Origin of the sequence: Myroides sp. DF42-4-2 (assembly GCF_030326445.1) — a bacterium.
GTDB lineage: Bacteria > Bacteroidota > Bacteroidia > Flavobacteriales > Flavobacteriaceae > Flavobacterium.
Genome location: NZ_JACAKI010000001.1, coordinates 32594 through 147936, shown reverse-complemented (window position 1 = coordinate 147936; position 115343 = coordinate 32594). Strand labels below are relative to the sequence as shown.

The window sequence follows — 115343 nt, the reverse complement described above, 5'->3', positions numbered from 1 at the left end:
ACGATTGTGTCTCTTATATAGAATGCATCGCATAAACGACTAAACATTTTATCGCTTTCACAAGAATCCTTACATTTGGCAAAAGACTACTATACATATGGAAACAAACGCTTATATAAAAACCGCTACAACGGATAAAATTGCGACAATTACCTTTTACAGCGCAGCTAGTAACTCTTTTCCGAGTACGTTACTGGATGAATTAACTCATACAATCACGGAACTAAGCGCTTCTACAGCAATTACAACTATTATTCTTCAAAGTGAAGGAAAAGGGGCCTTTTGTGCAGGGGCATCTTTTGATGAATTACTGTCGATTCAAGATAAAGCAACAGGAAAAAAATTCTTCTCTGGCTTTGCCAATGTAATCAATGCCATGCGTAAAAGTCCCAAATTATTCATTGGGCGTATCCATGGAAAAACAGTTGGTGGTGGCGTTGGATTAGCAGCTTCATGCGATTATTGTTTCGCAACAGAACAAGCATCGATCAAACTATCGGAACTAGCCATTGGAATTGGACCTTTTGTTATCGAACCTGCAGTATCAAGAAAAATAGGAAAAACGGCTTTCACCTCTATGTCGTTAGCTGCTCACGAATGGAAAACTGCATCTTGGGCACAACAACACGGACTTTATGACGAAGTGTACGAAACTATTGAGCGCTTAGACCTAGAACTGCAAACTTTTGCAAAACGCGTTAGCGCATACAATCCCGAGGCAATCACTGAAATGAAAAACATCTTTTGGGAAGGAACTGCAAACTGGGATCAACTACTAACAGAACGCGCTGAGATTTCAGGTCGATTAGTTCTATCAGAATTCACAATTAATGCTTTAAATTCTTTCAAAAAAAAGCAATAGAATAGTTAAAAAAATACACGATTTAATAATAAATCGTGTATTTGCTTCTCTACCTTTGAGGAAAAAATGAAAAGAAAAATTTTAATTCTAACTTTATTTCTCTCTCTATTATGTCCTTTTCTTAGTACTGCTCAATCCACAACGTCTGCTGAAGAACGCAATTTTTTTAACCACTTATCCATCTCAGCAGGACTTAGTACGCTCGGATTTACAGCCGAACTTACTACACCACTTAGCGACAAGCTATTTTTACGTGCGGGGATTAGCACATTCAACTACAACACCAAAACACATGCTGTTCAACTGAATGACCCTTACGGCATACTTCATCATGCCTTTGGTCAGGATGTATCTTATCTCATGCGAGGACAAGCCAAAAACACACATGGTCATATTGCGCTTGATTTTTACCCATTAAAAAAAGGATTGCTCTACTTCAGTACAGGACTATACTTTGGGCGAACCATATTAAGTGCGCATGGAATTATTGCCAATAGTGATGGCACTCCTGCTCAATCTCAATGGCCTTCTGGGTGGCCAACCTTAGCTTTCAACAACCAAAAATTGGATATCATCAACGGACGTCTTGACGGGGAACTTATCTTGGGGAACTTCGTTAAACCCTATATCGGTTTTGGCTTAGGTAGAGCTATTCCCAAAAAGCGATTAGGCGTCAAATTAGAAATGGGGCTCTTATTTTCAGGTGACTATGTCATCAAACAAAATGGCCATCGCTTAGATCAAACGCTAAAAAATGAACACAACTTCGAAGCAGCTGATTCTTACTTAAATTGGTTCAGATTCTATCCCATGGCAAAAGCGCAACTCACCTATCGTCTGTTTTAATTTCGGTAAGACGAATGAAAACCAACCAAAAGAAAGGACGAATTCACTCATTTTTTGACTACCTTTGTCAAAATTTTTGGTTATGTCTAAAATTAGAATTACAAAACAATTCACCTTTGAAACAGGTCACGCGTTATATGGTTATGACGGTAAATGTCGCAACGTACACGGACACAGTTATAAACTTGGTGTTACCGTAATTGGTACGCCGATCACAGATGCTACCCATGTGAAGTTTGGAATGGTGATTGATTTCAGTGATCTAAAAAAAATAGTAAAAGAAGAAATCGTAGATGTTTTTGATCACGCTACAGTATTCAATCAAAACACACCGCATGTTGAATTAGCTCAAGAGCTAAAAGAACGCGGTCATCACGTTATTTTAGTTGATTATCAACCAACAAGTGAGAATATGGTGATTGACTTTGCAAATAAGATAAAAAGTCGTTTACCAGAGAACATCGCCTTGTATTCCCTGCGTTTACAAGAGACAGAATCTTCTTATGCGGAATGGTTTCAATCTGATAATTTATAGGATAAGGTGAGTTTTATAATTGATACAACAAAGGGTATTTACTTTGCCTCTGATCAACATTTCGGAGCGCCCACGCGTGAAAAAAGCTTACCACGAGAAAAACTGTTTCTCGCTTGGCTAAACGAAAAAGAGTCAGATATGGGCGCATTGTTCATTCTCGGAGATCTTTTCGATTTCTGGTTTGAATACAAAACGGTTGTTCCTAAAGGGTTTGTACGCGTATTGGGCAAATTAGCTGAATTAAAAGACAAGGGAATTCCCATCTATTTCTTTGTGGGAAACCACGATTTATGGATGAACGACTACTTTCAAACAGAATTAGGCATTCCTGTTTTTCATGAACCCCAAGTTTTTACCATCAATGGCAAGCGCTTTTTTATTGGTCATGGAGATGGTCTAGGGCCTGGCGATTTGGGATATAAACGCATGAAAAAAGTATTTACCAATAAGTTTTCCAAATGGTTGTTCAATTGGCTACATCCCGATATTGGCGTGCGTCTTGCACAATACCTATCGGTTAAAAATAAATTGATTTCCGGTGATGAAGACGTTACTTTTTTAGGTGAAGATAAAGAATGGTTGGTACTCTACGCCAAGCGAAAGCTAGAAAACCAACACTATGATTACTTCATATTCGGACATCGTCATTTACCGATGGTCATTGACCTGAATGAGCAATCTAAATACATCAATCTCGGAGATTGGATTCACTACTTTACCTATGGTTATTTTGATGGAGAATTTCATCTTGAAAAATATAAAAAGCCTCAATAATTGAGGCTTTTTTTGTGATCCGTGATCGATTATCAGTGATCGGTAAGTTCATCTCTTCTCTTCCTAAAACGGCTTGTCTAAAATCCAAGGACTATGACTAAAATAATTCCATGGAACACTAGCTAGATCAACTTTTTCATCGACATAGCGGCTGTATTCTCTACCGTTAATTGACACCCAACTATCAGCATAAATAGCTACTTCTTTACCTTGATCGGCATATTCTTTTTTGATGCGTTGTGCCATTTGCCAAATCATATCCGAAGTATTCAAACGCGCATCCTGTTTACGAGTTAACACCTCCTGTGTTGAATACAAAACGCGCTCTCCAGTTTTTTTATCTTCTACATAATAGGACGTATACCCTGATCTAGAGCGCAACATCATACGCCAGCTTAGACGATGTGCTTCGTCTGTCCACAGAATATCACCTTCAATAAAATGTTGTCTTAAAGGCAGTGCAAATTGGAAAAACATAAAAACGGCTAAGAACCCTAAAACAGGTTTACTCAATTGAGGTGTTGTAAAGTGTTCACTAGCATCTATCGCTGGTTTTTTCTTTAAGAAGATGCGTCTAATTTGATCAGATGGATAAAAGAATAAGGCAAATGTCAAGGCGAAATAGGGAAAGATTCCAATGTGCAAAGTTGCCGAATTAAACAAGTGGAAAATCAAAGAGGCAATTAACCCCAAAGTACGGGTACGTTTCCACAACAAAGCGGGAACGATTAAACCGTCGAATATGATTCCCAGGTATGCTATAATTAAATAAAACTCTTTTTGTGTAAATACATTTTTAAAGACATCGGGTATATTGGCCGACTGATACATTAATTCTGTAAAAGTACCATCCAACCAATCGGGGTAAAATTTCGCTATTGTTCCATAAATATAGAGTACACTCACTTGGAAAATAAAAATCCAATTGAAATAAAGGGGCATGGCATGCTCCTCTTTCACGCGATTTGCTTTAACATCCAAGGATTTATACGATGCTGCAGGGAGAAAACACATGTACACACAAATAATCATCAGCAGATAATAGTGGTTGTTGTACGAGGTTTTTTGAATAAAATAGGCACCTGCCCAAAGAAGCGTCAGTAGAGGCATGGACCATTTATAGCGATACCCCAACATCACTGCGAGGGAGGCTAATCCCATCACAAAGAAATAAACATACATTTGCGGGCCAACGAGCACCTGCAAAAAGTCCATATAAATATGGGAAAACGTAAAATTTACATCTACGAGGTTTTCTCTTACCCAGCCTGTGGCAATAGCACCAAAGGATTCACAGGCAAACAAAAAACCAAAAAAGATTCTAAATATAATTAAAGGGGCATTATCAACGGGTTGCAGGGCTTTTTTCCACATAGCGATCAAAATATGCTCGCGTAGCTTGTTCGTCCTTTTTTAGTTGATCTACAAGTTCATCGAGCGAATTAAATTTTTTTTCATCTCTTATGCGATCCAAGATACGAACTTTTAACGTTTTATGATATAAATCGCCCGACCAATCTAGAAAGTTTACTTCTATTGTATGAGGATGATTGACAAATGTCGGATTAACACCAATACTCATCATTCCTTTTACTCGTTTACCTTCTATTTCAGATTCAACCACATAGATTCCGTTTTGAGGAATCATCTTATACGACTCTGAAATTTCAAAATTTGCCGTTGGAAACCCCAAAGTACGCCCTAGTTTTTTACCGTGAATGACCTCTCCAGAGAAGTGATATTCATGTCCTAAAAATTCATTCGCTAAGGCTATATTTCCAGCTTCTAGAGCTACGCGAATTTTAGTAGAGCTAATTGAAACATGATCAATTTCTTGTGCTGATATTTCTTCTACTTCAAATCCGTATAATAAACCGAAACGCTTTAAATCGTGAATATCTGCGGTTCTATTTTTTCCAAAACGGTGGTCGTAACCGATAATTATTTTAGAAATATTAAAAGTATCAACCAATACTTGTTTAACAAATTCTTCAGCGCTTAAATTGGCAAAATCCAAATCAAACTTTTGCACGACAAGGTTATCTAATCCGAGAGCAGCTAATAGCTCTTGTTTTTCTTCCAGTGTATTTAACAGGCGAATTCCGTGATCTTGCTTCAATACCATACGCGGATGAGGAAAGAAGGTCAGTACTAAACTTTCAGCCCCTAAGGCTTCGGCAGAATCAACCAGTTTTTTAATAATCATTTGATGCCCAATATGAACCCCGTCAAAGGTTCCTAAGGTTGCAACAACTTTTTTATCGGTTTTAAATTCACCAATGGAAGAAAATATTTTCACGATGATAACTTTAGTCTTTTAAAGGGATTTTACTTAGTTTTGCCCCGTTTTTCTAAACAAATATTCAAGCTGTAAAAATACTCCATTTTTTACAAATCACCTTAAATTTTACACAATAATACGCCTAAACTAAAGTAATTAACATGCCCTCATTAATCAGAACCACATTGGTTTTCCTTTTTGTATTCATTCCTCTTATGCTCTTTTCTCAAGTTAAAATAATGACTTGGAATTTAAAAAATATAGGAAGTAGTAAAACGGAAGAACACCTTAGCTATATGGCTAAGATCATGAAAGAAGCTGATGTAGTTGCCATACAAGAAGTAGTAACCAATCCTGCAGGAGCTAAAGCAATTGCTGCCCTACATGAGGAACTCAATCGAAAAAGTGGAGCCAAATGGGATTATGCCCTTAGCGATCCGACCGTTAGTTCTCCCTATCGCTCAGAGCGCTATGCTTTCTTGTGGAAAACAAAAAACATCAAGCTACAAAAGAAAGCCTTCCTAGACCAAAACTATCAGGAAGAAATCGAACGCGAGCCCTATATGGCCACCTTTCAATACAAAGATTTAGAATTTACCTTGGTTAGCTTGCATGCTTTACCCAAAAAACACCAACCAGAAAAAGAGCTTAAATACTTGAAGTTCTTTCCTGAACACTATAAGGAAAAGAACTTAATTTTTTTGGGAGACTTCAACACCCCTGAATCGCATTCGGTCTTTAATCCCCTCAAAAAACTAGGGTATACCCCTTCTTTTACCAAGCAAAAAACATCCCTTCGCCAAAAATGCATCAAGGGTGATTGTTTGGCTAGTGAGTATGACAATATCTTTCTTCAACAAGACGTATTTACCGTTAAATCAGCCAAAGCGATTTTGTTTTTCGAAGATTTCGAAACCATACAAGAAGCCAATAAGGTCTCTGATCACATTCCTTTGCTGATCGAAATACAATAAAAAAAGGATTTCCATTGGAAATCCTTTTTAAAACAATTAAAATATAATAAAAACATTTATTTACCTTCTATTCATGTATATCATGACATAGTACAACAAAGTACCCAAAGAGGAAAGAGCGGCAACTACATAGGTTCTAGCAGCCCATTTCAGCGCGTCCTTTGAGCCTACTAATTCCTGAGGTGTCACAATATTCTTGGCTTCTAGCCATTTTAAAGCGCGATTACTCGCGTCGTATTCTACAGGTAAAGTGATAAACGAGAAAATCGTTGTTAAGGCAAACAATCCAATTCCCAATAATAGCAATTGAGGAAAGGTTTTGAGCATTAACACTCCCCCGATCAAAACGAAAGGCATAAACTTAGAAGACACTTCTAAGATAGGTACCATTCGCGAACGCATGGTTAACCATGAGTAGGCTTGAGCATGTTGCACTGCGTGTCCTACCTCGTGGGCTGCTACAGCGGCAGCGGCAGCATTGCGTTGATTGTATACTGCTTCACTTAAATTTACCGTCTTATCTATCGGATTGTAATGATCCGTCAATCTTCCTGGTGTAGAAATTACACGTACATCTCGAATTCCATGGTCAAAAAGCATTTTTTGGGCGATCTCAGCACCACTCATGCCATTTTGTAAATGAACCTCAGAATACTTCTTAAACTTCGTTTGTAAACGATTGCCTACATACCAACTGGCAGCCATCATGGCAATCATAAAAACCCATATCATCATAGATATAACAATTTATGTTCGTAAAGTAAAATAGCAAATGGCGCGCCAAATCAAAAAAAGCGACATTTTGTCATAAAAAAAGAGAGACTCTTGCGAATCTCTCTTTCCTATTTAATTCAAATTGAATTACTTCAATTTTTTCTTTACTTCTACTTCTTGGAATGCCTCAATTGTATCGTATTCTTTGATATCGTTGTAGTTCTTAATTTGGATACCACAATCATATCCTTTCGATACTTCTTTTACGTCATCTTTGAAACGTTTAAGCGCAGTAAGCTCACCAGTATAGATAACAACTCCTTCGCGGATTAAGCGGATCTTAGAATTACGGAAGATTTTTCCATCAATAACCATACATCCTGCAATTGTACCAACTTTAGAAATTTTGAATAGCTCTCTAATTTCTGCAGTACCTGTAACTTCTTCTTTCAACTCTGGAGATAGCATACCTTCCATTGCATCTTTTAAGTCGTCAATTGCGTCATAGATAATCGAGTAGTTTCTGATATCGATTTCCTCTTTATCTGCTAATACTTTAGCAGAAGCCATTGGACGTACGTTGAATCCGATAATAATCGCATCTGATGCAGACGCTAACAATACGTCAGATTCAGTAATTGCACCCACTCCTTTGTGAATGATATTGATTTGAATTTCTTCTGTTGACAATTTAGAGAATGAATCAGAAAGTGCTTCTACAGATCCGTCCACGTCTCCTTTTAAGATGATGTTCAACTCTTTGAAATCTCCTAAAGCGATACGACGTCCGATCTCTGCTAAAGTAATATGTCTTTGTGCACGAACTGATTGCTCACGTAACAATTGTGTACGTTTTGCTGCAATTTGTTTTGCTTCTTTCTCTTCTTCAAACACGTTGAATTTATCTCCCGCACCTGGTGCTCCATCTAATCCCAATACAGAAATTGGTCTTGAAGGTCCTGCCTCTTTTACAGAGTTTCCACGTTCATCGTGCATAGCACGTACTTTACCGTGGTTACATCCTGCTAATAGGTAATCCCCTACTCTTAATGTACCAGCTTGAACTAATACGGTAGATACATATCCGCGTCCTTTATCTAAATACGCTTCTACAACAGTACCTGAAGCAAGTTTGTCAGGGTTTGCTTTTAACTCAAGCATCTCTGCTTCAAGTAAAACTTTCTCCAACAATTCTTTCATTCCGATTCCTTGTTTCGCTGAAATATCTTGTGATTGGTAAGTACCACCCCACTCTTCAACTAACAAGTTCATCGAAGCTAATTTTTCTTTAATTTTCTCAGGGTTAGCCGTTGGCTTATCCACTTTATTGATAGCGAAAATAATTGGCACTCCTGCTGCTTGTGCGTGACTGATTGCCTCTTTCGTTTGTGGCATGATGTCATCATCGGCAGCGATTACGATAATTACGATATCGGTAACTTGAGCTCCACGTGCACGCATTGCGGTAAACGCCTCGTGACCTGGTGTATCTAAGAAGGTAATTTGTTGACCATTCTCTAACGTTACTCCATATGCACCAATGTGCTGTGTAATTCCTCCAGACTCTCCTGCAATTACGTTTGCTTTACGCACGTAATCCAACAAAGAGGTCTTACCGTGATCCACGTGTCCCATTACCGTAACGATAGGTGCACGAGATTTTAAATCTTCTGGTCTGTCTGGTGCTTCTTCAATAGCTTCTTCTAAGTCAGCTGTTGTAAAGTCTACTTCATAACCAAATTCGTCTGCAACAATAGTCAATGTTTCAGCATCCAAACGTTGGTTCATCGTTACCATGATACCCAAAGACATACAAGTTCCGATCACTTTCGTAATAGGCACATCCATCATGGTAGCAATTTCACCTACAGTAACGAATTCTGTTACTTTAAGCACTTTGCTTCCTGCTTCTAAAGCTCTTTGTTCCTCGTCTGATTTCTTACGGTGAACATCGCGTTTATCTCTACGATATTTCGCTGCTTTAGATCTGTTACCTTTACCTTGTAAACGCTCTAGCGTTTCTTTAATTTGGTTTTTAACTTCTTCTTCCGTTGGCTCAGCTTTTACAACTGGAGCATTTCGACGGTTGTTGTTGTTATTTTTATTGAATTTCCCATTGTTTCCACCTGGGCGATTTGCATTGTTTCCGCCTGGGCGATTTGCGTTACCACCTGGGCGATTTGCGTTATTTCCACCTGCTTTGTTTGCATTTGCTCCAGCATTATTTGGAGTATTTCCAGCACCTTCAGCGTTGTTTGGTTTTGCAATACGCTTTCTTTTATTTCTACCAGCTACATTGCCTTTTTTGTCATCTTTCTTCTCTTCCTTCTTCTTTTTAGGCTTGTCAAACTGAGATAAATCGATCGTTTGCCCTGTAAATGTAGTTCCCGAAAGTTTTTGATAGTTCGTTTTGATGATCTCATCACCTAACTTCGCATCAACCTTATCGTCTTCAACTACTTTAGTTTCTTCGTTTGCTACTTTAGCAGACTCCTTATGTTGCTTTTCTTCCACAGGTTTGTCTTTTACTTTTGATTCTTTATTGGCTACTTTCTTCGTTTCACCTTTTTTTGTCGTATTTTTTGCTGAATCAGTTTTAGAATCGACATTAACCTCAGCAGCAGGAGCAGCTTGAACTTTCTCCTCTACTTTTTCTTGTGCAACGCTTTCTTTCGCAACTGGTTCTTCTCTCTTTACAGGCTCAGCTTTAATCTCTTCTTTCTCCACTACTTTATCCAATACGGCTGAAGAAGATTCTAAAGTTTTTTTAGGTTCAAGATCAATTTGACCCACAGTTTTAATAGCAACTTGCTCTTCTGCTTTGGCTCTAATGATCTCTTGTTCTTTCTTGATACGAGCTTGTTCTTCTTGTTTTCTCTTTTCTTCTAATTCGCGTTCACGCTCAACTTTAAGCGCTTCCTTTTCTTTTCTCTTCTCTTCACTTACTTCAATAGAAGCTTCCTTCTTCCCTCTATCAGCAGAAAACTGTTTATTTAGAACGTTAAATTCTTCTTGGGAAATCTTAGCATTTGGAGTTGCCTCGATTTCATACCCTTTGCCTTTCAAAAAGTCCACGGCTCTATCTAGAGAAATATTTAATTCCCTTAAAACTTTATTTATTCTTATTGCTCTTTCTTCAGACATATTATCTTTTTAGTGTATTATTTGTGTTGTGTTGTTCCTAGAAGTATCGATTTAATCTTCGAACTCTTCCTTCAGAATACGGAGAACATCTTGAATGGTCTCTTCTTCTAAGTCGGTGCGTTTGATTAACTCTTCAACACTCAAGTTCAACACGCTTTTTGCTGTATCTAATCCAATCTTAGCAAACTCTTCAATCACCCACATGTCGATTTCATCGCTGAATTCTCTTAATTCAACATCGTCGTCTTCTGGGTTTAATTCGCGCATTACATCGATATCAAATCCCGTTAACATTCCTGCTAACTTAATGTTTTGCCCTCCTTTACCAATTGCTCTAGATACTTCTTCTGTATCTAAATATACATTTGCTTTTTTCGTCTCCTCGTCGAATACAACCTTGTTTACTTTTGCTGGTGCTAATGCACGTTTGATAAACAAGTCTGTATTAGCTGTGTAATGAATAACATCGATATTTTCGTTTCCTAGTTCTCTTACGATACCGTGGATACGAGATCCTTTCATCCCCACACATGCTCCAACTGGATCGATGCGATCGTCTGATCCTTCAACAGCAATTTTTGCTTTTTCTCCTGGGATACGAACTACTTTCTTAACGAAAATTTTATCTTCTCCAATTTCAGGAATTTCTTGTTCTAATAATCTTTCTAAGAAACGGTTAGACGTTCTAGACATGATAATCTGAGGTTTTGCTCCTTTCAATTCAACTGCCTCAATAATTCCTTTTACCGTATCTCCTTTTCTGAAAAAGTCAGAAGGAATTTGTTTTTCTTTTGGCAAAACAATCTCATTTCCTTCATCATCCATCAAAATTACAACTTTTGGACGAATATGATGCACTTCTGCTGCGTAAATCTCTCCGATTACCTCTTTAAACTGCTTATATAGCGTAGCATTGTCATGCTCCGTTACTTTTGAATTCAAATATTGACGCAAAGCTAATACCGCTCTTCTACCAATATCTTCTAATTTCACCTCTTCTGAAACTTCTTCTCCTACTTCAAAATCCGACTCAATCTTTCTCGCTTCACTTAATGAAATCTCGTATTTATCATCTTCTACTTCACCGTCATTTACAACGATTCTGCTTCTAAAAACCTGGAAATCTCCTTTATCAGGGTTAATAATGATATCGAAGTTATCGTCATCACCATATTTCTTTTTCAATGCATTTCTGAATACATCTTCCAAGATGGCCATTAACGTAACTCTATCAATGTATTTTAACTCTTGAAATTCTGAGAACGATTCTACTAAACCACTATTCTCCATCTGATATTTTTTTAAAATGAAATTATTATACTAGCTTCTTTTATATTTTCGAATGGTATAACAGCTTCTTTTTCAACTGTAACCTTTCCTTTTCCAACAGCTTTTGCCTCGCGAGCTTTCCACTGTAATACGATCGATGCTTCTCTGACTTCCGTTATCGTCGCTTCATATTTCTCTTGATCCAAAGTTACTAACTTCACTTTTCGACCAATATTCTTTTTATACTGACGCAACATTTTCAACGGTGATGTAGCACCTGCAGAAGCAACTTCCAAAGCAAAATCATGTTCTTCTTTGTCTAAATTGTGCTCAATACCTCTACTTACATCAATGCAGTCTTGCAAATTAACCCCGCGATCTCCATCTAAGGTCACCATGATCTTATTGTCTGGAGAAATTGTCATTTCAATCAAAAACAACTCTGGCTTCTCAGCTAAAGCCGCATCCAACAACTCTTGTACTTTGTTTTTAAATGTCATATGCTATAAAAAGAGGGGACTATTACGTCCCCTCATTATTTAACTTCTTTAATAAATAACGCTGCAAATATACTATTTTTTTTGTAGTAATAAAAACTTTTGTGTATTGATAATTATATGCTTAAATTTAGAACACCAAAAAAACATGTTAAATACTTAATCCACTTTTATACGTAATTATGAAGAAAATACTAATACCAACCGATTTTTCACAACAAGCCCAAAACGCAATTAAAGCGGGAGTGAATTTTGCAAAAAAATACCATGCAGAAATCATCTTACTACACATCTTAGATTTGCCTCAAGAAGCAAGTGATGGTATTAGTAAAGGTACACCTGCACCGGAAGTGATGTTTTTCAAAAATGCAGCAGAACAAAAATTACAACAAATTGCGCTAGATCCGCTATTTGAAGGATTAACGGTTTCAACAAGCTTAATCTTAGACCGCACCTCTCAAGGGGTTACTAAATCTGCGGTACACAATGGGGCAGACCTAATTGTTATGGGTTCTCACGGAGCAAGTGGAATGAAAGAGTACTTTGTGGGATCTAATACACAAAAAGTAGTACGCACCTCTCCTGTACCTGTATTTGTAGTGAAAGGTGAGTTTGAAGACAACTGCATTAAAGATGTTGTTTTTGCTTCTGACTTTACAAGCGAAATGAAAGACTCTTTCAAAAGCACTTTAGCGTTAAACAAAGTAGTAGGAGCAGATTTACACCTATTAATGGTCAATACACCGAATAGCTTCAAACCTACACATGTAGCAGAAGAAACACTAGAAACATTCTTAGAAGACATCACAGATAAAGAATTTGACCTAAGCATCTACAATGATATCAATGTAGAAAAGGGAATCTTAAACTACTGTAAAAAAATAGACGCAGATTTAATCGCTATCGCTACACATGGTCGCACAGGCTTAGCACACTTCTTTAACGGAAGTATTAGCGAAGACTTGGTTAACCATTCACCAATTTCAGTTTTGACTTTCAAAATCGACTAATTTCTGATTGGAAAGAAGAAATCGCAACGCAGTGAAGATTCATCGAACACCAAAACAAATATAAAATAGGTGAGATAAACGAGGAAATTTATTTACAAAAAAAGGTTCGATCTTTAAAAGAGCGAACCTTTTTTTGTATTAGTTGGTGAGATTTGTACTTTGTGAGCTTGCGAAAATTCAACAACTTCACAAAGAGCATAGAACAAAAAAAATACATTTTTTCTTTCTTCTCACCTCTATCCAAAAAAAAAATGCCCGAAGGCATTTTTTATTTTAATATTTCAATATGACTTTCTGAAACCGTCTTAATTGGAATATAATTTTTCTTTCCTTCTACTAGTAAACACAAGTAGATATTATCAATAGAGATCACGTAACCTTGCAATCCATCAATAGACACATATTGACCGATCTCTAAGTTCTTTCTCGCATAAAAGGAATACAACAACTTCGTCACCACATCTTTTGCTCCCAAGCCCAAAGACAGCGCCACAGTTAATAAGATTGCTCCTATAATAATAGAAATATTACTCGTTATGATAGACGTATCAATTCCCATTTGATTTAACGTCGTTATCACAACAAAAATCAAAATCAAATAGAACAAAATATTTCCGATCATTCGGGCGCCGACAAAATCAACTGCTTTCAGTACTTCGACAATAACTTTCTTGATCCAAGAAGCGAAGTATAGCCCACCAATAAAGATCAACAACGCAACAAACAGCTTAGGAACAAACATCATGAGGTTTCCTATTTCACGAGATACGATTTCCAAGCCGAACAATTCTGCTCCAATCAATACCATCAAGAAAACCAAGAATACTTTTACAAAAAAGAGCATGATCGCATCGACTTTCACGCGTATCTTAATTTTGCTCAAGAACTCATTATCATCTAGTCCTTCTTGAATTTTTTCCAAGCGAATCAGCTTAAATACTTTTCGAAGGATGTAGGAAAAAAGCTTCAACAACAACCAACACAACAGGACATATCCCGCAATGAGTAAAAAACCAAAAACACCTTTTATCAGTGAGTTCATCACGTCATTAATCATCTCACTTGGATATTCAAAACTATATAATTTCTCCATCATGATCTTCTTTTTTAATTTTTTCTATTATTTTCTTTTCTTCTTCTCTATCAACATCACCAATAAATGATTCAACTACTTTAGGCACCTGTACCGTATATAATTCCGAAACATCCAAAGAGAGTTTAATAAAATTCAAATTGTCAATCACCCGATCTTTCAGATAGTCCGGCAATTTCTCGTCTTGCAGTATTTTCTTAAAGGGATTTTCCATTATGACAACGAATTATATAATTCCACAATCTTCTTTTTAGCCCTGTGTAATCGCATTTTAACCGCACTCTCTCCTAATTCAAGCAGTAGCGCTATTTCTCTTATTGATTTATCATCTTGATACTTCATCAATAAAACGATTTTATCTTCAGGGTCGATTAAACCAAGTGCTTCTTGAAGTTTTTCCACAGTTAGTGAAAAGATTTCTTCATCAGACACTTCCTCATCTACAGTAGAAACATACATTGCTTCTTCCTGTAATTCTATATTATCTCGTTGCCGCTTCAAAATAGACTTTGAATAGTTCACGCAATGATTATACGTAAATGAATAAAGCCAGGTTGAAAATTTCGCTTCCCCTCTAAACGACTTTAAATTAAGGTATAATTTGACGAAAACATCCTGCGTCAAGTCTTCTGCAGCATCCCGGGATTCAGCAAACCCCAAGCATTTTTGATACACCTTCTGACCGTAGCGGTCATAGATAATACCAAACAAACTTGTATTTCCATTGTGGATAATGAACTGAACTAGCTCTTCATCCGTCATCGAAACAAAGTTTTGACTTTGCACATTCATTCTCATATTACTATTTTACCATCCAAATGTAATATATCTTAACAGACACTTTGAATATTTAACACTAAGTTCTTAAATATTCCTAATCTGCAACAATTTTTCCACATACTTCCCGATAACATCAAATTCCAAGTTCACCTTGTCTCCTACCTGATAGTTTTTGAAAATGGTATGTTCTTTTGTATAGGGAATAATTGCAACACTAAAGGTATTGATACCCGAATCTACAACAGTTAGACTCGTACCGTCGATAGTAATAGATCCCTTCGGTATGGTTGTGTGCTTTACTTGTTTATCGTATTCAAATCCGTAATACGTACTTCCTTCAGCATCCACAATAGACACACAAGTTCCTACTGCATCGACATGACCTTGCACAATATGACCATCCAAACGCGCATTGGCTAACATGCCGCGCTCCAAATTAATCTCTTGTCCAATGGTCCATTTTCCTAAAGTTGTCACATCAATCGTTTCTTTGATCGCCGTCACAGTAAAGGTTTCATCCTTTATAGCTACCACAGTCAAACAGATTCCATTGTGTAAAACACTTTGGTCTATCTTCAATTCCTCAACGAAAGAACACGATACCGTAAGGTGTATATTTTCCTTTTCTTTGACACTATTTTTAATGATTGCAATTTCTTCAACAATTCCTGTAAACATTACTCCATTTATTTTATTAAATTTGTTTTCAAAATTACTAATAATTTATACGAAACTATGAGCCATAAAGAAGAAAATGTTAGGGTAGGAATATCAATAGGCGATTTAAATGGTATTGGCCCCGAAGTTATCCTTAAATGTTTCGAAGACAATAGAATGCTAGAGCTTTGTACTCCCGTTATCTTTGGTAGTTCAAAACCCTTATCATATATCAAAAAGAACATCAATAGCAATGTGAATTTTCAGGGCATTGACAGTTTAGACCAAACCGTTCCAGGTAAGCTGAACGTATTAAATTTGTGGAAGGAAAACGTAAACATCAATTTTGGTGTGAACGATCCTGTGGTCGGTGATTATGCAATTAAATCTTTTGTTGCCGCTACAGAAGCGTTAAAAAACGGAACGATTGACTTGCTTGTTACGGCTCCCATCAACAAATACAACAGCCAATCGGAGGAGTTTAAACATCCAGGACACACCAATTACCTCAATGAGCAATTGGAGGGTCATGCTTTAATGCTTTTAGTGAGCGACAATCTAAAAGTTGGATTGTTAACCGATCACCTTCCTTTACAAGACGTTGCACAAGCGATTACAGCGGAACGCATCATCGAAAAAGTAAAAACGGTACGAGAGACTTTACAGCAAGATTTCAACATTTTCAATCCGCGCATTGCAGTTTTGGGGCTTAATCCACATGCAGGAGACGAAGGTGTCATTGGTGTAGAAGAACAAGAAATCATGAAACCAACCTTAACAAAACTAGCAGAGGAAGGCATCCTAGTATCAGGACCCTTTCCAGCGGACGGATTTTTTGGTTCGCAACTATACAACAGCTTTGACGCTGTCATTGCCTGTTATCACGACCAAGGATTGGCTCCTTTCAAAGCGTTGTCATTTAGCAAAGGGGTGAATTACACCGCAGGTTTAAACAAGATTAGAACCTCTCCAGACCACGGAACGGCTTATGACATCGCAGGAAAAAACCTAGCTGATCCTACTTCTTTTCGCGAGGCGTTGTATCTAGCCCTCGATGTTTTCAGAAACCGAAACCGAAATATCGAAGCTAAGAGCAATCCTTTAATGCCCCAAGAAAAAGAAAATAATACAAAAAAATTTGATAATTAGCTTGTAATAATAATAATTTTTTATCTTTGCACGCTCAAATCATGTATTTGATGAATACCGAAAAAACATATTCGATATCCTTTATTGGATTGAAAAATGGAGAACATACTTTTGAATATCAAGTAGATAGTAATTTTTTTAAACATTACAATTACGATGATTTCAACAGTATACAAGCAAATATTAGCGTTCTTTTAAATAAAAAAGCTACCCTTTTAGAGATTAATTTGAAAGCAAAAGGGATTGCAAATGTACCTTGTGATGTTACAAATGAAGACTTTGATCTTCCAATTGAGAATGAATTTAACCTCATTGTCAAGTTTGGAGAGGAATTCAACAACGATCACGATGAAGTACTAATTGTACCATTTAATGAGTATGAGGTTAATCTTACTCAGTATATATACGAATTAGTAGCCCTTGCAATTCCAGTAAAGCGAGTTAGTCCTGAAGCAGCAGAAGACGAATTTGACGAAGATGAATTCGATTTTTTATTTGACAGTGACGAGGAAGACGAAGACATTGACCTAGAAGATTCACAAGCGGAGTCCGCCGATGAAGATTCAGAAAATGAAGATATAGACCCTAGATGGGAAAAATTAAAAAAACTATTAACGGATAAATAATATAGTAAAATGGCACATCCTAAGAGAAAGACCTCGAAAACAAGAAGAGATAAAAGAAGAACACACTACAAAGCTGTAGCTCCAACTATCGCTACTTGTCCTGTTACTGGTGAAGCTCACTTATTCCACAGAGCTTACTGGCACGAAGGAAAACTTTACTACAGAGGACAAGTTGTAATTGATAAAACAACAGCAGTAGAAGCATAAGCTTTTCAAAAAACACAATAAACTCTCACAGTGTGTGAGAGTTTTTTTTTGTTGAAATTTACTAAGACAACGAGTTTTAAGACTTAAAAAAGCTCCAATTCGTTTTTTTTTTGTAATTTTCGCTTCTTTTTGGAATGTTTTTATAAAGTAAAGCAACACCATATGACAAAAATACATGCAGCCATTACTGCAGTTGGTTGTTATTTGCCTGAGACAAAGTTGACCAACGCGGATTTAGAAAAAATGGTTGAAACCAACGACGAGTGGATTACCTCTCGAACAGGAATTAAAGAACGACGAATTCTTAAAGAACCTGGTAAAGGAACTTCCCACATGGCTATTAAAGCTGCGGAAGACTTAATTAAAAAATCGGGAATAGATCCAAAAGAGATAGACCTAGTTCTATTGTCAACAGCAACCCCTGATATGCCTGTAGCAATTACAGGTGTATACGTAGCTACTCAAATTGGCGCAACCAATGCATTTGCCTTTGATCTACAAGCTGCTTGTTCAAGCTTCTTATATGGGATGTCTGTTGCCTCTGCTTATATTGAATCTGGTAAATACAAAAAAGTATTGTTAATTGGATCAGACAAAATGTCTTCGATCATCGATTATACCGATCGCGCTACGTGTATCATCTTTGGTGATGCTGCCGGAGCCGTACTATTTGAACCCAATACCGAAGGTTACGGAATTATGGATGAATACCTAAGAAGTGACGGAATCGGAAGAGAATATTTAAAAATTGACGCTGGTGGTTCTATTTTACCAACAAGCGCAGAAACAGTAGCCAACAGACAACACTATGTGTTCCAAGATGGAAAAACTGTTTTCAAATATGCCGTATCCAACATGGCAGATGTGAGCGAAAAAATCATGCAACGCAACAATTTAACGCATACCGATATCAATTGGTTAGCGGCACATCAGGCAAACAAACGCATTATCGATGCTACTGCACATCGCATGGGACTAGACGAATCTAAAGTCTTACTGAACATTGAGCGATACGGAAATACAACCTCTGCTACTTTACCCCTATTACTGTGTGATTACGAAAGCCAATTGAAAAAAGGTGATAATATCATTTTTGCTACATTTGGTGGTGGATTCACGTGGGGATCAATATACCTAAAGTGGGCTTACAATAGTTAAATTAATTTAGAAAAAACAACTAACCAATACATTAGTATGGACATTAAAGAAATTCAAAACCTAATCAAATTCGTAGCGAAATCAGGAGCTACAGAAGTAAAATTAGAAATGGATGATTTTAAAATCACCATCAAAACAACAGAAACAGGAAGCACTGAAACAACGTATATCCAACAAGTTCCAGTAGCGCAATCTATGCCACAAGCAGCTGTAGCTACTCCAGCGGCAGCTCCAGTAGCAACTGATGCTCCAGCAGCGGCAGCTCCAGCAGGAGAAGATGCAAAATACATTACTGTAAAATCTCCAATCATTGGAACATTCTACAGAAAACCAGCCCCAGATAAAGCTCCTTTCGCAGAAGTAGGAACTGTAATCAAACCTGGCGATGTCGTTTGTGTTATTGAAGCAATGAAGTTATTCAACGAAATTGAATCTGAAGTTTCAGGTAAAATTGTAAAAATCTTAGTTGACGATTCGTCACCTGTTGAGTTTGATCAACCTTTATTCTTAGTTGACCCATCTTAAGAAATTAGACAACCCTTCTCTGCTTGCAAAGAAGAAAAGTAAAATTAGAATTTAAAATTTCAGAAGATGTTTAAAAAAATATTAGTAGCTAATAGAGGTGAAATTGCTTTACGCATCATTAGAACGTGTAAAGAAATGGGAATTAAAACTGTAGCGGTTTATTCAACTGCAGATGCAGATAGTCTTCACGTACGCTTCGCTGATGAAGCTGTATGTATTGGACCTGCTCCCTCAAACCTATCATATTTAAAAATTTCCAACATTATCGCTGCAGCTGAAATCACAAATGCTGATGCGATACACCCAGGATATGGCTTCTTAGCTGAAAATGCAAAGTTTTCTAAAATCTGTCAAGAGCACGGAGTAAAATTTATCGGTGCCTCTCCAGAGATGATCGAGAAAATGGGAGACAAAGCAACAGCAAAAGAAACAATGAAGCTAGCTGGAGTACCTACGGTTCCAGGTTCTGATGGGTTGTTAGAATCTTTAGAACACGCAAAAAAAACAGCCAAAGCCATTGGTTACCCTGTGATGATGAAAGCAACTGCTGGAGGTGGTGGAAAAGGGATGCGTGAGATCTTCAAAGAAGAAGAAATAGAAAAAGCTTGGGAAAGTGCACGTCAAGAAGCAGCTGCTGCTTTTGGAAATGACGGAATGTACATGGAAAAACTAATCGTTGATCCTCGTCATATCGAAATCCAAGTAGTAGGAGATTCTTATGGAAAAGCTTGTCACTTATCTGAAAGAGACTGTTCAATCCAAAGACGTCACCAAAAACTTACGGAAGAAACTCCTTCTCCATTCATGACAGATGAATTGAGAGACAAAATGGGATTAGCGGCTGTAAAAGCTGCTGAATTCATCAAATATGAAGGAGCAGGAACGATTGAGTTCTTAGTGGACAAAGATCGCAACTTCTACTTCATGGAAATGAATACGCGTATCCAAGTAGAGCACCCAATTACAGAGCAAGTAATTGATTACGATTTAATTCGCGAGCAAATCTTAGTGGCTGCAGGTGTGCCTATTTCTGGTAAAAACTACACGCCAAAATTACACTCGATCGAATGTCGTATCAACGCAGAAGATCCATTCAACGATTTTAGACCTTCTCCAGGAAGAATCACAACGTTGCATGCACCAGGAGGACATGGTGTGCGTTTAGATACACACGTATACTCAGGATACTCTATCCCGCCTAACTACGATTCAATGATTGCTAAGTTGATCACAACTGCTCAAACAAGAGAAGAAGCAATCAACAAAATGAAACGTGCATTAGATGAGTTTGTTATCGAAGGGATCAAAACAACAATTCCATTCCACAGACAGTTGATGGACGATCCAAACTACAAAGCAGGAAACTATACAACGGCTTTCATGGAATCATTCCACATGAAACCATTAGAAGAAGAATAATCGCAAGATGCCAATACAAATAGAGGGAACTAAATTTAGTTCCCTCTATTTTTTTCTAAAAACACCCCTTTTAAAGCGTTGAAAACACAAGAAAAATTAAAAAAAAGACAAGTGGGAATATTTTTTAATAAAAAATTCAAATTCAGCCCCTTTAGACACTAAAAAAACTATATATTTGGTGTTCTAATATTTTTATTTTTTTAAAATGCACACAGGCGTAATTAAATTCTTCAACGAAGACAAAGGATTTGGTTTCATTACAAATGAAGCTACTAAACAAGACATCTTTGTTCACATCACTGGTTTAAAAACAAAGAACGTAGAACAAGGTAACCGCGTTTCTTACGAAGAGGAACAAGGTAAAAAAGGGCTTATTGCCACTAATGTACAAGTGATAGAAGATTAAGAAAATATATATAATTTTCCGTTACAGTAAAGCTATCTAATTTCGATTAGGTAGCTTTTTTTATGCCTATATCTACTATTTATAATTAATCTAAATACATATTGCACAATATTAAAGATTTAGCCCAACACCAAGAGTTCTAAAGCTTTGTTAAGACGATCTAGGGCTCTATATTTGTATGTTGTATTCTAACATAAAACTTGTACTTATGCAATCAAGTCAACTCGATTTTATACCAATTTTAATGCAAATTGCACTAGCTGCGGGATTTGTAGCAGTGACGATATGGGTCTCAGGTAAACTAGGGCCTAGAAAAAAATCAAAAATCAAGGATAGTACTTGGGAATGTGGACTAGAATCATTGGGAAACGCACGTATTCCTTTTAACGTAAAATATTTCTTAGTCGCTATTCTCTTTGTTTTATTTGATGTTGAAGTGGTATTCCTTTACCCTTGGGCGATGAACTTTCAAGAATTGGGATGGGATGGATTTGCTAAGATGGGAATTTTCTTGTTCCTGTTATTAGTTGGACTATTATATGAATTTAAAAAGAAAGGTCTCGAATGGGATTAAAAAACTAGGAAGATGAGCGATAAAAAATATAAAACAGTAGAAGCTCCTGAAGGATATGTGGGAGAAGGTTTTTTTGCTACGAAATTAAGTGAAGTAGTTGGTTTGGCACGTTCGAATTCGATGTGGCCTTTACCTTTTGCGACTTCATGTTGTGGTATTGAATTTATGGCGACGATGGCTGCTACGTATGACATTGCGCGTTTTGGATCAGAGCGTATGAGTTTCTCTCCTAGACAAGCAGATATGTTGATGGTTATGGGTACAATTTCCAAAAAAATGGCCCCAATCTTACGCCAAGTATACGAACAAATGGCTGAACCCAAATGGGTAATCGCCGTAGGTGCATGTGCCTCTTCTGGTGGAATTTTTGACACATACTCTGTGCTACAGGGTATCGATAAAGTAATCCCCGTAGATGTTTATGTACCTGGCTGCCCTCCTCGACCTGAACAAATCTTAGATGGCGTTATGCGATTACACGAAATCGTAAAAGCAGAATCGATCTACAGACGTGGTACAAAAGAATACGATGAGTTATTAAAATCTTACAACATAGAAAGTAAATAAATATGGCATTAGATAATCAAATCATTCAAAAGGCTTTAATCGATCAATTTGGTTTATCGGTTAAGGAATTTCACGAACAGCACGACATGCTTATTTTCGAAGTCGCGCCTGAAACGCTTCACGCCGTTGTTGAGTTTTTGAAAGACAATGACCAAATGAATTTCAACTTTCTAACCGATGTTTGCGGTGTTCACTACCCAGACTCAGAAGAAGATCGTCAATTAGCTGTGGTGTACCATATGCACAACTGGATGGACAATGTTCGCATTCGCTTCAAAACCTTTTTGAGCAGCAAAAATCCAACCGTAGATTCGGTGACCGATTTATTCAAATCAGCCAACTGGCAAGAAAGAGAAACGTATGATTTTTACGGCATCAAATTCAAGAACCATCCACAGTTAAAACGCATTTTAAATATGGATGAAATGGAATCTTTTCCGTTGCGCAAAGAATTTCCAATGGAAGATGAAGGAAGAACAGACAAAGACGATCGTTTCTTTGGTAGAACGATTCACAATTGTTAATAACAACTGATTAAGATTTACGATTATGTCAGATTTATTATTACCGCCAGAACAAAGATACGCGAAGCTTATAGAGGAAAAGTTTAAAGAAGATGGTACAGAGTTACAAATCTTAAACTTAGGTCCTACGCACCCAGCCACGCATGGTATCTTTCAAAATATTATCCTGTTAGATGGGGAAAAGGTATTAGATGGAGAAGGAACAGTGGGGTATATCCACCGTGCTTTTGAAAAGATTGCCGAAAACCGACCGTTCTATCAAATTAACGTCCTAACGGATCGTTTGAACTACTGTTCATCGCCAATCAACAACACGGCTTGGTGGTTAACAGTTGAAAAGGCATTGGGTATCGATATTCCAAAACGCGTCCAATATATGCGTGTCATTATCATGGAATTAGCGCGTATTGCTGACCACATTATCTGTAGCTCAGTAATGGGTGTGGATACAGGAGCCTTAACGGGTTTCTTATACGTATTCCAATACAGAGAAAAAATATACGAAATATACGAGGAAATTTCAGGTGCACGATTAACAACCAATATGGGTAGAATCGGTGGTTTCGAAAGAGACTGGAGTCCTGAAGTTTTCCAAAAAATAGAAGAGTTTTTAGCTGAATTCCCTGCTATTTGGAGCGAATTTGAAGGCTTGTTAACGCGAAACAGAATCTTCATGGATCGTACCATTGGCGTAGGTGGAATCTCAGCAGAAGAGGCAATTAACTTTGGTTTTACAGGTCCAAACTTACGTGCTGCTGGTGTAGATTATGACGTTCGAGTGGCAACACCATACTCTTCTTATGAAGACTTTGAATTTGAAATTCCCGTAGGAACTTCTGGCGATTGTTACGATCGTTTTTGCGTGCGTAATGCCGAAGTATGGGAAAGTATGAAAATTATTCGTCAAGCCTTGGATAAAATGCCTGAAGGCCCTTTCCACGCTGACGTTCCAGAATACTATCTCCCTCCAAAAGAAGATGTGTATACCAACATGGAAGCGCTAATTTATCACTTCAAGATTGTAATGGGTGAAGTTCCAGTTCCCGTAACGGAGCTGTATCACGCCGTAGAAGGAGGAAATGGAGAATTAGGTTTCTACCTCATTACGGATGGAAGTAGAACCCCGTATCGATTGCATTTTAGAAGACCTTGTTTTATCATTTACCAAGCGTATAATGACATTGTAAAAGGAGGTATGTTATCAGATGCGATTATTACTTTATCAAGTTTAAACATCATTGCAGGAGAATTAGACGCTTAAATCATGGAAACGAATAAATACAAACAAAATATAAATATCACGCCTGAACTTCAACAACGCATTGACGAATTGTTGAGCCACTACCCTGCTGACAAAAAGAAATCAGCGCTTTTACCTGTGTTACACGCAGTACAAGATGCGCATGATAACTGGATCAGCGTAGAATTGATGGATAAAGTAGCGGAGATATTAGAAATTTCATCGATCGAAGTATACGAAGTAGTTACCTTTTATACGATGTACAACCAAAAACCAATGGGTACGTATACGTTCGAGTTCTGCTTAACTTCATGCTGTGGCATCCGAGGAGCAGATGATATGATGGAATACGCTTGTGAAAAACTAGGTATTAAACCAGGAGAAACAACACCTGATGGGTTATTTTCTGTAGTTGGTGTTCAATGTCTGGGCGCATGTGGGTATGCACCAATGATGCAACTTGGCGACTTCTATAAGGAGCACTTAACAGCAGATAAAATCGACCAAATCATTGCTGATTGTAAAGCAGGAAAAGTAATTCTTCACGACAAATAGTACTATGGCGACAAAAATATTATTAGACAAGATCAATATCCCGGGGATAAAATCATATGAGGTATATCGTCAAAATGGCGGATATGCATCGGTTGAAAAAGCTTTGAAAACCATGGCTCCCGATGATATTACGGAACAAGTAAAAGCATCAGGACTACGAGGACGTGGAGGTGCGGGATTCCCCGTAGGTTTAAAATGGAGTTTCATCGACAAAAAATCAGGTAAACCAAGACATTTAGTATGCAATGCCGATGAGTCAGAACCGGGTACATTCAAAGATAGATACTTAATGGAATACATTCCCCATTTGTTAATTGAGGGAATGATTACGGCAAGTTATGCTTTAGGGGCAAACTTATCGTATATCTATATTCGCGGTGAATATATGTGGGTATTTAAAACCCTTGAGCGAGCCATCAAAGAGGCTTATGCGGCAGGATGGTTGGGTAAAAATATTCTAGGAACAGACTACTCTTTAGATTTACACGTACACTGTGGTGCAGGAGCGTATATCTGTGGAGAGGAAACAGCTCTAATTGAATCTTTAGAAGGAAAACGAGGAAATCCTCGTATCAAACCTCCTTTCCCTGCAGTAAGTGGTTTATGGGGAAATCCTACAGTAGTAAACAACGTAGAATCAATTGCTAATATTCCATGGATTGTCAACCATTCAGGAGACGATTATGCGAAGATTGGCTTAGGTCGTTCAACGGGAACTAAATTGATTTCGGCTTCAGGTCATATCAGAAAACCCGGAGTATACGAAATTGAAATGGGAATTACGGTAGAGGAATTTATCAATTCGGACGAATACTGTGGAGGTATGATGGACGATAGACCAATCAAGGCTTTGATTCCTGGAGGGTCTTCTGTGCCGATTTTACCTGCTCACTTAATATATAAAACTGCAACAGGTGAAGATCGTTTAATGACGTATGAATCTTTGTCTGAGGGCGGTTTTGAATCGGGATCTATGTTGGGTTCTGGAGGTTTCATCGTGTACAATGATACCGCTTGTATCGTAAGAAACACCTGGAACTTTGCTCGTTTCTACGCACACGAAAGTTGTGGACAATGTTCGCCTTGTCGCGAGGGAACGGGTTGGATGGAAAAGGTATTGCACAGAATAGAAACAGGGCAAGGAACAATGGAAGACATTGACTTGTTGTGGAACATCCAAAGCAATATTGAAGGAAACACCATTTGTCCATTAGGAGATGCTGCGGCTTGGCCAGTAGCTGCTGCTATTAGACATTTTAGAGAGGAGTTTGAATATCACGTTTTATTCCCAGAAAAGGTAAAAGACAGAAACCACTTTGTACAAGAACCTTTCGCGAGCGTAAAACACTTGATTAATAAATAATTCACGCTAATTTTTTAGCTAAAAAGCACAATTTATGAAAGTTACTATAGACGGACATGAAATAGAAGTAGAACCAGGAACATCCATTCTACAAGCAGCAAGAATGATTGGTGGGGAATCTGTTCCACCAGCAATGTGCTATTACTCAAAACTAGAGGGAACAGGAGGAAAATGTAGAGCTTGTTTGGTAGAAGTTTCCAAAGGTAGCGAAGCAGATCCCCGTCCGATGCCTAAACTAATGGCCTCTTGTAAAACAGGGGTTATGGATGGTATGGAAGTAAAAAGCATCTCTTCGCCAAGAGTTTTAGAAGCGAGAAAAGCAGTAACTGAATTTCTTTTGATTAATCACCCTTTAGATTGCCCTGTGTGTGATCAAGCGGGAGAATGTGATTTACAAAACTTGGCATTCCAACACGGAAAGGAACAAAAAAGATATCAGGAAGAAAAGAGAACCTTTGAACCGGAGAATATTGGAGACAAGATCCAATTACACATGAATCGCTGTATCCTTTGTTACCGCTGTGTAAAAACGGCAGAACAATTAACTGACGAACGCGTTCACGGTGTATGTGGTAGAGGGGAACACGCGCAAATTTCGACGTATATTTCAGCAGCTATCGACAACGAATTCTCTGGAAATATGATTGACGTATGTCCTGTTGGTGCTTTAACAGACAAAACCTTCCGTTTCAAATCGCGTGTGTGGTTCAACAAACCGTACAATGCGCACCGAAACTGTCCGACATGTTCAGGAAAAGTAACCTTGTGGATGTTTGGAGAAGAAATTCAACGTGTAACAGCTCGCAAAGACGAATTCCACGAAGTAGAAGAATTTATCTGTAACTCGTGTCGATTTGACCACAAAGAAACAAGTGACTGGGTAATTGAAGGCCCGCGCAAATTCGAAAAATTCTCTGTTATCAATCAAAATAACTACACCAAGAAATTAGATCATGTAGTAATTAAAACAGAAAAACACATTTTAGAAGGACGCGAGCAAGATCGCAAGAAGATCAGTATGAAGGCTATCCCTTTGACGAACGAAGAATCTAAAGAATAAAACGGTAAAAAATGGATAAAGCTATTATTATAGATAAAGCAGTTATTATTGTAGTTGTATTCGCAATTACAATGCTTATGGCGATGTATGCTACGCTAGCTGAGCGAAAAATCGCAGCGTGGATACAAGATCGTTTAGGTCCAAACCGTGCAGGTAAAGGAGGGGTTTTACAACCTTTAGCCGATGGTTTAAAACTATTCGCTAAAGAAGAATACGAACCAACAACACCTAACCGATTCTTATTCAAATTTGGTCCATTCTTGGCGATGACATTGGCTTTAATGACCAGTGCGGTTCTGCCTTGGGGCGATAAATTTGTACTATTTGGCAGAGAAATTATTCTGCAAGCCGCAGATCTCAACGTAGGTATCTTATATGTACTTGCTGTTCTTTCTGTAGGAGTTTATGGAATTATGATTGGAGCCTGGGCATCCAACAATAAATACTCGTTGATGAGTGGTATTCGTGCCGCTTCTCAAATGATTTCATACGAAATTGCTATGGGACTTTCCCTTATCTCTTTGTTGTTACTCACGCAAAGTATGAGCATGAGAGAAATTGCCCTGCAACAAAGTGGAATGAACTGGAACGTATTTTATCAACCGATCGGGTTTTTAATTTTCTTAATCTGTTCTTTTGCAGAAACCAATAGAGCACCTTTTGACTTAGCTGAATGTGAACAAGAGCTAATCGGTGGATTCCACACAGAGTATTCCTCTATGAAAATGGGATTCTATTTATTTGCTGAATATGCAAACTTGTTTATTTCATCAGCTATTATCTCTGTGCTATTCTTTGGAGCCTATAACTATCCAGGAATGGCTTGGGCAGTTGAAAACTGGGGCGTAAATATAGCCAACGTATTGGGTATTATCGCTCTGTTTACGAAAATCTGTTTCTTCATTTTTGTCTATATGTGGGTGCGTTGGACTTTACCGCGTTTCCGTTATGACCAATTGATGAACTTAGGATGGAAAACCTTAATCCCATTGGCATTATTGAACTTAATCGTTACAGCTGTTGTAATCTTACTATTAAACTAATTAAACATGTCATCAACTAATACATATTCTTTATCAGGAAGAAAGAAGATGGTTTCTAACAAGAAACTGACTTGGAGTGAGCGCATCTACTTGGTTGCGATTTTCAAAGGAATGATGGTTACCTTAAAACACATGTTTAAGAAAAAGGTGACAATTTCTTATCCTGAACAAACGCGTCCATTTAGCCCAGTTTACCGTGGTAGACATACCTTAATGCGCGACGATGAAGGAAGGGAGCGCTGTACCGCTTGTGGTTTATGTGCTTTATCTTGTCCTGCAGAGGCCATCACCATGAAGGCCGCAGAACGCAAACCAGAAGAAAAACACTTATACCGCGAAGAAAAGTATGCAGAGATCTACGAGATCAATATGCTGCGCTGTATCTTCTGTGGGCTATGTGAAGAGTCTTGTCCGAAACAAGCGATTTACTTAACTAAATCTGGCGCGATTACCAAAGCAGATGTTACACGCGAAAACTTTATCTACGGAAAAGATAAATTGGTTATGCCTTTAGAGGCAGCTATTGCTAATACGAACAAACAGAATCAAGCGTAATTATGGTAGAGATTTTATTTTATATCCTTTCGACAATTACTCTCGGAAGTGCAGCGTTAACGTTGTTGAGTAAAAACCCTATTCACAGTGCCTTGTGGTTAGTTGTTAGTTTCTTCTCAATAGCGGGTCATTACATCCTCCTTAACTCTCAGTTTTTAGGTATGATCCACATTATGGTTTACTCTGGCGCAATTATGATTTTAATGTTATTTACCATCATGTTAATGAACTTAAATATCAGCCACGAAGTTTCAAAACCACTCATCTCTAAAGTAACCGCAACAATTGCCTTCTGTTTAGTAGGATTACTGTTGCTATCGATCACTTTAAGAGGAAATCAAGCGTACGAATTACAATATGCTAACCACGGACAAGATTTTCAATCGGTTCACGTGTTAGGAAAAGTATTATTGAATGAATATGTAGTTCCTTTCGAAATGATTGCAGTATTACTTTTACTAGCAATGATTGGAGCCGTATTGATTTCTAAAAAAGACAAATCTGAAAAAGCAGTATAATTATGGAAAATGTAATTGAAATCATCGGTATTGATAAATACATCTACTTATCTATTATATTATTCTGTCTTGGAGTGTTTGGAATATTATATAGAAGAAACGCAATTGTGATGTTTATGTGCATTGAAATCATGTTGAACTCAGCGAATATGTTGTTAGTCGCGTTTTCAACCTATCACCAAGACGCACAAGGACAAGTTTTTGTTTTCTTTACAATGGCGGTTGCCGCAGCAGAAGTTGCCGTGGGATTAGCTATCCTTGTATCGATCTACAGAAATATTGGCGCAATTGACATTGATAAATTAAAGAACTTAAAAGGATAATTCCTTATGGATACAAACGTAATTTTACTTTTATTATTAGTCCCTTTACTCGGGACTTTGGTTAATGTTTTCTTTGGAAAAAAATTAGGTAATGGTTCAGGAGTTATCGCAACTGTAGCAGTTTTAATTTCTTTTATCATTTCGTTATTGGCTTTTATCCAAGTAAACAATAGCAAACAGCCCATTGAAATAGAATTGTTCGAATGGATGGCCTTGGCTAACTTCAACGTTACTTTTGGCTTTTTACTCGATCAACTATCGCTTTTATGGTTGCTATTTGTAACGGGAATCGGTACCTTAATTCACTGGTATTCGACCAACTACATGAAAAATGACGAAAACTATGCGAAGTTTTTCGCTTATTTGAATCTATTCATCTTCTTTATGATCGTATTAGTTACCGGAAGTAACTTATTGATCACATTCATCGGATGGGAAGGTGTTGGATTGTGTTCCTATTTACTAATCGGCTTTTGGCATAAAAACCAGTCATATAACGACGCTGCTAAAAAAGCATTTATCATGAACCGCATAGGGGATTTAGGCTTTTTAGTTGGTGTATTTATTTTGGCTTTCTTATTCCAATCGTTGGATTATATGACCATTAAAGAGGCGTTAATGCAGGGAACGAACCACCAAATCAACATGTGGATTGGTTGGGCTGCTTTAGCTTTATTTATTGGAGCTGTAGGAAAAAGTGCGCAAATTCCATTGTACACTTGGTTACCTGATGCGATGGCAGGACCAACACCTGTTTCTGCGTTAATACACGCGGCAACCATGGTGACAGCAGGTATCTTCTTAATCACCCGCTTAAACTTTGTGTTTGACCTTGCGCCACACATACAAAATATTATCGCTATCGTTGGAGCTGTAACATCATTGTTCGCTGCTTCTATTGGTTTAGTGCAAACTGACATCAAAAAAGTATTGGCTTATTCAACAGTATCTCAATTGGGATTAATGTTTATGGCCGTTGGATTTGGTGCATATGAAATCGCAGTGTTCCACGTTGTAACACACGCGTTCTTTAAAGCTTGTTTATTCTTAGGCTCTGGATCTGTTATCCACGCTATGGGCGGTGAACAAGACATGAGAAATATGGGAGGCTTAAAGAAATTTATGCCCGCTACTTATGCAACCTTCCTATTGGCAACTATTGCCATATCAGGGTTCCCTCCTTTCTCTGGCTTCTTCTCTAAGGATGAAATCTTACTAACCGCTTTTAGCCACAATCCGGTCTTATATGTTATCGGATCACTTGCTTCAATTATGACGGCTTTCTATATGTTTAGATTGTTGTACTTGACCTTCTTCAAAAACTTTAGAGGAACACAAGAACAAAAAAATCACTTACACGAAAGTCCTGCAGCCATCACAGTTCCACTTTGGATCTTGGCTATATTGTCAGTGGTAGGTGGAGTTATTAGCTTACCTGGAAATAGCTGGTTGACAAGCTATTTAGAACCGATTATTGTAAATAGTTCCAATGCTCATCCACATGTGTTGGGTACAACCGAATACATCTTAATGGCTATTGCCGTTATCGGTGCTTGTATTGGTCTATTCATTGCATACAGCAAATACATCAAAAAAGGTGATCTTCCTCCTGCAGATGAACAAATGACAGGATTCCACAAAGTTTTATACAACAAATACTACATAGACGAAATCTATATGAAAGTAATTGTAAAACCAATTTACACCCTTTCTGTTTTCTTTAGAGACGTTGTTGAAGTCGTGTTGTCAGAAGCCATTTACGGATTAGGAAAAATAGCAGATGGGTTGTCTCTACAAGGGAAAAAGGCACAAAACGGAAATATCGGATTGTACTTATTCGCCTTTGTATTCGGAATCTGTTTGATGTTGTATTATTTATTCATTGCAAGATAATTTAGAGAGATGAACGTAACTATATTATTAATAACGTTATTAGTTGGAGCATTTGCTACGTTTGTAGCAAATAAAACACTTGCCCCTAAAATTGCTTTGCTATTCGGGTTAGTCGCATTTGTGGAAACAATTGCATTAATTTGCCAACACAATTCAGGAGTAAATACAGGTTTCACTACGCAATGGATTGCGAATCCTTCTATTCACTTTGCTTTAAAAGCAGATGGGCTGTCTTTAGCACTTGTTTTATTAACAACCATGCTGACCCCTTTAATCCTGTTGTCTTCATTTGGCAATCACATTGAAAAATCGAATCTATTCTACGGTTTAGTGCTGTTTATGTCATTTGCAATGACGGGAACATTCTTAGCTGCAGATGGATTTTTATACTATATATTCTGGGAGTTATCATTAATTCCAATCTACTTTATCGCTTTACTATGGGGGAACGACACCTTCGAAGCACGTAAAAAAGCAATTTTTAAATTCTTTATTTACACCTTTGCCGGGTCTCTTTTCATGTTGGTTGGGTTTATCTACCTATACCAAAAAGCGGGTAGTTTCTTACTTGCAGACTTATACAACGTAAGCTTAACAAGCAACGAACAGTACTGGATTTTCCTTGCCTTCTTTTTAGCCTATGCAATTAAAATTCCCGTATTCCCTTTCCATACTTGGCAGGCGTCAACCTATGAAAAAGCACCAACTGTTGGAACCATGCTTTTATCGGGTATTATGTTGAAAATGGGACTATACTCTATCATTCGTTGGCAATTGCCTATCGCACCATCAGCTGCGAAAGACTTAATGCCTACGATTTTAGTATTGTGTCTAATAGGTGTTGTATACGGATCTATTGTTGCGTTAAAACAGGCGAATATCAAGCGTTTCTTCGCTTATTCTTCCCTTGCACACGTTGGACTAATCGCTGCAGGGGCTTATACCCTAACCTTAGACGGATTATTAGGAGCAGTTTATCAAATGTTAGCACACGGTTTTGTCATCGTAGGTTTATTCTATGTAGCAGAAATTATGTACAATAGATTCGAAACAAGAGCCATCAATGAAATGGGTGGAATTCGCCAACAAGCGCCACAATTCGCTTCTTTGTTTATGATTTTGTTATTCGCTTCCATTGGTTTGCCAGGAACATTTAGTTTCATTGGTGAATTCAGCTTGTTATACGGACTATCGCAAATCAATATTTGGTACGCGATCATCGGAGGAACAAGTATTATTTTCGGCGCATTCTATATGTTGCGCATGTTCCAACGATCTATGCTAGGTGAAACGAATGCCAAAGTTTTTAAAGAGGTAACCCTAAACGAGAAGATTGTCTTGGGAATTTTGGTAATCACCGTAATTTTCCTCGGTGTTTACCCTAAGCCAATTACCGATTTAATTACACCAAGTTTGGTTGAAATCGTTTCCTATATTAAATAACAAAATTGAGATTCAGCTTATTCTGAAGCCATAATTCCAAAATATAAAAGATGAATACATTAATAGCAGTTGGCGTATTAGCGGTTATCGTTCTACTAGCAGAGATCATTAATTTGAGAAAATTAATCATCCCTGTAACCCTTGTAGGACTACTGGGAATTTTGGGTTACACACTTTGTAATATTGATGTGGTGGAGGCCCATTACAACAATATGATCGTGACCACTAAATTTTCTAGTGCCTTTTCTTCTTTATTTATTGCCCTAACTATTTTGTTAGTAGCCCTGAGTAAAGACTTCTATCAAACGCAATTTTCTAAAATATCAGACTATATTTCTTTAAAATTATTCTTGCTCATGGGTGCAATTTCCATGGTGAGCTTCGGAAATATGGCGATGTTTTTCGTGGGATTAGAAATCCTTTCTATTACCCTATACATCCTTTGTGGGTCTGACCGTACCAACATAAAGAGTAACGAATCAGCCATGAAGTACTTCTTGTTGGGCTCATTTGCATCAGGTGTCGTTCTGTTTGGAATCGCCTTAATCTACGGAGCAACAGGATCTTTTGACTTGGCTCAAATCGCCAAATTAACTACATCGAATCCAATGCCTGTATGGTATGCACTTGGGGTAACCATGGTGGTGATCGGAATGTTATTCAAAATAGCGGCAGTTCCGTTTCACTTCTGGGCACCAGACGTGTACCAAGGAGCGCCAAATATTACTACAGCTATGATGAGTACTTTGGTGAAAGTAACAGCTGTTGCTACCCTTTACAAAGTATCAATCAACCTATTACACCAAATGCCATCCCATTATACTACAGCAATCGTCATTATCGCGATCTTAACGATGACCGTGGGTAATATCATGGCCTTGCGCCAAGATAATATGAAACGATTATTGGCCTATTCAGGTATTTCACATGCTGGTTTTATGATGATAGCCCTAACAGCCTTAGGCAGTGCAACGCCTAATCTATTCTACTATGCAACGTCTTACGCTTTTGCAGGTATTGCTGCTTTTACAGTATTGACTATTGTAACCAAAGGAAAAGATAACGAACACATCAATAACTTCAAAGGATTAGGCAAATCTAACCCCCTTTTAGCGGTTATCTTAGCTGTTGCGTTATTATCTATGGGAGGGATTCCAATCTTCGCTGGTTTCTTCGGAAAATTCTTCTTGTTCACAGAAGCAGTGAAAAACGGATTCATTACCCTAGTGATCTTCGGGGTAATTAACTCATTTATCAGTATCTATTACTACTTGAAAATTATCATCTTGATGTTTGGGAAAAATCAAGAGGAAGAACAAGCTGAACCTACAGCTATTCTAGTGCCATTATCATACAAGATTGTAGGCCTAATCGCAGTAGCTGCCGTTGTAGTCTTTGGTTTATTCCCTTCCTTATTGTTGGGACTATTCAACTAAGAACAAATAAATAACAATTCAATAAATTACCGAAAGGCCAAGTATTCTTCCAGAAACTTGGTCTTTTTTTATGGTGTAAGGTGAAGGTTGAGAAAGAACAGTAAGACAAACCCAATAATCAAAGAATCAAACAAAGACCACCAATCTCATTAACAAAACAAATAACACTCATATTTTCAGTTAATTAAACACAATAATTTCACTAAAATAACTTATTTTTCTACACCAAAAAACAATTTTAAAAATTACTAATACACTAGCTCCACGGCGTTTGCTTGAGAGGAAAAAGAACTTGCTCAATATCTCAATCGTTTCGGCATTCCCTTTGGAACTGGTCCATGACCTAAATCGAAAATTATGAGTACAAAAACGTTACACCTTCTAATTTCAGAAAATGATTCACACAACCTTTCCCTTATTCAGCAATTGTATAACCACAACCCCAACTTTGAATCGTATGCCAAAAGTATAACAGCACTTTTCTACTACTATTTACACCACTGTACAGAACAAGATGATGAATTCTCCCTTAATACGGATGATGTAAAAGACGTACTCGAACTAGTTCACACCCTTACTAATTTGAAACAACCAACAAATTAGCTAGTAGAAGGATTGGAAATCTTCTGCAAAAAAAAACAGCAATAAACCCAAGTCTATTGCTGTTTTTTTTTATATCATCGAAGGTCATCCCCTCAACGTTAAAAGATCCTTACGAACACCCACAGTTTCCACTCCCGCAAGAGCCTCCACCCTTTTTATTGCTCTTTTTACCCCAGGCTTTCTTGATGAAGAACCCAATAGCAAAAAGCAATAAGCCGTATACGATAATCTCTTGATAATCCATTTCTTCTTTATTTTAAAAGTTGATAGGCTATAAACGCTGCCACATAAGCGAAAACCGTCATAAAAACCAATTGGTAAATTGTCCATTTCCACGATTTTGTTTCCCTGCGTACAATAGCCACGGTAGCAGTACACTGCATGGCAAACGCATAGAAGAACATCAAAGAAACCCCACTAGCTAAGGTAAATACTTTTTCACCTGTATCTGGCCATACCTCAGCAGCCATTTTTTGTTTAATACGCCCATCTTCATCGTTTTCATCTCCAGATCCTACATTGTAGATCGTTCCTAAAACTCCGACAAAAATCTCACGCCCTACGAATGACGACAATACAGCAATACCAACTTTCCAATCGTATCCTAAGGGTTTAATTACCGGTTCTATTGATTTACCTAAGATGCCGATATACGAGTTCTCCAAGCGGTAACTCGCTACATATTCACTCATTTCTTCTTCAGAAACGTTTTGATTTTGATGAGCTTGAGCCATGTGCTCCTCTGCATTTTCAAACTTATCGCCTGGACCATGTGCACCTAAAAACCAAATAATAATCGATAAAACAAAAATGATCTTACCCGCTCCCACAACGAAGGCTTTGGTCTTTTCATACATATTTGCCACGACATTTTTGATAATTGGCGTGCGATAATTTGGCATTTCAATAACGAAATACGATTTGCGCTCGCTTTTAATGTATTTACTCAACGCCCAAGAAGAAGCTAGAGCAGCTAAGAATCCAATGAAGTAAAACAACGTTAGCGTCAATCCTTGTAGGCTCAAAAACCCAAATAGACGCGTTTCTGGAATCACCAAAGCAATGATGATAATATAGACGGGGATACGAGCAGAGCAAGTCGTAAATGGCGTTACTAGAATCGTAATCAATCGCTCTTTGGGATTCTCAATATTACGCGCAGACATAATTGCGGGAATTGCACAGGCATTTCCAGAAATTAATGGCACTACCGATTTTCCACTCAACCCAAACGGACGCATCAGCTTGTCCATCAAGAAGACCACACGACTCATATAGCCTGTTTCTTCCAAAATGGAAATGAACATAAACAAGATAGCAATTTGGGGAATAAAGGGCATCACCCCTCCAATACCTGGTACAATACCATCAGCAATCAGGTCGGTTAATTTACCTGGTTCCATCACTTCGTGTACCCAAGAACCTAGATTAGAGAATTGTTCGTCAATCCAATCCATGGGAATACTAGACCACTCAAAAATCGCTTGAAACACAAGCATCATAATACCGAAGAAAATCAAATACCCATAAACTTTATGAGTTAAAATACGATCTACTTTAGTGCGAATATCCGAAGCCTTAATGAGATCACGCTTATACGTTTCTTTTAATGTATCATTAATAAACTGATAGCGTTTAATGGTTTTCTTATGTTGTAATTTCTTGATTTCACTGTCTGAAAGGTGAATTCCTTTTTCTTCGATGTCTTTCTTTCCAATATTGCCAATGACAATATCTTGAGAGTAGATCATCCACAATTTGAAAACAGAAAGTGTAGAAAAAGTCAAAGCCAACTGACCGAAGAAGGTTGGATCTACTGCTGTAGCGTTTAAACAAGGCTCAATCGAATAATGCTGATAACCTAAAATTGCTTGTTTTAAGTCTTGAATACCCATTTTTTTCTTGGCACTCATCAACACAATCTTGGTATTTAGCTTTTTTTCTAACGCAGCCACTTGAATGCTAATTCCTTTTTCTTCCATGTGATCCGCCATATTTATGACTAAAATCGTAGGAAAGCCAAGCTCTTTAACTTGGGTGAACAACAATAAGTTTCGCTTTAAGTTTTCAATTTCTGCCACAACTACGGCTACATCAGGATAGTCTTCATTGGTTTGGTCAAACAACAAATCCAAGACAATGCGCTCATCTTCTGAACTGGCGTTGATGCTATACGTTCCAGGCAGGTCAATAATCGTAGCACTTACCTCTTCGTCTAATTTGGTCGTTCCCGACTTCTTATCCACAGTAATACCAGGATAATTACCAATCTTGTGATTTAAGCCCGTTAAGGCGTTGAATACAGAGGTCTTCCCTACATTAGGATTACCTATTAGGGCAACTTTTATATCTTTTTTCATTTGTATTTCTGCTATTCTTACTTCAAATTACCCTCCAAGCTAACCACAATTTCTCGTGCTAATTCTTTGCGAATCGATAAATGCGTATCGTTAATGCAAAAATAAATGGGGTCTCCCAATGGAGCCACTTCTAATAGTTCAACAGGATTACCAGGTAGGCATCCCATTTCTAATAGCTTTAGAGGCACTTTATGAAGGTCAAAGTCAGCAATTACGCCCTTTTCGTTTCTTTTTAATAAGTCTAACGTTGTATTCACCTTATTTAGATTTAATTCACATTGCAAAAATAAACAATAATAAATCAAGTTAAACACAATTTTATTTTTTCTTAGTCTAAATACTACTCGTTCAACGCACTAATTCGCAAGTACAACATAAAAGTGTGGCTGGAATAAAATAAAAAAGACAAGCTATTAGGCCTGTCTTTCTATTGGTATGTTTCTAGTTATTTTTTCGTTTCTTTTTCGTGTTGATACAACCATTGAATATCTTCCCAAAGCTCCTCCATATTCTTGTTTTCTGGGTCTTTGGTATCTAAATTCGTTCCATCGTAAAATCCTCTAATTCGCCCTTCACTATCCACTAAGACGAAATTTTCCGTGTGTACCATATCATACATTTCCTCTGGTGAACCTGTTTTTACAGCTAAATACGAATTTCTAGCCATATAATAAATCTCACGCTTATCACCAGTAACTAAGTTCCAAATGGCATCATCAACCCCACGTTTCAACGCATATTCTTTGAGCACAGGTACACTGTCTATTTCAGGCGTTACAGTATGAGACAATAGCTTTACCCCAGGAAGCGTTTTGATCTTCGCTTGCAACCACTCCATATTATCTCCCATGATGGGACAGATGGTCGGACAAGTAGTGAAGAAAAAATCAGCAACATAAATATGTCCTTCGTAATCTTTGTTGGTAATGGTATCACCATTTTGATTGATAAAGGAAAAGGCTGCAATACGGTGCTTTTGTTTATTTGCTTCATGCTGAATTAAACTATCCACCATCTCGGGATTCACCATTGAAGGTGTATAAACAGGTAGGCTTTTTCTGTACTTTAACGCATTGTAAAACATAGCCATGATTACACAGCACATCAAAAAGAAAAATAGAAAGAAATATCTATAGCGTTTAAAAAATTGAAACATGATGATTTGAGTTTCCTACAAACTTACAAATTCCAACCTATAAATACGTTAAAGCTAGCTTAAAACAACTAGGTTTTACGGATGAGCCCCTTGTTGTTCTATGCCGTTATCCTGCTTTGAATTTTAATAAATCAAACCAAAAAACAAGTTTTACTCCTAAAAATTCAATTTAAAGGTTGAAATGAAAATTACTCAAAAGATATTTTCTATTTTTGTTTAAACTAGAATTAAAGTAAAATCTGAAATAAAATGAAAAAAAGAGTATTATTAACCTCTGGTCTAGCTCTAGCTTCATTAGTTGCTTGTAAAGACGGCAAAAAAGCTGAAGAAGTTGCAGATCAAGAGAATCATGGGATTAACTTAGAATACATGGACCTAAGTGTAAATCCTGGGGATGACTTTTTCCGTTTTGTAAACGGTACGTGGTATGATAACACAGAGATTCCCAATGATAGAACGCGTTGGGGAAGTTTTGATGAGTTAAGACAAAATACAGATAAAGATGCCTTAGCCATTTTAAAAGAAGCAGCTGATGCACATAATCTAGATGCTAAATCAGACCAAGCCAAAGCAGTTGCTCTATTTGAGTCCTATTTAGATAATGATACACGTACTAGTGTAGGTGTAACACCTTTAAAACCGTACTTGGATCAAATCAACGCGATTCAAACTCCTGCAGATGTCACTAAATTAATCAATGATTTAGCAGACGAGGGTGGATTGGGATTATATTCTTCTTATGTATATGCTGACGCTAAAAACTCAAATGAGAACACCGTGTATTTGAGCACTGGATCATTGGGATTACCTGATCGCGATTACTATATCTTGCAAGATGCTGATATGAAAGAAAAACGCGAGCAATATGTAGCACACGTAGCGCGTATGTTAGAAATGGCAGGTGAGTCAAAAGAAGAAGCTACTGCGGATTCAAAACGCGTATTAGCGATCGAAACAAAAATGGCAGAACCTCGTTTAACAAGAGTAGAACGCAGAGATAGCCGTTTGACTTACAATCCAATGACGATTACTGAATTACAAAAAACAACTCCAATCGTAGATTGGACCGCTTATTTTGATGCAACAGGATTGAAAAACATCGACAAAGTGGTGGTTTCTCAACCTAAATATATGAAAGCATTAAATGACATTTTATCAGCAAAAAACATCAATGATGTAAAAGCTTACTTAAAATGGACTTTAGTAAACGGTTATGCTAGTACCTTATCACCAGAGATGGAAACGGCAAACTGGGAGTTCTATTCTAAAACACTAGAAGGAGCAAAAGAACAAAGACCAGCGGAAGAAAGAGCCCTTGCAATTGTAAACAATACTATTGGAGAGGCTTTAGGTCAATTATACGTAGCTAAAAAATTCCCTGCTGAAGCGAAAGCAAAAGCACAGGCGATGATTAAAAACGTATTAACTGCATTTGGTGAGCGTATCAAAAACTTACCTTGGATGGCTGAAGAAACTAAAAAAGGAGCTTTAGAGAAATTAGCGACTACAACAGTTAAAATCGGTTACCCTGACAAATGGGAAGATTATTCTAAAATGGATATCAAATCTCCTGCAGACAAAGGAAACTATTTTGAAAACATGAGAAATGCATCAAAATGGGAAATAGCTAAAAACAGAGAAGACTACGGAAAACCAGTAGATAAATCTCGTTGGGGAATGTCACCACAAACGGTAAATGCATACTTCAATCCTCTTTATAACGAAATCGTTTTCCCTGCTGCAATTTTACAACCTCCTTTCTACGATTATAAAGCAGATGAGGCGATCAACTACGGTGGAATTGGTGCGGTTATCGGACATGAAATCTCTCACAGTTTTGACGACTCAGGAGCGCGTTATGACAAAAACGGTAACTTAAACAACTGGTGGACAGATGCAGATTTAGAACGCTTTACTGTTTTAGGGAATAAATTAGCAGATCAATACAGTGCATTAGAGCCACTACCAGGCGTTTTTGTTGATGGTCACTTTACATTAGGAGAAAATATCGGAGATTTAGGTGGAGTTAATGCTGCCTATGACGGATTAAAAATCTACTTAAAAGAAAATGGTGATCCAGGCCTTATCGACGGTTATACACCAGAACAACGTTTCTTTATTTCTTGGGGTACGATCTGGAGAACTAAAGCACGTGATGAAGCAATCAAAAACCAGGTGAAAACTGATCCACATGCTCCAGGCTATTACAGAGCTTTTGTTCCTTTACAAAACGTTGATGCTTTCTATGAAGCATTTGATATCAAAGAAACAAACAAGCTTTACATCAAACCAGAAGAGCGAGTGAAAATTTGGTAAAATAAATAAAAGGCTGTCTAAAAGCCTCAAAAAAATCAAACCCCGTCTAAAAATAGGCGGGGTTTTTCTATGGTATACGCTGAACGTTACACAATTCATGCATTATATACTTTCGCTTACTCTGGTTCTTGTAAATCCGCTAAAAACAGCTATTTTACTTTTAACCTTTCTCCTGAGGGTTATCCTTCCCTTGCCTCTAGGATTAGTCTAGTGTGCATCCATGCTGAGTCTATTAAAAATGTGGTTTTTCATGGACTTACTATGGACTCACCATGGACTCACTATGGACACAGCCCGAAGAGGAGCTGTCTCGTCCTACTATAGCTGTACAGCTATTGTTTATAATCCTGTCATCTTATAATCCAAAATAAACAGCAGTCAACCAAGCACTTGAGGTATTTATTCGAACCTAAAGTATTGATTTTATCCAACATTAAACACATAGTAGGACAATTCTATCCTAATTGCTATAGATTAAAAATCAACTTTAATCGCTAAAATTCGCTTTACTTTTAACTCATGCCTCATCCTGCTGAACTACTTTCAAAACCATCGGATCAATCTTCAGCAACCATTCGTAATAATCTTGCTGCCCTTTCAATTGATTTAGGTATTCAGCGATTAGATAATGGAGAACTAAATCCTTGTGACGGTCTAATTTAAAAAACAACTTATTCGTTTCTAGATGGCGTTTAAACTGTTCAAATTCTTTAGAATCGCCTTCGAGATTAGCGATTAATTCTGCCGTGCTCATAGCGTTGTATCGCTGACGATCTTTATCGATCTCCTGGAATACGTAATAGCTCACCATCCCAGATTTCATCATCATCTCAATTGCTTCTTCTCCGTGTTTTCTAGCAATAGGCACGAATAAATCCGGTACGATTCCACCACCTCCATATACGATTCTACCCTTTAGGGTTTTAAATTGCAAGCTATCTGCCACTTTAATACTATCTGCGGCATATAATTCTCCATGTTCATAGCGCGAACGGAAGTCGTTGTTGTAATCTACAATCCCATTTTTGTAATTCTTTTGAATAGATCGTCCAGAAGGGGTATAATAACGCGCCGTAGTTAATCGTATAGCAGAACCATCGCCCAACATCAACTCACGTTGCACCAAGCCTTTTCCAAAAGTACGCCTCCCTACTACCGTGCCACGATCATTATCCTGAATCGCTCCAGCTATAATTTCACTGGCCGAAGCACTACTTTCATTCACTAAAATATACAAGGGCTTAGCCGTAAACAAATTCGTACTCTTTGCCTTGGTTATTTTTTCTTGTCCACCACGGTTAATGGTTTTTACAATCGTTTGATCGGTCAGCAATAAGTCGTTCAAAATTTTGGTAGACTGATCCATATATCCCCCACTATTATCGCGTAAGTCAATGATCAATCCTTTAATATCTTGAGCTATTAGGGCTAGTAGCCCAACTTGGAACTCTTCGTGTGTAGTACTTGAAAACCGGTTGATTTTAATATAGCCATATTGGTTGTCGAGTTTAAGGGCAACATCCACACTTTTTAACGGAATTGGTTCCCGTTTGACTACAATATTTTGCCGTTCTTGTGTTGTTTTGCGGTAAACTTCTAGTGTGATTGGGGTTCCTTCTTCTCCCTTTAAAACGGAAGAAATGGTATCTGTTGATATTGCTTTGCCGTACAACAGCTGCTGGTTTGCGCTTAAGATTCGGTCACCCGCTAGCAGTCCCGCCTTACTCGATGGTCCACCTTCTAGGGGTTTGATAATTGCCAGTGAATCTTGATACAAATAGTACTGCACCCCTATTCCAACAAAACTCCCCTGCATGGATTCGGTCACCTCTTTCATTAAGTCTTTGCCGATGTAAACCGAATGGGGGTCTAATTGCTCTAATATGGATGTAACGGTACGGTCCACAATAGAATCTGTGTCTACTTGATCCACGTATTCCTGCTCAATAAAGTCCAGCAGACGATTGAGTTTTAACTTATTGTGATTGGTAAAAAAATTACTTTGTGTACGTTGAGAAGCCGATACGAGAAAACCGCCTAGGAGTACTCCTAAGGAGAGCGATAATGCAACGATAAAGGGCCAAAAAAACTTTTTCATCCTCGTCTTAGTCTAAATCTTCAATATGATCTACCTCAACACCGGCTTTGATTAAAAACTCGATGCCCGCCATATCTTTATAACCTTCTACATATACAACGCGTTTTATTCCCGCCTGATGGATTAACTTACTGCAATCGCGACAAGGAGACATGGTGATATATAAAGTAGCATCTTGACAGCTCTGCGTTGAGCTAGCCACCTTTAGGATTGCATTTGCTTCGGCGTGTAGAACATACCAATAGGTTTGATCGCGGTCATCTTCACAACAATTGTCGAATCCCGTGGGAGTTCCATTATATCCATCCGATATAATCATCCGATCTTTGACAATAATTGCGCCGACTTTTTTTCTTTTACAGTAAGACAATTGCCCCCACTCACGTGCAATACGCAAATACGCTTTGTCGTACTTAGTTACCTTAGGATTTGACATAAACCTCTATTTTATAACTCTTAATATACGACAAAAATACACATAAGTTTCACGTGACTCTCTATCCTCTTTTGAAATAATGCGATTATCGAGATCAAATCAAGTTTCCTCCCTCCAATTATATCAACCTCAACACCCCGTATCACGTCGTTTACCCAAATTTACAACTAGAATTATTTTTGCTTCATACACGCATTTTTAACCATATTTTTTGTACATTACTTTTAATTAACACCTTAAACCAATTAAAAACAAAAAATTACGAACTATGGCTTATTTAGATTTATATGACAGCGGCTTTAAAGAGCGTAACAAGGGGCACTTTGCCTCTATTGTGCGCGTTGCCTTGGCGAATGGAGATATCAGTGAAGAGGAGCTTAAATTCTTAAATGAACTAGCAGATAAGCTCGATATTTCAACTGAGGATTATGACAAAATCATGGCCAACCCTGAAAAATACCCTGTGAACCCTCCCTATTTGGAGATCAACCGAATTGAGCGCTTGTATGATTTAGCACGTATGGTATATGTGAATCACGTATTAGGTCCCAAGCAAAAAGATATTTTGCGCAAATTTACAGCGGCGTTAGGTTTTACTGGTGACATTGACTTAATTGTAAACAAGTCTCTCTCCCTTTTAGTACTAGGGGTTGACCTAGATACTTTTATTGCAGAAATTCAAAAAATTAGACGTTAAAAAAGGAGGGTGTCCCAAAAGGACACCCTCTTTTATTTTGTCTATGTCCCGTCCTGAACTAAGGATACACAACTTGTACAGTACAAAAAAAACCCACCTAAAATTAGGTGGGGTTCTATCTTGTTGGGCTTAGTAAACAGCCGCTATATATAATATCTCGCTTACACGTGAATGGCCATAAATTCTTCCGCTTTCTCCACCATGTTTTTGCTTCCACAGAAAAAGGGAACACGTTGATGTAGTTCTGTTGGTTCAATCTCCATGATACGTTGGTATCCGTCAGAGGCTCTTCCTCCCGCTTGCTCCATAATAAAAGCAATTGGATTACATTCATACAACAGTCTCAATTTCCCTTTTGGCGCTTTTGTACTTGTTGGATAAATGTAGATCCCTCCTTTTAAAATATTGCGGTGAATATCCGAAACTAAACTCCCGATATAACGCGCTGAATACGGACGATCTCCTTGCTCCTCTTGACAGTACTTTAAGTAGTCTTTCACCCCTTGCGGAAATTGAATGTAATTTCCTTCATTGATTGAATAAATAGATCCGTCTTCTTTAATTTTCATATCAGGATGTGACAGATAAAACGTTCCAATCGCTGGGTTTAAAGTAAATCCGTTTACTCCTGCCCCTGTAGTATACACTAACATCGTTGATGAACCATATACGATATAACCTGCAGCCACCTGATTTTCTCCTTTTTGTAAGAAGTCCTCTAATTGTACTGGCGTTCCTTCTGGAGTAACGCGACGGTAAATAGAAAAGATCGTTCCTACAGAAACGTTTACATCAATATTGGAAGATCCGTCTAATGGGTCGATTAAGACAACGTATTTGCTATCGTTGTCCCCTTTTTTTCCATGAATTGTGATAAAATCGTCTTCCTCTTCTGAAGCAATTCCACATACGATTTCACGATTTACTAGGGTGTTGATGAAAACCTCATTTGCGTAAACATCTAATTTTTGTTGCTGCTCTCCTTGTATGTTTTCTGCACCAAAAGCGCCAACGATATCAACTAAACCAGCTTGATTTACTTGGTGACTAACTACTTTTGCAGCAAGGCGTAAAGAGTTAATTAAACGAGAAAGCTCTCCAGATGAGTATTTAAAATGCTCTTGTTTGTCAATAATAAACTCCCCTAGGGTTTGATGTCTTTTTGTTGTCATGGAAAAATGATTCTTTTAGTTGTGTATTTGCTGTGCAAATATCGTTAATTTTGTCATTCAAATGAAGTTATTAACCATAAATCCGACAAAAGACATGAATGTTAGAACAGCTACTCCAGCTGACATGCCAGCTGTACTAAATTTAATTCAAGAATTAGCGACCTTTGAGAAAGAGCCCGATGCAGTAATCATAACAGTAGAGGATCTTATTCGCGATGGGTTTGGGCCCCAGCCCCTATTTCGTGTATGGGTTGCCGAACAAGACAGTGAAATTATAGGTATGGCGTTGTTCTACTACCGATATTCTACGTGGAAAGGAAAAACCATCCACTTAGAAGATCTAATCGTTACTGAAAAAGCAAGAGGAACAGGTGCGGGTCTTGCCTTGTACAAACAGGTGATTGCCCTTGCAAAAGAAGAACAAGTCAAACGCGTGGAATGGGTGGTTCTCAATTGGAATACTCCTGCAATCGAGTTTTACAAAAAAACAGGCGCTCATGTTTTGGAAGATTGGTATACCGTTCAAATGAATGAACAAGGAATTAATGCCTTTATTGCAAATTAGTTAGCTATGAAAATATATAAATTTGGTGGAGCGTCTGTAAAAGATGCAGACAATGTAAAAAACGTGGCTCAAGTACTGCGCACAGTAGGATATTCGGATAGTTTACTCATCGCTTCAGCCATGGGAAAAACGACCAATGCACTCGAAGTTGTTGTACACAACTACTTTCAAAATCGATTTGATTTAGCCGAATCCGTACAAGAAGTAAAAGCCTATCACTTGACTATTTTACACGCTTTGTTTCCAGATTTGGAACATCCTGTATACCAAGCAGTAGATGAATTATTTGAAACACTAACGTCCTTTCTGTTAAACAATAAATCGCCTAACTACAATTTTGTATATGATCAAATTGTCAGCTATGGGGAGCTCCTTTCGACAGTCATTTTACATCATTATTTACGCGCTGCCGGGATTGAAAACACCTGGATTGATGCTCGAAATTTAATTAAGACGGACACCACGTATCGCGACGCTAATGTACAATGGGACATCACGACCGAAGCTATTATTCAAGCCATCGATAAAAAAGAATTGTATATCACTCAAGGGTTTATCGGATCCGACTACAATGGTTTTTCCACAACTTTAGGTAGAGAAGGATCGGATTATTCTGCTGCCATCTTCGCTTATGCACTACATGCAGAAAGCGTAACTATTTGGAAAGATGTACCAGGTGTACTCAATGCAGACCCTCGTTATTTTGAAGAAACAACCCTCTTGGAACAAATTTCCTACCAAGAAGCCATTGAGTTAGCGTTTTACGGTGCCTCAGTGATACACCCTAAAACACTACAACCGCTGCGTCAAAAGGAAATTCCACTCTATGTGAAATCTTTTGTCAACCCAACCTTAGCGGGAACTTCTGTTTCAAAAGGAGCGGATTTAAAACCAGCTATTCCTTGTTTCATCGTCAAGAAAAATCAACTGTTGATTTCACTATCATCCAAGGATTTTTCATTTATCATGGAACAAAATATCAGCGATATTTTTAAGCTATTTTGCGAATACAATATCAAAGTTAATGTGATTCAAAACTCGGCTATTAGTTTTTCTGTTTGTGTGGAGGATAAATTCAACCACTTTGAAGAATTGCGTCAAAAACTAAACGATCAATATCGCGTGAGCTATAATGAAAATGTTTCCCTCTATACCATTCGCCATTTTGACGATGCTTCAGCGGATCGCATCTTACTCGATCGCACGCTTTTGTTAAAACAGGTGAATAGAGAAACCATGCAAATTGTCACCAAAGAATAAGTCCTATTTGGCACGGTAAATGATAGTACTCTTTTCGGGAATACACTTCCTGAAAAGAGTGACTTAGCCTAGTTTTTCTAGAAATTGCTACGTCACTAGTATACAAATCTTTCAAAACTAAGTGATGACTTTACCGTACAAAATGCCTTCGCACAACACGAAGTTTGGCTATCTCGATGCCAAGAGAATTGTTTATTCTGGATTTATAAATTCTGAAGAAGGTGTCCTTAAAGCAACTCCTGCGGGTGCCATAAACTTAAAATACCCCACACCAACCACTGAACGCGGAGTTAAATCTAATAAGTTTACCTCCTATGTTCACGGATTCTACGAAGTATATAGCAATGATACCGTGGAAATCCGAGTGCAAGTATCCGTGAAAGGGAACAATGACCTAAAAGGATATACATTGAGTTATTTGTATAAGGAAAATATACAATCTAATGGAAAAAGGATATTACTTATCAATCCTAACTTAAATAACTACCTATACCACGATTATTCCCTAATTGAACCAACGATTGTAAAACAGGGTATTTCCGTAATGAAATCATTTAAACTGTCCAATTTAAAAATTAGCAATTACAGTAAATTGAGTATCTATATTACCCTTCCGCTTCTCTCTGCTGCAGGTAACGATTTTGTCGAAACAAAACACGAAATTTTTCTGAAGAAAAGATGAAACATGCTACTGCACTTTTCCTTTGCATCCTACTCATTCATAGTTGCCAAAAAAAAGAATACACCTTAGACGATTTGGTGGAAACTAAAGGACTATGCTATATCAAAGACACCAACCAACCTTATACAGGAGAAGCACGAAGCTACCTAGGTAAAAAAGTATTAGCTGTTCATCTGTATCAACAAGGAGAACACATCCAAGCCACTACCTTCTATCCCAATGGAAACAAAGAATACGACATTCAATTTAAAAACAACAAAGAAAATGGCTTTTGGAGGTATTATTTTTACAGTGGCCAACTAAACTATGAGAGCTATCGAAAAGATGGTTTACTTGAGGGTAAATCAATTTCTTGCCATGAAAATGGTCAGTTGAAAACAGAAGCAACCTATAAAGATGACATTCAAATAGGGGAATCTAGATCGTATTATGAAAATGGAGAATTACGAACCAAGTATGATGCACTGGGTCAAGGTTTTTATTATTATAACGACGGAAAAATACTAAGGAAAAAAGAAAAAGATCAAGATGAAATTTTTTACAACAAAGAAGGAAAAGAAGTACCTTTTAAAGAAGTAGAACAGTACTATAAATGACAGAATACCCTTAATTTATAAAACAAAAGAAATCAATTTGGAAATAATTAAGACGCAACGTTAACCTCCCCTCTTCAATAGAGGACGTACAATATATGTCTATTTTACCTCATTCATCACCTGTAGATATCTTTGTTAAATATTATGATAAATACACTACTTTTGATGAATTGGAGTTTATACATAGATGAACCTAGAGCGATTTTTATATTTTTTCCTTTTTTGGTATTCTTGCAGTTATGCACAAGAAGGGAATTCGCTATATCAACAACGGACGTGGGAAATTGAACAGACAACCTTTCAGCTACCCCCCACCCCACTGAACAACAGTTATTTTGAAATACGAGATGCAAATGAAATAGTGGTATCTCCCACTGCTTACCACGTAAATTTTGAGACGAATACCGTTACTTTACTCCAATCTGCTCTCGATTTTCCGTTAACGGTCTACTATTTAGAACTCCCCTCTTTCCTAACTACGCCAATTAGCTATTATGATACCTCTCGCATTGTTCCCAATGAAGCGGGTAGTTTTACTTATCAACATCAGACGAACAACCGCCCTGCTTTTGTGCCTTTTGAGGGGTTAAATACCATGGGAAGTTTATCGAGAGGATTAACCATGGGAACCAACCAAAGTGCGGTTACCTCATCGAATTTAGATTTACAAATTACGGGAAATTTATCGGATCGCGTCAAGATTCGCGCCTCCATTCAAGATAACAACCTCCCCTTACAATACGGTGGTTACTCTCAAAAGATCAATGAATTTGATCAGATTTTTATTGAATTATTTTCAGATACATGGTCGATTCGGGCGGGGGATATCTTTTTAGAAAACAGAACGCGCCGCTTTTTAAATTTCAACAAGAAAGTACAGGGATTATCCACGCGTTTTGTCTTTGAAAATGACGATAGTAAAACCACAATTGAAGCTGCTGCTGCCTTAGCACGAGGGCAATATACCCGCAGTGTATTTAACGGTCAGGAAGGCAATCAAGGGCCTTACAAATTAAAGGGAGGCAATGGAGAGTTATACATTCTTATTATTTCGGGTTCTGAAAAAGTATACGTCAATGGTTTACTGCTCCAAAGAGGGGAGGAAAAGGATTATGTCATGGATTACAACTCGGGTGAATTGCGTTTTACCACGCGTTATCCCATTACTGCCGACATGCGCATTTCCATTGAATACCAATATACCGATCGCAACTACACACGCTTTGTAGGCTATGGCAATATTCAGTATGAAACAAAAGCTTGGCAAATGGGGTTAACTGTATTTACGGAAACGGATTTAAAGAATCAAAACCTCCAACAAAACTTAACAGAAGAGCAGATTGACATCCTCAAACAAGCGGGAAATGACCCTAGTCGTATGGTTGCACCTTCTGCCTATCGCGATACGTATTCGGAGAACAAAATACTCTATACCCAAGAGCAAACGCCAGAAGGCCAGGTGTATTTTGCCTTTTCAACAGATCCTGAGGCAGACCTATACCATGTTACCTTTACGGCAGTAGGCAATAATCAGGGGGATTATATTTTGAAGAGCACCCAATCTATAGGGCGTATATACGAATATGTTGCTCCACTCCACGGCCAGCCCCAAGGAAATTACGCTCCAGTAGTTAATCTCGTTGCGCCTATACAAAACACAATTGCGACCTTCAATGCAGCGTATAATCCCTCAGAGAAAACCTCCTTAGATGTTGAATTTGCTTTTAGCAACCACGATGCCAACTTATTTTCCCCTTTAGACCAAGAAGAAAACAAAGGCTGGGCAACTGCATTAAAGGGCAAACAACGCCTGTGGACAAACGACCAAACCCAACTAAACGTATTAACAGACGTACAGTTTATCCACAAAAACTTTCACTCCCTAGAAAATCTATTTTCCATTGAGTTTGATCGCAACTGGAATTTACAATACGCAGAAGGAAATCAAAGTTTACTTACCGGTGGATTAGAACTAATCGCTCCTGGAAAGGGAAGTGCAACTTATTTAGTGGAACAGCTGAATTTCGGATCGGACTACAAGGGAAGTCGACAAAACTTATCGGGAACTTGGCAAGCTAAACCTTGGTACATCCAAACGCAAAATAGTTTTATGCAAGCAAAGGGGCTGCTCCAAAAAACCACCTTTATTCAGAGTCACTCACTAGCTAAATACTATTGGGATAAAAACTATGTGGGTACTCGGGTCGACTTTGAACAGAACAAAGAAACGGATCAAGAGACACAACGTCTACACCCCATCAGTCATCGGTATGCTTCCTTAGATTTATTTGTAGGACGGGGCGATTCACTTGGAAAGAATATCGAACTAGGCTACCAATATCGAATTACGGACAGTCTGCAAAATAATACGTTAGCCTCTTTCTCAAAGGCCCACACCTTTTATGTGAAATCCCAACTGCTCAAATCGGAGACGCGCGATTTGAACCTCTATGCCAATTATCGTTCAGTACGTCCTGTGGATGAAACAAAACCTACCGAAAATACAGTAAATAGCGTATTAACCTACCGCGATCAGTATTTTAAGGGATTTGTACAGTCCCATACCTTATATGAAATTAGTTCTGGAACCATTGCCCAACAAGAATTTACTTACTTAGAGGTTGAACCGGGACGTGGACAATACATGTGGATTGATTACAACAACAACGGCATACAGGAATTGGAAGAATTTGAACTTGCTCCTTATCCCGATTTAGGGAAATATGTACGTTTGTATTTACCGAGTCAGATCTTCTTGCCAACCAATCAAAACAAGCTTACCCAAACCTTAACGCTAAATCCAGCGGCAACTTGGCAAAATGAAACTGGAATCAAGCGTATATTGGCTTATTTCTACAATCAAACCTCCTATAGCATTGACCGCAAAGATTTGAAAGAGGGCAATCAACTTCGACTACATCCCTTTACCTCGGACGAATCACAAATGGTGGGGCTAACCGAAAGTTTTAACAATTACCTCTATTACAATCGCGGAAAAAAACGCCACAGCGTGACCTATAGATATACTCAATCAAAGAATAGGAACTTATTGTCTTATGGCACTACAACAAACAAAATAAAAACCCATCAATTGGGATACAACCACCTCATCCAAAAGACGTGGTTGATCGATGTGTGGGGAAAAACCACTCAACAAGAAACCCAATCCCCCTCCTATGCAAGTAAAAACTACGAACTCAAGATTCAAGGCTTTGAAACAAAACTATCTTATTTGTTTTCATCACAAACACAAGTAGATGTGTTTTATGTCTTTCAAGAGAAAAAGAACCAAACTGCCGAATTTGAAAATTTACAACAACACCGCATTGGGGCTTCATTTTCCGTTAACCAGATGAAATTATTTACGATGAATGGAGAATTCTCCTTTTTTCAAAACACCTTTACGGGTAATGCCTTCTCTCCTATTGGCTATCAGATGTTAGAAGGATTACAACCTGGAAAAAATATGACATGGCGCATCATGTTTCAGAAAAATCTAACGAATTACTTGGATTTAAGTTTGCATTACCAAGGAAGAAGCAATGAATCAACAGCGACGATTCACACGGGAAGTGTGCAATTACGTGCGTTTTTTTAATTGATGTACGGTTTGCTTTTTGCGCAGTTCGTTTTTTGTAAGCATTGTTGTACACCCTCTGCTTCATTTTGTCACATGGGTTCTGCGTTGCTCAGTTTGTCATCCAAAACAGTCAACCCTAGGTTAAAGCGATTCAATAGTCCCTTTTTTAATTGGTTTTTGCCAATTGACAAATTCACTTCCTATTATTTTCCTTATTTTTGAGTTCACACAAATTATCAATTATGGAAAACACTACCAATACGCTAACATGGGATGACTTTATGAAAGTTGAAATGCGCGTGGGTACGATTATTCAAGCCGAAGAATTCAAAGAAGTCCGCAATCCAGCTTATAAATTAGTTGTAGATTTTGGAGAAGAGATAGGTTTGAGAAAAACATCTGCCCAAATCACAAAATTGTATACTACAGAAGAATTAATTGGAAAACAAGTGATTGCGGTCGTTAACTTCCCACCAAAGCAAATTGCCAATATCATGAGTGAATGTTTGGTCATGGGTGCAGTAGAAGGTAAAGAAGTAACCCTAATGAGTTTAGACAAACCGGTTAAAAACGGATTGAGAATAGGATAATAAAAAAGGTTTCGCATACGAAACCTTTTTTATATTATTGATGGAGTAAAGCGTATAAAGCAAAAGTACCTAACCAGTGACTTCCCATATAATCATCGTTTGTAATATTGCCGAAAGATGATTCAAAATGATGTTTGCCAATAGCTTTTACATGTGCTAATTCTGGTAATTTCTTAGCCAAGTCGCTTAGACAAGCTGCTCTACTAAAATTCAAGCCATCCAAATGCACCAAGTGGCCATCGGTACGATCCGATACCTTTCCTATTTCCAACTGAAAATCTGGTTCAAATATTTCTGGTAAAAATGCCTTCAACCAAGTTGTAAAGGCAGTGGTATCTTGAATCTTGCTCATCAATCGAGCTTCTTCCAGACAAGGAGATAAAAAATCATGTCCACTAGGCTCAAAGGCAAGATTGCAGTTGATGTCTTTCGCATATAGACGATTCGCTGTTTCTACAATTAACTTTTCGAAATCCGTCTGCTTCATCAAACGGGCATATTCCAAAGACAGCGATAAGCCGTAAGCTGTATTATCATGGGTTCCCGTTCGAATAGGATAATTTAACTTAGGCAAATAAGCAGTATAGCGATCCATTAATACCTTGGCTAAAGGTTCAAGTAAGGCAGCCCAGCGTTGTGCGTCTTCATCCTCCCAAGTGGATAGCGCCCCGTGCAGTTGAAATAACCAAGCCCATCCATAGGTACGTTCAAAGGTTCTGTTGTTGGGGTCGTCAAAGAAGGCCAATTCAACTTGAACGTGCTCTGGGGTAATCAACCCATTCAAACGCTCGCGAATTTCACCATTTTGATCCAATTCCGGAAAGCGCTTCATCAATTCGATAATAGACCAATACCCGTGCACAGCAGAATGCCAATCAAAACAACCGTAAAAAATAGGACGTAGTTGTTTCGGTGTCTTTAAATCAGAGTCTGCCCCTAGCACTTGTCCCAGTTTATTTGGGTATTCCTGTTCAATGCAATGCAAAGGCAAAGCAATTATCTTTTGTGCTTCCTTTACAGTCAACACCAAGGGAGAGGTCGCCTCTACTACTTGCTCAGCCACCTCATTCTTTTCTTTGGGAGTACAACCCAATAAAGCCATACTCAGCACGGTTAAAACACTTATTTTTCTCATTGTTTCTCGTTTAGCTCACAAGGTAAGGATTATTCTAAAAAAAAAGACCTACAGAATTGAAATAACCTGATCCATTACTGCTGAACACCATTATTTATCTTACTGACTATCTTTGGTTTACAAAAAACAATAGGTTTTTGAATAAATGAAGTTTAGACCCTGAGTTTTTTGTACATTTGAAATAAAAAATGCACAAAATCACCCTATCATTTATAAGTGTAATCCTATTAACGGTCACTTTTATTTCTTGTGACAGTAAGTCCTTGAATTCATCTAAGGCGATCACTGCCATAGAAGCGTATATGGAAACCCAACCCATTTATGAAAGTACGACGTTTACCGTTGGAGATACTAAACTAAGAACGAGAAAAGATGCAGCGCTCATTGAGCAGTACAAACAATTAGCAGATGAAGGCTACCTCAACCTTGCAGATTTTAATACGAAAAAACGATTTATGTCCAAAGACAGTCTTTGGCAAGGAACTATCAAATTAACGGGAAAAGCACATCCCTATGTCTTAGAACAAAAGGGCAATAAGATAAAAGTAAAGACGATCGAATACTTAGTCGATAAAGACAATGGTTTTCAGTTGGATGCCAAAGGTAAAAAAACAGCCACTGCAACAGTTATGTTGAAAAAAAATCCAACGCCTTTTCATTTTTTAAAGGAGGATAAATCGCCTAATACCGAATTTATCACTCGAAAATTCAAGATGAAGTACACAGAAGAAACAGGTTGGAGAATTACAAAATAACCCATGGGTAAGAATATATTTATTTTGATTTTAATACAAGCCTTACTCGCTGTATTAATGGCGTTTATGATTGGTAAAATGTCGTTTATTGGACGCATGGGCATTACTTTTTTTTACCGAGAATACCTCGTTTTAAAATCCCCTTGGAAAACGGCCCTGCTTATTTTTATCATTCAGCTCTTTCTCATTGTGATACTCGCTTTTTTCAAGTATTTCACTCCAGCCAAGATAGCTAATACACTGGCTATTATAACGATACTCATCGGATTGGGTGCTGCTTATTACACCTACCTTGATTTTACGACTACTTCTCATAAACACATGAAGAGCAATTTTCACACGGGTTTTTATTTATTTTGGGGAGCTTGGATCTTTTCTGCCATTTTCTTTTTATTTTTAAAGAAAAAGAAAATAGTCTTAACGGAATTAGAAGCAACAAATTCGGAAACGGAATCACTTTCTTAAATCAACAATACACATGAAAACACTCTATTTCTTCCCTTTGGTTTTAGTGGCGTTGGCCTTGACCAACTGTACAGATAAAAGCAAAGAAACGCAAGAACCTCAGCGCATCAAAATAGAACAGCCATCATCCACAACCACGGCACAACCTGTTCAAATTCCGATGCACGGAACCAAAGACAACAGTTCTTCCGGTCTTACTTCATTTAAAATCAAGGAAGAAATGAAGCAAGAGATACAAGAAAACGCAAGAGAAAAAAACGCGATTGCAGAATAAGGTTTAACGTCTAATTGTTTTTATTCCTAATAAAAATAGTTAAGTTTACCTGACAAAACCAATTAACTAATCATGAAGAACTATTTATTAGCAGTATCATCCCTGTTTATTTTAAGTTTAACCGCTTGTAAAGACACAGGTAAAGAGCCCTCGAATATTACGATTGATGGGACAGCAACTGAACAACCAGCGAGTGCAGCACCCGCAACGGGGGCCGAAGCAACACCTGCTCCGAATACAGCAGCACAACCTGCAACAAACCAGGCAAGCACAACACAAGCAACTGGAGCGAAGAGCAATCTAAACCCACCACATGGACAGCCGGGTCACCGCTGTGATATTCAAGTAGGAGCTCCTTTAGACACTCCTCCAGGAGGTGGAATGTCTGCGACTGCAACTCCCGCATCAACGGCTAGTCAAGGACAACCTTTCCTAGTGAATGATGCCGCGAAAAGTCGTATTGCACAAGAGCAAGGTCAAACAGCAAGCAGTGGAAAAATCAATCCACCCCATGGACAACCAGGGCATCGTTGTGACATACAAGTGGGACAACCTCTTCCATAAGCAAATTATTTTACTATTTAATATCCGTAAAAAGGGCAAAATCGATCTTGATTTTGCCCTTTTTATCTTATTATCACTTGAGAAAGGCCAATTAATACGACAAAATAATCCGTATAACTTCCAGCAATATTGCTTATTTTTGCAGTCTTATTAATTTCATATATAGAATAGTTTATGATACAAGATCCGAAGAGATATACGCTAACGGCGGCATTGCCTTATACCAATGGGCCAATTCATATTGGACACTTAGCAGGTGTTTATGTTCCAGCTGATATTTATGCTCGATTCTTGCGAATGCAAGGCAAAGACGTTGCCTTCATCTGTGGAAGCGACGAACACGGGGTGGCTATTTCTATGAAAGCAAAAAAAGAAGGCATTACCCCTCAAGAGGTAATCGATAAATACAACGGAATCATCAAACAATCTTTTGAAGATTTCGGCATTACGTTTGACAATTACTCGCGTACTTCTTCTTCTGTTCACCATCAAACGGCTTCTGAATTTTTCAAGAAGTTGTATAACGAAGGGAAATTTATCGAAGAAATCACGGAACAATTATACGATGAGCAAGCACAGCAATTCTTAGCGGACCGCTTTGTTATGGGAACTTGCCCTAAATGTGCCAATGAAGAGGCTTATGGAGACCAATGTGAGAAATGTGGAACTTCATTAAATGCAACGGATTTGATAAACCCTAAATCCACCATTACAGGTAGTACGCCGATTTTGAAATCGACCAAACACTGGTTTTTACCCCTAGATCAATACGACGGATTTTTGCGTCAGTGGATTTTAGAAGGGCATAAAAACGATTGGAAACCCAATGTTTATGGCCAAGTAAAATCGTGGTTAGACGATGGTTTAAAACCTCGTGCGGTAACGCGTGACTTAGACTGGGGTATCCCTGTTCCTGTAGAAGGTGCAGATGGAAAAGTATTGTATGTATGGTTTGACGCGCCTATTGGGTATATTTCATCCACGAAAGAATGGGCAGCACGCGTAGGAAAAGACTGGGAACCCTATTGGAAATCAGAAGATACTAAATTGGTTCACTTCATCGGAAAAGATAATATTGTATTCCACTGTGTAATTTTCCCTGCTATGTTAAAAGCAGAAGGAAGCTATATCTTACCAGATAACGTACCAGCAAATGAGTTTTTAAACTTGGAAGGTAACAAGCTTTCAACGTCTAAAAATTGGGCGGTTTGGTTGCATGAATACTTGGAAGATTTCCCAGGAAAACAAGATGTATTGCGTTATGCTTTAACAGCAAATGCACCAGAAACAAAAGACAATGACTTTACATGGAAAGATTTCCAAGCGAGAAATAACAACGAATTAGTGGCTATTTTTGGAAATTTCATCAACCGTGTTGTCGTTTTAACGAATAAATATTACAACGGTATAGTTCCACAACCGCATGCTTTTTCTGAGGTAGATATTGCCACTTTAGAAGAATTAAGAGCCTATCCAGCTGTCATCGAAAGTTCTATTGATCGTTACCGCTTCAGAGAAGCGTTGGGAGAAATGATGAATGTAGCGCGTTTAGGAAATAAATACTTAGCGGATGAAGAACCTTGGAAGTTGATTAAAACAGATGAGGAAAGAGTACAAACGCAAATGTATGTGGCCTTGCAAATTGCTGCTGCCTTAAGTACGCTAGCAGAACCTTTCTTGCCTTTCACTGCAGCAAAATTAAAATCAATTTTGCGCCTAGAGACTCCATTAGCTTGGTCTGCCATTGAAGTGGATCAACCGTTAATCCAAGCGGGACACCAAATTGGAGAAGCGGAGTTGTTATTTGCTAAAATTGAAGATGAAGAGATTCAAAAACAATTGGATCGCTTAGAAGCTTCTAAACAAGCGAATAAAGTGGCCAATGCGGTGGTAGAACCTCAAAAAGAAACAGCAACCTATGACGATTTCACTAAATTGGATTTGCGTGTTGGAACGATTGTAGAAGCAGAAAAAATGCCAAAAGCCAATAAGCTTTTAGTGTTAAAAGTGGATACGGGAATGGATGTAAGAACGATTGTATCGGGAATTGCTGAGCATTTCAAACCGGAAGATATCATCGGGAAACGCGTAACGGTTTTAGCCAACTTAGCACCACGTGCTCTACGCGGTGTAGAAAGTCAAGGGATGATCTTAATGACAGAAGATGCCAACGGTAAATTGGTATTTGTCAACCCAGATGAAGAAGGTGTAAAAAATGGAGCAACGATTAATTAATTTTATAAAAAAAAGCCTGCAAATTGCAGGCTTTTTTTTGATTATGACTCCCATCGGCTACTATCATCCAAACGCATTAAATCATCCGAATCCAATTTCACCTGAGTTGCGCGAACTAAATGCTGTAATTGTTTGGCACTCGTAGCGCTAACGATTGGTGCTGTAACTACAGGTTGATGTAACAACCAAGCAATCGCTATTTCCGCACTTGTTGCCTCGTGTTTTTGAGCTGTTTTTGCTAACGCATCTAAAATGGCTAACCCTCGCTCATTTAGATAATGCTCCACCATCATTTTGCGAGCGCTTCCCTCTAAATCTGCGGCTGTTTTATACTTTCCAGATAAGAAGCCACTAGCTAAAGCAAAATAAGGCGCTACAGCCAGCTTTTCTTTCTCGACAATATCTTTATACTCCGTTTCGAATTGCACGCGATCATAGAGGTTATACAGCGGTTGTAGGGCAATATATTTGGTCCATCCTTTGGCTTCTGCAACTTGATTACTTTCAAGTAAGCGCTCTCCACTTAAGTTAGACGCTCCAAGTGCACGAACTTTTCCTGCTTGAATCAGTTCTTGAAATGTTCCCATGATTTCTTCTACTCCAACATTCACATCATCGTGATGGGAATAGTATAAATCAATATAATCCGTGCGCAAGCGAAGCAAAGACGCATCAACGCCATCGATAATCTGTTGTCTAGTCAACCCTCTTTCTACGCCTTGCATACCACCACCCACTTTGGTAGCCAAAACCACATCTTGTCTTTTCTTGCTCTCCTTAAACCATTTTCCGATAATGCGTTCAGACTCTCCTCCCACATTACCTTCAACCCAATGCGAATAACTATTTGCTGTATCAATAAAATTAATACCCTGATCGTGTAATTCATCTAGCATGCGCAGCGATGCTTTTTCATCTAAAGTCCATCCAAATACATTGCCTCCAAAGCAAATCTCAGCGATGCTCAGTTCATTGGTTAATTTCTTTTTCTTCATATCCTCAGTGTTTTTGTACATAAAAATGTTTAGTTGTAATGGAGTGACTCTCCATAATAAAGCGTTTGTACAAGATACAAAATAAAAAAAAGAGCGGTTATTTTCATAACCGCTCTTTCTATATATTGACTAATTTACTAGAAATTGAATCTCATTGTAAAGTTCCATGTTCTACCCGCTCCTAACATTACTTCGTTTCGAACATCAACACCTTTCCAAGTTGTACTCTCAGGAGTTGCTTCAATATTTGTTCTTGCAGAAGAAATATAGGTTGTATCGAATAAGTTATTTACGTTGAAACGCATTGTTAAAGCATTTTGTTTCTCTTTACCAAGTTCCATACGGTAAGATACTCCAGCATCCCATAAGTTAAATGCAGGTAACTTCATTGATCCACTTTTCCCTTTGGCATTTGCTTTATCAACATCTAATGAACCATAGAAATTATCATTGTATCTGTAGTTCGCATCAATTTTCAATCCTTTTGCAATTTCATAGCTTGCGCCTAAGTTAGCAATCAACTGTGGTGCTCCACCCACTTTAGCTCCATCGATATATAATGTGTGCGTTTTAAATCCTGACTCAGGTTGTCCTGGCTCATTATAAATAGGTTCATTTGTTTCTTCGTTATAGAAAGTTCCTGTAACATTAGAAGCATATTTCCAATCACCCCATGAGAAAGATCCTGTAATAGTTAAACGATCCACTGGATAGTAGATGAAATCCATTTCCATTCCAGAGTGTATTTGCTCTACTCCGACTAAAGTAGCATAACCATTAACTTGTAGTGGCTTTCCATTTGATCCAATCTCGTCTGTATCAAATCTACTTGTCGCACGAGTTACTCTATCTTTCCAAGATGTTCTATATAAGTTTAAGTTTGCTCTTAATTTATGGCTTCTATATCCATAACCAGCTTCAAATCCTAAAACTTTTTCATTTGTAAGATTTGGGTTTAGCGTATTCGTATTATTCAAATAAACCCCGTTGTTCATAAAAGGTTGACGAGAGAAATATCCAGAATTTACGAATACATTGTGGTTTTCGTTGATATTGTAGTTTGCTCCCCCTTTAATACTTCCTCCTAAGATACTTTCCCAATCCGTTTTGTAATCTTTTGCTCCTTGAGCAGTCGAACGGTCATAGTTGAAATAATCAACACGTTGCATCCATTGGTTAGAAATAGCTCCTTGTACAAATACAGATAAATCATCTTTAGAGTATTCAACTTGTCCAAATCCACCTAACCATTTTACATTACCATCATTGTGGTATCCTACTTTTTCTCTATTGTTCCAATTTACCCAAGGGTTCATTGTAGCTTTTGCTTCATAAGTTTGACTTACGATATAGTGTTGACCTCCATTATTTTTATTATTATTCACGTAATATCCGTCAGCACCTAATAAATTATCTAATAATTGGTAGTGGTATCCTTTGTAAATACGTCCATCTAAACCAAAATCAACAGTCCAGTTTTCATTTACTTTCGCATTTAAATTAATCACCGTACCATACCAGTCATGTGAGTTTATACTTGAACGACGTGCCCAACCTCCTCTATTTTTATTTTTAGGATCATAGGCCATAACATAATGACCTTGTTGACCTGGATTGTTTGGATCATCTACTAAAGGATTACTTGTATTATTCCAATCAGCGATTGTTTCACCTCTATTCCAAGCAGCGATATCATCAAAACGCATATGTCCGTTTGCATCTCTAACCTCAGGTCCGAAATCTCTGTAACCATTTGGTCCACCACCAATTGTTCCAGTTCCTCCACCACGTCCCCAAGATCCGTAGAATACTGCACCTAATGTCCATGTTTCATTGATATTGAAATCGTAGTTGATAGACATTACTGGTTTGTTATAGTAGTTTGATTTAAAGTTAAAACGTTCACCATTGTAAAATCCTGTATCAGGATTGAATCTTTTGTTCATTTTCCCACCATTCCATTTTTGGATGTTTTCGATAGAAACTGAAGTAGAACGTTGATCGTGATCTTGTTTAGCACCAGTGAAAGTGAATTGAACATTGTGACGAGAATCTTTCGATTTGTACCCTAAACCTAAGTAGTAGTTGTACCCTTCGAATCCTGTTCCTTCCACATATCCACTTCCTCTAGTATAACCTAATAATACCGAAGCAGATAGTCCATTTTCTAATACACCTGTATTATAAGAAGCTAATCCTTTGAAATAGTCTCCTGTTCCAACACCTGCAGAGATAGATCCTCCTTCTCTTGCATCAGATGTACGTGTTAAAACGTTAATCGTTCCTCCAACTGAAGAAATTGCAATTTTAGAAGATCCTAATCCTCGTTGTACCTGCATCGCAGATGTAACGTCTGATAAACCAGCCCAGTTAGACCAATATACAGCTCCACCTTCCATATCATTAACAGGCATACCGTTAATTAATACAGCCACGTTTCGTTGATCAAATCCTCGGATGTTAATATTAGAATCACCATATCCTCCTCCACCTTTAGAAGCGTAAACAGAAGGTGTTGTGTTTAAGATTTCAGGAAACTCTTGAGAACCAAGCTTTTCTTGAATTTCAGCTGCTTTAATAGTAGACACAGCAACTGGTGTTTTACGGTCTTTTGCAACGTCTGCAACTCCCATGATCACAATGTCTGCTAACATATTCTCATCTGGGTTTAATACAACGTTTCCAACATTTGCTACGTTGTTTGCATCAACTTTAAACGCAACTGTTTTCGATTGATAACCAATAAAAGAGATAACAACCTCTCCTTTATCGCTATTTACAGTTAAAGTAAACGCTCCATTCGCATCAGTAGATACTCCATTTTGCGTTCCCTTCACTAGTACAGTCGCACCAGGCAAGCTCATGTTTAGCTCTCCATCAATGACCGTACCCTTTACTTTGTTTTGTGAAAATGCAGATGTTGACGTAATAACCATTACGAAAAACAACATCCAGTTCTTCAAGTTTCTCATTTTGTAAGTGTAAGTGATAAATTAATTTCACCGCAAATGTACAAAAAGATACTCCTCAAATGTTACGAAATTATTAATTTTAACTTGTAGCCCAATTTATTGAATTCTAAACAGTTCTGTTTCTCAAATAATAATTCAGCAAAAACGCTGTAGAACTGTCGTGTTTCAGTACATTATTCGAAATTATTTCGCCTTGAATATTTTTTGCTAAAACTTTGCCATATTCCACACCAAATTGATCAAAACTATAAATATTCCAGATCACACCTTGAACAAAAGTCTTGTGTTCATATAATGCAACTAAGGCCCCTAGTGATTCTGGTGTCAACTTGTCAATTAAAAGAGTATTAGAAGGTTTGTTTCCTTGAAATTCTCTAAAATTTTGCACTAAAGGGTTTTCTGTTTCCGTTTCTTTCGTTGTGTCTTTTCCATTTAACAAGGCTTCCGTTTGTCCGAAAAAGTTGGACATTAGGATAGTATGGTTACAATCTGAGGCACTGTATGGATTAATAAAACCTATAAAATCCACGGGAACAACTTTAGTTCCTTGGTGAAACAATTGGAAAAAGGCATGTTGAGCAGATACTCCTACATCACCCCAAATTAATGTTCCAGTTTCGTAATTCACTGGATTTCCCTCTCGGTTTTTATCTTTGCCATTACTTTCCATGATCATTTGTTGCAAATGTGCAGGAAAACGTTCTAAGAATTGACTATATGGAACAACCGCTTCTGTTTCATAACCAAAGAAATTGTTATACCACACGCTTAACAAAGCACAAACTACGGGGATATTTTGTTCAAAATGAGCAGTACGAAAGTGTACGTCCATTTTATTAGCTCCTTTCAGCAAGCGTTCAAAATTCTCATACCCAATTGCCAAAGCGATCGATAGCCCTACTGAACTCCACAGCGAAAAACGCCCTCCAATATGATCCCACATGGGAAAAATAGTTTCCGGTTGAATGCCATACGCCACTGCTCGATCAATTTCGGCAGTTACCCCAACCAAATGAGGACCGAGCTTCTCTTTTTTCACTTTGGTCTTTAACCACTCTACTACTTTATCCGCATTTAAAACTGTTTCTTGCGTCGTAAAAGTTTTGGAAACAACAAGTACTAAGGTAGTTTCCGGGTTTAGTTTACGTAACACCGCATACAAATAATCGTCATCGACATTTGAAATGAAATGAACATTCAACTGATTGCTGTAATTTGCCAAGCCTTGCACCACCATCTTAGGTCCAAGATCTGAACCACCAATACCAATATTGACGATATCCGTAAAAGGCTCTCCTGTACTGGAAGTATATTCTCCTTGTATCACACGTTCAACAAAGTCCTTCATGCGATCACGTGTTTGGCGAATTTCATCCAAGATATTCACACCATCAACAACGATTGAGGCATTTGGATTAAAATCGCGTAATGCTGTATGCAATACGGCTCTATCTTCTGTCTTATTTAACTTCCTTCCTGTAAATAAGTCTTCGATTGCTTCTTTCAAGTGCATTTCTTCCCCCAACTCACACAAGTAAGCTAACGTTTCTTTCGTTACCTTATTTTTAGAGTAATCAAGCAGAAAATCATCGAATTGAATATTAAATGAACTCCCTCTACTAGAATCCTCTTTAAAGAGGTCTTGCATTTGGATCAACTTCATTTGCTCAAAGTGCTCACGTAGTTTACTCCATGCAGCAGTACTAGTAGGATTTATAGTTTGTAACATTATAATGTAAAAACAGCAATTATTTATTAAACTTTTCTTTTATCACAGCATCCAATTCTGCTTTAAGCGGTTGGATATATTCTTTATAAGCAGGAATATCTTTTTTATCCATCGGTTCTGAGTTTGGCAACACTTGACCAAGCGGATCCACCTGTACTCCGTTTTTCCAAAAGCGATAACACACGTGTGGTCCCGTAGCCAATCCTGTACTTCCTACCAATCCAATCGTTTGTCCTTGCGTTACGTATTGTCCCTTTTTTACAAGAATTTTAGACATGTGTAGGTATTGTGTAGAATATGTACCGTTGTGTTTTACTTTTACGTAATTACCATTTCCAGCTGTATAACCTGTACGCTCTACCACACCCGAAGCAGTGGTCATGATTGGCGTACCTGTTGGCGCAGCATAATCTGTTCCATTATGAGATTTCCACGTTTTTTGAACCGGATGAAATCTGCTTTTAGTATAGCGCGAGGTAATGCGGAAGAATTTTAGGGGTGCCTTTAAGAACATACTCTTCATCGGGCGCCCTTCCTCGTCGTAATAATCTTTTCCTTTAGTTCCTTGTCTTTGATACGGGAAGGAATACAAGTCCTTTCCTCTATAATTAAAATAGGCAGCCTCAATTTTTGAAATACCTACATACACCGTATCGTTAATGTATTTTTCTTCTATAGTTACCGCAAAGCGATCGTTTGGTTGTAATTTAAAGAAGTCAATCGACCAAGCGAATATCTGAGACATACGCGTAGCTAAGGATTGATCCACCCCTTCATTGCTCAAACTAACAGAAAGTGAGCCCTCAATAGTTGAGGCTACTGTTCTTCTTCGGATGGTAACCGGATAGGTCTTCGTATAAGCAGTAACTGTATCGCGTAAGTCGATAACCTGATAACCCGAAATATTAGGGTGGTAAACAAACGCTGCTAACTTGTCTGGATTCTCTTTATACTTAATCAGCGTATAAGGTTGTCCGGCGCGGATACCTCTTACATTGATTGTGTCTTTTACTTTGGTAACAATATTGTGTACATCTGTAGCATTGAGGTTGAAATCGCCAAAAATCTTACCTAGGTTATCGCCCGACCGTATCGTATCTTCCGTTACGACATAATCTTTCAAATTAAACCCATATAATTCGGCTACAATTTCCTCTACTGTTTCTTCTTCAGTATCTGTACTTACTTCCATTTCTGCTTCCTTTTTACAAGAAGTGAACAAAAGAAGTCCTGTTAACAACATAAAAATTTTATACTTCAAACCTAACTTTTTTCTATTTTAAACCAATCCTTTTCCCCAATTCTCCATTTCTTCTTCTGACCATAATGCAGGGAAGAAAATTCTTTTTTGATATTCTGGCAACATGTACTTTTTCCAATCACTACCGCCGGTGGCTTCCTTCGTTACCCCCGTACTCTCTAAGTACTTTAATGCTGTTTTATAGTGTCCAATCACCCAAGTAACATTGACGGTATAATCGTAATGTTTCATGGCTTGAATTAACGCTGGACGCTCTTGTTCTTCTTTGGGAAGTTCAACAAATTTCTGCCATAAATTTGTTTTTTCATAATCTTTCATTGCTTTAACAAAAGTTTGACTGTATTTCTTCTCAAACGCATCGAGCAAGTAGGACTTTTCACCAGTCTTATAATTTTTTCCAGCAGCCTGCCAATACATAAATTCTAACGCTTCTTCTGCTGAAATATTTTCCGGTAAGTCAGCAATAAATCGCTTGTCGATCAAATTTTTCCAATCTGTTGATCCAAATTCGATCAAACGATATTGAGCGCTTTGAAAACCACTTGCAGGCGCTAGTGTATTTCTAAATTTATTATACTGTTCTACGTCCATTCCATCCCCCATTATGCTAAAAGAATTAGTCAACATATCAAAATATCGGCTAATTCTCATCAATTTATCAGTAAAAACCTCGACGTCAATTTTAGCTGTAACGGCCAATTGTTCAATTTCCCATAAAATCATTTTAAACAATAACTCATTGACTTGGTGATACATAATAAACACCATTTCATCTGGGTATAGGGTACGCTGGATTTGCAGGCCTAACAAAGCATCAGTTTGTATATAATCCCAGTACGTAAGGGGCTTGGCATGCAACAACCCTTCTAAATGTACATTGGGATTTTGTCCCATTTGGGTAAATTTTTCTTCTAAATTTTTTATGTGTTGATTGGTTAAGTCGTTCATGGTTTATTCGGTCTTTAAGGTGGTAACTAATCCTTTGTATTCTTCTAGATCTGCTTTTAATGACCCAACAGCTAAGCTTGCTTTAATTCGCAAAGGAACCTTATTACTGTCTGCTGACACCCAAACAGTTAAGCTTTCTTTCTCTTTAAATACACGTCCTGCCATCACATAAGGTCTAAAAGACAAGGCTTTAATTTTACCAAATTTAGTTTTTAATTCAGAGGTTCCCAAGTATTGTAATTTAAAACGAAAAACCTCTCCATCGAAAAACATATCGATTTCCACGGCTTCATTCTTTTTTAAACTGTCTAATTTAGGGTGATTTCTAAGGTAATAAAAAGCAGATACGATATCCTGCACCTCTTTTACAATGGGATAGGTATTTTCTTTATTTTTTTCGTAGTCTTTAACTAAGACATTTTTCTTGGAATAATCAAAGAATCCTTCTTGATCTTTGGTATAGCCACCTTCGTCAATTTTTCGAACAAATCGATGAGGCACAACTTGATCTTTCTCAAAATAACTTTGATAATCATCGTATACTTTAAAAAATACTTTTGAAAGTCCTGTTGTATAGCCAATACCTTTTGCGTGATACATACTTTTTCCTTTGTATGAAGTTTCAGCTAGTTGTAGTTCGGCTATTCCTGCATTGAGGAAGCCATAGGAAACTCTAAACTTTAGGTATTCTCCCGCTTTAAATGCTTTGGGTTTGCTTTGTGCAAAAGTAACAGTTACACAAGCTAAGAAGATATAAATAACAAATAATACTTTTTTCATAGTCGGCTAATTTTATTCAAAAATAACAAACAAAAAAACCCAGTCAAATAATTGACTGAGTTTTTATGCTATTAACCAACCAAAAAACTATAAATTATGAAAAATTTATTACACTCAAATAAAGCTTATGACATCTTTATTTTTGCGAGTGCAAATGTACAGTTTTTTATTGATTATTCATATATCCTGCATCTTTTAACCTCACTTTAACTATAACATGTTCAAAATGAGGCTTTTTAAGATATTATTAACTCAGATTATAATGTTCCGCGTAACTCTTGTTCACGTTCGATTGATTCGAAAAGTGCTTTAAAGTTACCTGCACCGAATCCTCTAGCACCCATTCTTTGAATAATTTCGAAGAATAAAGTTGGACGATCCTCTACTGGTTTGGTGAAGATTTGTAATAAATATCCTTCTTCATCCGCATCCACTAAGATACTTAATTTTTGAAGTTCTTTGATATCTTCTTTCATCATATCCATGTGTACACCTAAACGTCCAGGGATTGCATCATAGTATGCTTGTGGCGGAGCAGATAAAAACTCAACACCTCTAGCTCTCATTTCACCTACAGTTTTGATGATATCATCAGTAGCTACTGCGATGTGCTGAACCCCAGGTCCGTTGTAGAAATCCAAATACTCCTCTACTTGAGAACGCTTTGCTCCTTCTGCTGGTTCGTTGATAGGGAATTTGATACGTCCATTACCGTTAGACATTACTTTACTCATTAAAGCAGAATACTCTGTATTAATTTGCTTGTCGTCAAACGATAAGAAGTTTACGAATCCCATCACGTCTTCATACCATTTTACCCAAGTATTCATTTCGTTCCATCCCACGTTTCCTACCATGTGATCCACGTATTTCAAACCAACTGGCGCTGGGTTGTAATCGCTTTCCCATTTAACGAATCCTGGTAAAAACACTCCTTTGTAGTTCTTTCTCTCCACAAACATGTGTACAGTTTCTCCGTAAGTATAGATACCTGCGCGAACTGTTTCACCAAATTCGTCTGTTTCCACTACAGGTTCCATATACGATTTAGCTCCACGGCTTGTTGTTTCTTCGTATGCTTTACGTGCATCTTCTACCCATAACGCCACTACTTTAATTCCATCTCCGTGTTTAACGATGTGATCATTTAACTCAGACTCAGCAGTAAGTGGTGTTGTTAGAACGATGCGAATTTTATCTTGTACTAAAACGTATGACGCTCTGTCTTTTACACCTGTTTCTAATCCAGCATAAGCCAACGATTGAAATCCAAAAGCAGTTTTGTAGAAATGTGCTGCTTGTTTAGCGTTTCCAACGATAAATTCAACGTAATCTGTTCCTAATAAAGGTAAGAAATCTTGTGCTCCTTCAAATATTTTTTCTAAGCCAAATTCAACTGACTTTACTTCTTTACTCATAATTATAGTTTTAGTTGTTGTTTATTCTGTTTTTGAATTTTTATTCTTCTAACCAAGATTGGTAGTATTGTTCATCGGCAATTTTCATGGCTTCTTCCGTTACCATTAAAGGCTTGAAGGTATCAACCATAACGGCTAACTCTTCGGTTACTGTTTTTCCGATCGAACGTTCTGCAGCCCCAGGATGCGGTCCATGTGGAATACCCGCAGGGTGAAGTGAAATATGCCCTGGTGCAATATCATTACGACTCATAAAATCACCATCTACATAGTATAATACCTCATCACTGTCGATATTACTGTGGTTGTAGGGCGCAGGAATAGCATCCGGATGGTAGTCGTATAACCTCGGTACAAAAGAGCAAACAACGAAACCAGCAGTTTCAAATGTTTGATGTACAGGAGGCGGTTGGTGAATGCGTCCAGTAATGGGTTCAAAATCGTGAATCGAAAACGCATACGGATAGTTGTATCCATCGTATCCAACCACATCAAAAGGATGAGTCGCATAGATCATTTCGAAGATTTCATCCTGTTTTCTCAACTTAATTAAGAAATCTCCTTTTTCATCATAGGTTTCTAAATTTTCAGGAAGACGGATATCTCTCTCGCAAAATGGCGAGTGTTCCATCAATTGTCCGAACCAGTTTCTATAGCGTTTCGGCGTATAAAACGGGTGTTTAGATTCTACGATAAATAGTCGATTATCTTCGGTGTCGAAATCCATCTTGTAAATCATTCCTCGTGGAATAACAAGGTAATCTCCGTATTTAAAGGGTATATTCCCTAGAAAAGTACGCAACGTACCCGATCCTTTATGGATAAAAATCAATTCGTCTGAATCGGTATTCTTGTAGAAATAATCCTCCATTGAATGTTTAGGAGCCGCTAATACAATGGTACAGTCACTATTGGTCAAAACTGCTTTTCGGCTTTCTAAAAAATCATTTTCGGGTTCTACTTGGAATCCTCTTAGTCGGTAAGATTGAATGTTATTTGCTTTCGCAATTTTAGGTGCGACAGAATACTGTTTGCGTATTTCTTTCACCTGTGTTGGTCGGTGTACATGGTACATATTTGTTGACATTCCGTCAAAACCAACTGTACCAAACAATTGTTCATAGTATAAGTCACCGTTTTCCTTGCGGAAAATCGTATGACGTTTAGGGGGAATACTCCCTAAGCGATGATATAAAGGCATAATTACTTATAGTTTTAAGGTTGGAAAAAAAATAATATAAGTAAAAGTCTCTCATTCAGGATTTCTCTTGATCAGAAACTTAATATAAGCCAATAAACCGTCCCATTGTATATTCATAATGTCACAAATATCGAAATAAAAATGATATATCCAACTTTATAACCAAATTTTATTTACGTATTGCTAAAACACCCCCTCTTGACCTCCTTGAATTCTTAACTAAAACCAAAAGCCTACAGAGAAAAAAGTATAGCTACTTCCCGTATCTGGCGAATAGCTGTATTTAACTTCAATCGGTCCAATCATGGTTTGCATTCCATATCCCAAAGAGTATCCAGAATACTTCGATTTAAACAACCACTCTGAGCCAGAAAAAATATCTTCTCCAACATTTGCAAAATTGGCCGAAAAGTTAATATGGTGTTTTTTGAAAATTTCATAATCTAGATCGATCGATCCCAAAATGTAGGAGTTTCCAGCAATACTCAACAAATCATACCCATAAAATGGGATAATATTATCGCGTTCTGCAAATCCGTACCCGCCTAAGAAATAAACAAAGCCGATTGAAGGTGTATTTCCAATAGTTGCTCCCATACGCGAACGCAGATCGACATTCAACTTATCTGTGATCTTAGTAGCATAACCTACTTGCCCCGTGATGGTCGAAAAGTTCTGAAAATTACCTAGATAATCCGAAGACAAGAAGTAGTTTTTATATTCTCCTTTAAACATAAACCCCTTGCGTGGAAAGTACTTATTATCATAAGTATCAAAGGTAAAGCTAGCAAATCCTCCCAAATAGGTACTTCGGTCAAAATTGTTATGTTCAATTGCAAGCGTATTGCTCTTTACATCAAAATAGCGGTGTTCCAATCCAGCGGCAACTAAAAATTTTTGTTGGTAAAAGGTCTGGAAGACTAAACGGTTTTCAAAATCTTTATAGTCAACGCTAAATTTAGATGGATAATTCGATAAATCGCCTTGTCCTGGCACAATAACTCGATCGCTATCTGTCAACATTTTAAAGCGTAAATCACTGCTAAATTGGTTGAATTTGGAATTGATTCCCACACTCCAATAAAAACCATTATCTACAAAATAGTTGAAATTATAGCGCACATTATCCCCTACCGCCACATCCAATGACGCGACATCACTCTTGAGCAATAGATTTTTTTGTGTCACATTAACCAAGGCGGCGGATTTATATAGTCCGTCGTAATGTACACCTAGTTTTAGATAGCGCTTAATTGGGTTTTCTACCATATCCAACACCAAGGCATCTCCGTCTCCATTCGCATCAAAACGGTAGGAAATACTGCTAAAGTTATCGGATCCATTGAGTTGATCGATACCTTTTTCTAAATCGTCAAAAGTGATATAGCTCTCAGGTTTAAACCCTAACTTTCCGTGAACATAACGCTGCGTATAGTGTTTTAACCCATTAATATCAATCGAGTTAACGTACAATTTATCGGTGTATTTTGGCACAAACTGCTTTTGCAAAACATCTTTTCTTCCGCCTATTTTTTTAATTTCTTCTACTTTCAGCTTCGCAGCTTCTACTCCTCTTTCAATAATTGCCTTTCCTTCTTCGAAAGAAATAACAGTATAGCCAGAAATATCGGGTTTAATATAAATATCCGTTTTTTCGACCTTATCTTTCATTTGATTAATGGTGGAATAGTTGGAAATTTGAAGCAGAACATCGGCAGCGCCGTTGATATCTTCCATGGATTTAAGTCCATCTTGCACATCGACGCCAATGACAATATCCGCCCCTAAGGCTCGGAGTTCGTCTATGGGATAATTGTTGACAATACCTCCATCGATCAAGTGATTTTCGTCAATTAAGACTGGAGCAAACAAGGACGGAAAGGCACCACTAGCCAAGATAGCTTGCGGCAAATAACCCGAATCAATCAAAACGGGCTTCCCTGTTTCAATATTGGTAGCAATACACAAAAAAGGAATATTCAGATCATTAAAATCACGTACGTGTCTTACATGTGCTAAAAGCTTGTTCATCAAGTTGTAGTTGTACATTCCTCGAGAAAAAGCTTTGGGCAATCCTATTTTAAACTTATCAAAGGGCAAAGTTAGCGCGTAGATTTCATCGTTTTTCTTTTCGTAAAATGATTTGGATACGCGGGGAATATAATCTCGTATTAAAGCTGTGGCGTCAATACTACTAAATATAGAATCTAATTCAGTCGCCGTATATCCTGCAGCATAAAGTCCCCCAACAATAGCTCCCATACTTGTACCAGTAATGTAGTCTACTTGTACACCTTCTTCTTCTAGTACTTTCAGCACACCAATATGGGCCAATCCCTTGGCACCACCACCACTCAAAACCACTCCCACTTTCGGTCGGCCGGTCGGTTGAGTGGGCTCTTGAGCAAATCCCTGAGCTCCGAGTAAACCTAGTACTAATACAACGATAATTCTGAACATAGTTTCCCTTTTTTTTCGCCCTACTAATTTACTTCAAATGTTCCAATAAAACGTGTGTTTTTGCTTTTCCTATGATACTTTCTATCTCTGCTGGCTCTGCTTCTTTTATCCGCTTCACTGATTTAAAGTGATTGAGCAATTTGGTTTTGGTTTTTTCACCAATTCCAGGCACATCGTCTAACTTGCTAGTTATCGCATTTTTACTGCGCTGGTTGCGGTGAAACGTCAATCCAAATCGGTGCGCCTCGTCTCGAAGGTGAATGATCACTTTCATTGTCTCTGAACGCTTATCCAAATACAAAGGATAGCTATCTCCTGGATAAAAAATCTCTTCGAGTCGCTCTGCCAAACTGATGATTGGAATTTTTCCTCTTAACCCTAGATCTTCCAAACTCTTTAACGCTACCCCCAATTGCCCTTTTCCACCGTCAATAACAATTAAATCAGGCAGAGGTTCTTTCTCATCGAGTAGGCGTTTGTATCGTCTGAAAACAATTTCTTGCATGGAAGCAAAGTCATTGGGACCTTCTACGGTCTTTACATTAAAATGACGGTAGTCCTTTTTACTCGGTTTTCCGTCTTTAAACACGACACAAGCGGCAACGGGATTGGTTCCTTGAATATTGGAGTTATCAAAACACTCGATGTGGCGAGGTTCTTTTGGCAATCGCAAATCTTTCATCATCTGTTGCATGATGCGTTTAACATGTCGATCGGGATCTACAATCTTAATTTGCTTCAACTGATCTAGACGATAGAACTTAGCATTGCGTTCGGACAAATCCAACAGGGCTTTTTTATCTCCCATCTTTGGAACCGTTACTTTAATGTCCTCTCCTAATTCTACATCAAAGGGAACGAGTATCTCTTTGGTCAATAGTTCAAATCGACTTCGTATTTCAACAATAGCCAGCTCGAGCAGCTCTGCATCAGTTTCTTCTAGTTTCTTTTTTAGTTCCATATTGTGTGAGCGAATAATCGCCCCATAAGAAACTTGTAAGAAATTGACATAGGCATTTGTTTCATCCGAAAGAATGGTAAAGACATCTACATTGCCAATCTTGGGGTTGACAATAGTAGATTTGGCTTGATAGTTCTCAAGCAGCTCAATCTTTTCTTTGATCTGTTGTGCTTCTTCAAAACGCATATCAGCAGCTAATTCCAACATATAGGTTTTGAACCCTTTGAGACTTTCCTTGAAATTCCCCTTGAGAATATCGCGTATTTCTGTAATTTTTTTATCGTATTGTTGAGCTGATTCATAGGCTTCACAAGGCCCCCCACAATTGCCAATATGATATTCTAAGCAAACTTTGAATTTTTCACTGCGGATATTTTGTTGGGATAGATCATAATTGCAAGTGCGTATGGCATACAACTCTTTGATCAAATCCAATAGGGTTGCGACAGTTTTCGTACTAGTATAAGGACCAAAGTATTCTGAACCATCTTTGACCATGCGACGCGTAGTAAAAACGCGGGGAAAGGCTTCTTTCTTAATGCAAATCCAAGGATAAGATTTGTCGTCCTTCAACAAAACATTGTATCGGGGCTGGAGTTGTTTTATCAGGTTGTTTTCCAACAACAGTGCATCGGTTTCAGTTGGAACAACTATATGTTTAATTTTTACAATTTTTCGAACTAAGACATTCGTTTTTGCATTGTCATGCACTTTATTGAAGTAGGAGCTCACACGCTTCTTTAGATTTTTTGCTTTACCGACATACAAAATCTTCCCTTCTTTATCAAAATACTGATATACACCAGGTTGATCCGGTAAGGATTGTATCTGTAAGGCTAACTCTTCTTTTACTTGCATCGCTCCATGATTAAAGTACAAAATTAAAGTTTAAAATGTATGAGAACAAAAAAGCGATGAAAATTCATCGCTTTTTTCCATTTAAATTAATCAATTATAATGGATATAACTCCTCTATTTTTATCGTCTTAAAAGATAAAGCCAACTATTTTTGCCGAATTATCCGATGGCTGGTCTATCATGTTAAAGCTAAGGTTTGGCCTTAAACAACTTAACACTGATCCCCAAAACCAGAACCATACAAACAATGGCAACCCAAAACCAAGCAGGAGGAAATACCCAAAAGTTCATCCCTGCCCATAGTAGCAATAACACTGCAAATATTTTAAACCGATAGGTAATTATAAGTTCCATTACTATTTTTACTTTCTAAGGATATAATCAATTGTGATTATTGTTTTTATACATTCATTTCATACCCTCTTTCTAGTGTATCTTATGTTTTGTTTCATACCAGCATTCCGGACTGCCAGTTATACAGAAACAACACGTTTTTTCTTATTTTACTTTTTTATATTCGCCCGCAAGCACTGCATATACTATTGCAGTTGCATCACTAGTTTGATAACCGTATGCAAAAGCAAGCGGTCTTAATCTGTTCCACTCGTCATCTGGATCGTTGATATCTTTTACAAATTGCAACAATTTTACTTCCTTAGCACTTAATAATGGATTAGCTTCAGGACTAACAGCCCACGCTTTTTTATCCACGATCAATTCGTTCAAATACGTTTTTGCTGTTGCACTATAGTTTAGTCCACCAATCAATTTGGCCTGATCCGTATGCATTACGTTTTTTACTTCAAATGCCTTTGGTGTTTTATACGATGCGTCTAACATAGCAACAAAACCAGCAGTAGCCAAAGCGTTGCTTTCTACATGTGCAATCATTTCTTTTAAGTCAGTATAACTGCTTTGATTTTCAACTGCGCTTTCAACACTAGTCATCACACTTAACCAATTTGTCGGCGTTACCGCATGAACCTCATTTGTATATTTTAAGGGTTCAGTCTGTCCGTCATCTGTACTACATGAAGCGAACAACAAGCCGAATACTGCGCAGATATAAATCTTTTTCATAGTTTTGCCTTTTAATTTTTACTATAAGTTCCTTTTTGAATTCAAATCTTGTTCATGGGAACAAATTTGATTTCGTATGATTTTCAAAGCAAACTTAGGTTGTTTGAGAAAAAATCACAAATTTCGATCATTCCTATAGCGGAAGTATTGTAAATCGAAAAGGAGGATTTGTAAAACACACTGATTACTAAGGGGTTAATTCCTTAAAATTAGAACGAGAGAAAATTTGTCAATGGATCGGAAAATTTGTAAAAAACACTGAACATCAATGTTTTATAAAACACAAAAAAACACTACCTTTAAGAAAACGCTTTTAAAACCTTACAAAATGGGTGTAAAAAAACTCTTGTTTCTCTTTGTTGTAACCCTTAGTGGCGGACTTTCCTATGCATTGCCTGCTCAAAATCATGCGGATTATAAGAATTGGTCCTTACAAGATCTCCTTTTTAGCATTAATTCCGACTTATTAAGCCCTGCAGACAAGGAAATATATCTCGAATATTACTTGCAAAAAGCAAAAAAAGAACAAGTATCCGAAGCTATTATCGTGGGTTATCGCAAAAAGGTATTTTTAGAAAAAGCGTATGATCAACAAATGCTTTACGCTGATAGTTTACTTAATTATACGCTAACATTAAATGATATCAAAGCGGTAGGCACAGCCTATAATGTAAAAAGTTATGTGGAATACATTAACAAAAACTATAAAACAGCCTTAGAACACGGACTAAAAGCAGAAGATTATTTAAAGGGAGCCCAAGATGAATATACTTTGAACAAAGTTAAAAGTTCAATTAGTTCCATTTATTACCATCTAGACGATTATGAAAAATCCGAAAAAGTAACCAGAGAGATTATTGACTATTACCAAAGCAAACTCCATGATACAAGTAATGCATATAACAATTTACGCGGTTATATCACCAATGTTTTCGCCTTAAGCAAAACCAACTTTCGCCAGCAAAAAACGGATACCATCCAACTTTTACTAGGTGAGGGTTATGCAGCCATCGACAAGCTGAACTCCAGGGATAAAGCATTAGAAACGGCCTATTTTGATTTAATCAACGGGATGTATAATCACCGCATGAAAAATTATTCTGCTTCTGATTCCTTGCTTACTATATCCCTAACGCCAATACAAACCAATGGAGATTTTGCCAATGAACACCTAGTTTACCTTTACTTGGGGAAAAATGCATGGGAAAGCAGTCAACCAGAAAAGGCATTGCCCTATTTCGAAAAGATAGAAAAACTCTATCTCGAAACGACGTTTGCCAATACCGAACTAAGTGAGGCTTTTGACTATTTGATCACCTATTATCAGAGCAAAAAGAACTTAGAGAAAGAATTGTACTATACCAAGCTATTAATGGGGCTTTCTTCCGAACTACACAAAAAGAACAGCAAGCTAAGCACCTATATGCACGTGCATTTAGATACAAAGAAATTAGAAGCTTCTCAAAAAAAGTTGGAGTACGAACTCTCCAAAAGTCATTCGAAGATTAAAGGCTTGTATGGTCTAGTAACTGTATTGATTTTTATTGTGTTTATAGGACTTTTATACTACCAAAAGAAGCAACAAAAACTACAACAACAATACAGACAGATTATTGAGCGCGCGCCTCTAACGACCAACCAACTTACTGAGCGATTAAAACAATCACCAGCAGCTTTGCCTATAGAAACTCCTGAATGGGGCCAACCACTCCACACAACACAGGTTTTGGCAAAGAAATTAGAGGACTTTGAAAATAAAAAGGGTTTCTTGCAAAAAATTACGCAAGATGAATTAGCCCGTCAATTCGGAACCAATCGCAATACCCTATCCAAGTTTTTTAATGAAGAAAAACAGATTAACTTCTCTGACTATTTGAAGCAACTTCGAATCCAGCACGCAGTGCATGAATTGACTTATAATCCTAAGTTACATCTGCTCAATCTAACAGGTTTAGCTGAAGCGTTTGGCTTTGGAAACTCCAAAAGCTTTTCTACCGCATTTAAAGAAATCACCAAGCTATCGGTGACCGATTTTATTAAGATGCGTCAACAAGATGAAGATTTTAAAGAAATGGATAACAATACTACTATATCGTAAAAAAAATATTGAAATTCATCGCTTTAGTTTTTCAATATACAATCTCTCGATCAATACAAATGCTTCACCTAGTATTATCACCATATTCTTTCAATCGCTCACTAGAGCTTTGCAATCATGGTTTTGATTTCTCTTTCAATTCGGCTAAATTATGTAATTCTAACCTTCTTTTCACATGTAATCGAATATATTGAAATAACGAATATTTATTTTCTATCGTCACGTCTTGCCTATCAACGGTATTTATTTTTAAATATTTCACCCACTTCACCTCTGAATTAGTTAGCCTGTATACCTCAAATAAGTCGAGCTTTTGTTTAAGTTTTTCCCCGTCCAACCCATAATTCACCTCAATGAGCCGTTGAACTAATGTACTCTTTCTTTTAAAAATATAGTTCGCTCTAGGATTAAAGTAAGTCGTTTCACGTGCCGTGTTAATAAATCGAACTATTCGTTTTTCAAGGCAATCTACTTCAAACAACCAATAATTATCCCAAGCATCATCATACACATAATAAGCGGCATTGATTTTTTTGACCTTTAGTTTTTTCAGGCTTTTCAACAACGCATTGAACTGTTTTTTACTGTTAAAAAAGAAATAATCCCGATGTTCTCTCTTCATTGGAAGATCGACTACAGCATCACTACTATCCATATAATCCGCTTGTTTATCAGAAATAAAAAGCGATGTATTAAAATAGGAGTTATACGTTAGATACCCCTCTTCATTAGCGATTAACTCCCCCTTCCTATCATTTTCATAAATCATTCCCTTATAATAAAAAAACTGCTTGTCAAAAGGGTATATACGGTATTGCTCATAGGTATTTTGAAGGACCTCCATCAATTCTTGTTTGGCGTCCAAGTGTAATGTTATAACAATTGGATCTAAAAATTCATCCAAGCAAATGATTCCTTGATTTACGGTGGTAACATGTCCATATTCTGGATGTACAAGGGTTATGTCTTATATCTTTGGATCTAAGGCTACTTTTCCCTCTCCATCCGTTACTCCTACTATTTTGTTTTCCGCGTCATAAACCACAACATTAGCAATGAGTAGCTGTTTTCCACAGTCCTTAATAGTTGTTTGACCTAAAGATTTGTCGATTATTAAAAATAAAAAACATCCTAAAAATAATAGTACTCTCATTTATATATTTGTTTAAGCGGGTGTACCCAAATGTCACCCGCTGTATTCAAGCTGCATACTGCAACTATATGTTATTCTTTCTTCCGATCAGCTAATTCTATAACTTGCCTTCTTTTATACCTTTTCAATTTAGAATACTCAGAAAGAGAATTAATCGTTCCAAATGGTTCATCTGCTAAATTAACGGTCTTTATCGTCAAATTTTTAGCCATCGCCTGTCCTGAACGCGTTGATTTATACAATTCGAATAAATCTAAACGCTGCTCCAATTTAGTTCCAACCAAGCTATAGCGGACCTCAATCAACCGCTGCACTATAGGGCTCTGCCATCTGTTATCAGAAGAAAGAAGCACCTCTTTTGAATTTACAAACCGTATTACTCGTTTTTCTATAGGATCAATCTCAAACTGCCAATAATTAATCCCCGTAATGTCGTAAACAAAATAATCCGAATTAATCTTATTGACCTCCGACGCTTTAACCTTTTTAATCAACCTTTTGAAATGTTTTTCACTGTTGAAAAAAAAATATATTTTATCATCTGCTATTAGAGGATGAAAGGCAACCAAACTCATGTTATCGAAAAAATCAACTAAACGATCGGACATAAAAAAAGAGGTATCATAAAAAGTTGAATTTTTATTGAATCCTCCTTTCTCTTGTATCAATAATTCTCCTTCATTGTTGTTTTCATAAATCTTTCCTATATAGCTAAACACCTGTTCTTCATATGGATCAATACGATATAGATCATAGGTATTCTCAAGAATTCCCAATAACTCTTTTTTGGCGTCAAAATGCAGATCAATTACAATTGTATTTAGCAATTGATCAATACAGATCACTTCATGTCTCGTCGTTTTAATAGTTCCATAGTCTGGATGTACAAGGGAGAGATCTAAAACCTTCGGATCGATCTCCACTATTCCATCCGCGTTTGAAATGCCTACTATGGTATTATTTTCTGCATCATAAACCACTACATCAGCAACAAATTGCCCTGCACTACAGTCTTTTATAATCGTTTGACCTAGAGATTTGTCGATTATTAAAAATAAAAAACACTCTAAAAATAATAGTACTCTCATTTATACATTTATTTAAACCCAAGGGTAAATCTAGGATTTACCCTTGGGTTTAGTATTTATTAATTTAAACTAGCATAGTACTTTATACCATAACGATAAGTAGCCATCCTAATAAGTAAGGTTTCTTTCACGTCAGTTGTCAACTTGTTATCCTCTAATACGGCTTGCTCCATCTTTTTAGAATAAGCGATAAAAGAATCGATATAACCTTCTTTTACAGCTTCATATGATCGCGCATATAACTGCAAAATAGAAAGCAATGTAGGATCTGTCTTTTTGCTAGTAGAAGAAAATATCCGATCATAATAGATCGAGTCTTCAGTATAGCTCTCACCATGTTGCAGTTTTAAAAAATTGTAGAACGTTGTATAATCTATATCCTCTCCAATTTGAGCATTAGGATACAAGTTTAAAACCTCCTTCTTTACGCTCTGAATAATAGCCGCATCACGTGCTCCTACATCAGTAATACCGTTATATTCGTCCATATTATTTAAAACCTTATTCACAATAACATAGTGGTTATATCCTATTGAATCAAACCTATTTGTAAGATTAACCGCCTCTTTTAACACCTGTAAATCAGGTAATCCTGAGTCTATAGTTATCTTTTCATTTTTTGTGATCTCGTCAATAGAACTACCAACACCCAAAACTAAAGTTCCGACTAGATTTTGAGAATCTTTATAGATAGAAAGCATAGCATTAGCATCGGCGTTTAAGAACTGCTTTATTCCTTTCCATAATTTACTCCAAAACTTACGAGGCGCTTCGAGTTGATCTGGTGGATTGCTACCATCATCAACAGTAGCAAGATAATGATGAGTTAATTGTGTATAAAAATCAGTACTTATTTCTTTATTCATACCAGTCTCCTGTGTTATAGTATGAATTACTGTCCCACTCTCCCTATCACAGGATACAATTACAAAGGCCAAAAGTACAGGTAGTACAAAAAATTTAATATTTTTCATTTTTGAAATTTTTATGTCAATCCAACTTCAACGTTGAATCAACGAATTACTTAATAAACACTTTGTTTAGTCGTCGTATTCCGGACTACTGCGAATCAACAATTTCACTTCTCTCTACACCTTTAAAACAGACTTAAAACTTATAGCTGTAAAAAATTACACTGCACAACCTAGCAGATGAGTTGTCAGCTACAAAGACAGTATGAACCTCTACTTATGATTAAGAGTTCATCCTAATTATCGCAGATAAAGACCAAGAAAGAAAGTGAGTTCTCAAACAATACTAATCGGTTATCCCAAAAAGAGTAAGGTAGAAAAAGAGTATGAATAGCTAGACTTATTCTATTCTGCTTGTTTAATTATTTCATGAAATGATTTAAAAAACAATAAGGGAAAACTATACTAACAACACATACACTTAAATCAAGAAAAATACAAAAATATTGCGCATTTAATCTACTTTCTACTAATATTACTCACAATTATAATGCCAAAATCACACTTATTGTTAAATTTTCAACATTATTATTTATAAACTTTGTTGTATGAAATCAATTGCTCAGAATGCATCTACTATGTTTCCCACCAGACTTTTGAGTAATTATAGCATTCATCGCTTAAAAAAGAGTCCAAACATGGTTGCCCTAAATAAAAAAGCGATGCCATCAGGCATCGCTTTTTTATTTAAACGTATAAATATGTTCAGGGGTTATGCAATAATCCAACCCAATATCCAGATCAGATACTTCTGTGATGGATGGAACTGCCTCAAAAAAGCTCAATCCCACCTTGATGACCTCTGGTTTGCATTTTTCCAAGAATCGATCGTAAAATCCCTTTCCATAGCCCACGCGATTTCCATGTTGATCGAAAGCGAGTAATGGAACAAAAACAACATCCAACTGATTTTCTTGGATTTGAATTCCCCCCTCTGGCTCAGGTATACCATAGGAATTCACGCGCAAAACCGTATTATCCGTCAACAAATAATGCTGCATATCTCCGGTTTTAAAATCAGACTTAGAAAACACAATATTCTTATCCTTACCCGCTAACACTTGCAACAAATAGTCGGTATTAATTTCTTTTTTTGCTACAATAGACAAGAACAAATGATAGTTTGATTTATCCCAAATGGGCAAACGCAATGCCTGATTGGCAATGGCTAAGCTTTTGTCGTCGATTTCTTCTTCAGAAAGGCCTTGCCTAGCTTGGATATAGGTTTGACGTAAGGTGTTTTTATTCATTGATCGTATTTTTTGATAGGTGAAAAATAGCATCGCCTTGGTATACAATGGGCGAATCATTAACATTGATGACATAACCACTATTTGGCGCTTTAATCATCATGTTTTCTTTTCCATAGGGATCGGATATATAAGCGAGTGCTTCTCCTTTTCTCACATAGGTTCCCACAGCAACCTGATCGTGCATTAAACCCGACTGCTTGGCTCTCACCCATACAGATTGTGCTATAACGACCATTTTATCGGTGCGGTTTTCCACCTCAAATTCGTCGCCTAGCATATCAAAATGACGGAGAACACGCTTGGTTCCCTCAACGCCCATTTTAGACACTTCTGCATTGATGTCTAGGGATTTTCCGCCTTCAAATAACAACATCTTAACTCCGCGCTTGGCACAAGCACTGCGAAAAGATCCTGTAATTTGATTAGAATACAATAAGAAAGGGGGATGGAAAATTTCTGCTAAAGGCTCCAGCACGGCTTTATCATCCATCGAGATGCGCAACTGAGGAGCATTGAATCGACTCTGCCCACCAGCGTGGAAGTCAATCACAAAATCGACATGTGGAATAATATGCGTTAAAATATGGTAAGCAAAACGCCCCGCTAATGATCCTGTCTTACTGCCTGGAAAGACGCGATTCAAATCACGACCATCGGGAAATTCACGGGTCTTATTGATAAACCCAAAGATATTAATCACAGGAATACAAATAATTGTTCCTCGTTTTGGGCGATTTAATCCACTGTGGACAATTTGGCGTACAATATCAACCCCGTTTAGTTCATCGCCATGCAAACCTGCGGAAAATAGTATAGTAGGTCCTTCTTCAAGTGCACGGGAGATAATTACGGGAATTCTCAATTTAGTTGCCGTATGTAATCTGGCAATTTCTAAGTGTACGGTCTTGCTCTCACCGGGTAAAATCACTTCCTCTAATATCTTCATAACTCGTGTTTTTTCGAGAAGTGAAGATAGTGAAATTCTTTTATTTTGTGTGGTTTGTTTGTCGCGCGGTTTGCTCGTTGCGCGGTTTGCTCGTTGTGTGGTTTGTTCGTTGCTCGGTTTGTTTGTTGTGCGAGTTGCACGTTACGGGGATTCTGGTTTAGGACGTTTGCACTCAGTCAGATGATTTCACCCTTAACACATCACTATTCACCCCCTAACTACTCAAGCTAGTTTTTAAAAATGCGTTTATTCCAAACAATTAAGATTCCAACTCCAACTGAGATGGCAGTATCAGCAAAATTGAAAATAGCATTAAAAAAGGTGAAATACTTGCCGCCCCAAATAGGAAGCCATTCAGGCAAATAACCGCGCCAAATTGGGAAGTATAGCATATCGACTACTTTTCCGTGAAATAAGGTGCCATACGGTTGATCAGAGAACAATGTTGCCAATTGATGTGTACTATCGTTGAAAATAACGCCGTAAAAGATCGAATCTATAATATTACCCACTGCACCTGCTAAAATTAACGATATAGCCACAATCAAGTAATTAGACAGCTTCTTCTTGATAGAATCTTGCAACCACCATCCTATACCGAACACAGCAAAAATTCTAAATAGAGTTAAGGCTAGTTTTCCATAGTCACCAGGAAGTGCAACTCCCCAAGCCATACCTTCATTTTCTATAAAATGTATTCTAAACCAATCAAAGACAAAAATCTCTTCGTCTAACAAAAAATTCGTTTTGATATAAATCTTTGACCATTGATCGATAATTAAAATTATAGCAACTAGGAAATAGGCTTTCTTTAATGACATTTTTTTTCTCTTTTACACGCAAATGTAAACGATTTTAGGTGATAAAAAAAACGCTCTTTTAGTAAAAAGAGCGTTGTTTTATTGATTTATCGTTGCATATTTTTTGCTTCAATACTCATGGTTGCATGTGGAACTAATTTTAATCGTTCTTTATCGATTAATTTTCCGGTTACTTTACACAAGCCATAGGTTTTATTTTCAATGCGAATCAATGCATTTTTTAAATCGCGAATGAACTTCTCTTGGCGGATAGCCAATTGTGAATTTGCCTCTTTGGACATCGTTTCACTACCTTCTTCAAATGCTTTAAACGTAGGAGATGTATCATCTGTCCCATTGTTTAAATCATTCATATATGCACTCTTGATCAATTCTAAATCAGCTTGTGCTTTTTCAATTTTAGCTTGAATCAACTCTTTGAATTCTGCCAACTCTGCGTCAGAATAACGTACTAATTCGCCAGTCTCTTTCATAATTTTAATTTTATTTTAAAATTAATACTCGCGTTTTCAGCTCATCAAACTCTACATCTATACCGTTTTCTAATGTTTCAACAAATTCTAATGTATGAGTTAATGTTTCAGATTTTATGTAATCCTCATTTGCTAAAACAGCTTCTCTTATTTCTACTACATCTTGCAATGTAACTTTTACTTTGTCTGTTACTTCAAAACCACAGTCTTTTCTAATATTCTGAATGCGGTTTACTAATTCCCTAGCAATTCCCTCTTTACGCAATTGCTCTGTGATGGTGATATCTAGTGCAACCGTAATTCCTCCTTCATTTGCTACCAACCATCCTTCGATATCTTGAGAAGTGATCTCAACGTCCGAAAGTGTTAATATAATACTTTTTTCCGTTAATTTTAAAATAATTTCTCCATTTTTCTCAATCTCAGAAATATTTTCTTGGGTGAAATTCTGTATTTCCTTAGCAATCAATCCCATATCTTTTCCAAAACGCGGTCCTAAGGTTTTGAAATTAGGTTTGATTTGTTTCACCAAAATCCCAGAAGCATCATCCAACAGCTCAATTTCTTTTACATTAACCTCCGCTTTGATCAAATCCTCTACTGCTAAGATCTCCAAACGTTGATTTTCATCTAAAATTGGGATCATAATTCGCTGTAAGGGTTGACGTACTTTGATCATTTCTTTTTTGCGCAAAGAAAGAACCAAAGAAGAAATAATTTGAGCTTTGTGCATTCTGCTTTCCAATCCGGCATCAACGAAAGACGCATCGAATTTAGGGAAATCAGCCAAATGTACAGATTCAGCATGTTCTTTGTTCGTTACAGATGTTAAGTCTCTGTAAAGTCTATCCATAAAGAATGGAGCAATCGGAGCGCCTAATTTCGACACCGTAATCAAACAGGTGTACAAGGTTTGATAGGCTGCAATTTTATCTTGTGCATACTCCCCTTTCCAGAATCTTCTACGACATAAACGCACGTACCAGTTACTCAAGTTTTCGGTTACAAATTCCGTAATTGCTCTTGCTGCACGAGTTGGTTCGTATTCTCCGTAGCATTCATCTACTTTTTGCACCAAGGTATTCAATTCCGATAGGATCCAACGGTCAATTTCTGGACGGTCCTTTACTGGAACCTCAGCCTCTGAATAGTTAAATCCGTCAATATTGGCATACAGTGAAAAGAAGTTATAGGTATTATACAAGGTTCCGAAGAACTTTTTTCTTACTTCTGTTATTCCTTCTAAATCGAACTTTAAGTTATCCCATGGATTCGCATTGGAAATCATATACCAGCGCGTTGCATCTGGACCATGTTCAGCTAATGTTTCAAAAGGATCGATGGTATTGCCTAAACTCTTAGACATCTTCAATCCGTTTTTATCTAATACTAAACCGTTAGATACTACGTTTTTATATGCCTTGGTATCAAAGACCAAAGTAGCAATTGCGTGAAGGGTATAGAACCATCCACGAGTTTGATCCACCCCTTCTGCGATAAAATCAGCGGGATAAGCGCCATTTTGATCCACCAATTCTTTATTTTCAAAAGGATAATGCCATTGGGCATATGGCATAGATCCTGAATCAAACCATACGTCGATTAGATCTGCTTCACGATACATTGGCTTGCCACTAGGAGAAACTAATACGATGGAATCAACCACATTTTTATGCAAGTCAATTTTGTCGTAGTTTTCTTCTGACATATCGCCTACCACAAATCCTTCATATGGATTGTTCTCTTGGAAACCAGCAGCTTTTGATTTTGCAATCTCCGCCACCATTTCCTCTACAGAACCGATGATCAATTCTTCGGTTTTATCTTCTGTTCTCCAGATCGGAAGTGGAATACCCCAATAGCGCGAACGAGACAAGTTCCAGTCGTTGGCATTTTTCAACCAATTTCCAAAACGCCCTTCTCCTGTTGCTTTGGGTTTCCAGTTTATTGTTTCATTCAGTTCGAACATGCGGTCTTTAACTTCCGTGATTTTGATAAACCAAGAATCTAATGGATAGTACAACACCGGTTTATTCGTTCTCCAACAATGTGGATAACTGTGTACGTATTTCTCTACTTTGAATGCTTTATTTTCTTCTTTTAATTTAATAGCCAGCTCAACATCAACTGAGCGTTCTGGTGCCTCTCCTTCATCATAATATTCATTCTTAACGTATTTTCCACCAAATTCCTCTCCCATTTCTTTGACAAATCGACCTTGAAGGTCAACCAATGGCACAGGATTTCCTTCTGCATCTAGGATTAACATGGCAGGTACTTCTGGTGTAGCTTCTTTAGCTACTTTGGCATCATCGGCACCAAATGTAGGCGCTGTATGCACAATACCTGTACCGTCTTCCGTTGTTACGAAATCTCCCGCAATTACTCTAAATGCATGTTCTGGATTTTGGTAAGGCAACGTATACGGCAATAACTGCTCGTATTTAATCCCTACTAAATCCGCTCCTTTGAAGGATTTAACGATAAAATATGGTATCTTTTTATCTCCCTCTTGATAAGCTGCTACTTCATCCGCTGTTTCTACAGCTGAAAATTTTCCAGCAAATTGTTTACCCACTAATGCGCTAGCCAAAACAACTTGAATCGGTTCGCCCGTATATTGGTTAAATGATTGAACCAATACATAGTCAATTTTAGGTCCAACGGTTAAAGCAGTATTCGATGGCAACGTCCAAGGAGTCGTTGTCCAAGCCAAGAAGTGAATAGTGCCCATTCCTTGTAGAAAGTCAGGAAGGGTTGTTTCAACTGCTTTAAACTGGGCAACAACAGTAGTATCTGTTACATCTTTATAAGCCCCTGGCTGGTTGATCTCATGAGAAGACAATCCTGTACCCGCTTTAGGCGAATACGGTTGGATCGTATATCCTTTGTACAATAAATTCTTATCGTAAATCTGCTTCAACAACCACCATACAGATTCCATATATTTCGGCTTATAGGTTACATATGGATCTTCCATATCTACCCAATATCCCATCTGTTGTGTCAATTCATTCCACAAGTCGGTATAGCGCATAACGGTGCGCTTACAAGCTTGGTTATATTCTTCGATGGTAATCTTTACCCCGATATCTTCTTTTGTAATTCCTAATTCCTTCTCTGTACCTAACTCAACAGGCAGTCCATGTGTATCCCAACCTGCTTTTCGCTTAACTTGAAATCCTTTTTGCGTTTTATATCGACAAAAAATATCTTTAATCGTACGAGCCATTACGTGGTGAATACCAGGTTTTCCATTAGCTGAAGGCGGTCCCTCAAAAAATACAAAAGGCTTGTTACCCTCTCTCGTACTAATACTTTTTTCGAATATGGATTGTTCTTTCCAAAACGTTAGCATCTCAGATGCTACCCCTGACATATCAAGATTCTTATATTCTGTAAATTTAGTGCTCATCGTTATTATTCTACTATTTTTTAATCAATTGGGCGAATTTACGCATTTTCATTTAATTACAACTCAAATTATTGCTACTAAAAAGCGCAAAAAAAAGCATTTTTGAATGATTTTGAGTTTTTGAAAGCCTGAGAAGCAATAAAAAGTAGAGCGTATGAGCTTGGGGAGATTTGTTCTTTGGGTAATACTCCCTTGTTCCTTTGCCGATTGCTGTGTAAACAGAATCTAGGCATGTGAGTTTCTTCCATTTAGAAAAGAACAGCAAGTGTTGATTACCCAAAACTAGGTCAAGAGAATACCTCTTTCAGTATTTCTAGGGATTTTGGTTTCTTGAAGCCCGTAAAGTGCACTTCATAATACTTCATCAAAAGAGCTAATAGGGTTTTTCGATCGCGGGCAGAAAATATTTTTTGATCCGATTCAAAACCTAAGCGCAAGAGTCGCTTAAACAAAAAAGTTTCCTCACCATCAAAACAACTAGAGGCGTGTACATCAGTAAAAACGCCTTCTATCCAATCGAAGTAATGGCAATCAATCTCAGAAGCATCAGGGTAAAATCCGAGGTATTTTGTCAACTCCACAAGGAGTAACAGGTGAAAATTAGCCGTCTCGTCATGCGTGTCTAGCCAAAGTAAAGCGGCTTCAACAAAGGTGTAGAATTGTTCATCTCTTTCTTGTTCGCTCACAATCATGCTCAAAATCTCGCTGACGAAAAGAGCAATGCTATTTTTGGAGAAATCGTAGTAGATTGTTTGGTACACTTGGTCCACTTTAATTTCTTTAAAATACTCCATTCCGCCTTTATTTTTATAGGTGAACGCAATATCCAACAACATCAAGGGCTGAAAATACGCGATTTTCTGTGCATTTTTCCCTTTTGCAAAAGCGTTGCGAACAAAAAAAGTTTGAATTCCCACTTCTTTTGTCAAACACTTTACAATCAAGCTTTTATCTTGATATTTAATCGACTGCAGAACGATGGCCTTTGTTTGTACAACCATTAGCGGATGATCATTAATTTTTTAACTTTTGTATTGTTGTGGTCTGCAGAAGATACCATCATCAAATACACCCCTGATCCCACTCTTTTTCCGTTAAACGCATGGGTGTCCCACACCACGGTTCCACCATTGGATGTAGCTTCAAAAACTAAATTCCCTTCGATATCCGTAATTTTAACGACGGAGCGATCCATCAATCCAACAAGGCGTACTTCTCCTAAATATTCAGGGCGTACAGGGTTGGGATATGCATAAAAAGAGCTATTGCTCTCTTGTCCTTCGGAAGAATCACCCATAAATGAAACCACCCCCAAATCCGTTGCAAAAAAAACTTCTCCCGCTATTGGATCTACGGCAATATCGTTAATTGTATTACTCGGCAAAGGCGAATTGTCTTTCGTAAAATGATGTATAATTTCCCTTCCAGTTGGAGCAACTAAGAACACCCCTGCATCGGCTATGGCTACCCATTTTTTATTCGCTCCATCAACCTCTATTTTAGTGATATATTGTTGATAAAAAAGCTCTTCTGCAATACCATTTTCCTCTATAACAATATTGGTTGGCTTGAGGTTAGTGGTCTGTAAAAATTGATTGACATTTTGGATGACACGCAAGCCCTTATTGGTGCCAATCCAAAGTTGATTGTTTTTATCCAAAGCCAAGGTACTGACATTATTAGAGGGTAGTGTCCCTAAATCCGTATTAAACGAGGCGAGTCGATTGTTCTTTGTTTCGTTAAACGCCACCAATCCATCTTCTAAAGAGGGAATCCATTTGGTGTTGTTCTTATCGATGACCAATCGCCCGTAATTACCTCTTTTGTAGTCGAACATCCCTGTAGTAGTTGCATAGGATTCCCATTTGTCATTTGCCTCTCTCTTTTTCAATGCGCGTCTCACAAAATTATTCGTCATCCACAATTTACCTTGTGTATCAAAGACAACTCCATTTACACGTACACTGGCATAACCAGGAGGAAAGGATGGGTCCTCTGGGTCAATTTCCAGATTTTCCAACCCCGTAGTCCCCGTATTTTCGTGATTCCACAAGCTAACTTCACTCGTACTAATCGTATTGGGATTTAATTTGATTTGTAGCAATCCGGAGTGATAAGACCCCACGAACAATTCGTTTTCATTTTTAGGATTTAACGCCGCATAGGTTAACGCTCTAGCGTCTTTTAATTGGTCAAAGGAGATAAATTCCCATCCTTTTTTCTTGTTAAAATAGCTCAATCCTCTTGCGGTTAACCCTGGTACATAGGGATTATAAGTATTTTTATCATATCCACCACTGATAAACCAGGTTCCAGCTCGCGTGGCAAGCAAGGAGAAAATACGGTTCGATTCTGGCCCATCAGGAGAAAGTGATTCCCGTTGTCCCGATTTAGACAGCTGCACTAATCCAGCATAACTACTACCGAGATAGTAGTCTCCTTTAACCTCAACCACATCAATAAGGTTGTGCTGCTGCGCTACTTCCACGAGTTGATTCCCTGCGTGTAGAGCATAAGCACTGGAAGGGGTAATAACCAAAAGGTTACCCGCTTCATTTTTATTGAAACTCACAAGAGGCTCCTCCAACGTCGCTATTTCGCGTACTTGATTGGGTTGGGTCAACTGATACAACACGGGGTCTTCCGTAGCACTTAGAAACAATTCCTCATTCCTAACATAAGCTCGTTGCCATTTTGGGCTAGGTTCCCAAGTCGTCCATTGCCTATAATCCACTTTATTTGGATGTTGCAAATCCACTTGTTTGATTCCCTCAGCAGTAATTGCTACCAAATCTTTACTAGTTGCTACGACATCTCGTACTGCTGTATTCTTCCCGTTTTGTCCAATGTAATAGCTATCGCCAAAAACGTTGTTCGACAGGTTAAAAACACTAATTCCATAATTCGTCCCGATATACACCTCTCCTTTTACTTCCAAGAACGCGTTAATTCTTCGCTCAGATTGTTGCAAGGATGGTTTATTCTTTATGTCTAAGATGGAGCGGAAGCGATCGCTTTTTAAATCGAAGACCAACAAACTCCCATCTTCGCTTCCTACTAGTAGTTTTTGGTGTACCTCACTAAAGTAAAGCGCGGTAATACTACTGGTTTTTAGTCCACTAACCGAATTGTATACCTCCACACTAGCACTGTTCACATTATAGCGCAACAAAGCAGAGGGAGTTGCTCCAAAGACAACATCTCTTCCTTGAGTTAATGCAACTAATTCTTTATAAGAAAAATAGCTACTCCACTTGGTGTTTTCTTGTCCTCTCAAACTTGTAACCACCAAAAACAGCAAACAAATGAATCCTTTGATTTTCATACAGACTATTTACAATCAAACAAATATACTATTATCGAAAGAAATAAAGAGAGATTCTCCCAATTTTGCGACTCGTTCAAAACGAAAACAAACGCCTCTGATAGAAACTCCACCAAACCACACCCACAACTTCCACTTAACTTTTCATCTCTTTTTCTCCAGCAACAGTATACACTTTTCACCTTTTAACCCAAAAATTCAGCTATATCTTAAAAAAAATAAAAATAAAATGCATTATAAAAAACAAAATAGTAGTAAATTCACTAATTGAAACTTTTAGTAAAAACGGCAAGATAATTGTGAGCAATCGTTAATTAAGCAACCCCTTTATGAGACACAGTATTTCACTTTTGTTGCTAGGACTCGGTTTAATGTGCAGTAGTTGCATTAAAGACGAGGAGTTAGACACAGATGCAGACATTCTAGAAGCTTATATTCCTACGGAATATTTGAAGATGGATCCCATTATTACCAATACCTCGGTAGAATTTCGCGTAAAATCGAATGTTGATTTAGAAAAGCAAACGCCTTTTTTCATTGTGTCGCCCAATGCAACGATGGATCCACCCAATGGAGTAACAAGGGACTTTACTACGGCGCAAAAGGTTGTGGTTACTGCCCAAGATCAGCGTTGGAAAAAGACCTATCTGGTGAGTTTTACCAGTGATGAATTAGGCACTTTTTACGATTTTAACAATGCGGAGCTCACGGATCGAAATCGCTACTACCGTTTTTATGAGATTGGCTCCAATGGAGAAAAAATATACGATTGGGACAGTGGAAACCAAGGCTATGCGACCATTGCAGGCTCAACCCCTCCAGAAGACTATCCCACAACAGTGGCTCAAGGTCGTCGTGGAGGATTGGCGGTAAAGATGCAAACGGTATACACTTCAAACTTTGCGGCTGCAACTGGTAATCCAATCGCTGCAGGCAATTTATTTTTAGGACAATTTAAACTCAATCCTTTTAATACGCTAAAATCCACTCGCTTTGGCTTACCCTATTCAGGGGCACTTCCACAAACCCTCCGCGGGGTATACAAATATACACCTGGTGAAAAGGTAACGGATGAAGATTATAATGAAGTTGTGGGTGCGCGAGATTCTTTTGATATCTATGCCATTATTTTTGAATTGCAAAAAAAAGACAACTACTTAACAGGGGATCACGATTTTGTTGATCCTAGAAATGTTGCGATTGCGCGAATTGCAGCAGCAGATCGCTTGGAAACGACAACTTGGTCCACCTTTAGCATTCCCTTTACTCTTGTACCAGGAAAAACATATGATCCCAATAAAGATTATATGATTGCTATTGTGATGACCTCTAGTATAGATGGCGCCGCTTTTAAAGGCGCTATTGGAAGCACCTTATTTGTTGATGAAATAGAATTAGTGTATGAAAAAGAATAATACCTTTCTATATCTGCTGTTGGCTAGCCTTATTGCGCTTCCCTATGGCTTATTTGCTCAATCTATTGAACCTGTTTTATCTGAAAAAGAAAACACATCTTCTTTTTCAGTATTTTTCAAAAAAAACACCACCTATCAAGCCCGAGCACAGTTTAGTATTGGCGGTAGTACCCCTTTGGGTATTCCGGCTCAAATTCGAGAAATAAACAGCTACAACCCTACGCTGCAATTGGGATTGGAAGTAAATGCCACCAAATGGTTAACAGATGAACACAAATGGGGAATACGAACAGGGCTTCGTTTTGAAGGACGCGGTATGCGAACCGATGCGCGCGTTAAAAATTACTATACGCAAATTGATGGTGATGATGGCAAGCAAACCAAAGGATACTTTACAGGGAACGTCAAAACAAAGATGAAAAACTCCTACATCACCTTTCCTGTACTTGCCGTCTATCAGGTCAATGAGAACTGGAACGTCTATGGCGGATTCTATCTCTCTGGTTTGATCGATAAGGATTTTACGGGTTATGTATACGATGGAGTCCTACGTGAAGGCAATCCTATTGGAACTCCTGTTGAATTTCAAGATGGCGCGAGAGGAGAATACGACTTTTCTTCCGACTTAAATCGATTTCAATGGGGAACTGCTTGGGGTTTCGAATACAAAGCAAACAATCATTTGCGCTTGTTTTCTGATCTCAATTGGGGTTTAAATAACCTGTTTAAAAAAGATTTTGAAGCGATCTCCTTCTCGATGTACAGCATCTATTTGAATGTGGGCTTTGGCTATCAATTCTAATTTTACAGCCGCTACATCCGACGTATCAAGTACTATTACTACTGAGATTGTATCTATTCTCAGTCCGTAGTACGTCATTTTGTCAAAAAAAACAGTTTTACACCAAAGGAACTGCGATTTTTATATCTATTTTCTTTGTTATTCACATCAAAAAACACAATATACCAACCTAAATAGCAAAAAACGTATTTTCTCGTTAATATAGCGTAAATTTGATTTTATTAGTTACGCCAGTGTTACTGTTGTATGAATAAAACATTAATAAACACATGTCAACGATGAGAAACAAATCCTATTTCTTATCCCTATTATTGCTAATAGGGATCTTTTTTTCATCTTGTATCAAAGATGAAGCATTAAATACAGAAGCTGATATTGAAACGGCGAGCATCAGCAAAGAATTTTTATTAACCGCTCCCATAATCACCAACAACAAAATAACATTTAGGGTATCCAAATCGTTAGATTTAACCCAAGTAGCACCCAATTTTACTTTAACAAAAGGAGCTAGCATAGTACCAGCAAACGGAACAGTGCGCGATTTTAGTCAAGGTCCATTAATGTATCGAGTGACCTCAGAAAATCAGAATTGGAGTAAAAACTATATCGTAGAATTTATCAATGCAGAAATTTCTACTATTTATCACTTCGAAACCTTCAGAGAAGAAGTTGGTGGTTTCTACGGAGCAGATTATTACCATATCATTTCTGAGATGGGACTAGATAAAGACGGAAATGAGATAAAACTATTTGACTGGGCGAGTGGAAACCCAGGTTATGTTTTGACTGATGGAGATCCTGATAATGCAAAAAAACCAAGTGATTTCCCTACCTCAGTTACCCCAGATGGATTTATTGGAAATGGTATTAAGTTAACTACCTTATCTACAGAACCTCTAGGCCCTATAATGGGTAGCCCACTAGCTGCTGGAAACTTGTTTTTAGGAGAATTTGATTTAGCTACTGCTGTTTCAAAACCTTTAAAAGGAACCAAATTCGGCTATGATTTTAACTATGAACCAACTGTTTTTAGAGGATTCTTTAAATATACGAAGGGGAAAGACTTCCAAATAAACAACAAAGAAAAGAATAAACTAAGTGAAGATCGTTGGGATGCCTATGCTATCTTATTTGAAGGTGATACGGAGGACTTCTTATACGGGGATCACGATTTTATCGATGAGAAAATTGTCTCTATTGCTCGTGTACCAGATGAGTTAAAAAAAGAAACAAATACTTGGACCTTATTTGAAATACCATTCACTTATGTAGAAGGAAAGTATTACGATAGTAGTAAAAAATACAAACTAGCCATTGTATTCTCCTCAAGTGAAGAAGGTAGTTTGTTCAATGGCGCTATTGGCAGTACCCTTTATATTGATGAAGTTGAAATTTTAAAGAACTAATTTAACTAGACGGAAATGAATATAAAATTTATCTATACCATATTGGTTTTCTCTTTAGGTCTATCGACTTATGCTCAACAAGAAGAACCGAAAAACCAACATTTTTTCAATCACAACGTAACCTATCAAGTTCGTTCCCAATTTAGTATTGGTGGAGCAGCACCTCTAGGTTTACCCCGTGAAATACGCAAAATAAAAAGTTATAATCCTACCCTTCAATTAGGAATGGAAGCCAATATGACGAAATGGTTGTCTGACGACCACCAATGGGGGATACGCTTGGGAATCCGAGTGGAAGGAAAAGGAATGAAAACAGACGCAAGAGTAAAAGATTACGTAACGGAAATTAATTACAATGGCGCTTATGTAAGGGGGCATTTTACGGGAGATGTAAAAACTGAAATCCGCAATACTTATCTGACTGTTCCTGTATTAGCTACCTACACTATTAATGATCAATGGAATGTTTACGGTGGATTGTATTTTTCTACTTCTATCGATCAATCATTTGATGGGTATGTATATGATGGTTACTTGAGACAAACAGACCCAACAGGGCAAAAACTAATTTTTCAAGATGGAAAAAAAGCAGATTATGACTTTTCCAATCATGTTAATACGTTCCAATGGGGATCACAAGTTGGAGCAGAGTGGAAAGTCAATCAACACTTCTTTTTATTTGCTGATGCAACTTATGGGTTCAACAGCTTGCTAGATCGAGATTTTGACGCCATTTCCTTTACCATGCACAATATATACTTGAACCTAGGTTTTGGTTATCAATTCTAATAAAAAAACTCGATCTTTTTCAAGATCGAGTTTTTTTTATGATTTATAGATTTATTTAATTTTTTAGTACTTCACTTGCAACATCTGTATTACCATCGATACTATCCAAATCCAGCGACAAACCTAATATCTTGGCAATGATTGGATAAATGTGTACGTTTTCAAAAGACGCAATTTTATTCTTCTCACGAATTTGAGGTCCAAAGGCTAAAAATAGTGCATGCATCTCACGCACCACGTTAGGATCATAGCCATGGCTGCCCGCCAAAGGTCTATTCGTAAAATAGTAAGGCGCATTTGCAGTTAACACAATATCTCCTACTCGATTAAAGCGGTCATCCTCTTTGCCAAAATGGTACTCTTTCGGCAAGTCTTCTTTTAAGAATACTTGCATATATTTAGGATCGGCTTCTTGTTTTGCAAGGGTATACCATTTCTTAATATCCTTGTGATTTTTAACAAAAATGCTCACAAAAGTTCCATTCGAAGCAATAGTTAATTCTTTTTCATTCACCTCAAACGGCACTTTTAACAAGGTTTTTTGATCCAACTCTAACATACCGTGATCAGAGACTACAAATAAATTGATTGGTAGTTCCGATTCTTTAATTATTTGATACAGTTGCTCTACTGCTTTGTCAACTTGTTGTACGGCCTCAAGTGTTTCTTTAGCGTCAGGACCAAATCGATGTCCCGCATGATCCACCTCTGGCATATAAAAAGTAATAAAATGAGGTCTTTGTTCTTCTGGTAATTTCAACCACGCTCTCACTCCTTCTAAGCGATCATCTATACTCGTTTTCTCGCTGTACTTGTAGTAGTAAGTAGGCAGTACCGACTGAATAGGAGCCTCAGATCCTGGCCAATAGTAACAAGCACTCAACATTCCTTGTTGTTCAGCTAAAACCCACAAAGGCGTACCCCCATACCATTTGGCATTGGTCACTGCTGCTGCATTCCCTAAAGAATAGCGTTCTTGCGTTTTAGGATCGTACATGGTATTTCCTACTAACCCATGGTGTCCAGGGTACAATCCGGTTACAATGGAATAGTGGTTGGGAAATGTAACAGAAGGATAGGACGGAATTAACGATTCTGCAATTGTTCCTTGCTCCCCTAACTTGCGCAAGAAATTTGCGTGATGCTTTTCTATATAATCATAGCGAAAACCATCCAAGGAAACCAAAATTACATAAGGCTTCTTTTGCTGTTCATCTGTATTTTTTCTGTTTTCGATAATGATTTGCTTTTCTACATCTTGCGCTTGTGCAGTAAAACTAACCCCCACAAGAAACAAGGTCATCATCGACAATGCGAATTTTTTCATGGCTACTGAAATTTATAATATCAAATATCAACAGATTAATTTACACACACAAAGTAATTGCGTAATTTTAGCTTTTGGTAGTTAAAAAAAAAGAAAACAAATGAAAAATATCGGCATACTCGGTTGTGGTTGGTTGGGATTACACCTAAGTCAACATCTTATAAATAAGAATTATACAGTAAAGGGATCGACCACAAGTCCAGCTAAATTAGCGGAATTAAAGGCAATAGGCATCGATTCCTATCTCGTAAACTTGCAAGATACAGAAGAAGCACAGCTTCACGAATTTTTAGAAGATCTAGACACTTTAATTATCACCATTCCTCCGATTCGAGGAGAAGAAAGTACGCTTTATCAAGCTAGTTTTCAGCGCTTAATTCCCTATTTACAACAACATAAAGTCGAAAAGGTAATCATGATGAGCTCTGTGTCGGTTTATGCGCCTAGTGAGACTCCAATAGCCGAATCTTGTACGGCATATAGCAATGACCCGACGAGCCGACAAATTTTAGCAGCAGAAGAAGTTTTAAATCGTGCCACTGGGTTGACGAGTTGTATTTTGCGTCTAGGTGGTTTATTTGGTCCCGACCGAAAACCGGTTCGCTATATAGTCAACCGCGGTATGCTCGATAATCCGGACCTACCGATCAACATGATCCACCTCAACGATATTATTCAATTTACCACCGCTTTGATCGAACAAGGCTTCGATTCTAATGTTGTTTACAATCTAGTGTCTCCTCAGTATAAAAACCGATTGGATTATTACTCCAAAGAGGCCAATGAACTGGGATTAACACTTCCACCACTAGGGGATAACGATTGGAAAACACATCGCGAAATAAAAGGGGATCGCATTGTACAACAAACGGGAATCCAGTACCAAACAACATAAAAAAAAGGAGGCTAACAAACCTCCTTTTTCTATTTAATCTAAAATCATTTCTGGGATATCTCCCGATATAATTAACTCGACTTCCGTTGCTTTGACAATGTCCTCAACAGAAACACCGGGTGCTCTTTCTAACAATTTAATTCCATTTGGCGTAACTTCCATTACGGCCAATTCAGTAACAATTTTCTTGACACAACCTACACCTGTTAATGGTAGAGAACACGACTTTAATATCTTTGATTCTCCTGCTTTATTTACGTGCATCATCGCAACAATAATATTTTCAGCAGAAGCAACTAAATCCATAGCTCCTCCCATTCCCTTTACCATTTTTCCAGGAATCTTCCAGTTGGCAATATCTCCGCCTTCCGATACTTCCATGGCTCCTAAAATAGTCAAATCCACGTGCTTTCCGCGAATCATTCCGAAACTTGTTGACGAATCAAAAAAGGAAGCCCCTGGTAGAGTCGTTATGGTTTGTTTTCCCGCATTAATTAAATCTGGATCCTCTTCGCCTTCATAAGGGAAAGGTCCCATGCCTAAAACGCCGTTTTCACTTTGAAAATCAACATTCATTCCTTCTGGTACATAATTAGCAACAAGCGTTGGAATACCAATACCTAAGTTTACAAAAAATCCGTCTTGTAATTCTTTTGCGATGCGTTTAGCAATACCTACTTTATCTAACATACTATTTCTTTAAACGATTGATTGGTTATTTTCTTTGACGAACAGTGCGTTGTTCAATTCTCTTCTCGTACTTTTCACCTTGAAAAATGCGTTTAACAAAAATACCCGGTACGTGAATTTCATTTGGATCTAAAGCTCCGATTGGCACTAATTCTTCTACTTCTGCTACCGTAATTTTACCAGCTCCAGCCATACACTCATTAAAGTTTCTCGCCGTCCCTTTGAAGATTAAATTTCCTGCTTCGTCTCCTTTCCACGCTTTGACAATGGAAAAATCAGCTTCAAAAGCTTCCTCCATAATATGGGGTTTACCATGAAAAACACGTACTTCTTTTCCTTCAGCCACTTCTGTTCCATACCCTGCTGGTGTAAAAAAAGCAGGAATTCCCATCTTAGCAGCTCTACATTTCTCTGCTAAAGTCCCCTGTGGAGTCAACTCTACATTAAGTTCTCCAGACAACATTTGACGTTCAAACTCTGCGTTCTCTCCCACATAAGAAGAAATCATTTTGTCAATTTGGCGTTTTTGCAACAACAAACCTAGACCAAAATCATCCACTCCAGCGTTGTTAGAGATACACGTTAAGCCTTTAACATTCATGCGAACAAGCTCTGCGATTGAGTTTTCTGGTATTCCACACAATCCAAAACCACCAAGCATTATCGTCATATTATCTTGAACATCAGCCAATGCTTCTTGAACATTAGCTACTTTTTTATTTATCATAATCTCTGGTTTAATTAACTGCTCTAAAATATAAAAAAAACGCCTTTAAAAAAAGGCGTTTTCAATATTAGAAATCAAATTCATTTGTATCAAGTTCGTCGTCTGCTTTATCGGTTTCTTGTAGCACTTTTGAACAGTCAACGCGGATGGACAATCCTTGCGGTACTTCAAATGCACTTTTAGAAACATTCAGAGTTTTATCTGCATAGCACTTATTCATATACAAGCCCCAAATTGGCAGCGCCATTGTCGCTCCTTGTCCGTAAAGCATCGTATCAAAGTGTGCTGCTCTATCGTCATTACCTACCCACACTCCTGTTGCTAAATTAGGTACCATACCGATGAACCATCCATCACTTTGATTTTGGGTTGTTCCGGTTTTCCCTGCGATTGGATTGGTGAACTTATACGGATGTCCTGTTACGCGTTTGTACCCTGGTCCTTGCCAAGTTGTGCGCAAACGAACCCCAGAACCACTCTCCGTTACCCCTTCGAGTAATTTCACAACAGTATATGCTACGTCTTTACTCAAGACATCTTTTGTTTCTGGTACCGCATTAAATAGAATCACTCCATTTTTATCTTCGATGCGCGTTACAAAAATAGGCTTTACGTAAATTCCTTGGTTAGCAAATGTACTGTAGGCTGCCACCATATCACTCACCGTAATATCAACCGCACCTAAAGCAATCGCTGGACTTTGTGGTATATCTGCAGAAATCCCTAAATCACGAGTCATATTGACCACGGCTTTAGGCCCTACTTTGTCCATTAGCTTAGCTGTAATCGTATTAACTGACCCTGCTAAGGCTTGTTTTAAAGTCATAATACCTTTATAACTTCTATTTGAGTTTTGAGGAGACCAATCTTGCCCAATCCCGTATCTTCCTTTCGGCATAGTAAACGGTGAATCGATAATCGAGTCGCAAGGCGAATAGTGCAATTGTTCAATAGCCGTGGCATATACAAATGGTTTAAATACGGAACCAACCTGTCTTGCTCCTTGTCCTACGTGATCATATTGGAAGTGCTTGTAGTTGATTCCACCAACCCACGCCTTAATATGACCCGTTTGAGGTTCCATCGACATCATTCCCGTTTGCAAGAAATGCTTGTAATACACAATTGAATCTCTTGGTGTCATCACTGTATCGATTTCACCTTTCCACGAAAAAATACGCATATCCGTTTTCACGGCAAAAGACTTGAGGATTTCATCATCTGATTTACCCGCATCTTTCATTTGACGCCAACGCTCAGAAGTTTTCATTGCACGCATGATAATCGCTTCTGTATCTGCGGCTGAAATATTGTAAAAAGGTGCGTTTTTATTTTTCTTTTGACGAATAAAAAACTCTTCTTGTAAATTGCTAATATGCTGTTGTACAGCTTCTTCTGCATATTTCTGCATACGCGAATCGATTGAAACATAAATTTTCAATCCATCGCGATAAATATCGTAAGTTGTTCCGTCTTTTTTCGGGTTTTCTTTTACCCAACGGCGCATATAATCACGCAAATATTCTCTAAAGTAAGTGGCAATACCCTCTCTGTGACTCTCTGGTGTAAAGTGCAACGACAGCGGTTCACCTTGTAAGCGAACGCTCTCCTCTTGGGCAATAAACTCGTTTTTAGCCATTTGATGCAAGACGACATTTCTTCTTTTTTGCACCAATTCGGGTCTGCGAACGGGATTGTAGTACGCTGGATTCTGAAGCATTCCCACTAACATGGCCGCCTCATCAATGGTTAAGTCTTTCGGTTCTTTGCCTAAATAAACTTTGGCCGCAGAGCGAATTCCAACGGCATTATTCACAAAGTCCGCTTTGTTCAAATACATCGTCAAGATTTCCTCTTTGGTGTACTGACGTTCTAACTTAACAGCAATTACCCATTCCTTAGCTTTTTGGGTAATACGCTTAGCCAAGTTACGCGATCCTTCTCCGTGGAACAATAACTTCGCCAACTGTTGAGTAATCGTACTCGCACCACCACTGCTTCCTACAGAAGTTACCGCACGTAAGGTTCCTCTTGCATCAATTCCCGAGTGTCCATAGAAACGCTCATCTTCAGTAGCGATCAACGCTTGAACCAAATGAGGGGGTAAATCTTCGTATTTGACAGGTACGCGATTTTCTAAATAAAACTTTCCTATCGTCTTTCCATCTGAAGAGATGATTTCCGTTGCAACGTTACTCGATGGGTTTTCCAACTCATCAAACGTAGGCATTGCTCCAAAAACGCCCCAAGAAGCACAAAGGAAAAATAGTACAAGGGCAACACCTAAGCCCAAAAAAGCGATCCAAAAAGCAACTAAATACTTCTTGAAACCAGGTGTTTTTTTACTCGTTTGTTTTTTGTTATTCATACAATTTTTAAGAAACTTATTCTGCTTTTTCGATTCTAAATCCGACTTCACTAATCCCCTTTAACTCAGGCACTCCCTCTACATCACCTAGCGCGCGGACAGCCTGTTCTAGCGTTAATTTGTGTTTTCCCACTTGATCAAAAACGAAATTTTCTTTCAACCACAACTTGCTCTCTTTTACATCAGAAAAGCCAGTGCCTAAAAGAGCGCCATTGGGATCTGCCATTTGAAATTGAATGGTGTCAATGACAATTTCCGAATTGGGTTTATACAATTTAGAAATTACAAACAAATTGCTGAAAGGATACTCGTTATTGACCCTTACATTCATAAACAGATTGTTGGCCGTCAGCGTATCCTGAACATCCCAAACAAATGTTTTGACATCTTGTCTTTCCCAAACTCCTTTGGTAGGCTGAAACTCGTCAAAAACCACTTTTTCGTCGTGTTGACAACTCATCAATAGGCCTAACGAAAGACTTAACGCTAAATAAAGACTATTTATTTTCACCGTCTTGTTTATTAGTTGGGTTTGTATTTGGATTTGCTGGACGAGGCTTTCTAGGCTTCGGTTTATTGGAACGCGGTTTTTGATTCTTCCCCTTAGTATCCTCTCCTCCAGCCTCATTATTCCCCTTGGGTTCGCTGTTTCCTTTTGGCTCTCTATTTCCGCGGTTTTTCTCCGGTCTTCCTTCTCCTCGATCTTCCGCTTTTCGATCCGGTCTTCCTTCAGGTCTTCCCTCTGTTTTAGCTTTTCGCTCTGGTCTTCCCTCAGATCTTCCCTGAGATTTACCTTGAGACTTACCTCTTTCAGTTCGACCTTCCACTTTGCGTTCTCCCTCTTTTGCAACTGGTCTTTCTCGTCCCTCTGCATTTTTATTTCGGGTTCTCGGTCTGCGTTTTTTATCGTCTTTATCGTTGGACGATTCTCTTTCTTCTCCTGCTTTTGCAGCAGTAGAAGACGCTCCTCGCTCAGCTGATTTCCCCTTCGGTTTGCTATTCTTCTTTCTGCGCTTAGGCTGATCAAAACGCGTGACGCTATCTTGTTCAACTGCACTTTGGAAATGATCATTATCTGTAGAAATATCCTCGCTATAACTCTCTAATTCGTTTCCTTTTTCATTTTGCGCATTCAAGGCCAAGATCTCTTTCACTTGTTCTGCTGTCAAAACATACCAATTGGCAGAATTATTCGCATAAGCAAACCACATCTGCCCCTTGAAAATATCAATTTTTTGACAAAAAGCGATACCTTTTACTGTCATTAATTTTGTATCCGAATCAGGCATATCTTTTAATGCCTCTAAATACGTGTCTAGCTCAAAGTTTAAACAACATTTTAGTTTACCGCACTGACCCGCTAATTTTTGTGGGTTTAACGATAGTTGTTGATAACGAGCTGCTGCTGTATTCACACTTCTGAAATCCGTTAACCAAGTAGAACAACAAAGCTCTCTTCCACAAGAGCCAACCCCGCCTAAACGCGCTGCTTCTTGTCGGAATCCCACCTGTTTCATCTCAATTCGAATACTAAATTCTCTTGCGAATTCTTTGATTAACTGTCTAAAATCGACACGCTCACTCGCTGTATAATAAAACGTCGCTTTTGATCCATCTCCCTGAAATTCAACATCTGATATTTTCATTTCAAGATTTAGGTTGATTGCAATTTCTCTTGCTCTCATTCGAACAGGCTCTTCTTTTTCTCGAACCTCCTGCCAAATATCGATGTCTTTTTGTGTTGCTTTTCGATAGATTTTCAAGATTTCTCCTGTTTCATCTACTTTCTTTTTTTTCATTTGAACTTTTACAAGTTCTCCTACCAATGAAACGATCCCCACATCGTGTCCTGGTGATGTTTCCGTTGCAACAATATCCCCCATTGCTACAGTCATCCCACTAGGATAGCGATAAAAATCTTTTCTTCCGTTCTTAAATCGAACCTCAACTATATCAAAAATGCTGTCTGAATTTGGATAAACCATATTGGACAACCAATCAAAAACTGATAATTTATTACAGCTATCTGTTCCGCATGTTCCTTTACTCTGACACCCTCTGGGTACGCCATTACTATCTGTCTTCGTTGAACAATTTGTACAAGCCATTTGTGTATTTATGTATTTATATATTTGATCCTCCACTAATCAGGAGGAATTATTTTCTCACTTTTCGTTGTAAAGATACTATTTTTTTATAGGCTACTTCAAGAATTTTTTAGTTGTAATAATTAGCTCTTTTACTTTGAAAAAATAAAATACTGCCGATTTCTCTATTTTATTAGCCAAAAAAAGGAAGTATCCCTAATGCAAGTCAATGAACCGTTAGGATCGTTCAGGCGTATGTCTTGGATTATCGCCTAGATATTGAACATTTATTTCTACTTTTGGACTGCTAATACACAATTCAATATGGAGGAACAAATAATTGGAATTATGGGCGCCATTCCCCAGGAAGTAGATGGGATTATCGCTATTTTACAAGATAAGACGGCAACAACGATTGGCAATCGCACCTATTACCAAGGATTTCTTGGCAAACAACAAGTCGTGGTTGTCTACTCGCGTATTGGAAAAGTTGCTGCATCAGCAACTGCATCGGCATTACTGTTGCATTTCCACGTGAGTGAAATTATATTTATTGGGGTTGCAGGTGGTATAGCTCCACATATCCAAGTGGGTGATGTTATCATCGCCAAAGATTTAATTCAGTATGACATGGATGTTTCTCCTTTGCGACCAAAATACGAGATTCCCTTACTCAACAAAACCTATTTTGAAACCAGTATACCAAGGTCTAATCAAGTGAAGCAACACATCGAAAACTTCCTTGACCCTGCTGTACTGCGCACTAAGATTGCAGCAGATGAGTTGAAAAAATTCGCCATCGACCAGCCCAAAGTATACATTGGTACAATTGGCAGTGGCGATCAATTTTTTTCTACGGATTTGCAAAAAGAAAGCTTACAACAAGCCTTGCCCCATGTTCTTTGCGTGGAAATGGAGGGCGCTGCTGTAGCGCAAATCTGCTATGAATACGGCATCCCTTGTACTGTGATTCGAACCATCTCTGACAAAGCTAATCAAGAAGCTAGCTTTAGCTTTGAATCTTTTGTTGAGAAAGTCTCTCAAGTATATGGACAAGAGATTATCGAAACCCTCTTTCAATAGCACTTTCAACCACCAACAGCAAGGATCTAAAAAGCCTAAATAGATAAAACCTCGTCTACAAAAGACGGGGTTTTTTCGTCCAATGGCATTCGCTCTTCCATATCCAGTGACTCCATCAATATACAGAAGCTAAATATACACCCTGTGGACACAGCTGTCCAAAAACGGGCTTTACCACGCGCGAAGCACGTATAAATACACTGGAAAATGGTCGCTAAACCCTGGTTCGTTATTGCTATTCCTCAAGGGATACCCTTGGTACACCCCCTCTGACTGAACGATAAATGGCTTTTGAAAGATATTTGCTTTCCAATATTTCCAAGTCGTATACTCCTCTTGTAAAAAAGCTTGTGTCAAGATGATCTGATCAAAAATATCCCAAGCATCGCGATAGGCTAAGGTGCCATACCCAGCTTTGGCCAACTTCTCCATGGGATTAAACAACCCCATAGGCGGTACTTTGGTCGCTTCTCCTTCCGTTTGTAGGATTTTCTTTACACTCGCATCCATTGGTCCATCATTGAGATCCCCCATGGTGATAATCTTCGCCTGTGTGTGAATCGCTTGTATGGAATCAATAATCCTTTTGTTCAGTGCCGCAGCGGCTTCTCGATTTGGACTACTTCGCTTTTGACCTCCCACGCGCGAAGGCCAATGATTGACGATAAAATGCATGGCTTCTCCATCTAGTAAGCCCGAAACCAATAACTGATCCCGGGTATATATGCGCTTGCGGTGAGTAGGTCTTTTTTGATCGTATAAATACAGCGCATGTTGAGAGGCATGCTCAAGAATAAAATGATCTTTGGCGTACAACAAAGCCACATCAATTCCTCGTTTATCAGGAGAATCAAAGTGTACAATTCCATAATTTCCCTTGCGCAAAGCTGGATGCAAGACCAAATCTTCCAACACAGCGCGATTTTCTACCTCAGCAAGTCCTATAATAACTGGCATATTCGGGTTCTCTTCCCTTCCTATTTCAGCCAAAACACGAGCGATATTGGCAATTTTTTGCTCATACTTCTCTTTTGTCCAACCTCTTGCCCCAGTTGGAGTCCATTCCTCATCATATATTTTGGGATCGCGCAGGGTATCAAACAAGTTTTCACAATTGTAAAAGGCAATTGTGCGAATTTGATATTGTTTTTGCTGGGCAACACTTGTTGTTCCGCTTAGTAATCCCAAGACAAAAATTGTTGTTTTCAAATAAAAATATATAATATCGTTCATTTTACTAATTATTTATCATCGTTTAACGTTAAAATTAAATAATTATTTAATTAAAATTTAACTTTATAGTAAATAATTCAAAAACGAACCCCTAAAATTCTCCCCTTGCCTATGAAAGCATGTTTACTCGCCCTATTAGTTGGGTTGCCAATTCACCTCACTTTGGCTCAACACGAGCAGCAAATCAGCGGAACAGTCTTAGACGCCAAAACGCGGATGCCCCTGCAAACAACAGTTGTCCGATTAATTGGAACGCCCCTTTCTACCTTAACGAATCCCGACGGCGCTTTTGTTTTAACCCCGCCCTCCCCAGGAAATTGGGAGTTGGAACTCTCCTTGGCAAACTATACGACCAAGCGAATAAGCACGGTGGTAGACGCAGGGGAACAGCTTAATTTGGGGCATCTTTTCTTAGAAGAAGATTGGGAATCCACAGAAAAGCTAGGATTAATATTCCTTGAAGACACAGACCTCGACGACGATGCTACCACAGTAGAAAATTCCGCTCGTTTATTACAAGCCACCAAAGACCCCTTTCAACAAGCGGCAGCCTTTACTTGGGGATCGAGCTTCTATCGCCTGCGTGGATTAGACAGCTCCTATGGCAATGTTCTAATCAATGGACTTGTTATGAACAAGATACATCATGGACGTGCGCAATGGAACAACTGGGGCGGCCTAAATGACGCCACGAGAAATGCGGTCTTTTCTTCTGGCTCCTCTCCAACTTCAGCAAGCTTTGGCGGTCTTTTAGGTACACAGTCCATCGTTACATCGGCTGCACAATTTCGAAAAGGCCTGCGATTCGGCTTCGCAAGTACAACGACCTCTTATCGTTGGAAACCCTTTTTTAGCTATGCCTCTGGTCTCACTCGCCGCGGTTGGGCATTCTCCCTATCAGGATCTTATCGCGGCGCAAAAGAAGGGTATTGGCCGGGAAGCAATTATGCCGCTTTGTCGCTTTTCATGGGTATAGAAAAAAAAATCACTGCCAAGCACAGCCTCTATTTTTCTGGTATATTCGCCAATAACAACCGCGCCAAAAACTCGTCCAATACCCTAGAGCAAACCGAATTAAAAGGCGTAGATTACAATGCGTATTGGGGTTGGCAAGGAAGCAAGAAAAGAAGCGCCCGCTATCAAGTGATACAAGAACCCCTATTGATGTTGACCCATACATGGAGCTTGAACGAACAGAGTAAATTGACGACAACTCTGGGCTATCAATGGGGATATCAAGCCCAAAGTCGATTGGATTACCAAGATAACCTCAACCCAGATCCTGTACATTACAAAAATCTTCCCAGCTTCTATCTCGCACAAATCGACTCAACCTATTGGAAGATGTCTGCTGAGGCGTTTGACGCACTTCCCGAATCAGATGACTTCAAACAAACGACCCTAGCTCATTTGCAACAAGCAACAGATGCGCGCTTGTTCTTTCTTCAACACGGACAGATCGACTGGGAAACAATCTACAGAAAGAACAGTCTTTTTGATGGGCAAAGTAAAATCATCTTGTTTGAGGATCGACAAGAAGATCAAACCCTTTCAGCTAACACTGCTTTTCAAACAGCACTCAACGATCACCTCACCGTGTATGCGGGAGTCAATTACCGCAATCTTCGCTCCACTAACTTTAAAAAAGCGGTGGATTTACTTGGTGGAACTTATTACCTTGACCTTGACTCCTACCAAGAAAAAGCACTACAAGACAGCGATCTGAATCATCCAAATCGATCGATATACACGGGAGACACTTATGGATATCACTATCGGCTCTTCGCTGATATCGTGGACGCTTTTATGCAATTTACCTTGCACTACAACCAGGTTGATCTCTATTTTGGACAACATGTCAGTTTTACTAGCTACCAGAGAGAAGGGTTATACCGCAATCCTAACTACCCCACAACATCCTATGGCCGCAGTGAGCGACTGCAATTTAATACCTTAGGTATCAAAGGAGGGATTACGTATTATCTCACGGGTAAGCATTTACTACAGCTGAACATGGTGTACAACAGTAGAGCACCGCTGCTTCAGCATGGATTCACCAATGTTAGAGTTAGCAATACCACCAACCCTCAGCTCAAGCCCGAAAACAACTTGGCCATAGAAGCGAGCTACCGATTGCGCACAAGGCGTCTTCAAACGCGCCTTTCTGGATATCTCACCGAGATCCGCAATGGTACCCAATTGAATTTTTACTATACCGAAGGCATGGACCTCACAGATGCTAAAGGCACTTTGGTTTCTGAGCGACTTAGCCCGGTTCATACGCGTTATCTCGGCATTGAATTTGGACTTGCCTATGCGCTGAGCTCCACCCTAAAAATGACTACAGCCGCAGGACTAGGACAATCGTTCTATATCAACAATCCACAGCTCCACATACAAGCTGCCAATACGGCAAACGCTCAAGAGGTCGATCAAGCCAACCTCAATCAATACAGGGTTGCTAATGGTCCGCAAACAGCTTTAGCCTTAGGACTATCATATCGGGCACCAGCATTCTGGTTCGTCGAAACAACCCTCAGCTATCTTGCGGATTCCTTCATACGGGTATCGCCTTTAAAGAGATCTTCCACTTACTTTAGGGATCCCCAAAAGATGGGTCGCCCCTATGAAGGTCTTACAACCTCCAATTTGTCTGCACTCTTACAGCAGGAAAAACTCCCTCCTTATGCCCTATTTTCTATTACCGGAGGAAAATCCTGGCGACTGTCCAATCGTGCTACCCTCGGCGTTTTATGCTCCGTGCAAAATGTGTTCAACACCTTATACCGCACAGGTGGTTTTGAACAATCGCGAAACGCTACTTATCCACAAGAAATGGCGCGAACAGCGGGTGATCTACCTGTGTTTGGCACCAAGTACTGGTATGGCTACGGTCGCAATTTCTTTATTCATCTGTATTACAACCTATAATCCTTTTAAAAAATGAAAAGCATACTCCCCAAAAGCATGAAGGTTAGCCTAGTAGCACTTGCGCTAGTCAGCTGCGCCCAAACAGATCATTTTGGCGCTCCATCCTTCGACTGTACAGACCCATCATGGAGTCCAAACACCACTATTGACAACGTATTTACCCTCGCCGATGAACGAATTCGCCTCTACCCTGCTGCTCCTACTGATGCACTTACAGGTATAGTCATCTCCAGCGACCAAGGTGGAAATTTCTACAATAAGCTCCATATCGTTGACGAGTATACACTACGTCCTATGACGATTAACCTTGAGCTCCCCGATTCATATGCAGAATTTCCTCCAGGGACAAAAATACTCGTCAAGCTAGACAACCTTTACATCACCAATAGTTTTGGAAAACTAGCCCTAGGTGGTGGAATTTACACCTCTTCAAAAGATAAAAAATACATTGGGAGTATCCCTAAAAACAGCCTAGGAAAACATTTGGAAAAATATTGCGATGCTTTGGTAGCTCCTGAGACATACACCCGTCGCCTCACCTTAGAAGACCTCAAGCAAAATACAGCACAGTACACCAATACACTCGTTACCCTAGAAAACGTACAATTCGACCCCCATATAGTAGGCAAAAAACTATATGACCCCAATGATGTTGATGCCCAAGGCTATACCTTGCGCAAACTCGTCGATAGTCAAGGAAATGTCTGTTACATCCGAACAGGGAAGATGAGTAAGGACTTTATTGACTATAGTATTCCCGCAAACAGTGGATCGATTACGGGAATTGTCGATGTTTTTAGCAAGCAAATTCAACTGTATCCCCGTTTATTGACTGATCTGTTATTGAACCAAGATCCCTTGACAGGAGACAGCTCTACCTCAGGAGAGGAGGAAGATAATGAAGGAAAAGACAGTGAGGAGGATAATAGCAATGAAACCATTCCTGTAGAACCAGGAGATCAATTAGTCTTTGCTGGCGCAGATTTTGAAGATTGGGACGCTTTTAAGTCAACCTTAACTCGAGCAGGACTCAAATTTGCTGTCCAAGTACCTCATGAAGGGTGGAACAATTCCACAGGATTAGCCTTTCGCGGTTCACCTACTAAAACAGACATGGCATTTGTTGTGCAAAACCAAACTGTTCCCACCACCGCAACCGCCATCTCTTTTCTGATGAAGGGACGAGCAAGTCGGCGATCACTTTCGATTCAAGTATACGATGCTATGGGGTATTTTGTCGCTTATAATTTAGGCGATGTCCAGCAGAGTAAATCCGTTTCTCCCTCCTCCCGCACCAATAAAGAAGGCAACGTCAATCAGTACAACGGTACTATCGATACCCATGACCAATGGATCATAATTACGCTTCCTCTTGCGGGTGTGGCTTACAATCAAACTGGCAGTGGTCCTTTCTTCGCCATTCGATTTGGCGGTAAAACGACGACAATACCTAGCGAATATGATCTAATCCTCGATGAGATTCGCTTTGAACTCCCGCAGTAAAATTGTCCAATTGTCCAATTGTTGCAATACCTCATAAAAAATGCCCCAAAAAGAGTCTAACTTTTTTGGGGCATGTCTATAGGCACTCTTTTTACTATTTTTGTTCGCGAATCAAATACAAATAAACGGGAAAGTGATCGCTAAATCCGGGTTCACTGTTGCTATTTCTCAGGGGATAGCCTTTGTATTGTCCTGTGGATTGGATAATAAAGGGCTTCTTAAATATCTTCGCTTTCCAGTACTTCCACGAATCATAGCCTTCTTGTAAATAAGGTTCAGTCAAAATCATCTGATCGAATATATCCCATGCGTCTCGGTAAGCCAATGTACCTAAACCGTCTTTCGCCATTTTTTCCATAGGATTGAAAAGTCCTTGGGGTTGCACAGATTTCTTGTCTCCTCCAGAGGCTTGTAAAACCTTTTTGATACTCCTATTGAACGGACCGTCGTTCATGTCCCCCATTGTAATCACTTTTGCTTGTGGATTAATCGCTTGGAGGGAATCGATGATTTTTACATTTAATGCCGCAGCAGCCTCTCGATTTGGACTACTCGCCTTTTCACCTCCCACTCGAGAAGGCCAGTGATTAACAATAAAATGGACTTCTTCTCCATCTAATAGTCCAGTAACCAGGAGCTGATCACGGGTATAAATACGCTTTTTTGAACCGTCACTTCCTTTGCGTAATTGATCGTAAATATACAACGTATGAGCTGATGTTGAAGTTGGCACAAAATGATGCTTACTGTATAAAAGTCCAACATCAATACCACGGCGATCGGGTGAATCATAATGTACAATACCGTAATCTCCAGGTAGCATCACTGCCGCATGCACTAAATCTTCCAAAACCGCTCTATTTTCTACCTCGGCTACACCGATGATCGTGGGCATCTTCGGATTTTCGTCTGTGCCAATTTGCGACATTACCCGAGTAAGGTTGTCAATTTTTTTTTCGTATTTCTTCTTTGTCCACGCTTGTGCTCCAGAAGGAGTCCATTCCTCATCATAAATGTTTGGATCGCGGATTGTATCAAATAAATTCTCCACATTATAGAATGCGATGGTGTGAATTTGAAACTTCTTTTCCTGTGCCTGAAGGTTTATACCGAGTCCTACTAAAAACAAGGTTAAAACTAGATTTTTGACCACTCTACTCATAAGTTAACGTAATTTATTAAAATACTTTATACAAAAATAGCAGTTTTTATCTTAAAAACGTAACTTTACTACTATAAAAGTATAGCACTTTTTAGATTAGCACTTTAATAATCAATTCACTTATGAGGAAACTTTTAATTGTTTTGCTTTGTGCCCTACCTACATTTACGTTTGCACAAGGCAGTCACGAAATTAGGGGAAAAGTACTCGATGCCAAATCTCGAACACCGATCAATGCGGTATCTGCGAGAGTTTCAGGCACGAATATTTCAACCCTGACAAACAGTGAAGGAATCTTTATCCTAGAAAACAAGCAAACGGGTAAGCTGTGGCTAGAATTATCCTATCCAGGATATGTCAATCAGCAGTTACCTATTGAGCCCAACGCCGATCAATTTTTTGATTTAGGTGAAGTTTTATTGGAGGAAGATATCATGGCTCAAGCTCAGATAGGCTTTATCACACTGACGGAAAATGATCTTAGCGATGACAATTCGGGTTCGGATACGTCTTCGGGATTATTACAAGCGACCAAAGACCCCTTCCAACAAGTTGCAGCATTCAACTGGGGGCAATCGTTCTTTAAAGTACGTGGCCTGAACAACGAATACGGCAAAACCTTGATCAATGGTATTGTAATGAATCGGGTGTTGGATGGTCGACCCCAATTTAGCAATTGGGGAGGGTTAAACGACGTAATGCGAAACCAAGAGTTCTCTTCTGGATCAACGCCTTCTGATTATACCTTTGGTAGCATTTTGGGAACACAGGCCATTTCTACCCGTGCCTCTCATATTCGCAAAGGCTCACGTGCAACGTTTTCTGGCTCGAATACCAACTATAATTGGCGTCCGACATTCACCCATGCTTCGGGACTAAACAAAAAAGGATGGGCTTATGCCATATCAGGATCGTATCGAGGAGCAAAAGAAGGGTATTGGGAAGGTAGCAATTATGATGCACTCTCCTTCTTTACAGCAATTGAAAAGAAATTCAACGAGGAACACAGTTTAAATTTCTCTGCTATTTACGCCAAAAATAAAAGAGGTAAAAACTCCCCCATCACTCAAGAACAAGCTGATATCAAAGGCTTTAAGTACAATTCGTATTGGGGATGGCAAGAAGGAGATAAACGAAATTCGCGTTATCGCGATATTGAACAGCCCATTTTCATGTTGACTCACTATTGGAACATAAACGAAAAAAGTAGCCTAACAACAACGGCCTCCTTTCAATTTGGTCACATTGCAGACAGCCGACTTGGCTATCAAAATAATCAAAATCCAGATCCTGCGCATTACAAAAGACTACCTAGCTATTACTTAACCCAGATCGACCCAAAATACTGGGACATGTCACAAGCAGAATTCAATGCGTTGCCCGACGACAACTCCTTTAAGTCCGAAACTCAATCTTACTTAGATTTAGCAGCGCAAAATAGGAATTCCTTTGCCAATGATGGACAAATCAACTGGAGCGATATCTATGCCATTAATGCTGCATTTGAAGGACAAAGTCAAATCGTGCAGTACGAAGATAGACAACAAGAAAAAATAGCGTCTTTAAACACATCATTTAAGACAAAATTAAACAACAATATCACCTTCGATGCTGGGGCAAATTACCGCAAGCTAAACTCCCAAAACTATCAAAAATTAACTGATCTATTGGGCGGCTGGTACTATCTCGATAAAGACACCTACCAAAAGCCAGAGCTACAGGACAAAGACGTAAATCATCCAGATCGAAAAGTAAAAGAAGGGGATCGCTTTGGTTACAACTATAAATTATATGCAGACGTTGTCGATGTATTTACCCAATTTGTTTTTGATTATGGTGCATTGAATTTTTACCTCGCTCAAAACATAGGCTATACCACTTACCAAAGGGAAGGATTATATAAAAATCCGGTGTACATCAACAATTCTTACGGAAAGAGTGGGCATACGGATTATACAACCTTTGGTTTCAAAGGAGGAGCAACCTATCAAATTACAGGTAAACACGCTTTGGATTTGAACATTTCTTACCACAATCAGGCGCCCTCAATCAAAAATACCTTTGCTAATGTCAGGGTGAACAACAACCTTGTGCCCGCCAACAAAAAAGAAGATATTTTTAGTGTAGATGGGAGCTATATTTTGAGAACACCTCGTTTAAAAGCTAGAGCTACAGGATACTTTTCTGAAATTAGAAACGGTACAGAAATTAATTTCTACTTTGCCAACGGTTCGGGTATAAAGGATGCAGAAGGCAATCTTGAAAATTCAGGTAATAACTTTGTTTCTGAAATACTTACAGGTATAGATAAGCGCCAATTAGGCTTTGAATTAGGGGCAGAATACCAAATTACGTCAACCCTTAAGGCAACGGCTGCGGCTGCATTGGGACAAGCGTTTTACATCAGCAATCCCAATGTACATTTAACAACCGACAATCAAACGAATATGTTTGACTATGGCAAAGCTGCCCTAAAAAAGTACAAGCTATCTAATGGTCCTCAAACGGCACTTTCACTAGGTCTAGAATACAGGGATCCCAAATTTTGGTTTGTTGGTGCAAACCTAAACTATATGGCCGATGCTTATACGGATATTTCTGCCCTGCGTAGAACCCGTAATTTCGTCATCAATCCAAGTACACCTGGCCAACCTTTTACTGACTTAACGGATGAGAAGCTACACCAAATCTTAAAACAAGAAAAACTAGCCGACTTTACTATCGTCAATATCACAGGAGGAAAATCTTGGCGATTGCCCAATAGAACCATTGTGGGATTCTTTGCCTCGATTAACAATGTGTTTAACAAAGAATATAAAACAGGAGGATTTGAACAAGCTAGAAATGCTAATTATGCCGAAGAAGTCAAAAACAATAAAGGTCCATACAACCTATTTGGAAACAAGTACTTCTATGGTTATGGTCGTAACTTCTTTGTAAATGTTTACTACAACTTCTAATTTCTGTACCTATGAAAACAATTTTTAAATCTATACTTTTTATTGCACTATCGACACTCTTCTTTGGGAGTTGTGCAAAGAACGACGATTTTTCGGTTCCCTCATTACACTGTGAAGAACCAAAGGTTGTCATCAATAAAACTATTGACGAACTATATCCTCTGGCAGAACAAACGGTAAAACCCTACAGTGGCGATCCAAAGGATATCCTAGAAGGTGTAGTAGTATCAAGCGACAAAGGTGGAAACTTTCACAACAAGCTACACATCCTAGATAAAAACACAAAGCAACCATTGGTGCTAAATATTGATAATAGTGCCTCATTTGTTCAATATCCTCCTGGTACGATTATCTATGTTCGCTTAGGGGGGTTGTACTTCAACAACAGCTATGGCCTAGTCAACCTAGGTGGGGGAACGAATGGAAAGTACACCACATCGATTCCCAAAGGATCCATCGATAAATTTATAGGTAAGTTCTGTAAACCTGTGAAAGACTTTACCCCCTACAATCCGACAATCACGCTGGAGGAATTACTTTCGAAAAAAGACTTCTACAAAGGAAAATTAGTAACGATTAAAGACGTGCAATTCAACCGTGCTATTGTGGGCAAAAAGCTATACGACAAATCGGATGTCGACAGTCAAGGGCAAACCTTGAGAGAAATGGTTGACAAAGACAATCGCAGTTTTTTTGTGCGTACAAGTCAATATTCACGAGATTTTGTGGCCTATGAGATTCCAAAACACAGCGGCTCCATAACAGGAATTGTTGATGTATTTAGCAATAACGTACAATTTTATCCCCGTGTATTAGAGGACATAAACCTAAAAGAAGAGCCATTTGGTGATGGAGAAGTCAACCCTGAACCAGAAGACATCACATTAGGTAAATTCTTAGCTTTTCCAGGAGCTGATTTTGAAGATTGGGATGCCTTCTTAGGAGTAATTTTCAAAAATCAATTGAGTGATGCAACTGCCCAAAAAGCGCCTAATAAAGGATGGGAAAATTCAACTGGATTAGCTGTAGAAGGACAACGCGATAAAAATGGATACTTGTTCTCCGTAGAAAAAGTAAAAATGCCAACCGACGCAACCAAACTATCGTTTTTAGTAAAAGGAACATCGGCAAAATCCCTATCGATTAATATTCACAAAGCAAATGGGACAAATTACTATGCGTACAATCTAGAAAATGTAACAGCGAGTAAAGTAATACAACCGAATATGGATGAGAGTTCATTTCAAGGGGTTCCATCAGGCAATACGACTAATATATACACAGGTACGATTGATACAGGTGGAAAATGGGTGAAAATAACCCTTGATTTAAGCGCTTTAAACGGAGATTATCACCAAACTGGCACAGGAACCTTCATCAGCTTCAGAAATGGAAATGACGCCAACTATGACCTAGTTATCGACGAGATTCGCTTTGAGGACGGAACCCCGGTAGAAGATAATGGAGAAGGTCCTGTAGATCCAGAGCCAGGGGAACCTTTCGTTATAGCAGATTTTAACGATTGGCAAGCCTTTACAAGCACGCTAAATAACTTTGGACTAAAACCCTATGCTACACATGCTCCAGGTCAAGGTAGAGACGGTAAAGACGCCCTTAAACTATCGGGTACCACAACAGCAAACGATTATGTATTTACCATAACAGGTCAACAAGTTCCAGAAGGAAAGTCAAGATTGATCGTATGGATAAAGGGAACCTCAAACAACAAGTCTCTATCCTTCAACGTCAACAAAGCAGGTGGTGGTTTCGATCCCTTCAATGCAGGCACCGTAGCAACACAAGACCTAGAATTGGCAAAATTTACAACCAACCAATACAACGGATCAATAGATACGGGAGGCAATTGGGTCAAACTCACCCTTAATCTATCCGAAACAACCTACAATGCTACAGGAGCTGGAGATGTATTCTCCCTTAAAACAGGAAGTAATTCAACCTATGAATTAGTAATAGACAGCATTTACTTTGAGTAAATAGTAAATAGTGAATGGTGAATGGTGAATGGTGAATCCTGAATCGTGAATCGTGAATGGTGAATCGTGAATGGTGAATGGTGAATCCTGAATCGTGAATCGTGAATCGTGAATGGTGAATGGTGAATGGTGAATCGTGAATGGTGAATCGTGAATGGTGAATGGTGAATCCTGAATCGTGAATCGTGAATCGTGAATGGTGAATG

At 38.2% G+C, this 115343-nt stretch carries 102 protein-coding genes; 53 read left to right on the top strand and 49 right to left on the bottom strand.

Going from position 1 to position 115343, the window contains the following annotated elements; translation table 11 throughout:
* Positions 1-97: 97 nt before the first annotated feature.
* The 4 genes from HX062_RS00670 to HX062_RS00655 all read left to right on the top strand — a co-directional run bounded on the left by HX062_RS00670 (position 98) and on the right by HX062_RS00655 (position 3017).
* Positions 98-862 (top strand): enoyl-CoA hydratase/isomerase family protein, encoded by a 765-nt coding sequence (locus HX062_RS00670; RefSeq protein WP_286465890.1) that lies wholly within the window; start codon positions 98-100, stop codon positions 860-862.
* Between the two features lie 66 nt (positions 863-928).
* Complete coding sequence (locus HX062_RS00665) at positions 929-1708, top strand: hypothetical protein (RefSeq protein WP_286465889.1); 780 nt, start codon at positions 929-931, stop codon at positions 1706-1708.
* An 82-nt stretch (positions 1709-1790) separates the two neighbouring features.
* Positions 1791-2243, top strand: coding sequence for a 6-pyruvoyl trahydropterin synthase family protein (locus HX062_RS00660; RefSeq protein ID WP_286465887.1), 453 nt, complete (start codon positions 1791-1793; stop codon positions 2241-2243).
* Between the two features lie 6 nt (positions 2244-2249).
* Positions 2250-3017, top strand: a complete 768-nt coding sequence (locus HX062_RS00655; RefSeq protein ID WP_286465885.1) for a UDP-2,3-diacylglucosamine diphosphatase — start codon at positions 2250-2252, stop codon at positions 3015-3017.
* A 63-nt stretch (positions 3018-3080) separates the two neighbouring features.
* On the opposite strand, the gene HX062_RS00650 is transcribed toward HX062_RS00655, so the two are convergent.
* Positions 3081-4391, bottom strand: a complete 1311-nt coding sequence (locus HX062_RS00650) for an HTTM domain-containing protein (protein ID WP_286465884.1) — start codon at positions 4389-4391, stop codon at positions 3081-3083.
* Positions 4363-5316 (bottom strand): bifunctional riboflavin kinase/FAD synthetase, encoded by a 954-nt coding sequence (locus tag HX062_RS00645; RefSeq protein ID WP_286465882.1) that lies wholly within the window; start codon positions 5314-5316, stop codon positions 4363-4365. The genes HX062_RS00650 and HX062_RS00645 overlap by 29 nt, the downstream gene beginning before the upstream one ends.
* Before the next feature lie 197 nt (positions 5317-5513).
* Between HX062_RS00645 and HX062_RS00640 the strand changes: the two genes are divergently transcribed.
* Entirely contained in the window at positions 5514-6272 is a 759-nt protein-coding gene (locus HX062_RS00640) for an endonuclease/exonuclease/phosphatase family protein (protein WP_430530038.1), read from the top strand.
* Between the two features lie 60 nt (positions 6273-6332).
* Here the strand turns inward: HX062_RS00640 and HX062_RS00635 are convergent, their stop codons facing one another.
* The 4 genes from HX062_RS00635 to rimP form a co-directional block, all read right to left on the bottom strand.
* Positions 6333-7004 (bottom strand): zinc metallopeptidase, encoded by a 672-nt coding sequence (locus HX062_RS00635; protein WP_286466325.1) that lies wholly within the window; start codon positions 7002-7004, stop codon positions 6333-6335.
* A 129-nt stretch (positions 7005-7133) separates the two neighbouring features.
* Complete coding sequence (gene infB, locus HX062_RS00630; RefSeq protein WP_286465880.1) at positions 7134-10130, bottom strand: translation initiation factor IF-2; 2997 nt, start codon at positions 10128-10130, stop codon at positions 7134-7136.
* Positions 10131-10181: 51 nt separating this feature from the next.
* Positions 10182-11420: a transcription termination factor NusA gene (gene nusA, locus HX062_RS00625; protein ID WP_286465879.1), complete on the bottom strand. Its 1239-nt coding sequence runs from the start codon at positions 11418-11420 to the stop codon at positions 10182-10184.
* 11 nt (positions 11421-11431) lie between these two features.
* Positions 11432-11899 (bottom strand): ribosome assembly cofactor RimP, encoded by a 468-nt coding sequence (gene rimP, locus HX062_RS00620; protein ID WP_286465877.1) that lies wholly within the window; start codon positions 11897-11899, stop codon positions 11432-11434.
* A 179-nt stretch (positions 11900-12078) separates the two neighbouring features.
* Here rimP and HX062_RS00615 point away from each other — a divergent pair, with 179 nt between their 5' ends.
* Positions 12079-12906 (top strand): universal stress protein, encoded by an 828-nt coding sequence (locus tag HX062_RS00615; protein WP_286465875.1) that lies wholly within the window; start codon positions 12079-12081, stop codon positions 12904-12906.
* 268 nt (positions 12907-13174) lie between these two features.
* Here HX062_RS00615 and HX062_RS00610 read toward each other — a convergent pair whose 3' ends face one another.
* From HX062_RS00610 to HX062_RS00595, 4 genes are all read right to left on the bottom strand, one after another.
* Complete coding sequence (locus tag HX062_RS00610) at positions 13175-14002, bottom strand: mechanosensitive ion channel family protein (protein WP_286465871.1); 828 nt, start codon at positions 14000-14002, stop codon at positions 13175-13177.
* A complete protein-coding gene (locus tag HX062_RS00605; protein ID WP_182649527.1) occupies positions 13983-14213 on the bottom strand; it encodes a hypothetical protein in 231 nt (76 codons plus the stop codon). Before HX062_RS00605 ends, HX062_RS00610 begins: the two co-directional genes overlap by 20 nt.
* The gene (locus tag HX062_RS00600) at positions 14213-14797 is read right to left on the bottom strand and encodes an RNA polymerase sigma factor (RefSeq protein WP_182649529.1); all 585 of its coding nucleotides are present in this window, start codon (positions 14795-14797) and stop codon (positions 14213-14215) included. Before HX062_RS00600 ends, HX062_RS00605 begins: the two co-directional genes overlap by 1 nt.
* A 66-nt stretch (positions 14798-14863) precedes the next feature.
* Positions 14864-15457: a riboflavin synthase gene (locus HX062_RS00595; RefSeq protein WP_286465866.1), complete on the bottom strand. Its 594-nt coding sequence runs from the start codon at positions 15455-15457 to the stop codon at positions 14864-14866.
* A gap of 57 nt (positions 15458-15514) precedes the next feature.
* Here HX062_RS00595 and pdxA point away from each other — a divergent pair, with 57 nt between their 5' ends.
* The 22 genes from pdxA (at position 15515) to HX062_RS00485 (ending at position 34623) form a co-directional block, all read left to right on the top strand.
* Entirely contained in the window at positions 15515-16585 is a 1071-nt protein-coding gene (pdxA, locus tag HX062_RS00590) for a 4-hydroxythreonine-4-phosphate dehydrogenase PdxA (RefSeq protein WP_286465865.1), read from the top strand.
* A gap of 50 nt (positions 16586-16635) precedes the next feature.
* Complete coding sequence (locus HX062_RS00585) at positions 16636-17211, top strand: YceD family protein (protein WP_182625866.1); 576 nt, start codon at positions 16636-16638, stop codon at positions 17209-17211.
* A gap of 9 nt (positions 17212-17220) precedes the next feature.
* Entirely contained in the window at positions 17221-17418 is a 198-nt protein-coding gene (gene rpmF / locus HX062_RS00580) for a 50S ribosomal protein L32 (protein WP_002989043.1), read from the top strand.
* A 162-nt stretch (positions 17419-17580) separates the two neighbouring features.
* The gene (locus HX062_RS00575) at positions 17581-18576 is read left to right on the top strand and encodes a beta-ketoacyl-ACP synthase III (protein ID WP_286465862.1); all 996 of its coding nucleotides are present in this window, start codon (positions 17581-17583) and stop codon (positions 18574-18576) included.
* Positions 18577-18612: 36 nt separating this feature from the next.
* Complete coding sequence (gene accB / locus HX062_RS00570; RefSeq protein WP_286465860.1) at positions 18613-19101, top strand: acetyl-CoA carboxylase biotin carboxyl carrier protein; 489 nt, start codon at positions 18613-18615, stop codon at positions 19099-19101.
* Between the two features lie 66 nt (positions 19102-19167).
* The gene (gene accC / locus HX062_RS00565) at positions 19168-20520 is read left to right on the top strand and encodes an acetyl-CoA carboxylase biotin carboxylase subunit (protein ID WP_286465858.1); all 1353 of its coding nucleotides are present in this window, start codon (positions 19168-19170) and stop codon (positions 20518-20520) included.
* A 205-nt stretch (positions 20521-20725) separates the two neighbouring features.
* Positions 20726-20926 carry a cold-shock protein gene (locus HX062_RS00560; RefSeq protein ID WP_182625872.1) on the top strand — a complete coding sequence of 67 codons (201 nt, stop codon included), beginning with the start codon at positions 20726-20728 and terminating at the stop codon, positions 20924-20926.
* Between the two features lie 208 nt (positions 20927-21134).
* Positions 21135-21500, top strand: coding sequence for an NADH-quinone oxidoreductase subunit A (locus tag HX062_RS00555; RefSeq protein WP_286465856.1), 366 nt, complete (start codon positions 21135-21137; stop codon positions 21498-21500).
* Positions 21501-21512: 12 nt separating this feature from the next.
* Complete coding sequence (locus tag HX062_RS00550; RefSeq protein ID WP_182625874.1) at positions 21513-22067, top strand: NADH-quinone oxidoreductase subunit B; 555 nt, start codon at positions 21513-21515, stop codon at positions 22065-22067.
* A gap of 2 nt (positions 22068-22069) precedes the next feature.
* On the top strand, positions 22070-22591 hold the full coding sequence (locus tag HX062_RS00545) for an NADH-quinone oxidoreductase subunit C (RefSeq protein WP_286465853.1): 522 nt from the start codon (positions 22070-22072) through the stop codon (positions 22589-22591).
* 25 nt (positions 22592-22616) lie between these two features.
* Positions 22617-23852, top strand: coding sequence for an NADH-quinone oxidoreductase subunit D (locus HX062_RS00540; RefSeq protein WP_286465852.1), 1236 nt, complete (start codon positions 22617-22619; stop codon positions 23850-23852).
* Positions 23853-23855: 3 nt separating this feature from the next.
* Complete coding sequence (locus tag HX062_RS00535) at positions 23856-24386, top strand: NADH-quinone oxidoreductase subunit NuoE family protein (protein ID WP_286465850.1); 531 nt, start codon at positions 23856-23858, stop codon at positions 24384-24386.
* Positions 24387-24390: 4 nt separating this feature from the next.
* Positions 24391-25749 (top strand): NADH-quinone oxidoreductase subunit NuoF, encoded by a 1359-nt coding sequence (gene nuoF / locus HX062_RS00530; protein WP_182625878.1) that lies wholly within the window; start codon positions 24391-24393, stop codon positions 25747-25749.
* A 34-nt stretch (positions 25750-25783) separates the two neighbouring features.
* The gene (locus tag HX062_RS00525; protein WP_182625879.1) at positions 25784-26809 is read left to right on the top strand and encodes an NADH-quinone oxidoreductase subunit G; all 1026 of its coding nucleotides are present in this window, start codon (positions 25784-25786) and stop codon (positions 26807-26809) included.
* 11 nt (positions 26810-26820) lie between these two features.
* Positions 26821-27852 (top strand): NADH-quinone oxidoreductase subunit NuoH, encoded by a 1032-nt coding sequence (gene nuoH / locus HX062_RS00520; protein WP_182625880.1) that lies wholly within the window; start codon positions 26821-26823, stop codon positions 27850-27852.
* Positions 27853-27858: 6 nt separating this feature from the next.
* The gene (locus tag HX062_RS00515; protein ID WP_182625881.1) at positions 27859-28407 is read left to right on the top strand and encodes a NuoI/complex I 23 kDa subunit family protein; all 549 of its coding nucleotides are present in this window, start codon (positions 27859-27861) and stop codon (positions 28405-28407) included.
* A 2-nt stretch (positions 28408-28409) separates the two neighbouring features.
* Entirely contained in the window at positions 28410-28925 is a 516-nt protein-coding gene (locus HX062_RS00510) for an NADH-quinone oxidoreductase subunit J family protein (RefSeq protein WP_182625882.1), read from the top strand.
* A gap of 2 nt (positions 28926-28927) precedes the next feature.
* A complete protein-coding gene (gene nuoK, locus HX062_RS00505; protein ID WP_182625883.1) occupies positions 28928-29248 on the top strand; it encodes an NADH-quinone oxidoreductase subunit NuoK in 321 nt (106 codons plus the stop codon).
* 6 nt (positions 29249-29254) lie between these two features.
* Complete coding sequence (gene nuoL / locus HX062_RS00500) at positions 29255-31141, top strand: NADH-quinone oxidoreductase subunit L (protein WP_286465846.1); 1887 nt, start codon at positions 29255-29257, stop codon at positions 31139-31141.
* Between the two features lie 9 nt (positions 31142-31150).
* On the top strand, positions 31151-32584 hold the full coding sequence (locus tag HX062_RS00495) for a complex I subunit 4 family protein (protein ID WP_182625885.1): 1434 nt from the start codon (positions 31151-31153) through the stop codon (positions 32582-32584).
* Positions 32585-32634: 50 nt separating this feature from the next.
* Positions 32635-34020 (top strand): NADH-quinone oxidoreductase subunit N, encoded by a 1386-nt coding sequence (locus tag HX062_RS00490; RefSeq protein WP_286465844.1) that lies wholly within the window; start codon positions 32635-32637, stop codon positions 34018-34020.
* Between the two features lie 357 nt (positions 34021-34377).
* Entirely contained in the window at positions 34378-34623 is a 246-nt protein-coding gene (locus HX062_RS00485) for a hypothetical protein (protein ID WP_286465842.1), read from the top strand.
* A 109-nt stretch (positions 34624-34732) separates the two neighbouring features.
* Here HX062_RS00485 and HX062_RS00480 read toward each other — a convergent pair whose 3' ends face one another.
* The 4 genes from HX062_RS00480 to HX062_RS00465 all read right to left on the bottom strand — a co-directional run bounded on the left by HX062_RS00480 (position 34733) and on the right by HX062_RS00465 (position 38139).
* The gene (locus tag HX062_RS00480) at positions 34733-34867 is read right to left on the bottom strand and encodes a FeoB-associated Cys-rich membrane protein (RefSeq protein ID WP_182625892.1); all 135 of its coding nucleotides are present in this window, start codon (positions 34865-34867) and stop codon (positions 34733-34735) included.
* A 7-nt stretch (positions 34868-34874) separates the two neighbouring features.
* Positions 34875-36983 (bottom strand): ferrous iron transport protein B, encoded by a 2109-nt coding sequence (gene feoB, locus HX062_RS00475; RefSeq protein WP_286465840.1) that lies wholly within the window; start codon positions 36981-36983, stop codon positions 34875-34877.
* A 17-nt stretch (positions 36984-37000) separates the two neighbouring features.
* Positions 37001-37240 carry a FeoA family protein gene (locus HX062_RS00470; protein ID WP_182625894.1) on the bottom strand — a complete coding sequence of 80 codons (240 nt, stop codon included), beginning with the start codon at positions 37238-37240 and terminating at the stop codon, positions 37001-37003.
* Positions 37241-37428: 188 nt separating this feature from the next.
* Positions 37429-38139 (bottom strand): SCO family protein, encoded by a 711-nt coding sequence (locus HX062_RS00465; protein WP_182625895.1) that lies wholly within the window; start codon positions 38137-38139, stop codon positions 37429-37431.
* A 249-nt stretch (positions 38140-38388) separates the two neighbouring features.
* Here HX062_RS00465 and HX062_RS00460 point away from each other — a divergent pair, with 249 nt between their 5' ends.
* The gene (locus tag HX062_RS00460) at positions 38389-40455 is read left to right on the top strand and encodes a M13 family metallopeptidase (RefSeq protein WP_286465837.1); all 2067 of its coding nucleotides are present in this window, start codon (positions 38389-38391) and stop codon (positions 40453-40455) included.
* Between the two features lie 517 nt (positions 40456-40972).
* Here HX062_RS00460 and HX062_RS00455 read toward each other — a convergent pair.
* Both HX062_RS00455 and HX062_RS00450 read right to left on the bottom strand, forming a co-directional pair.
* Positions 40973-42553: a S41 family peptidase gene (locus HX062_RS00455; protein WP_286465836.1), complete on the bottom strand. Its 1581-nt coding sequence runs from the start codon at positions 42551-42553 to the stop codon at positions 40973-40975.
* Positions 42554-42560: 7 nt separating this feature from the next.
* A complete protein-coding gene (locus HX062_RS00450) occupies positions 42561-42989 on the bottom strand; it encodes a deoxycytidylate deaminase (RefSeq protein ID WP_182625898.1) in 429 nt (142 codons plus the stop codon).
* Positions 42990-43257: 268 nt separating this feature from the next.
* Between HX062_RS00450 and HX062_RS00445 the strand changes: the two genes are divergently transcribed.
* A complete protein-coding gene (locus HX062_RS00445; protein WP_182625899.1) occupies positions 43258-43686 on the top strand; it encodes a tellurite resistance TerB family protein in 429 nt (142 codons plus the stop codon).
* 161 nt (positions 43687-43847) lie between these two features.
* Here the strand turns inward: HX062_RS00445 and fbp are convergent, their stop codons facing one another.
* Entirely contained in the window at positions 43848-44858 is a 1011-nt protein-coding gene (gene fbp, locus HX062_RS00440; protein WP_182625900.1) for a class 1 fructose-bisphosphatase, read from the bottom strand.
* Positions 44859-44952: 94 nt separating this feature from the next.
* On the opposite strand from fbp, the gene HX062_RS00435 reads away from it, so the two are divergent.
* The 6 genes from HX062_RS00435 (at position 44953) to HX062_RS00410 (ending at position 52131) form a co-directional block, all read left to right on the top strand.
* Complete coding sequence (locus HX062_RS00435) at positions 44953-45423, top strand: GNAT family N-acetyltransferase (protein WP_182626073.1); 471 nt, start codon at positions 44953-44955, stop codon at positions 45421-45423.
* A 6-nt stretch (positions 45424-45429) separates the two neighbouring features.
* On the top strand, positions 45430-46683 hold the full coding sequence (locus HX062_RS00430) for an aspartate kinase (RefSeq protein ID WP_286465835.1): 1254 nt from the start codon (positions 45430-45432) through the stop codon (positions 46681-46683).
* A gap of 124 nt (positions 46684-46807) precedes the next feature.
* Positions 46808-47365 (top strand): hypothetical protein, encoded by a 558-nt coding sequence (locus HX062_RS00425; RefSeq protein ID WP_286465834.1) that lies wholly within the window; start codon positions 46808-46810, stop codon positions 47363-47365.
* The gene (locus tag HX062_RS00420) at positions 47362-47961 is read left to right on the top strand and encodes a toxin-antitoxin system YwqK family antitoxin (RefSeq protein WP_286465832.1); all 600 of its coding nucleotides are present in this window, start codon (positions 47362-47364) and stop codon (positions 47959-47961) included. Before HX062_RS00425 ends, HX062_RS00420 begins: the two co-directional genes overlap by 4 nt.
* Positions 47962-48148: 187 nt before the next feature.
* Positions 48149-51559: a DUF8818 domain-containing protein gene (locus HX062_RS00415; RefSeq protein WP_286465830.1), complete on the top strand. Its 3411-nt coding sequence runs from the start codon at positions 48149-48151 to the stop codon at positions 51557-51559.
* Positions 51560-51783: 224 nt separating this feature from the next.
* A complete protein-coding gene (locus tag HX062_RS00410) occupies positions 51784-52131 on the top strand; it encodes a tRNA-binding protein (RefSeq protein WP_182625905.1) in 348 nt (115 codons plus the stop codon).
* 34 nt (positions 52132-52165) lie between these two features.
* On the opposite strand, the gene HX062_RS00405 is transcribed toward HX062_RS00410, so the two are convergent.
* Positions 52166-53266: a DUF2891 domain-containing protein gene (locus HX062_RS00405; RefSeq protein WP_286465828.1), complete on the bottom strand. Its 1101-nt coding sequence runs from the start codon at positions 53264-53266 to the stop codon at positions 52166-52168.
* A gap of 188 nt (positions 53267-53454) precedes the next feature.
* Between HX062_RS00405 and HX062_RS00400 the strand changes: the two genes are divergently transcribed.
* The 5 genes from HX062_RS00400 to metG all read left to right on the top strand — a co-directional run bounded on the left by HX062_RS00400 (position 53455) and on the right by metG (position 57559).
* Entirely contained in the window at positions 53455-54021 is a 567-nt protein-coding gene (locus HX062_RS00400) for a hypothetical protein (protein WP_286465826.1), read from the top strand.
* Between the two features lie 3 nt (positions 54022-54024).
* Positions 54025-54486 carry a cytochrome d ubiquinol oxidase subunit II gene (locus tag HX062_RS00395; protein WP_182625908.1) on the top strand — a complete coding sequence of 154 codons (462 nt, stop codon included), beginning with the start codon at positions 54025-54027 and terminating at the stop codon, positions 54484-54486.
* A 13-nt stretch (positions 54487-54499) separates the two neighbouring features.
* Positions 54500-54760 carry a hypothetical protein gene (locus tag HX062_RS00390; protein WP_182625909.1) on the top strand — a complete coding sequence of 87 codons (261 nt, stop codon included), beginning with the start codon at positions 54500-54502 and terminating at the stop codon, positions 54758-54760.
* A 72-nt stretch (positions 54761-54832) separates the two neighbouring features.
* Positions 54833-55324, top strand: coding sequence for a hypothetical protein (locus HX062_RS00385; protein WP_182625910.1), 492 nt, complete (start codon positions 54833-54835; stop codon positions 55322-55324).
* Positions 55325-55498: 174 nt separating this feature from the next.
* The gene (metG, locus tag HX062_RS00380; protein WP_182625911.1) at positions 55499-57559 is read left to right on the top strand and encodes a methionine--tRNA ligase; all 2061 of its coding nucleotides are present in this window, start codon (positions 55499-55501) and stop codon (positions 57557-57559) included.
* A gap of 41 nt (positions 57560-57600) precedes the next feature.
* Here the strand turns inward: metG and HX062_RS00375 are convergent, their stop codons facing one another.
* The 10 genes from HX062_RS00375 to uvrC all read right to left on the bottom strand — a co-directional run bounded on the left by HX062_RS00375 (position 57601) and on the right by uvrC (position 73142).
* On the bottom strand, positions 57601-58554 hold the full coding sequence (locus HX062_RS00375; protein ID WP_182625912.1) for an aldo/keto reductase: 954 nt from the start codon (positions 58552-58554) through the stop codon (positions 57601-57603).
* Between the two features lie 137 nt (positions 58555-58691).
* Positions 58692-61526: a TonB-dependent receptor gene (locus HX062_RS00370; RefSeq protein ID WP_286465821.1), complete on the bottom strand. Its 2835-nt coding sequence runs from the start codon at positions 61524-61526 to the stop codon at positions 58692-58694.
* Positions 61527-61632: 106 nt separating this feature from the next.
* Positions 61633-63255, bottom strand: coding sequence for a glucose-6-phosphate isomerase (pgi, locus tag HX062_RS00365; RefSeq protein WP_286465820.1), 1623 nt, complete (start codon positions 63253-63255; stop codon positions 61633-61635).
* Between the two features lie 19 nt (positions 63256-63274).
* The gene (locus tag HX062_RS00360; RefSeq protein WP_430530037.1) at positions 63275-64498 is read right to left on the bottom strand and encodes a M23 family metallopeptidase; all 1224 of its coding nucleotides are present in this window, start codon (positions 64496-64498) and stop codon (positions 63275-63277) included.
* A gap of 36 nt (positions 64499-64534) precedes the next feature.
* Positions 64535-65410 carry a tryptophan 2,3-dioxygenase family protein gene (locus HX062_RS00355; protein WP_255492355.1) on the bottom strand — a complete coding sequence of 292 codons (876 nt, stop codon included), beginning with the start codon at positions 65408-65410 and terminating at the stop codon, positions 64535-64537.
* Between the two features lie 57 nt (positions 65411-65467).
* Positions 65468-66244 carry a DUF3108 domain-containing protein gene (locus tag HX062_RS00350; RefSeq protein ID WP_286465819.1) on the bottom strand — a complete coding sequence of 259 codons (777 nt, stop codon included), beginning with the start codon at positions 66242-66244 and terminating at the stop codon, positions 65468-65470.
* Between the two features lie 257 nt (positions 66245-66501).
* Positions 66502-67662, bottom strand: coding sequence for a 4-hydroxyphenylpyruvate dioxygenase (hppD, locus tag HX062_RS00345; RefSeq protein ID WP_182625918.1), 1161 nt, complete (start codon positions 67660-67662; stop codon positions 66502-66504).
* 40 nt (positions 67663-67702) lie between these two features.
* Entirely contained in the window at positions 67703-68863 is a 1161-nt protein-coding gene (locus tag HX062_RS00340; RefSeq protein ID WP_286465818.1) for a homogentisate 1,2-dioxygenase, read from the bottom strand.
* Between the two features lie 219 nt (positions 68864-69082).
* A complete protein-coding gene (locus tag HX062_RS00335) occupies positions 69083-71323 on the bottom strand; it encodes a patatin-like phospholipase family protein (protein ID WP_286465816.1) in 2241 nt (746 codons plus the stop codon).
* 28 nt (positions 71324-71351) lie between these two features.
* Positions 71352-73142 (bottom strand): excinuclease ABC subunit UvrC, encoded by a 1791-nt coding sequence (gene uvrC / locus HX062_RS00330; RefSeq protein ID WP_182625921.1) that lies wholly within the window; start codon positions 73140-73142, stop codon positions 71352-71354.
* Positions 73143-73177: 35 nt separating this feature from the next.
* On the opposite strand from uvrC, the gene HX062_RS00325 reads away from it, so the two are divergent.
* Positions 73178-73348, top strand: coding sequence for a hypothetical protein (locus tag HX062_RS00325; protein WP_286465814.1), 171 nt, complete (start codon positions 73178-73180; stop codon positions 73346-73348).
* Between the two features lie 292 nt (positions 73349-73640).
* Here the strand turns inward: HX062_RS00325 and HX062_RS00320 are convergent, their stop codons facing one another.
* Complete coding sequence (locus HX062_RS00320; RefSeq protein ID WP_182625922.1) at positions 73641-74222, bottom strand: hypothetical protein; 582 nt, start codon at positions 74220-74222, stop codon at positions 73641-73643.
* A gap of 328 nt (positions 74223-74550) precedes the next feature.
* Here HX062_RS00320 and HX062_RS00315 point away from each other — a divergent pair, with 328 nt between their 5' ends.
* Positions 74551-76320, top strand: coding sequence for a helix-turn-helix domain-containing protein (locus HX062_RS00315; protein ID WP_182625923.1), 1770 nt, complete (start codon positions 74551-74553; stop codon positions 76318-76320).
* A gap of 115 nt (positions 76321-76435) precedes the next feature.
* On the opposite strand, the gene HX062_RS00310 is transcribed toward HX062_RS00315, so the two are convergent.
* The 11 genes from HX062_RS00310 to porZ all read right to left on the bottom strand — a co-directional run bounded on the left by HX062_RS00310 (position 76436) and on the right by porZ (position 89765).
* Positions 76436-77224: a hypothetical protein gene (locus HX062_RS00310; protein WP_255492345.1), complete on the bottom strand. Its 789-nt coding sequence runs from the start codon at positions 77222-77224 to the stop codon at positions 76436-76438.
* A 63-nt stretch (positions 77225-77287) separates the two neighbouring features.
* Positions 77288-77473, bottom strand: a complete 186-nt coding sequence (locus HX062_RS00305; RefSeq protein ID WP_255492346.1) for a hypothetical protein — start codon at positions 77471-77473, stop codon at positions 77288-77290.
* A 71-nt stretch (positions 77474-77544) separates the two neighbouring features.
* The gene (locus HX062_RS00300; protein WP_182625924.1) at positions 77545-78561 is read right to left on the bottom strand and encodes a hypothetical protein; all 1017 of its coding nucleotides are present in this window, start codon (positions 78559-78561) and stop codon (positions 77545-77547) included.
* 59 nt (positions 78562-78620) lie between these two features.
* Positions 78621-79535 (bottom strand): hypothetical protein, encoded by a 915-nt coding sequence (locus HX062_RS00295; RefSeq protein ID WP_286465811.1) that lies wholly within the window; start codon positions 79533-79535, stop codon positions 78621-78623.
* 680 nt (positions 79536-80215) lie between these two features.
* Complete coding sequence (locus HX062_RS00290; RefSeq protein ID WP_182625925.1) at positions 80216-80782, bottom strand: 5-formyltetrahydrofolate cyclo-ligase; 567 nt, start codon at positions 80780-80782, stop codon at positions 80216-80218.
* Positions 80775-81731 carry a succinylglutamate desuccinylase/aspartoacylase family protein gene (locus tag HX062_RS00285; protein ID WP_182625926.1) on the bottom strand — a complete coding sequence of 319 codons (957 nt, stop codon included), beginning with the start codon at positions 81729-81731 and terminating at the stop codon, positions 80775-80777. The genes HX062_RS00290 and HX062_RS00285 overlap by 8 nt, the downstream gene beginning before the upstream one ends.
* A 227-nt stretch (positions 81732-81958) precedes the next feature.
* Positions 81959-82552: a lipoprotein signal peptidase gene (locus HX062_RS00280; RefSeq protein WP_182625927.1), complete on the bottom strand. Its 594-nt coding sequence runs from the start codon at positions 82550-82552 to the stop codon at positions 81959-81961.
* A gap of 86 nt (positions 82553-82638) precedes the next feature.
* Positions 82639-83025 carry a TraR/DksA family transcriptional regulator gene (locus tag HX062_RS00275; RefSeq protein ID WP_002988912.1) on the bottom strand — a complete coding sequence of 129 codons (387 nt, stop codon included), beginning with the start codon at positions 83023-83025 and terminating at the stop codon, positions 82639-82641.
* Between the two features lie 10 nt (positions 83026-83035).
* On the bottom strand, positions 83036-86440 hold the full coding sequence (gene ileS / locus HX062_RS00270) for an isoleucine--tRNA ligase (RefSeq protein WP_286465807.1): 3405 nt from the start codon (positions 86438-86440) through the stop codon (positions 83036-83038).
* A 287-nt stretch (positions 86441-86727) separates the two neighbouring features.
* Complete coding sequence (gene recO, locus HX062_RS00265; protein WP_182625929.1) at positions 86728-87441, bottom strand: DNA repair protein RecO; 714 nt, start codon at positions 87439-87441, stop codon at positions 86728-86730.
* Positions 87441-89765 (bottom strand): type IX secretion system anionic LPS delivery protein PorZ, encoded by a 2325-nt coding sequence (porZ, locus tag HX062_RS00260; RefSeq protein WP_182625930.1) that lies wholly within the window; start codon positions 89763-89765, stop codon positions 87441-87443. Before porZ ends, recO begins: the two co-directional genes overlap by 1 nt.
* A gap of 329 nt (positions 89766-90094) precedes the next feature.
* On the opposite strand from porZ, the gene HX062_RS00255 reads away from it, so the two are divergent.
* From HX062_RS00255 to HX062_RS00240, 4 genes are all read left to right on the top strand, one after another.
* Complete coding sequence (locus HX062_RS00255) at positions 90095-91180, top strand: PCMD domain-containing protein (protein WP_182625931.1); 1086 nt, start codon at positions 90095-90097, stop codon at positions 91178-91180.
* Positions 91167-91982 (top strand): porin family protein, encoded by an 816-nt coding sequence (locus HX062_RS00250; RefSeq protein WP_182625932.1) that lies wholly within the window; start codon positions 91167-91169, stop codon positions 91980-91982. The genes HX062_RS00255 and HX062_RS00250 overlap by 14 nt, the downstream gene beginning before the upstream one ends.
* Before the next feature lie 278 nt (positions 91983-92260).
* Positions 92261-93388 (top strand): PCMD domain-containing protein, encoded by a 1128-nt coding sequence (locus HX062_RS00245; protein ID WP_182625933.1) that lies wholly within the window; start codon positions 92261-92263, stop codon positions 93386-93388.
* Positions 93389-93403: 15 nt separating this feature from the next.
* On the top strand, positions 93404-94177 hold the full coding sequence (locus HX062_RS00240) for a porin family protein (protein ID WP_182625934.1): 774 nt from the start codon (positions 93404-93406) through the stop codon (positions 94175-94177).
* Between the two features lie 55 nt (positions 94178-94232).
* On the opposite strand, the gene HX062_RS00235 is transcribed toward HX062_RS00240, so the two are convergent.
* Positions 94233-95504: an alkaline phosphatase family protein gene (locus tag HX062_RS00235; RefSeq protein WP_182625935.1), complete on the bottom strand. Its 1272-nt coding sequence runs from the start codon at positions 95502-95504 to the stop codon at positions 94233-94235.
* A 100-nt stretch (positions 95505-95604) separates the two neighbouring features.
* Here HX062_RS00235 and HX062_RS00230 point away from each other — a divergent pair, with 100 nt between their 5' ends.
* Positions 95605-96399 (top strand): NAD(P)H-binding protein, encoded by a 795-nt coding sequence (locus HX062_RS00230; protein WP_182625936.1) that lies wholly within the window; start codon positions 95605-95607, stop codon positions 96397-96399.
* A 33-nt stretch (positions 96400-96432) separates the two neighbouring features.
* Here HX062_RS00230 and HX062_RS00225 read toward each other — a convergent pair whose 3' ends face one another.
* From HX062_RS00225 to HX062_RS00205, 5 genes are all read right to left on the bottom strand, one after another.
* A complete protein-coding gene (locus HX062_RS00225) occupies positions 96433-97089 on the bottom strand; it encodes a CoA transferase subunit B (RefSeq protein WP_182625937.1) in 657 nt (218 codons plus the stop codon).
* 25 nt (positions 97090-97114) lie between these two features.
* On the bottom strand, positions 97115-97816 hold the full coding sequence (locus tag HX062_RS00220) for a CoA transferase subunit A (protein WP_182625938.1): 702 nt from the start codon (positions 97814-97816) through the stop codon (positions 97115-97117).
* Between the two features lie 67 nt (positions 97817-97883).
* Entirely contained in the window at positions 97884-100184 is a 2301-nt protein-coding gene (locus HX062_RS00215) for a penicillin-binding protein 1A (RefSeq protein ID WP_182625939.1), read from the bottom strand.
* 16 nt (positions 100185-100200) lie between these two features.
* On the bottom strand, positions 100201-100695 hold the full coding sequence (locus HX062_RS00210; protein ID WP_286465792.1) for a gliding motility lipoprotein GldH: 495 nt from the start codon (positions 100693-100695) through the stop codon (positions 100201-100203).
* Positions 100682-102292, bottom strand: coding sequence for a regulatory iron-sulfur-containing complex subunit RicT (locus HX062_RS00205; RefSeq protein ID WP_286465790.1), 1611 nt, complete (start codon positions 102290-102292; stop codon positions 100682-100684). The genes HX062_RS00210 and HX062_RS00205 overlap by 14 nt, the downstream gene beginning before the upstream one ends.
* Before the next feature lie 303 nt (positions 102293-102595).
* Between HX062_RS00205 and HX062_RS00200 the strand changes: the two genes are divergently transcribed.
* Positions 102596-103354, top strand: coding sequence for a 5'-methylthioadenosine/adenosylhomocysteine nucleosidase (locus tag HX062_RS00200; RefSeq protein ID WP_182625941.1), 759 nt, complete (start codon positions 102596-102598; stop codon positions 103352-103354).
* 171 nt (positions 103355-103525) lie between these two features.
* On the opposite strand, the gene HX062_RS00195 is transcribed toward HX062_RS00200, so the two are convergent.
* Positions 103526-104587 carry an endonuclease/exonuclease/phosphatase family protein gene (locus HX062_RS00195; RefSeq protein ID WP_182625942.1) on the bottom strand — a complete coding sequence of 354 codons (1062 nt, stop codon included), beginning with the start codon at positions 104585-104587 and terminating at the stop codon, positions 103526-103528.
* A gap of 111 nt (positions 104588-104698) precedes the next feature.
* Here HX062_RS00195 and HX062_RS00190 point away from each other — a divergent pair, with 111 nt between their 5' ends.
* Positions 104699-107518: a carboxypeptidase regulatory-like domain-containing protein gene (locus tag HX062_RS00190; protein ID WP_182625943.1), complete on the top strand. Its 2820-nt coding sequence runs from the start codon at positions 104699-104701 to the stop codon at positions 107516-107518.
* A 12-nt stretch (positions 107519-107530) separates the two neighbouring features.
* Positions 107531-109021 carry a DUF5689 domain-containing protein gene (locus HX062_RS00185; protein ID WP_286465766.1) on the top strand — a complete coding sequence of 497 codons (1491 nt, stop codon included), beginning with the start codon at positions 107531-107533 and terminating at the stop codon, positions 109019-109021.
* Positions 109022-109115: 94 nt separating this feature from the next.
* Here HX062_RS00185 and HX062_RS00180 read toward each other — a convergent pair whose 3' ends face one another.
* Positions 109116-110183, bottom strand: a complete 1068-nt coding sequence (locus tag HX062_RS00180; RefSeq protein WP_182625945.1) for an endonuclease/exonuclease/phosphatase family protein — start codon at positions 110181-110183, stop codon at positions 109116-109118.
* A 122-nt stretch (positions 110184-110305) separates the two neighbouring features.
* On the opposite strand from HX062_RS00180, the gene HX062_RS00175 reads away from it, so the two are divergent.
* Complete coding sequence (locus tag HX062_RS00175; RefSeq protein ID WP_182625946.1) at positions 110306-113143, top strand: carboxypeptidase-like regulatory domain-containing protein; 2838 nt, start codon at positions 110306-110308, stop codon at positions 113141-113143.
* A gap of 11 nt (positions 113144-113154) precedes the next feature.
* A complete protein-coding gene (locus tag HX062_RS00170; protein WP_182625947.1) occupies positions 113155-115137 on the top strand; it encodes a DUF5689 domain-containing protein in 1983 nt (660 codons plus the stop codon).
* Here the strand turns inward: HX062_RS00170 and HX062_RS00165 are convergent.
* Positions 115108-115343: hypothetical protein (locus tag HX062_RS00165; RefSeq protein WP_286465764.1), on the bottom strand; the 236-nt coding region annotated here is incomplete at its 5' end. The genes HX062_RS00170 and HX062_RS00165 overlap by 30 nt on opposite strands.

Bases quoted from the DNA above. Each gene is read 5' to 3' on its own strand.
- HX062_RS00670 (WP_286465890.1), top strand. From the start codon at position 98: ATGGAAACAAACGCTTATATAAAAACCGCTACAACGGATAAAATTGCG.
- HX062_RS00665 (WP_286465889.1), top strand. From the start codon at position 929: ATGAAAAGAAAAATTTTAATTCTAACTTTATTTCTCTCTCTATTATGT.
- HX062_RS00660 (WP_286465887.1), top strand. From the start codon at position 1,791: ATGTCTAAAATTAGAATTACAAAACAATTCACCTTTGAAACAGGTCAC.
- HX062_RS00650 (WP_286465884.1), bottom strand. From the start codon at position 4,391: ATGTGGAAAAAAGCCCTGCAACCCGTTGATAATGCCCCTTTAATTATA.
- HX062_RS00640 (WP_430530038.1), top strand. From the start codon at position 5,514: ATGCTCTTTTCTCAAGTTAAAATAATGACTTGGAATTTAAAAAATATA.
- HX062_RS00635 (WP_286466325.1), bottom strand. From the start codon at position 7,004: ATGATATGGGTTTTTATGATTGCCATGATGGCTGCCAGTTGGTATGTA.
- infB (WP_286465880.1), bottom strand. From the start codon at position 10,130: ATGTCTGAAGAAAGAGCAATAAGAATAAATAAAGTTTTAAGGGAATTA.
- nusA (WP_286465879.1), bottom strand. From the start codon at position 11,420: ATGGAGAATAGTGGTTTAGTAGAATCGTTCTCAGAATTTCAAGAGTTA.
- rimP (WP_286465877.1), bottom strand. From the start codon at position 11,899: ATGACATTTAAAAACAAAGTACAAGAGTTGTTGGATGCGGCTTTAGCT.
- HX062_RS00615 (WP_286465875.1), top strand. From the start codon at position 12,079: ATGAAGAAAATACTAATACCAACCGATTTTTCACAACAAGCCCAAAAC.
- HX062_RS00610 (WP_286465871.1), bottom strand. From the start codon at position 14,002: ATGATGGAGAAATTATATAGTTTTGAATATCCAAGTGAGATGATTAAT.
- HX062_RS00605 (WP_182649527.1), bottom strand. From the start codon at position 14,213: ATGGAAAATCCCTTTAAGAAAATACTGCAAGACGAGAAATTGCCGGAC.
- HX062_RS00600 (WP_182649529.1), bottom strand. From the start codon at position 14,797: ATGAGAATGAATGTGCAAAGTCAAAACTTTGTTTCGATGACGGATGAA.
- HX062_RS00595 (WP_286465866.1), bottom strand. From the start codon at position 15,457: ATGTTTACAGGAATTGTTGAAGAAATTGCAATCATTAAAAATAGTGTC.
- pdxA (WP_286465865.1), top strand. From the start codon at position 15,515: ATGAGCCATAAAGAAGAAAATGTTAGGGTAGGAATATCAATAGGCGAT.
- HX062_RS00585 (WP_182625866.1), top strand. From the start codon at position 16,636: ATGAATACCGAAAAAACATATTCGATATCCTTTATTGGATTGAAAAAT.
- rpmF (WP_002989043.1), top strand. From the start codon at position 17,221: ATGGCACATCCTAAGAGAAAGACCTCGAAAACAAGAAGAGATAAAAGA.
- HX062_RS00575 (WP_286465862.1), top strand. From the start codon at position 17,581: ATGACAAAAATACATGCAGCCATTACTGCAGTTGGTTGTTATTTGCCT.
- accB (WP_286465860.1), top strand. From the start codon at position 18,613: ATGGACATTAAAGAAATTCAAAACCTAATCAAATTCGTAGCGAAATCA.
- accC (WP_286465858.1), top strand. From the start codon at position 19,168: ATGTTTAAAAAAATATTAGTAGCTAATAGAGGTGAAATTGCTTTACGC.
- HX062_RS00560 (WP_182625872.1), top strand. From the start codon at position 20,726: ATGCACACAGGCGTAATTAAATTCTTCAACGAAGACAAAGGATTTGGT.
- HX062_RS00555 (WP_286465856.1), top strand. From the start codon at position 21,135: ATGCAATCAAGTCAACTCGATTTTATACCAATTTTAATGCAAATTGCA.
- HX062_RS00550 (WP_182625874.1), top strand. From the start codon at position 21,513: ATGAGCGATAAAAAATATAAAACAGTAGAAGCTCCTGAAGGATATGTG.
- HX062_RS00545 (WP_286465853.1), top strand. From the start codon at position 22,070: ATGGCATTAGATAATCAAATCATTCAAAAGGCTTTAATCGATCAATTT.
- HX062_RS00540 (WP_286465852.1), top strand. From the start codon at position 22,617: ATGTCAGATTTATTATTACCGCCAGAACAAAGATACGCGAAGCTTATA.
- HX062_RS00535 (WP_286465850.1), top strand. From the start codon at position 23,856: ATGGAAACGAATAAATACAAACAAAATATAAATATCACGCCTGAACTT.
- nuoF (WP_182625878.1), top strand. From the start codon at position 24,391: ATGGCGACAAAAATATTATTAGACAAGATCAATATCCCGGGGATAAAA.
- HX062_RS00525 (WP_182625879.1), top strand. From the start codon at position 25,784: ATGAAAGTTACTATAGACGGACATGAAATAGAAGTAGAACCAGGAACA.
- nuoH (WP_182625880.1), top strand. From the start codon at position 26,821: ATGGATAAAGCTATTATTATAGATAAAGCAGTTATTATTGTAGTTGTA.
- HX062_RS00515 (WP_182625881.1), top strand. From the start codon at position 27,859: ATGTCATCAACTAATACATATTCTTTATCAGGAAGAAAGAAGATGGTT.
- HX062_RS00510 (WP_182625882.1), top strand. From the start codon at position 28,410: ATGGTAGAGATTTTATTTTATATCCTTTCGACAATTACTCTCGGAAGT.
- nuoK (WP_182625883.1), top strand. From the start codon at position 28,928: ATGGAAAATGTAATTGAAATCATCGGTATTGATAAATACATCTACTTA.
- nuoL (WP_286465846.1), top strand. From the start codon at position 29,255: ATGGATACAAACGTAATTTTACTTTTATTATTAGTCCCTTTACTCGGG.
- HX062_RS00495 (WP_182625885.1), top strand. From the start codon at position 31,151: ATGAACGTAACTATATTATTAATAACGTTATTAGTTGGAGCATTTGCT.
- HX062_RS00490 (WP_286465844.1), top strand. From the start codon at position 32,635: ATGAATACATTAATAGCAGTTGGCGTATTAGCGGTTATCGTTCTACTA.
- HX062_RS00485 (WP_286465842.1), top strand. From the start codon at position 34,378: ATGAGTACAAAAACGTTACACCTTCTAATTTCAGAAAATGATTCACAC.
- HX062_RS00480 (WP_182625892.1), bottom strand. From the start codon at position 34,867: ATGGATTATCAAGAGATTATCGTATACGGCTTATTGCTTTTTGCTATT.
- feoB (WP_286465840.1), bottom strand. From the start codon at position 36,983: ATGAAAAAAGATATAAAAGTTGCCCTAATAGGTAATCCTAATGTAGGG.
- HX062_RS00465 (WP_182625895.1), bottom strand. From the start codon at position 38,139: ATGTTTCAATTTTTTAAACGCTATAGATATTTCTTTCTATTTTTCTTT.
- HX062_RS00460 (WP_286465837.1), top strand. From the start codon at position 38,389: ATGAAAAAAAGAGTATTATTAACCTCTGGTCTAGCTCTAGCTTCATTA.
- HX062_RS00455 (WP_286465836.1), bottom strand. From the start codon at position 42,553: ATGAAAAAGTTTTTTTGGCCCTTTATCGTTGCATTATCGCTCTCCTTA.
- HX062_RS00450 (WP_182625898.1), bottom strand. From the start codon at position 42,989: ATGTCAAATCCTAAGGTAACTAAGTACGACAAAGCGTATTTGCGTATT.
- HX062_RS00445 (WP_182625899.1), top strand. From the start codon at position 43,258: ATGGCTTATTTAGATTTATATGACAGCGGCTTTAAAGAGCGTAACAAG.
- fbp (WP_182625900.1), bottom strand. From the start codon at position 44,858: ATGACAACAAAAAGACATCAAACCCTAGGGGAGTTTATTATTGACAAA.
- HX062_RS00435 (WP_182626073.1), top strand. From the start codon at position 44,953: ATGAATGTTAGAACAGCTACTCCAGCTGACATGCCAGCTGTACTAAAT.
- HX062_RS00430 (WP_286465835.1), top strand. From the start codon at position 45,430: ATGAAAATATATAAATTTGGTGGAGCGTCTGTAAAAGATGCAGACAAT.
- HX062_RS00425 (WP_286465834.1), top strand. From the start codon at position 46,808: ATGACTTTACCGTACAAAATGCCTTCGCACAACACGAAGTTTGGCTAT.
- HX062_RS00420 (WP_286465832.1), top strand. From the start codon at position 47,362: ATGAAACATGCTACTGCACTTTTCCTTTGCATCCTACTCATTCATAGT.
- HX062_RS00415 (WP_286465830.1), top strand. From the start codon at position 48,149: ATGAACCTAGAGCGATTTTTATATTTTTTCCTTTTTTGGTATTCTTGC.
- HX062_RS00410 (WP_182625905.1), top strand. From the start codon at position 51,784: ATGGAAAACACTACCAATACGCTAACATGGGATGACTTTATGAAAGTT.
- HX062_RS00405 (WP_286465828.1), bottom strand. From the start codon at position 53,266: ATGAGAAAAATAAGTGTTTTAACCGTGCTGAGTATGGCTTTATTGGGT.
- HX062_RS00400 (WP_286465826.1), top strand. From the start codon at position 53,455: ATGCACAAAATCACCCTATCATTTATAAGTGTAATCCTATTAACGGTC.
- HX062_RS00395 (WP_182625908.1), top strand. From the start codon at position 54,025: ATGGGTAAGAATATATTTATTTTGATTTTAATACAAGCCTTACTCGCT.
- HX062_RS00390 (WP_182625909.1), top strand. From the start codon at position 54,500: ATGAAAACACTCTATTTCTTCCCTTTGGTTTTAGTGGCGTTGGCCTTG.
- HX062_RS00385 (WP_182625910.1), top strand. From the start codon at position 54,833: ATGAAGAACTATTTATTAGCAGTATCATCCCTGTTTATTTTAAGTTTA.
- metG (WP_182625911.1), top strand. From the start codon at position 55,499: ATGATACAAGATCCGAAGAGATATACGCTAACGGCGGCATTGCCTTAT.
- HX062_RS00375 (WP_182625912.1), bottom strand. From the start codon at position 58,554: ATGAAGAAAAAGAAATTAACCAATGAACTGAGCATCGCTGAGATTTGC.
- HX062_RS00370 (WP_286465821.1), bottom strand. From the start codon at position 61,526: ATGAGAAACTTGAAGAACTGGATGTTGTTTTTCGTAATGGTTATTACG.
- pgi (WP_286465820.1), bottom strand. From the start codon at position 63,255: ATGTTACAAACTATAAATCCTACTAGTACTGCTGCATGGAGTAAACTA.
- HX062_RS00360 (WP_430530037.1), bottom strand. From the start codon at position 64,498: ATGTTGTTAACAGGACTTCTTTTGTTCACTTCTTGTAAAAAGGAAGCA.
- HX062_RS00355 (WP_255492355.1), bottom strand. From the start codon at position 65,410: ATGGGACAAAATCCCAATGTACATTTAGAAGGGTTGTTGCATGCCAAG.
- HX062_RS00350 (WP_286465819.1), bottom strand. From the start codon at position 66,244: ATGAAAAAAGTATTATTTGTTATTTATATCTTCTTAGCTTGTGTAACT.
- hppD (WP_182625918.1), bottom strand. From the start codon at position 67,662: ATGAGTAAAGAAGTAAAGTCAGTTGAATTTGGCTTAGAAAAAATATTT.
- HX062_RS00340 (WP_286465818.1), bottom strand. From the start codon at position 68,863: ATGCCTTTATATCATCGCTTAGGGAGTATTCCCCCTAAACGTCATACG.
- HX062_RS00335 (WP_286465816.1), bottom strand. From the start codon at position 71,323: ATGTTCAGAATTATCGTTGTATTAGTACTAGGTTTACTCGGAGCTCAG.
- uvrC (WP_182625921.1), bottom strand. From the start codon at position 73,142: ATGCAAGTAAAAGAAGAGTTAGCCTTACAGATACAATCCTTACCGGAT.
- HX062_RS00325 (WP_286465814.1), top strand. From the start codon at position 73,178: ATGTATGAGAACAAAAAAGCGATGAAAATTCATCGCTTTTTTCCATTT.
- HX062_RS00320 (WP_182625922.1), bottom strand. From the start codon at position 74,222: ATGAAAAAGATTTATATCTGCGCAGTATTCGGCTTGTTGTTCGCTTCA.
- HX062_RS00315 (WP_182625923.1), top strand. From the start codon at position 74,551: ATGGGTGTAAAAAAACTCTTGTTTCTCTTTGTTGTAACCCTTAGTGGC.
- HX062_RS00305 (WP_255492346.1), bottom strand. From the start codon at position 77,473: ATGAGAGTACTATTATTTTTAGGATGTTTTTTATTTTTAATAATCGAC.
- HX062_RS00300 (WP_182625924.1), bottom strand. From the start codon at position 78,561: ATGAGAGTACTATTATTTTTAGAGTGTTTTTTATTTTTAATAATCGAC.
- HX062_RS00295 (WP_286465811.1), bottom strand. From the start codon at position 79,535: ATGAAAAATATTAAATTTTTTGTACTACCTGTACTTTTGGCCTTTGTA.
- HX062_RS00290 (WP_182625925.1), bottom strand. From the start codon at position 80,782: ATGAATAAAAACACCTTACGTCAAACCTATATCCAAGCTAGGCAAGGC.
- HX062_RS00285 (WP_182625926.1), bottom strand. From the start codon at position 81,731: ATGAAGATATTAGAGGAAGTGATTTTACCCGGTGAGAGCAAGACCGTA.
- HX062_RS00280 (WP_182625927.1), bottom strand. From the start codon at position 82,552: ATGTCATTAAAGAAAGCCTATTTCCTAGTTGCTATAATTTTAATTATC.
- HX062_RS00275 (WP_002988912.1), bottom strand. From the start codon at position 83,025: ATGAAAGAGACTGGCGAATTAGTACGTTATTCTGACGCAGAGTTGGCA.
- ileS (WP_286465807.1), bottom strand. From the start codon at position 86,440: ATGAGCACTAAATTTACAGAATATAAGAATCTTGATATGTCAGGGGTA.
- recO (WP_182625929.1), bottom strand. From the start codon at position 87,441: ATGGTTGTACAAACAAAGGCCATCGTTCTGCAGTCGATTAAATATCAA.
- porZ (WP_182625930.1), bottom strand. From the start codon at position 89,765: ATGAAAATCAAAGGATTCATTTGTTTGCTGTTTTTGGTGGTTACAAGT.
- HX062_RS00255 (WP_182625931.1), top strand. From the start codon at position 90,095: ATGAGACACAGTATTTCACTTTTGTTGCTAGGACTCGGTTTAATGTGC.
- HX062_RS00250 (WP_182625932.1), top strand. From the start codon at position 91,167: ATGAAAAAGAATAATACCTTTCTATATCTGCTGTTGGCTAGCCTTATT.
- HX062_RS00245 (WP_182625933.1), top strand. From the start codon at position 92,261: ATGAGAAACAAATCCTATTTCTTATCCCTATTATTGCTAATAGGGATC.
- HX062_RS00240 (WP_182625934.1), top strand. From the start codon at position 93,404: ATGAATATAAAATTTATCTATACCATATTGGTTTTCTCTTTAGGTCTA.
- HX062_RS00235 (WP_182625935.1), bottom strand. From the start codon at position 95,504: ATGAAAAAATTCGCATTGTCGATGATGACCTTGTTTCTTGTGGGGGTT.
- HX062_RS00230 (WP_182625936.1), top strand. From the start codon at position 95,605: ATGAAAAATATCGGCATACTCGGTTGTGGTTGGTTGGGATTACACCTA.
- HX062_RS00225 (WP_182625937.1), bottom strand. From the start codon at position 97,089: ATGTTAGATAAAGTAGGTATTGCTAAACGCATCGCAAAAGAATTACAA.
- HX062_RS00220 (WP_182625938.1), bottom strand. From the start codon at position 97,816: ATGATAAATAAAAAAGTAGCTAATGTTCAAGAAGCATTGGCTGATGTT.
- HX062_RS00215 (WP_182625939.1), bottom strand. From the start codon at position 100,184: ATGAATAACAAAAAACAAACGAGTAAAAAAACACCTGGTTTCAAGAAG.
- HX062_RS00205 (WP_286465790.1), bottom strand. From the start codon at position 102,292: ATGGCTTGTACAAATTGTTCAACGAAGACAGATAGTAATGGCGTACCC.
- HX062_RS00200 (WP_182625941.1), top strand. From the start codon at position 102,596: ATGGAGGAACAAATAATTGGAATTATGGGCGCCATTCCCCAGGAAGTA.
- HX062_RS00195 (WP_182625942.1), bottom strand. From the start codon at position 104,587: ATGAACGATATTATATATTTTTATTTGAAAACAACAATTTTTGTCTTG.
- HX062_RS00190 (WP_182625943.1), top strand. From the start codon at position 104,699: ATGAAAGCATGTTTACTCGCCCTATTAGTTGGGTTGCCAATTCACCTC.
- HX062_RS00185 (WP_286465766.1), top strand. From the start codon at position 107,531: ATGAAAAGCATACTCCCCAAAAGCATGAAGGTTAGCCTAGTAGCACTT.
- HX062_RS00180 (WP_182625945.1), bottom strand. From the start codon at position 110,183: ATGAGTAGAGTGGTCAAAAATCTAGTTTTAACCTTGTTTTTAGTAGGA.
- HX062_RS00175 (WP_182625946.1), top strand. From the start codon at position 110,306: ATGAGGAAACTTTTAATTGTTTTGCTTTGTGCCCTACCTACATTTACG.
- HX062_RS00170 (WP_182625947.1), top strand. From the start codon at position 113,155: ATGAAAACAATTTTTAAATCTATACTTTTTATTGCACTATCGACACTC.